The 114,996-nt window shown below is 70.4% G+C and carries 99 protein-coding genes, 1 pseudogene and 1 riboswitch (1 of these 101 only partly in view); of the genes and pseudogenes, 46 read left to right on the plus strand and 54 right to left on the minus strand.

The annotated features are described in order from the left end of the window. The 4 genes from ABEA46_RS20375 to ABEA46_RS07635 all read right to left on the minus strand — a co-directional run. A partial coding sequence (locus ABEA46_RS20375) for an NAD(P)-binding protein (RefSeq protein ID WP_425563178.1) occupies positions 1-81 on the minus strand: 81 nt, incomplete at its 3' end. Between the two features lie 43 nt (positions 82-124). Beyond that, entirely contained in the window at positions 125-1,132 is a 1,008-nt protein-coding gene (locus tag ABEA46_RS07625) for a glycosyltransferase family 2 protein (protein WP_345543810.1), read from the minus strand. Positions 1,133-1,143: 11 nt separating this feature from the next. Next, a complete protein-coding gene (locus tag ABEA46_RS07630) occupies positions 1,144-2,334 on the minus strand; it encodes an ABC transporter ATP-binding protein (RefSeq protein WP_345543811.1) in 1,191 nt (396 codons plus the stop codon). Next, complete coding sequence (locus ABEA46_RS07635; RefSeq protein ID WP_345543812.1) at positions 2,334-3,245, minus strand: ABC transporter permease; 912 nt, start codon at positions 3,243-3,245, stop codon at positions 2,334-2,336. The genes ABEA46_RS07630 and ABEA46_RS07635 overlap by 1 nt, the downstream gene beginning before the upstream one ends. A 157-nt stretch (positions 3,246-3,402) precedes the next feature. Here ABEA46_RS07635 and ABEA46_RS07640 point away from each other — a divergent pair, with 157 nt between their 5' ends. After that, complete coding sequence (locus ABEA46_RS07640) at positions 3,403-4,260, plus strand: NAD-dependent epimerase/dehydratase family protein (RefSeq protein ID WP_345543813.1); 858 nt, start codon at positions 3,403-3,405, stop codon at positions 4,258-4,260. On the opposite strand, the gene ABEA46_RS07645 is transcribed toward ABEA46_RS07640, so the two are convergent. From ABEA46_RS07645 to rfbA, 4 genes are all read right to left on the minus strand, one after another. Then, entirely contained in the window at positions 4,254-5,462 is a 1,209-nt protein-coding gene (locus ABEA46_RS07645) for an alginate O-acetyltransferase AlgX-related protein (RefSeq protein WP_345543815.1), read from the minus strand. The genes ABEA46_RS07640 and ABEA46_RS07645 overlap by 7 nt on opposite strands. Then, positions 5,459-6,760, minus strand: a complete 1,302-nt coding sequence (locus tag ABEA46_RS07650) for an acyltransferase family protein (RefSeq protein ID WP_345543816.1) — start codon at positions 6,758-6,760, stop codon at positions 5,459-5,461. The genes ABEA46_RS07645 and ABEA46_RS07650 overlap by 4 nt, the downstream gene beginning before the upstream one ends. Then, positions 6,723-8,705: a rhamnan synthesis F family protein gene (locus ABEA46_RS07655; RefSeq protein ID WP_345543817.1), complete on the minus strand. Its 1,983-nt coding sequence runs from the start codon at positions 8,703-8,705 to the stop codon at positions 6,723-6,725. Before ABEA46_RS07655 ends, ABEA46_RS07650 begins: the two co-directional genes overlap by 38 nt. 95 nt (positions 8,706-8,800) lie before the next feature. Beyond that, positions 8,801-9,676, minus strand: coding sequence for a glucose-1-phosphate thymidylyltransferase RfbA (rfbA, locus tag ABEA46_RS07660; RefSeq protein WP_345543818.1), 876 nt, complete (start codon positions 9,674-9,676; stop codon positions 8,801-8,803). Positions 9,677-9,791: 115 nt separating this feature from the next. Between rfbA and rfbB the strand changes: the two genes are divergently transcribed. The 4 genes and pseudogenes from rfbB to ABEA46_RS07680 all read left to right on the plus strand — a co-directional run bounded on the left by rfbB (position 9,792) and on the right by ABEA46_RS07680 (position 14,084). Then, a complete protein-coding gene (gene rfbB / locus ABEA46_RS07665; RefSeq protein ID WP_345543819.1) occupies positions 9,792-10,790 on the plus strand; it encodes a dTDP-glucose 4,6-dehydratase in 999 nt (332 codons plus the stop codon). Positions 10,791-10,795: 5 nt separating this feature from the next. Continuing rightward, positions 10,796-11,344, plus strand: a pseudogene (locus tag ABEA46_RS07670) (dTDP-4-dehydrorhamnose 3,5-epimerase family protein); the annotation flags it as partial. 41 nt (positions 11,345-11,385) lie between these two features. Next, positions 11,386-12,522, plus strand: coding sequence for an NAD-dependent epimerase/dehydratase family protein (locus ABEA46_RS07675; protein ID WP_425563168.1), 1,137 nt, complete (start codon positions 11,386-11,388; stop codon positions 12,520-12,522). Positions 12,523-12,542: 20 nt separating this feature from the next. Further along, positions 12,543-14,084: a DUF2142 domain-containing protein gene (locus tag ABEA46_RS07680; protein ID WP_345543820.1), complete on the plus strand. Its 1,542-nt coding sequence runs from the start codon at positions 12,543-12,545 to the stop codon at positions 14,082-14,084. A gap of 73 nt (positions 14,085-14,157) precedes the next feature. Here ABEA46_RS07680 and ABEA46_RS07685 read toward each other — a convergent pair whose 3' ends face one another. The 7 genes from ABEA46_RS07685 to ABEA46_RS07715 form a co-directional block, all read right to left on the minus strand. Continuing rightward, positions 14,158-16,602 (minus strand): FG-GAP repeat domain-containing protein, encoded by a 2,445-nt coding sequence (locus ABEA46_RS07685; protein ID WP_345543821.1) that lies wholly within the window; start codon positions 16,600-16,602, stop codon positions 14,158-14,160. 75 nt (positions 16,603-16,677) lie between these two features. Then, on the minus strand, positions 16,678-17,805 hold the full coding sequence (locus ABEA46_RS07690) for a glycosyltransferase (RefSeq protein WP_345543822.1): 1,128 nt from the start codon (positions 17,803-17,805) through the stop codon (positions 16,678-16,680). 2 nt (positions 17,806-17,807) lie between these two features. After that, the gene (locus tag ABEA46_RS07695; RefSeq protein WP_345543823.1) at positions 17,808-19,280 is read right to left on the minus strand and encodes an LCP family protein; all 1,473 of its coding nucleotides are present in this window, start codon (positions 19,278-19,280) and stop codon (positions 17,808-17,810) included. Continuing rightward, entirely contained in the window at positions 19,277-19,744 is a 468-nt protein-coding gene (gene purE, locus ABEA46_RS07700) for a 5-(carboxyamino)imidazole ribonucleotide mutase (RefSeq protein WP_191171686.1), read from the minus strand. Before purE ends, ABEA46_RS07695 begins: the two co-directional genes overlap by 4 nt. 135 nt (positions 19,745-19,879) lie before the next feature. Then, complete coding sequence (locus ABEA46_RS07705) at positions 19,880-21,016, minus strand: 5-(carboxyamino)imidazole ribonucleotide synthase (protein ID WP_345543824.1); 1,137 nt, start codon at positions 21,014-21,016, stop codon at positions 19,880-19,882. Positions 21,017-21,074: 58 nt separating this feature from the next. Then, positions 21,075-21,665: a PH domain-containing protein gene (locus ABEA46_RS07710; RefSeq protein ID WP_345543825.1), complete on the minus strand. Its 591-nt coding sequence runs from the start codon at positions 21,663-21,665 to the stop codon at positions 21,075-21,077. 71 nt (positions 21,666-21,736) lie between these two features. Then, positions 21,737-22,549, minus strand: a complete 813-nt coding sequence (locus ABEA46_RS07715) for a biotin--[acetyl-CoA-carboxylase] ligase (RefSeq protein WP_345543826.1) — start codon at positions 22,547-22,549, stop codon at positions 21,737-21,739. 123 nt (positions 22,550-22,672) lie between these two features. Here ABEA46_RS07715 and ABEA46_RS07720 point away from each other — a divergent pair, with 123 nt between their 5' ends. Both ABEA46_RS07720 and ABEA46_RS07725 read left to right on the plus strand, forming a co-directional pair. Further along, positions 22,673-24,262, plus strand: a complete 1,590-nt coding sequence (locus tag ABEA46_RS07720) for an acyl-CoA carboxylase subunit beta (protein ID WP_425563169.1) — start codon at positions 22,673-22,675, stop codon at positions 24,260-24,262. Further along, positions 24,259-24,498 carry an acyl-CoA carboxylase subunit epsilon gene (locus ABEA46_RS07725; protein WP_345543828.1) on the plus strand — a complete coding sequence of 80 codons (240 nt, stop codon included), beginning with the start codon at positions 24,259-24,261 and terminating at the stop codon, positions 24,496-24,498. The genes ABEA46_RS07720 and ABEA46_RS07725 overlap by 4 nt, the downstream gene beginning before the upstream one ends. 387 nt (positions 24,499-24,885) lie before the next feature. Here the strand turns inward: ABEA46_RS07725 and ABEA46_RS07730 are convergent, their stop codons facing one another. From ABEA46_RS07730 to ABEA46_RS07745, 4 genes are read right to left on the minus strand one after another with little or no spacing between them, the layout of a single operon-like run. After that, on the minus strand, positions 24,886-25,992 hold the full coding sequence (locus tag ABEA46_RS07730; RefSeq protein ID WP_345543829.1) for a hypothetical protein: 1,107 nt from the start codon (positions 25,990-25,992) through the stop codon (positions 24,886-24,888). Further along, positions 25,989-27,239 (minus strand): sensor histidine kinase, encoded by a 1,251-nt coding sequence (locus ABEA46_RS07735; protein ID WP_345543830.1) that lies wholly within the window; start codon positions 27,237-27,239, stop codon positions 25,989-25,991. The genes ABEA46_RS07730 and ABEA46_RS07735 overlap by 4 nt, the downstream gene beginning before the upstream one ends. Beyond that, a complete protein-coding gene (locus ABEA46_RS07740) occupies positions 27,229-27,906 on the minus strand; it encodes a response regulator transcription factor (protein WP_345543831.1) in 678 nt (225 codons plus the stop codon). Before ABEA46_RS07740 ends, ABEA46_RS07735 begins: the two co-directional genes overlap by 11 nt. Positions 27,907-27,915: 9 nt before the next feature. Further along, positions 27,916-29,283: a class I SAM-dependent RNA methyltransferase gene (locus tag ABEA46_RS07745; RefSeq protein ID WP_345543832.1), complete on the minus strand. Its 1,368-nt coding sequence runs from the start codon at positions 29,281-29,283 to the stop codon at positions 27,916-27,918. A gap of 56 nt (positions 29,284-29,339) precedes the next feature. Between ABEA46_RS07745 and ABEA46_RS07750 the strand changes: the two genes are divergently transcribed. The 3 genes from ABEA46_RS07750 to ABEA46_RS07760 all read left to right on the plus strand — a co-directional run bounded on the left by ABEA46_RS07750 (position 29,340) and on the right by ABEA46_RS07760 (position 32,407). Further along, complete coding sequence (locus ABEA46_RS07750; RefSeq protein WP_345543833.1) at positions 29,340-30,017, plus strand: Maf family protein; 678 nt, start codon at positions 29,340-29,342, stop codon at positions 30,015-30,017. A 144-nt stretch (positions 30,018-30,161) separates the two neighbouring features. Beyond that, positions 30,162-31,928: an acetyl/propionyl/methylcrotonyl-CoA carboxylase subunit alpha gene (locus tag ABEA46_RS07755; RefSeq protein WP_345543834.1), complete on the plus strand. Its 1,767-nt coding sequence runs from the start codon at positions 30,162-30,164 to the stop codon at positions 31,926-31,928. Between the two features lie 179 nt (positions 31,929-32,107). Next, complete coding sequence (locus ABEA46_RS07760) at positions 32,108-32,407, plus strand: hypothetical protein (protein ID WP_345543835.1); 300 nt, start codon at positions 32,108-32,110, stop codon at positions 32,405-32,407. A gap of 63 nt (positions 32,408-32,470) precedes the next feature. Here the strand turns inward: ABEA46_RS07760 and ABEA46_RS07765 are convergent, their stop codons facing one another. Next, positions 32,471-33,919 (minus strand): NAD(P)H-quinone dehydrogenase, encoded by a 1,449-nt coding sequence (locus tag ABEA46_RS07765; RefSeq protein WP_425563170.1) that lies wholly within the window; start codon positions 33,917-33,919, stop codon positions 32,471-32,473. Positions 33,920-34,032: 113 nt separating this feature from the next. Here ABEA46_RS07765 and ABEA46_RS07770 point away from each other — a divergent pair, with 113 nt between their 5' ends. Beyond that, positions 34,033-34,866, plus strand: a complete 834-nt coding sequence (locus tag ABEA46_RS07770; protein ID WP_345543837.1) for a purine-nucleoside phosphorylase — start codon at positions 34,033-34,035, stop codon at positions 34,864-34,866. Further along, positions 34,863-36,992: a phospho-sugar mutase gene (locus ABEA46_RS07775; protein WP_345543838.1), complete on the plus strand. Its 2,130-nt coding sequence runs from the start codon at positions 34,863-34,865 to the stop codon at positions 36,990-36,992. The genes ABEA46_RS07770 and ABEA46_RS07775 overlap by 4 nt, the downstream gene beginning before the upstream one ends. Before the next feature lie 124 nt (positions 36,993-37,116). Here ABEA46_RS07775 and ABEA46_RS07780 read toward each other — a convergent pair whose 3' ends face one another. From ABEA46_RS07780 to ABEA46_RS07805, 6 genes are all read right to left on the minus strand, one after another. Then, positions 37,117-38,004 (minus strand): patatin-like phospholipase family protein, encoded by an 888-nt coding sequence (locus tag ABEA46_RS07780; RefSeq protein WP_345543839.1) that lies wholly within the window; start codon positions 38,002-38,004, stop codon positions 37,117-37,119. A 351-nt stretch (positions 38,005-38,355) separates the two neighbouring features. Beyond that, the gene (locus ABEA46_RS07785; RefSeq protein ID WP_345543840.1) at positions 38,356-39,261 is read right to left on the minus strand and encodes an ATP-binding cassette domain-containing protein; all 906 of its coding nucleotides are present in this window, start codon (positions 39,259-39,261) and stop codon (positions 38,356-38,358) included. Further along, positions 39,258-40,106, minus strand: a complete 849-nt coding sequence (locus tag ABEA46_RS07790) for an ABC transporter ATP-binding protein (RefSeq protein ID WP_345543841.1) — start codon at positions 40,104-40,106, stop codon at positions 39,258-39,260. The genes ABEA46_RS07785 and ABEA46_RS07790 overlap by 4 nt, the downstream gene beginning before the upstream one ends. Beyond that, positions 40,106-40,972 (minus strand): ABC transporter permease, encoded by an 867-nt coding sequence (locus ABEA46_RS07795; RefSeq protein ID WP_345543842.1) that lies wholly within the window; start codon positions 40,970-40,972, stop codon positions 40,106-40,108. The genes ABEA46_RS07790 and ABEA46_RS07795 overlap by 1 nt, the downstream gene beginning before the upstream one ends. Next, the gene (locus ABEA46_RS07800) at positions 40,969-41,928 is read right to left on the minus strand and encodes an ABC transporter permease (protein WP_345543843.1); all 960 of its coding nucleotides are present in this window, start codon (positions 41,926-41,928) and stop codon (positions 40,969-40,971) included. The genes ABEA46_RS07795 and ABEA46_RS07800 overlap by 4 nt, the downstream gene beginning before the upstream one ends. Before the next feature lie 67 nt (positions 41,929-41,995). Continuing rightward, positions 41,996-43,573, minus strand: coding sequence for an ABC transporter substrate-binding protein (locus ABEA46_RS07805; RefSeq protein ID WP_345543844.1), 1,578 nt, complete (start codon positions 43,571-43,573; stop codon positions 41,996-41,998). Positions 43,574-43,781: 208 nt separating this feature from the next. Here ABEA46_RS07805 and ABEA46_RS07810 point away from each other — a divergent pair, with 208 nt between their 5' ends. Beyond that, positions 43,782-44,366 carry a GNAT family N-acetyltransferase gene (locus ABEA46_RS07810; protein WP_345543845.1) on the plus strand — a complete coding sequence of 195 codons (585 nt, stop codon included), beginning with the start codon at positions 43,782-43,784 and terminating at the stop codon, positions 44,364-44,366. Positions 44,367-44,418: 52 nt separating this feature from the next. Here the strand turns inward: ABEA46_RS07810 and ABEA46_RS07815 are convergent, their stop codons facing one another. Continuing rightward, the gene (locus ABEA46_RS07815) at positions 44,419-46,344 is read right to left on the minus strand and encodes a BglG family transcription antiterminator (protein ID WP_345543846.1); all 1,926 of its coding nucleotides are present in this window, start codon (positions 46,342-46,344) and stop codon (positions 44,419-44,421) included. Positions 46,345-46,473: 129 nt separating this feature from the next. Here ABEA46_RS07815 and ABEA46_RS07820 point away from each other — a divergent pair, with 129 nt between their 5' ends. The 11 genes from ABEA46_RS07820 to ABEA46_RS07870 all read left to right on the plus strand — a co-directional run bounded on the left by ABEA46_RS07820 (position 46,474) and on the right by ABEA46_RS07870 (position 57,246). Further along, positions 46,474-46,827: a PTS sugar transporter subunit IIB gene (locus ABEA46_RS07820; protein WP_345543847.1), complete on the plus strand. Its 354-nt coding sequence runs from the start codon at positions 46,474-46,476 to the stop codon at positions 46,825-46,827. 30 nt (positions 46,828-46,857) lie between these two features. Then, the gene (locus ABEA46_RS07825; RefSeq protein WP_345543848.1) at positions 46,858-47,136 is read left to right on the plus strand and encodes an HPr family phosphocarrier protein; all 279 of its coding nucleotides are present in this window, start codon (positions 46,858-46,860) and stop codon (positions 47,134-47,136) included. Between the two features lies 1 nt (position 47,137). After that, a complete protein-coding gene (gene ptsP, locus ABEA46_RS07830) occupies positions 47,138-48,793 on the plus strand; it encodes a phosphoenolpyruvate--protein phosphotransferase (RefSeq protein ID WP_345543849.1) in 1,656 nt (551 codons plus the stop codon). 55 nt (positions 48,794-48,848) lie between these two features. Further along, on the plus strand, positions 48,849-50,411 hold the full coding sequence (locus ABEA46_RS07835) for a PTS mannitol transporter subunit IIBC (RefSeq protein ID WP_345543851.1): 1,563 nt from the start codon (positions 48,849-48,851) through the stop codon (positions 50,409-50,411). Positions 50,412-50,531: 120 nt separating this feature from the next. Then, positions 50,532-50,969 carry a PTS mannitol transporter subunit IIA gene (locus tag ABEA46_RS07840; protein ID WP_345543852.1) on the plus strand — a complete coding sequence of 146 codons (438 nt, stop codon included), beginning with the start codon at positions 50,532-50,534 and terminating at the stop codon, positions 50,967-50,969. Further along, a complete protein-coding gene (locus tag ABEA46_RS07845; RefSeq protein WP_345543854.1) occupies positions 50,969-52,123 on the plus strand; it encodes a mannitol-1-phosphate 5-dehydrogenase in 1,155 nt (384 codons plus the stop codon). Before ABEA46_RS07840 ends, ABEA46_RS07845 begins: the two co-directional genes overlap by 1 nt. Positions 52,124-52,146: 23 nt before the next feature. Then, entirely contained in the window at positions 52,147-52,935 is a 789-nt protein-coding gene (locus tag ABEA46_RS07850; protein ID WP_345543855.1) for an alpha/beta hydrolase, read from the plus strand. Between the two features lie 124 nt (positions 52,936-53,059). After that, positions 53,060-53,782 carry a sulfite exporter TauE/SafE family protein gene (locus ABEA46_RS07855; RefSeq protein ID WP_345543857.1) on the plus strand — a complete coding sequence of 241 codons (723 nt, stop codon included), beginning with the start codon at positions 53,060-53,062 and terminating at the stop codon, positions 53,780-53,782. Positions 53,783-53,891: 109 nt separating this feature from the next. After that, positions 53,892-55,259, plus strand: coding sequence for a flavin-containing monooxygenase (locus ABEA46_RS07860; protein WP_345543858.1), 1,368 nt, complete (start codon positions 53,892-53,894; stop codon positions 55,257-55,259). After that, a complete protein-coding gene (locus tag ABEA46_RS07865; protein WP_345543859.1) occupies positions 55,256-56,293 on the plus strand; it encodes a bile acid:sodium symporter family protein in 1,038 nt (345 codons plus the stop codon). Before ABEA46_RS07860 ends, ABEA46_RS07865 begins: the two co-directional genes overlap by 4 nt. Continuing rightward, positions 56,290-57,246, plus strand: a complete 957-nt coding sequence (locus ABEA46_RS07870) for an SDR family oxidoreductase (RefSeq protein WP_345543860.1) — start codon at positions 56,290-56,292, stop codon at positions 57,244-57,246. The genes ABEA46_RS07865 and ABEA46_RS07870 overlap by 4 nt, the downstream gene beginning before the upstream one ends. Before the next feature lie 146 nt (positions 57,247-57,392). On the opposite strand, the gene ABEA46_RS07875 is transcribed toward ABEA46_RS07870, so the two are convergent. The 8 genes from ABEA46_RS07875 to ABEA46_RS07910 all read right to left on the minus strand — a co-directional run bounded on the left by ABEA46_RS07875 (position 57,393) and on the right by ABEA46_RS07910 (position 67,002). Next, the gene (locus ABEA46_RS07875) at positions 57,393-58,508 is read right to left on the minus strand and encodes an adenosine deaminase (protein ID WP_345543861.1); all 1,116 of its coding nucleotides are present in this window, start codon (positions 58,506-58,508) and stop codon (positions 57,393-57,395) included. Between the two features lie 81 nt (positions 58,509-58,589). Beyond that, the gene (locus ABEA46_RS07880; protein ID WP_345543862.1) at positions 58,590-59,879 is read right to left on the minus strand and encodes a thymidine phosphorylase; all 1,290 of its coding nucleotides are present in this window, start codon (positions 59,877-59,879) and stop codon (positions 58,590-58,592) included. After that, complete coding sequence (locus ABEA46_RS07885) at positions 59,876-60,277, minus strand: cytidine deaminase (protein WP_345543863.1); 402 nt, start codon at positions 60,275-60,277, stop codon at positions 59,876-59,878. The genes ABEA46_RS07880 and ABEA46_RS07885 overlap by 4 nt, the downstream gene beginning before the upstream one ends. Before the next feature lie 8 nt (positions 60,278-60,285). Beyond that, complete coding sequence (locus ABEA46_RS07890) at positions 60,286-61,566, minus strand: ABC transporter permease (RefSeq protein WP_345543864.1); 1,281 nt, start codon at positions 61,564-61,566, stop codon at positions 60,286-60,288. Next, positions 61,563-62,963 (minus strand): ABC transporter permease, encoded by a 1,401-nt coding sequence (locus ABEA46_RS07895; RefSeq protein ID WP_345543865.1) that lies wholly within the window; start codon positions 62,961-62,963, stop codon positions 61,563-61,565. The genes ABEA46_RS07890 and ABEA46_RS07895 overlap by 4 nt, the downstream gene beginning before the upstream one ends. Beyond that, a complete protein-coding gene (locus tag ABEA46_RS07900; RefSeq protein WP_345543866.1) occupies positions 62,960-64,480 on the minus strand; it encodes an ABC transporter ATP-binding protein in 1,521 nt (506 codons plus the stop codon). The genes ABEA46_RS07895 and ABEA46_RS07900 overlap by 4 nt, the downstream gene beginning before the upstream one ends. Positions 64,481-64,573: 93 nt before the next feature. After that, complete coding sequence (locus ABEA46_RS07905) at positions 64,574-65,722, minus strand: BMP family lipoprotein (RefSeq protein ID WP_345543867.1); 1,149 nt, start codon at positions 65,720-65,722, stop codon at positions 64,574-64,576. A gap of 164 nt (positions 65,723-65,886) precedes the next feature. Further along, the gene (locus tag ABEA46_RS07910; protein WP_345543869.1) at positions 65,887-67,002 is read right to left on the minus strand and encodes a mannose-1-phosphate guanylyltransferase; all 1,116 of its coding nucleotides are present in this window, start codon (positions 67,000-67,002) and stop codon (positions 65,887-65,889) included. 154 nt (positions 67,003-67,156) lie between these two features. Between ABEA46_RS07910 and sdhC the strand changes: the two genes are divergently transcribed. From sdhC to ABEA46_RS07955, 9 genes are read left to right on the plus strand one after another with little or no spacing between them, the layout of a single operon-like run. After that, positions 67,157-67,588 carry a succinate dehydrogenase, cytochrome b556 subunit gene (sdhC, locus tag ABEA46_RS07915; protein WP_345543870.1) on the plus strand — a complete coding sequence of 144 codons (432 nt, stop codon included), beginning with the start codon at positions 67,157-67,159 and terminating at the stop codon, positions 67,586-67,588. Continuing rightward, positions 67,588-68,037, plus strand: coding sequence for a succinate dehydrogenase hydrophobic membrane anchor subunit (locus ABEA46_RS07920; protein ID WP_345543871.1), 450 nt, complete (start codon positions 67,588-67,590; stop codon positions 68,035-68,037). The genes sdhC and ABEA46_RS07920 overlap by 1 nt, the downstream gene beginning before the upstream one ends. Positions 68,038-68,077: 40 nt before the next feature. Then, complete coding sequence (sdhA, locus tag ABEA46_RS07925; protein ID WP_345543872.1) at positions 68,078-69,901, plus strand: succinate dehydrogenase flavoprotein subunit; 1,824 nt, start codon at positions 68,078-68,080, stop codon at positions 69,899-69,901. Further along, the gene (locus tag ABEA46_RS07930; RefSeq protein WP_345543873.1) at positions 69,901-70,671 is read left to right on the plus strand and encodes a succinate dehydrogenase iron-sulfur subunit; all 771 of its coding nucleotides are present in this window, start codon (positions 69,901-69,903) and stop codon (positions 70,669-70,671) included. The genes sdhA and ABEA46_RS07930 overlap by 1 nt, the downstream gene beginning before the upstream one ends. Positions 70,672-70,690: 19 nt before the next feature. Further along, entirely contained in the window at positions 70,691-71,917 is a 1,227-nt protein-coding gene (locus tag ABEA46_RS07935; protein WP_345543874.1) for an MFS transporter, read from the plus strand. Between the two features lie 28 nt (positions 71,918-71,945). Beyond that, positions 71,946-73,247: a YihY/virulence factor BrkB family protein gene (locus ABEA46_RS07940; protein ID WP_345543875.1), complete on the plus strand. Its 1,302-nt coding sequence runs from the start codon at positions 71,946-71,948 to the stop codon at positions 73,245-73,247. A gap of 30 nt (positions 73,248-73,277) precedes the next feature. Beyond that, positions 73,278-74,144, plus strand: coding sequence for an exodeoxyribonuclease III (locus ABEA46_RS07945; RefSeq protein ID WP_345543876.1), 867 nt, complete (start codon positions 73,278-73,280; stop codon positions 74,142-74,144). Positions 74,145-74,198: 54 nt separating this feature from the next. Continuing rightward, positions 74,199-75,206 carry a tryptophan--tRNA ligase gene (trpS, locus tag ABEA46_RS07950; RefSeq protein ID WP_345543877.1) on the plus strand — a complete coding sequence of 336 codons (1,008 nt, stop codon included), beginning with the start codon at positions 74,199-74,201 and terminating at the stop codon, positions 75,204-75,206. Positions 75,207-75,261: 55 nt separating this feature from the next. Beyond that, positions 75,262-76,122 (plus strand): Fpg/Nei family DNA glycosylase, encoded by an 861-nt coding sequence (locus ABEA46_RS07955; RefSeq protein WP_345543878.1) that lies wholly within the window; start codon positions 75,262-75,264, stop codon positions 76,120-76,122. A 4-nt stretch (positions 76,123-76,126) separates the two neighbouring features. On the opposite strand, the gene ABEA46_RS07960 is transcribed toward ABEA46_RS07955, so the two are convergent. The 5 genes from ABEA46_RS07960 to ABEA46_RS07980 all read right to left on the minus strand — a co-directional run bounded on the left by ABEA46_RS07960 (position 76,127) and on the right by ABEA46_RS07980 (position 86,223). Further along, the gene (locus tag ABEA46_RS07960; protein WP_345543880.1) at positions 76,127-77,506 is read right to left on the minus strand and encodes a HupE/UreJ family protein; all 1,380 of its coding nucleotides are present in this window, start codon (positions 77,504-77,506) and stop codon (positions 76,127-76,129) included. Beyond that, positions 77,496-81,860: a LamG-like jellyroll fold domain-containing protein gene (locus ABEA46_RS07965; protein WP_345543882.1), complete on the minus strand. Its 4,365-nt coding sequence runs from the start codon at positions 81,858-81,860 to the stop codon at positions 77,496-77,498. The genes ABEA46_RS07960 and ABEA46_RS07965 overlap by 11 nt, the downstream gene beginning before the upstream one ends. A 153-nt stretch (positions 81,861-82,013) precedes the next feature. After that, a complete protein-coding gene (locus ABEA46_RS07970; protein ID WP_345543884.1) occupies positions 82,014-82,754 on the minus strand; it encodes a GntR family transcriptional regulator in 741 nt (246 codons plus the stop codon). 83 nt (positions 82,755-82,837) lie between these two features. Further along, positions 82,838-84,373, minus strand: a complete 1,536-nt coding sequence (gene glpK, locus ABEA46_RS07975) for a glycerol kinase GlpK (protein ID WP_345543886.1) — start codon at positions 84,371-84,373, stop codon at positions 82,838-82,840. A gap of 71 nt (positions 84,374-84,444) precedes the next feature. Then, complete coding sequence (locus ABEA46_RS07980; RefSeq protein ID WP_425563171.1) at positions 84,445-86,223, minus strand: glycerol-3-phosphate dehydrogenase/oxidase; 1,779 nt, start codon at positions 86,221-86,223, stop codon at positions 84,445-84,447. Between the two features lie 124 nt (positions 86,224-86,347). Continuing rightward, a riboswitch (FMN riboswitch) is annotated at positions 86,348-86,511 on the plus strand. 69 nt (positions 86,512-86,580) lie between these two features. On the opposite strand from ABEA46_RS07980, the gene ribD reads away from it, so the two are divergent. Genes ribD through ribH form a run of 4 tightly spaced genes read left to right on the plus strand, consistent with a single transcriptional unit; the run spans position 86,581 to position 90,039 of the window. Continuing rightward, on the plus strand, positions 86,581-87,621 hold the full coding sequence (ribD, locus tag ABEA46_RS07985) for a bifunctional diaminohydroxyphosphoribosylaminopyrimidine deaminase/5-amino-6-(5-phosphoribosylamino)uracil reductase RibD (RefSeq protein WP_345543889.1): 1,041 nt from the start codon (positions 86,581-86,583) through the stop codon (positions 87,619-87,621). Next, positions 87,621-88,253: a riboflavin synthase gene (locus ABEA46_RS07990; RefSeq protein WP_345543890.1), complete on the plus strand. Its 633-nt coding sequence runs from the start codon at positions 87,621-87,623 to the stop codon at positions 88,251-88,253. Before ribD ends, ABEA46_RS07990 begins: the two co-directional genes overlap by 1 nt. Continuing rightward, positions 88,250-89,560: a GTP cyclohydrolase II gene (ribA, locus tag ABEA46_RS07995; protein ID WP_345543892.1), complete on the plus strand. Its 1,311-nt coding sequence runs from the start codon at positions 88,250-88,252 to the stop codon at positions 89,558-89,560. The genes ABEA46_RS07990 and ribA overlap by 4 nt, the downstream gene beginning before the upstream one ends. Further along, on the plus strand, positions 89,557-90,039 hold the full coding sequence (ribH, locus tag ABEA46_RS08000; protein WP_345543893.1) for a 6,7-dimethyl-8-ribityllumazine synthase: 483 nt from the start codon (positions 89,557-89,559) through the stop codon (positions 90,037-90,039). Before ribA ends, ribH begins: the two co-directional genes overlap by 4 nt. Before the next feature lie 72 nt (positions 90,040-90,111). Here the strand turns inward: ribH and ABEA46_RS08005 are convergent, their stop codons facing one another. Continuing rightward, the gene (locus ABEA46_RS08005; RefSeq protein WP_345543894.1) at positions 90,112-90,561 is read right to left on the minus strand and encodes a DUF2269 family protein; all 450 of its coding nucleotides are present in this window, start codon (positions 90,559-90,561) and stop codon (positions 90,112-90,114) included. A gap of 246 nt (positions 90,562-90,807) precedes the next feature. On the opposite strand from ABEA46_RS08005, the gene ABEA46_RS08010 reads away from it, so the two are divergent. Then, positions 90,808-92,262 carry an MFS transporter gene (locus tag ABEA46_RS08010; protein WP_345543895.1) on the plus strand — a complete coding sequence of 485 codons (1,455 nt, stop codon included), beginning with the start codon at positions 90,808-90,810 and terminating at the stop codon, positions 92,260-92,262. 73 nt (positions 92,263-92,335) lie between these two features. On the opposite strand, the gene ABEA46_RS08015 is transcribed toward ABEA46_RS08010, so the two are convergent. The 3 genes from ABEA46_RS08015 to ABEA46_RS08025 form a co-directional block, all read right to left on the minus strand. After that, positions 92,336-93,154, minus strand: a complete 819-nt coding sequence (locus ABEA46_RS08015; RefSeq protein WP_345543896.1) for an ABC transporter permease — start codon at positions 93,152-93,154, stop codon at positions 92,336-92,338. Beyond that, positions 93,151-93,954 carry an ABC transporter permease gene (locus ABEA46_RS08020; RefSeq protein WP_345544234.1) on the minus strand — a complete coding sequence of 268 codons (804 nt, stop codon included), beginning with the start codon at positions 93,952-93,954 and terminating at the stop codon, positions 93,151-93,153. The genes ABEA46_RS08015 and ABEA46_RS08020 overlap by 4 nt, the downstream gene beginning before the upstream one ends. 98 nt (positions 93,955-94,052) lie before the next feature. After that, on the minus strand, positions 94,053-94,994 hold the full coding sequence (locus ABEA46_RS08025) for an ABC transporter ATP-binding protein (protein WP_345543897.1): 942 nt from the start codon (positions 94,992-94,994) through the stop codon (positions 94,053-94,055). Positions 94,995-95,158: 164 nt separating this feature from the next. Between ABEA46_RS08025 and ABEA46_RS08030 the strand changes: the two genes are divergently transcribed. Then, the gene (locus ABEA46_RS08030; RefSeq protein ID WP_345543898.1) at positions 95,159-97,135 is read left to right on the plus strand and encodes an ABC transporter ATP-binding protein; all 1,977 of its coding nucleotides are present in this window, start codon (positions 95,159-95,161) and stop codon (positions 97,133-97,135) included. 69 nt (positions 97,136-97,204) lie between these two features. Here the strand turns inward: ABEA46_RS08030 and ABEA46_RS08035 are convergent, their stop codons facing one another. Continuing rightward, positions 97,205-99,100, minus strand: coding sequence for a phosphoenolpyruvate carboxykinase (GTP) (locus ABEA46_RS08035; protein ID WP_345543899.1), 1,896 nt, complete (start codon positions 99,098-99,100; stop codon positions 97,205-97,207). Positions 99,101-99,225: 125 nt separating this feature from the next. Here ABEA46_RS08035 and ABEA46_RS08040 point away from each other — a divergent pair, with 125 nt between their 5' ends. Beyond that, a complete protein-coding gene (locus ABEA46_RS08040) occupies positions 99,226-100,662 on the plus strand; it encodes a helix-turn-helix domain-containing protein (protein ID WP_345543900.1) in 1,437 nt (478 codons plus the stop codon). Between the two features lie 6 nt (positions 100,663-100,668). Here ABEA46_RS08040 and ABEA46_RS08045 read toward each other — a convergent pair whose 3' ends face one another. Both ABEA46_RS08045 and ABEA46_RS08050 read right to left on the minus strand, forming a co-directional pair. Then, positions 100,669-101,748, minus strand: a complete 1,080-nt coding sequence (locus ABEA46_RS08045; RefSeq protein ID WP_345543901.1) for a winged helix DNA-binding domain-containing protein — start codon at positions 101,746-101,748, stop codon at positions 100,669-100,671. A 63-nt stretch (positions 101,749-101,811) separates the two neighbouring features. Next, on the minus strand, positions 101,812-102,240 hold the full coding sequence (locus ABEA46_RS08050; RefSeq protein WP_345543902.1) for a winged helix-turn-helix transcriptional regulator: 429 nt from the start codon (positions 102,238-102,240) through the stop codon (positions 101,812-101,814). 112 nt (positions 102,241-102,352) lie between these two features. Between ABEA46_RS08050 and ABEA46_RS08055 the strand changes: the two genes are divergently transcribed. Next, positions 102,353-102,718 carry a DoxX family protein gene (locus ABEA46_RS08055; protein ID WP_345543903.1) on the plus strand — a complete coding sequence of 122 codons (366 nt, stop codon included), beginning with the start codon at positions 102,353-102,355 and terminating at the stop codon, positions 102,716-102,718. 70 nt (positions 102,719-102,788) lie between these two features. Here ABEA46_RS08055 and ABEA46_RS08060 read toward each other — a convergent pair whose 3' ends face one another. Next, on the minus strand, positions 102,789-102,929 hold the full coding sequence (locus tag ABEA46_RS08060) for a hypothetical protein (protein WP_345543904.1): 141 nt from the start codon (positions 102,927-102,929) through the stop codon (positions 102,789-102,791). Between the two features lie 38 nt (positions 102,930-102,967). On the opposite strand from ABEA46_RS08060, the gene map reads away from it, so the two are divergent. Next, positions 102,968-103,642, plus strand: a complete 675-nt coding sequence (gene map, locus ABEA46_RS08065; RefSeq protein WP_345543905.1) for a type I methionyl aminopeptidase — start codon at positions 102,968-102,970, stop codon at positions 103,640-103,642. Between the two features lie 151 nt (positions 103,643-103,793). Here map and ABEA46_RS08070 read toward each other — a convergent pair whose 3' ends face one another. Continuing rightward, the gene (locus tag ABEA46_RS08070) at positions 103,794-104,474 is read right to left on the minus strand and encodes a DUF2461 domain-containing protein (protein ID WP_345543906.1); all 681 of its coding nucleotides are present in this window, start codon (positions 104,472-104,474) and stop codon (positions 103,794-103,796) included. Positions 104,475-104,546: 72 nt separating this feature from the next. Here ABEA46_RS08070 and ABEA46_RS08075 point away from each other — a divergent pair, with 72 nt between their 5' ends. After that, positions 104,547-105,119 (plus strand): YdeI/OmpD-associated family protein, encoded by a 573-nt coding sequence (locus ABEA46_RS08075; RefSeq protein WP_345543908.1) that lies wholly within the window; start codon positions 104,547-104,549, stop codon positions 105,117-105,119. 109 nt (positions 105,120-105,228) lie between these two features. On the opposite strand, the gene ABEA46_RS08080 is transcribed toward ABEA46_RS08075, so the two are convergent. Beyond that, positions 105,229-106,698: an NAD-dependent succinate-semialdehyde dehydrogenase gene (locus ABEA46_RS08080; protein ID WP_345543909.1), complete on the minus strand. Its 1,470-nt coding sequence runs from the start codon at positions 106,696-106,698 to the stop codon at positions 105,229-105,231. Positions 106,699-106,820: 122 nt separating this feature from the next. Continuing rightward, positions 106,821-108,713 carry an FAD-binding monooxygenase gene (locus ABEA46_RS08085; RefSeq protein ID WP_345543910.1) on the minus strand — a complete coding sequence of 631 codons (1,893 nt, stop codon included), beginning with the start codon at positions 108,711-108,713 and terminating at the stop codon, positions 106,821-106,823. A 129-nt stretch (positions 108,714-108,842) separates the two neighbouring features. On the opposite strand from ABEA46_RS08085, the gene ABEA46_RS08090 reads away from it, so the two are divergent. After that, on the plus strand, positions 108,843-109,559 hold the full coding sequence (locus tag ABEA46_RS08090) for an IclR family transcriptional regulator (protein ID WP_345543911.1): 717 nt from the start codon (positions 108,843-108,845) through the stop codon (positions 109,557-109,559). 7 nt (positions 109,560-109,566) lie between these two features. Here ABEA46_RS08090 and ABEA46_RS08095 read toward each other — a convergent pair whose 3' ends face one another. After that, positions 109,567-109,875, minus strand: coding sequence for a hypothetical protein (locus tag ABEA46_RS08095; RefSeq protein ID WP_345543912.1), 309 nt, complete (start codon positions 109,873-109,875; stop codon positions 109,567-109,569). Positions 109,876-110,016: 141 nt separating this feature from the next. Here ABEA46_RS08095 and ABEA46_RS08100 point away from each other — a divergent pair, with 141 nt between their 5' ends. Beyond that, positions 110,017-111,669 (plus strand): thiamine pyrophosphate-binding protein, encoded by a 1,653-nt coding sequence (locus ABEA46_RS08100; RefSeq protein WP_345543913.1) that lies wholly within the window; start codon positions 110,017-110,019, stop codon positions 111,667-111,669. Here ABEA46_RS08100 and ABEA46_RS08105 read toward each other — a convergent pair. Continuing rightward, complete coding sequence (locus ABEA46_RS08105) at positions 111,650-112,855, minus strand: epoxide hydrolase family protein (RefSeq protein WP_345543914.1); 1,206 nt, start codon at positions 112,853-112,855, stop codon at positions 111,650-111,652. The genes ABEA46_RS08100 and ABEA46_RS08105 overlap by 20 nt on opposite strands. Positions 112,856-112,915: 60 nt before the next feature. Here ABEA46_RS08105 and ABEA46_RS08110 point away from each other — a divergent pair, with 60 nt between their 5' ends. Beyond that, complete coding sequence (locus ABEA46_RS08110) at positions 112,916-113,896, plus strand: helix-turn-helix transcriptional regulator (protein WP_345543915.1); 981 nt, start codon at positions 112,916-112,918, stop codon at positions 113,894-113,896. Here ABEA46_RS08110 and ABEA46_RS08115 read toward each other — a convergent pair. After that, positions 113,874-114,996, minus strand: partial view of an FAD-dependent monooxygenase gene (locus ABEA46_RS08115; RefSeq protein ID WP_345543917.1) — the 3' portion only. Its footprint extends 74 nt past the window's final position; only the last 1,123 of its 1,197 coding nucleotides appear in the window; its start codon lies off the right edge, out of view; it ends in the stop codon at positions 113,874-113,876. The two genes, ABEA46_RS08110 and ABEA46_RS08115, sit on opposite strands and share 23 nt — an antisense overlap.

The raw sequence follows: 114,996 nt of genomic DNA on the forward strand, positions 1-114,996 counted from the left end.
CACCACCCGACGACCCGCAGCAGCAGCCCGCTCCGCCACCGTGAGCCCGAAGAACCCCGAACCGACAACAAGAAGATCCATCAGTGCTCTCCGAATCCTGAGAGGAATGCCACGCGGACCACGACTAGGCCCGACGGTGGACAGTGCGGTTGTAGACCTGGACCTCCAGAAGCCGGAGCCAGTGCAGCGCGGTGCACTGGATCCGCTGCCACGCCGTGAGCGAGGCGATGCGGTCCGCGACATAGTGACGGTCCTGGTCGTAGATCGCCTGATCGGCCGCGGTGGCCACGCTGCGCTTCTCGGTGCGGATCGCCTGCAGTCCGAAGTACGCGCGGGCGGGCAGGATGCCGTCGGCCAGGGCCAGTTCGAAGCACCTTTCGTGTGCGAGCACGATGTCGTGGTAGTACTTCGTGGATCGCAGACTGTGCGACACGCTGTCGGCCCGCTGCAGCCAGTAGTAGAGGCGGTCGTCGCACGAGGCCACGGCCCTCATCCGGCCGTAGAGATCCATCGCGATGGCGACGTCCTGCGCGTATCGCCCCTCGGGGAACCTCAGTCCGTCGAAGAGCGAACGACGGTAGAGCTTGCCCCAGTTGGCTTCGCTGAAGTAGTAGAGCTCCTTGCCGGTGAGCTTGCGCAGGAACAGGCTGAACACGCGCTGGTAGTACGCACCCGGCCGGTCGAAGACGATCACGCTGCCGGGTTCGTCGTCGGCATGGCTCGCGCGCAGCTCGGCGGCGGAACTGGCCCCGACGTTGTACCAGCGGCAGCAGCTCATGTCGGCGTCCGCGTCGATGAGGATCTCGACGAGACGGCCGATCATGCGCCGGCTCATCAGGTCGTCGTTGTCGCAGAAGGTCACGAGCTCGCCGGTTGCGGCATCCAGTCCGCTGTTCTGGGCCGCGGCGATCCCGCCGTTCTCGCGGTGCAGCACGACGACGCGCTCGTCCGCTGCAGCGAACTCGTCGCAGATCGCCCCCGAGCCGTCGGTGGAGCCGTCGTCGACGAGGAGCAGTTCGATGTTCCGGTAGTCCTGCTCCAGGATCGACGAGACGCACGCCGGAAGGTACCGCTCCGAGTTGTACACCGGGACGATGATCGACACTTTGGGCGTCATCACGTGATCTGACACGGGTGGATCCCCTAGACGATGGAGATGGTCGCGGCGACGGTGCCGATGCTGCGGTCGTCGTTCTCCATCGTGAATCGGGCGCCCTGCCACATGATGTGCGTGTCCTCAGGAAGCACCGGCCACACGTTCGCGTTCACGAAGTACTGGCCGGGGCCGAAGTTAGCGCTCTCGATCTCGAACTCCATGCTCGAGTCCCCCGCGGGGATGGCAGGAAGCGCGACGTCGAGCCGCTCGGTGTTGGAGGCGAGGACCATCTGGCCCGTCGGCGTGTCGATGCTGAAACCCATGTTCCACGTGGGCATCGCCTGCTGGGCGCGCACGTGGATGCGGACCTTCATCTGCGAGCCGACCGGAGTGGTCTTGCGCTGACGCCCCTCGCTGTCGAGCACCTCGATCGCCGTGATCTCGATCGGCTTGCCGGCGTCGGGCGGCGGGGCCTCGCCGACGCGGCGTCCCTCGAGCACGTCGCGCAGCGCCGACACCGCATCGTTGACGTCCCCGTCGAACACGACCTCGCCGTCGCGGAGCACGACGCCCCTGTCGCAGAGCTCCTGCACCTGGGAGGCCGAGTGCGAGACCAGGACGATCGTCCGGCCTTCGCTGCGGAACCGTGCGATGCGGTCCATGCACTTGCGCTGGAAGGCCTCGTCGCCCACGGCCAGGACCTCGTCGACGAGCAGGACATCAGGATCCGTGTGCACGGCGACCGCGAACGCCAGGCGGACGAACATGCCCGACGAGTAGAACTTGACCTGCGTGTCGATGAAGTCGCCGATGCCGCTGAAGTCGAGGATCTCGTCGAAGCGGGCATCGGTCTCGGCCCGGCTGAGGCCCATGATCGAGGCGTTCAGGTACACGTTCTCGCGGCCGCTCAGATCCGGGTGGAACCCGGCGCCGAGTTCGAGCAGCGCAGCCATCCGTCCGCGGGTGAGCACCTCGCCGGAGGTCGGCGAGACGATCCCGCCGATGAGCTTGAGCAACGTGCTCTTGCCGGAGCCGTTGGGGCCGAGGAGGCCCACCGTGGTTCCCGCCTCGATCTCCAGGCTCACGTGATCGACGGCCGTGTACTGCTGCCGGTGCGCGCGCCCGCGACGACCCGCGTGGACGATGCGCTCTTTCAGGCTGTTGTCCTTGCGGACGACGAAGTGCTTCGTGACGTCGTCGACGCGCACGACGACGGGACCATGCTTGGATGCCTGCATCACATCTCCTGCGCGAAGTTGCCCTGCAGCCGCGTGAAGACGCGGTGCGAGATGACCAGCAGCACCAGGCCGACCACCGCGGCCACCGCCGTCCTCAGCAGGAGGTCGTCGGGGTAGTCCGCGGCGGTCCCTGCTCCCCAGAACGCCTTGCGGAACCCGAGCACGGCGAGCGTGATCGGGTTGTTGGTGTAGACCTCGAGGGCCCACGCGGGAAGCCCGACCTTCGCGAAGGCGTCCGAGACCATCGTCCACGCGTAGACGATCGGCGAGAGCCACATGGCGAGCATGAGCACGACGTCGGTCACGTACTGGACGTCGCGAAGATAGACGTTCAGCGCCGACAGCAGAATCCCGAACGCGAGTCCGTAGATCAGGATGAGGATCACCGAGGGGAACACCCAGAGCATCTCGACCGGTGCGGGGAGCGCCTGGAAGACGATCGCACCGCCCAGTAGCACGAGCACCTGGACCAGGAACATGAAGCCTGCGGCACCGACGCTCGCGAGCGGGAAGATCTCGCGCGGCAGGTAGATCTTCTTGACCAGTCCCGCGTTGCTCAGGATCGAGGAGGTGGATCCCTGGACCATCTCGGCGAAGAAGCTGTAGATCGTGAGACCCGCGAACAGGAACACCGCGAACTGCGGGATGCCCTCTGCTGCCCGCAGGAACTGCCCGAGCACCAGGTAGTACATGAGGAACTGCACCAGCGGCCGGATCAGCGTCCAGAGGAAGCCGAGCACACTGTCGCGGTACCGCGCCTGGAGATCCCGTCGCACGAGGAGCCCCAGCAGGTCTCTGCGACCGAAGACCTCACGCAGTTTGCCGCCGCGACCGGGGAACCTCAATCCGCGAGAGTCCGATGACGTGAACGGGGTCGCCGCGATCCGCGCGAACCGGTCGGTCGTATCCAAAAGCTCCGCCTATGTCGATGAACTGCATAACTATACCCGGCGGTATCTGGCAGCCCCGTCCACGGCACCCGGCACCGGTATCCTCGTGTGAGAGCACCGGAGCGGGCGCGCTGGGCCGACCGCCGGCCATCGCCGACGGTTGCGCGAAGGGATCGGAATGTCACGAGTCGTCGTCACCGGAGCCGCAGGCTACATCGGGCCTCACGTCGTCACCGGCCTCCTCGACAGGGGCCACGACGTCGTCGCGACGGTGCGCCGGCGGGGGACCGTCGAGCTCGACCCGCGCGCAGCGATCGTCGAGGCCGACATCCTGGCGGACGACTTCGACACGTCGGCCTGGGGCCCGGTCCCGGACGCCGTCGTCCACCTCGCGTGGAAGGACGGCTTCCGTCATAACTCGCCGGCTCACATGTCGCAGCTGTCTTCGCACTTCCGGCTCTTGACGACGCTGGCTGAGAAAGGCGTCGCAAGGATCGTCGCGCTGGGAACGATGCACGAGGTCGGCTACTGGGAGGGCGCCATCGAGGCCGACACGCCCACCTCTCCGCTGTCGCAGTACGGGATCGCGAAGGATGCACTGCGCCGGGCGCTCCCGTTGGCCCTGCCCGAGTCCGCCTCGCTGGCGTGGGTGCGCGCGTACTACATCTTCGGCGACGACCGTCGGAGCGAGTCCATCTTCCGCAAACTGCTGGATGCCGCCGACCAGGGCAGGACCGAGTTCCCGTTCACCTCCGGCCGCAACCTGTACGACTTCATCCCCGTGGACGAGCTCGGTCGCCAGATCGCCGCGCTCACCGACGCCGAGGACGTGGTCGGCACCGTGAACTGCTGCTCAGGGACGCCGATCTCGCTCGCCGCGCAGGTCGAGGACTTCATCGCCGCTCACGACCTCGGGCTGACGCTGCAGTACGGCGCATTCCCCGACCGTGCCTACGACTCCCCCGGCGTGTGGGGCGACGCCACCGTCATCCGTGAGGTCATGGCGCGCGACGAAGGCACGACGCCGGTTCAGTAGCCCGGGGTGATCCCCACCGCCGGCGCGTTGGCGAGATGGCGCTCGGCGAGCTGCACGATCACCACGTCGGGGTGGTACTGATCGACCAGCGCACGGAAGTTGGGCGGATTCGACCAGTCGTCGTATCGATGCTGGATCTGCCACGTCTTCGCGAACGTCTGCCCCCAGTACGGCGACAGCGCGTTGCCCATCGAGTCCCGCAGGATGAGTGCCGTCTGGTCCGTCTTCGCACCCTCGGTCGACGTCTCGGCCGGCAGCTTGGAGAGATCGACGGGATCCTCGCCGTCGACAGTGGTGGTGACACCCTCCGAGTCCGTCACCGCCACATCGGCGAACGGCTCGTCGAACGTGGGGACGGTCCACTCCGGCCCGGAGTCGGGAACGCCGTACGGCGCGTACTCGTTGTAGATGCGGGTGCTCTCGACGCCTGAGACGGCCGGCACCCACAGCGCTTCACTGCTCGGGTGGGTGGCGTCGTGGCACTCGGCGTACGCCTGCCACGCCACGTAGCCGCCCCAATCGGTCCAATGGCTGTTGACGGGCGTGTAGACGGTGTCGGACTCCGAGGCGGTTCGCAGCGCGCTGCGGAAGTCCACGATCGGAAGGTCCGGGGACGCCGCCAGGAACTGATCGATCGGGGTCGATCCCAGGACGCCGTCGGTCCACTCCGGGAGCTGCTGCGGGTAGACGCTGCTCGCGGACGGGCTGATCTGGATCGACAGCTCGATGCCCTGCTCCGCCAGGCCCGATTGCAGGGCCGCGAAGTAGTCGTGCCACGCTCCGACCTCGGCGACGGTGAGATAGCGCCGGCCGATCGCCTGCGAGAAGTTCTGCTCGACCTGGTCGTTGTAGAACGCCCAGCCGTCACGCCCGAGGACCACGGGGTCCTGGAGCTGATCCGCGTTCGCGTTCCAGGTCGCCTCGCCGGCGCCGTCGGCATCGATCCACGGCTCGGTCGCAGGCTTCGCGATCGGGGGTCGGCACGCGGCCGCGACAGCCGGGTCGCCGGAGTCCGACGACGCCACGGGTGCGGGCTGCGCAGCGGCCTCGTCGAGGCGGTACTGCGTCACCCAGCCGATCACTGCCGCGATGAGAGACAGGATCGCGAGAACGATGAGCGGGATGTCCTTGTACCGGCGCCACCAGCGTGGGCTGGGCAGGCCGGATCCATGGACGATGTCGGCGCCACCAGTGCCGCTCATGCGCGGTCCGTCCGTCCTGCCACGACCGACTCCGCCGGCGCTTCGCCGGGCGGGGGCGGCGTCGGCGTCGGCTCAGGGCTCCGCGTCAAGGGCTGCGTCGCCGCCGCTCCGGTGACGACCGGAGCGGGGCGGGGCGCTGCGCGACCGGGGTCGAGCCAGTCCAGCGCGGCGGTGCGCGGCCGCGCGGTCCGGGCGAGGATCGCGGCGAGCCACCGGGGAGTCCAGTCCTTGAGCTGAAGCGCCGGGCGCTCGATGAGGTGCCAGCTCAAGTAGGCGTAGGCGTGGCATCCGGCGACGATCACGAGGTGGTAGATGAGCCATCCCGCGTTCTGCAGCCCGAAGTAGGCGCCGAACTGCATCAGGGGCCACGCCACGATGTAGATGCCGTACGAGAAGTCGCCGTGCTTGTCCCAGTTCTTCAGCTTGGTCGCCTTGATCGAGAACCACATCAGGATGTAGCAGAAGGCGTACTGGCCGACGATCAGCCACCCGCCCTTCGCGTACGTGAACCCTGCGATCAGGACGCACGCGATCGCCAGCCGGTTGTCGATCGGGATCCGGTCGCCGAACAGTGCGAAGAGGATGCCGAAGGCGAAGGGTGCGTAGAGGAGCAGAACACGGTAGTCGCCGAAGGCGGGCGTCAGCGCCGAGAGGTTGCCGATCCCGAACCACTGCATCATCGCCAGGAGGATGATGCCCGTCGCGATGATGCCGCCGACGATGCGGTGGGACAGGGCGCCGATGACGCCGAGGATCGCCACGAGGATGTAGCAGCCGAACTCGAACGCGAGAGTCCACGCCGAGCCGTTCCACTCGAAGCCGCCGTGCTGCGTGTAGAAGGGGATGCTCGTTCCCATCCCGGCGATGTTGTGCTGCATCAGCGGGAGCCACATGTTGTTCGAGAAGTACGTCAGCGGCGAGTCGACGGTGGCGTTCCAGAAGCCGTCCATCGAGCCGTGCTCCTGCATCCAGGCGATCGGCGCGAAGACGAATGCGGTGACCAGCAGGATGAGGAACCAACCGGGGAAGATGCGCATGATGCGGCGCCAGAAGTAGCGCGGCGTCGAGGCGCGACCCATCTTGCTCTTGGTGATGAGGAATCCCGAGAGGAAGAAGAACCCCGCGACGGCGACCCCGCCGAGGGACTGCTCGTCGCTCCACTGGGTGCCCAGATCGTGACCGCCGTAGAAGCCTCCGAGCGGGCCTGCGTGCGAGAAGATGACCATGAAGGCCATCAGCCAGCGCAGGAATCCGATGCTGTTATTCCTCGGATCGAAGCTCTCCTTCAGCGAGATCACTGGCCACCTCCTCGCGGTTCCTCTTGAGCTCCGCGCGGTGCCGCATCCGCCACAGCCAGGCATGGGCGATGCGCGCGGGGCGCTCGAGCGGGCGCAGCGTCGCCGCGATCTTCGGGTGGTTCAGCTTGAGGTAGACACGTGTCAGGGCGACGATGCCGCCGTGCCCGAGCCACCCCGCCCGGTGGAGGAACTGGATCTGATCGATCGGATAGCCGGGCATCGTCGCGCCCATCTGATCCAGCTTGAAGTCCAGGGCGACATGGCTGATCGCCGTGTGCTCGAGCGCCGAGATCGTCCGCGTGTGGTAGCCGAGTTCGGCCGCGGCGTAGGAGATGAGACGCTCCTGCACATGCGCGAGGCTGCCGTCGCGGTGCTGATCCGGAGCGGCGTACTCCTCGTACTTCCACTCGTGATCCACGAGCAGCCGCAGCGCCTCGGGGCGCGCGAACCAGAAGCATCCGTAGGGTGCGAGCGGCGAGATGTCGTCGAAGGGGACGCGGATGCCGAGCTCCTTGGCCAGAGCTTCGGCCGGAGCCCGGTTCGCGTACCATCCCCGTCCCATCGTGGGGTAGCCCACGTGGATCATCGGCGGGAAGGCGAGCCCCAGGCCCGGCTCCTTCTGGAAGAGCGCGACGGCGTTGGCCGCGTACCCCGGGGAGTTCAGCACGTTGTCCAGCTGCTGGTACTTGAAGTACCGCCCCGCGTTGTAAGAGTCCTGGACGGTCTTCTTCGAGTGGATCTTCACGACGAGGTCGTAGCGACCCGGTTCGAGGACGTCGCGGCACGCGATCAAGAACGCGCTGAGATCGCGCCCGCGGTTCGAGGGGAGGACGCGGATCTCGGACCGGGCCACCTTCTCATCGGCGCGCTCGTCCAGGACGGCCTGGATCTGCGCGGCCTTCTCGTCGTCGGTCGTGGTGATGAACAGGTCGAACGGGGCCGGCAGCATCACAAGGCGGTCGAGCAGCTCGTCCGTCATGTCTTCGTAGAAGATGTGCGCCACCGCGGCCAGCCGCAGCGGATTGTCCGCGTCGTACGACACGTCGACGTCCGGAAGGATCTCCATCATGGAGGCGTCCGCGTAGAGGGACTTCGGCTGCGAGTTCTTCACGAGGTTCTGGTACAGCATCGCCACGGGATATCCGTAGGACTCGGCCTTCTCGATCGTCCAGCGGCCGATCACCGCATGGCGATCGAGGTAGGGCGGGTAGTGGAAGAACGCGCGACGCTTCAGGACGGGGCAGCCGTCGTCGAGGAGCAGGTCGGCATTGAGCAGTGCCGGGTGCTGCGACGGGTAGTCGTCGACGGCGAAGGCCACCGCCGAGGTGAAGCCGAGCTCTTCGAAGTGGTGGGTGAACCGCGACTCGTGGGTCAGGATCGACTCGGTGTACGTCGTGATGACGGGCATCTCGTCCCAGTAGGAACGCCACTCGTCACTGGTGAACATGCTCTTGCGGACCGCGATCCAGTGCGACTGGAGATGACGATGGAGCACCCCGGTGCGGGTGTAGGGGTTCGGCGTCTCTGCGCCATAGTCGGTCATCCCCCAGAAGTCGACCGGCTGCTCGTCCATGCGCTCGAAGACCGGCGCGAACGAGCCGACCGGCCCGAACCACGTGTAGTTCATGAGGATGAGCTCGTCGAACTCCGCAAGCCGCTCGGCGCCGAAGCGCGCCATCGCGGTCTTGTATCCCCACACATCGAATCCGACGTTGTCGCGGACCCAGACGGTGTCGGCGACCTGCTCCAGCCGGGAGCGGCCCTCCTCGGTGAGCCGGCCGTTGACGACGACGAAGATGTGCTGGACGAACGGCCTCAGCTCGCGGAGCTTGTAGACGACGTAGTCGTCGACGTCGCCGCGGCTGTCATGGAGGAGGTAGAAGACGATCCGGCGTCCGCCGGCAGGGAAAGCGACCGGTTCGACCGCACTGGCACGTTGCTCCATATGGAAAGGCTGACTCCTAGATGCGGCAGAACGGTCACCGCTCAAGCTGGTGGGCGGCGGCAGAACGGATCGCCGGCCCCCGTGATTCTACCCGGCTAGCTGTGGCGCCCCTGAGCGAGGATCTCCAGCAGATAGTTGCCGTAGCCGCTCTTCACGAGCGGTTCGGCGCGGGTGCGCAGCTCGTCGTCCGTGAGGAATCCGAGGCGCCAGGCGACCTCTTCCGGGCTGCCGATCGAGAGCCCCTGACGCTTCTGCACTGTCCTGATGAACTCGGTCGCCTCGCTGAGCGAGTCGAACGTGCCGGTGTCCAGCCAGGCTGTGCCGCGAGGAAGCACCTCCACCTGAAGCTGGCCGCGTTCGAGGTAGATCCGGTTGAGGTCGGTGATCTCGAGCTCGCCGCGCGCCGAGGGGCGCAGGCTCTTGGCGATCTCGACGACGTCGTTGTCGTAGAAGTAGAGGCCGGGGATCGCGAAGTGGCTTCGCGGGCGTTCCGGCTTCTCTTCGAGACTGAGCGCCTTGCCGCTGTCGTCGAACTCCACGACGCCGTAGGCGCTCGGGTCCGCTACCCAGTAGCCGAACACCGCCGCGCCGGTGAGCGACTCGTACCGGCGCAGCCGTGTACCCATCCCCTGCCCGTAGAAGATGTTGTCGCCGAGGACCAGTGCCGCCGTGTCGTTCCCGATGTGCTCCTCGCCGATGACGAACGCCTGCGCCAGGCCGTCGGGCGACGGCTGCTGGGCGTACGTCAACGAGATGCCGAACTGCGACCCGTCACCGAGGAGCCGCTGGAACTGATCAGCATCGTGCGGCGTCGTGATGATGAGGATGTCGCGGATGCCGGCGAGCATGAGCGTCGACAGCGGGTAGTAGATCATCGGCTTGTCGTAGACCGGAACGAGCTGCTTCGAGACTCCGAGCGTGATCGGGTGCAGCCGGGAGCCTGTGCCCCCGGCGAGAACGATGCCGCGCATGCACACCAGTGTGTCACAGAGGCACTGCGGTCACCCGCGACCGGCACGTCCGGCGCTCGTCCCGGGTTCTCGGGCCATCACGGGCAGCGGGGCGACACCGGGTAAACTCGATCGAATGGACAACCTCCTCGTGACCGGCGGCGCAGGATTCATCGGATCCGACTTCGTGCACTACGTGCTCGAGAACACCGACATGTCGGTGACCGTGCTCGACAAGCTCACCTATGCCGGCAGCCTCGCCTCTCTCGAGGGGCTCCCCGCCGAGCGGTTCCGGTTCGTCCAGGGCGACATCTGCGACGCAGCGCTGGTGACCGAGCTCTTCTCGGCGCACGACGCCGTCGTCCACTATGCCGCGGAGTCCCACAACGACAACTCGCTGAGCGGACCTGCGCCCTTCGTGCAGACGAACCTCGTGGGCACCTTCACTCTCCTCGAGGCGGCGCGCGCCACAGGCACGCGCCTGCATCACATCTCGACCGACGAGGTCTACGGCGACCTCGAGCTGGACGATCCCGATCGGTTCACCGAGGCCACGCCCTACAACCCGTCGAGCCCGTACTCCTCCACCAAGGCCGGGTCCGATCTGCTGGTGCGCGCGTGGGTCCGTTCGTTCGGGGTGGCTGCGACGATCAGCAACTGCTCCAACAACTACGGCCCGCGCCAGCACGTCGAGAAGTTCATCCCCCGGCAGATCACCAACGTCATCGACGGGGTGCGCCCGCGGCTCTACGGCGACGGACGGAATGTCCGGGACTGGATCCACGCCGACGACCACTCGTCCGCCGTGCTGCGGATCCTCGAGCGCGGCCGGATCGGTGAGACGTATCTGATCGGGGCCGACGGCGAGAAGTCGAATCGCGATGTCGTCGAGATCATCCTGGAAGAGATGGGCCTGCCGACCGACGCGTACGACCTCGTCGTCGACCGTCCGGGCCACGACAAGCGCTACGCGATCGACTGGTCGAAGCTGCGCGACGAGCTCGACTGGGAGCCGCGCTATCGCGACTTCCACGCCGGAATCGCGGACACCGTCGCGTGGTACCGCGCCAACGAGGCCTGGTGGCGCCCGCAGAAGGCGGAAGCAGAAGCCAAGTACGCGGTGACGGGACACTGACGGCGATGGAGTACGGAAAGACGCTCGCCGTGCGAGCCACCCCGATCCCCGGACTCATGGTGGTCGACATCCCCGTCCACGGCGACAACCGCGGCTGGTTCAAGGAGAACTGGCAGCGCGAGAAGCTGCTCGATCTCGGGCTCCCCGACCTCGGGCCGGTGCAGAACAACATCTCGTTCAACCGCAACGTCGGAACGACCCGCGGCATCCATGCCGAACCGTGGGACAAGTTCATCTCGGTGGCCACCGGGCGCGTCTTCGGCGCCTGGGTCGACCTTCGCGCGGGCGACGGCTTCGGCAGGCTGTTCACCACCGAGATCGATCCCGCCACGGCGATCCTCGTTCCCCGTGGCGTCGGGAACGCGTTCCAGACGCTCGAGCCCGACACCGCGTACACCTACCTCGTGAACGACCACTGGACGCCGGACGCCGAGTACACGTTCCTGAATCTTGCAGATGAGACGGTGGCCGTGCCGTGGCCGATCGCACTGCAGGACGCCGAGCTGTCCGACAAGGATCGCCAGCACCCCCGGCTTTCCGACGTGACGCCCGTCTCGACCTGACCCGCGCGCACTCCTCCGACTGGAGACCTGCCATGCCCGAAAGCGTCCTCATCACCGGCGGTGCCGGCTTCATCGGTTCGGCGCTCGCCCGACGGCTCGCGACCGAGGGCCACCGCGTCACCGTTCTGGACTCGCTCGTCCGACAGGTCCACGGTGACGATCCGGCCACGACGTCTCCCCTCCTGCGATCGCTGGACGGCTATGCCCGGGTGCACGTCGGGAGCGTCACGTCGACGACCGATCTGACGGAAGCGCTCGCAGACAGCTCCGTGATCGTGCACCTGGCGGCCGAGACCGGCACGGGTCAGTCGATGTACGAAGTCGACCGGTACGTCGAGACGAACATCGGCGGAACCGCGAAGCTGCTGGATCTGCTCGTCAACACGAAGCACTCCGTACGGCGGATCGTGGTGGCCTCATCGCGCTCGGTCTACGGCGAGGGCGCCTACCGCACCTCGGACGGCAGGATCGTCTACCCGCCGTACCGCGACCCCGCCGACGTCGCGGCCGGGGATTTCGACGTCCACATGCCCGGGGAAGGCGCGCTCGAGCTCGTCCCCACACCCGAGACCGCACCGCTGCAGCCGTCCTCGATCTACGGCATCACCAAGCAGACGCAGGAGTCGCTCATCCTGACGACTGCGGCCTCGATCGGCATCGAGGCGGTGTCGCTGCGCTTCCAGAACGTGTTCGGGCCGGGCCAGTCCTTGAAGAACCCGTACACCGGCATCCTCGCGATCTTCTCGACGCTCATCCGTCAGGGCAAGTCGATCGACGTTTTCGAGGACGGCCTCGAGAGCCGGGACTTCGTCTACATCGACGATGCGGTCGATGCTGCGGCGCGTGCGTGCACGGCGCCCGGCATCGGGGGCTCCGTGGTGAACATCGGCTCGGGAGCCTCCACGACGGTGCTCGACGTGATCGACGCGCTCTTCCAGGCCTTCGGCACGACAGTGCCGCTGGTCGTCTCAGGACGGTTCCGCACGGGTGACATCCGCCACAACCTCGCCGACACCACGCGTGCGAGGGACCTGCTGGGCTTCGAGGCCCGCACGCTCTTCGCGGACGGCATCCGGCGATTCGTGGAATGGGCCCAGGCGGAGCCCGCCGAGTTCGACGACTACGATCGATCGCTCGCTGAGATGGCGGCGCGAAATCTGCTCAAGTAGCCCCCGGCTATACTCGCCAGGTGCCACAGCCCCGCGATCGAACCAAACCCTCGCGCAGATTCCGTCTTCTCCTCCTCGTCCCGCTCCTTCTGCTGATCGCGCTGAGCTCGTGGGCAGTGGCATCCCCGGTCGGCGGCGCCCCGGACGAGAACTTCCACATCGCGAGCATCTGGTGCGGCGCAGGCGACCGCGAAGGGCTCTGTGAGAGCAGCCCCGGAGAAGACGGCAAGCTCGTCCCCTGGGCCACCGTCGGATCGCAGTGCTTCGCGTTCCGCTCCGACATCTCCGCGAACTGCCAGGCGGAGGAGCTCGGCGACGACCCGAACAAGCTCGTCCTGACCGAGCATGTGAACGCGTGGGCGCATTACTACTCCCCCATCTACTACGCCGTGATGAGCGTCTTCGCCTCGGACAACGTCCCCGCATCCGTCATCATGGTCCGCATCATGAACAGCCTCCTGTTCGTGCTGATCGCCACCGCGCTGTTCATAGCCCTCCCGGCGCGAAGGCGTCCCCTGCTGATCATCTCGCTCGCGGTGACGACGGTCCCCTGGGGGATCTTCCTGGTCGCGTCCGTCAACGCGAACGGCTGGGCCGTGCTGGCCGGCGGCACGCTGTGGCTCGCCGTGCTCGGGTTCTTCGAGACATCGGGCTGGCGCAGGATCGCCCTCGCGGTCCTGGCCGTCCTGACGGCCGTCATCGGCGCCGGCGCCCGCTCTGACATGGCCGCGTACGCCGTGCTCGGCATGGGGGCGGCGGTGCTGCTCGCGGCCCATCGTGGCCTCGGCCGACGATTCTGGCTGTCGGTGATCCTTCCCGCGGTCCTCGCGGTCGTGTGTTTCGTGCTCTTCCTCTCCGCGCAGCAGATCGGCATCTGGCAGAACGGTGTCGCCCCGGGCAGCGGCGGGACCGCCCAGCAGGGCCTCGGGCTCCTGGTGCACAACTTCCTGGCGGTGCCCTCCTTGTGGGTGGGATCGCTGGGCACCTGGCCGCTGGGCTGGAACGACGTCGCCATCCCCCCGCTCGTGTGGGTCGGCACCCTCTTCGCAGCCTCGGCCGCCATCTTCACCGGGCTCATCTCGATGAACTGGCGCAAGGCTCTCGTCCTCGCCGGCGCGGGGCTCGCCCTGGTGGTCCTCCCGCTCTACCTCCTCCAGCGCAGCCTCACCGAGGTCGGCGGGCTCGTTCACCCGCGCTACCTGCTTCCGCTCCTCACGATGTTCGTGGGGTTCGCACTGTTCCCTGTCGGCCGGCGGGTGCCGACCGCCTCGCGGCTCCAGATCTGGACAGTCGCCGGCATCCTCGCCATCGCCAACGCCGTCGCCCTGTACAGCAACATCCGGCGCTACACGCTCGCCGACGCACCCGGTGTCTCGTTGAGCACGTCGGACAGCTGGTGGTGGGAATCGGGCGTGCCGCAGCCGACGGTCGTCTGGGTGGTCGGCTCGGTCGCGTTCGCGGGCGTGCTGGCTCTCCTCGCCCACGCGCTCATCACCCGCGTGCGGCGAGTCCGCGTCGACGCGGCCGTTCCGTCCTCGCCGCGTCCCGTGATCGAGGGCTGAACCCGGCCGGGCTCGACGACGGCGCACTCCGGCGGCAGGCCGCCACGGTGACCCGATTCACGTCGGGGCGGACTCAGCCGATCTGCTGCATGCCGTTCCAGGCGGTTCCGATGGTGCTGACCCCGGACCATCCGCCCTTGCCGTCTCCGCGGTAGAGGCGCAGGTCGCCGTTCGGCATGCGGGCGAGCACATCCGGTCCGCCCTTCCCGTCGAAGTCGCCCGGGCTGAACACCGCGGTGATCCCGTTCCAGCTCGTTCCGATCTGACGTGGCGTGCCCCACTTGCCGGTCCCGGTCACCGGGTACAGCCACAGCGTTCCATCAGCTCGGCGTCCGACCAGGCCCGCGCGATGGTTCCCGTCGAAGTCGCCGATGCTGAACACCGTGTCGAACATCGACCACGCGCTGCCGATCGCCTGTCCTTGACCGGTCACCCAGCCGCCCGCGCCGTTGCCGCGGTACAGATACAGCGCACCGGACGGCTCGCGCGCGATGAGGTCGAGTCTGCGGTCGCCATCGAAGTCGACACCGCCGATGACCAGATCGAATCGGTTCCAGCCTCCGCCGATCCACTTCGCCGCACTGTAGCTGCCGGCGGCCTTTCCGGGATAGAGGGTCAGGTTGCCGTTGCCGTCGATCCGGGCGAGGTCGTTCGCACCGTTGCCGTCGAAGTCGCCGATCGTGATGAACTTCGACTTCCCCCACTTGCCGTTGATCGTCTTCGTCGCCAGCCAGCCGCCCTTGCCGTTCCCTGGGTACAGCAGCAGGCTGCCCGCGCTCGTCCGGGCGAGGACGTCCGGCGTTCCGTCCGCGTTCGCGTCCCCCGCTCCCGGAGCGAACACGCGCAGCCCGGACGGCTTGGGCCCGGCGTTGGACACGTCGCGCATCACCTGCCACCCCGACCCCACGACCGGTCCGTTGGCGATCGCGCCGCCACCGAGATTCGGGTAGAGCACGAGATCGCCCGCCTTCGTCACGGCCACCACGTCGGGCTTCCCGTCGCCCGTGAAGTCCCCCGGGCTGAACAGCGATGTCATCACCGACCACCCCGAGCCGATGACCTTCGTGCTCGCGATGCCACCGGATCCGTTCCCGGCGTACAGCTGCAGATTGCCCGAGCTCGTCCGGCCAAGGATGTCGGGATGCCCGTCTCCGGTCATGTCGACCGCGCCCGTGAGCAGGTCGATCCCGCCGAATCCGTCGGCCACGACGCGCGCCCCGGTGAACCCTCCCAGGGCCGTGCCGGACCACAGCAGAAGGCGTCCCTTCGCGTCGACCGTGAGCACATCGGGGTTCGCGTCGGCGTTGAAGAGCCCCGCCGCGGTGATCAGCCGCGCATCCGACCAGCTGCCGGGAAGACGCTTCGGGGACGCGAGCTTCGAGCCGTCGCCGCGATAGAGCCACGCAGCGTTGGCCGTGTCGATGCCGATGATGTCGCGATGGCCGTCGCCATCGAAATCGCCGACCGCGATGATCCGCTTGATCTTGCCGAGGCCCGTCGCCAGCAGGACGTGGTCGCCCCAGGCGCCCGAAGTCGTCGTGGGGTAGCCCCACAGGCCGCCGCTGCCGTCGAGCGCGACGACGTACGTCGAGGAGTCCAGGGACTCCAGCTTGGGGGCGACGACCTGCGTGGAGCCGAACCAGTCCGTGAAGTACCGGTAGAAGTTGCGGTTTCCGTAGCTGGAGCAGCTGTCGCCCTCACCCGAGCCGGCGCGCAGCGCCGCCGCATTCGGCTGATACGGCGTGTAGTAATAGAGGTCCGCGGTGGCCTGGTTCTGGACATACACCGGCGAAGACCCGCAGGCGGCGTTGGGGTGCCAGCGGATGTTCCAGGTCTTGCCGGGCGCATACCACGTGAAGAACTGGCTCGTCCCGGGAGGGTTGGCGTAGCGCTTGAGCTGCCACGCCGCGCCATACACCTGGTTGAAGAAGCCGTAGTAGCGGGTGTCGCACGCGGCGGTGTCGGGGCATCCCTGTCCCATCGCGATCGTGTAGCGCCAGTCGCTCGGCCACACGTGGGTCACGAGGCCTTGCTCCTTCTGCAGGATCACCAGCAGCACACGCGGGTTGATGCCGCACGCGCGGGCGACCTTGTAGATGATCGTCGACGCCCGTTCGCGCACTCCCCCGGAGTACGCCCCGCACATCGCGTCGGCGGAAGTCGTGCGCGAGGTGTCGTACCAGTCCCGCAGACACGTGTAGCCGGCCCGGCAGGTGGGCACCTTCGCTTCGAGGAACTGCTGGATCTGCGCGGCCGTCATCGTGCCGGAGTCGAAGAACACGGCGTCGCTGATGATGTTCCCCGCCTGGAACTTCGACAGGTCTGCCGTCGGCACGATGCCTGCGGGCGTCGTGTCCACCGCCGTCGCGACCGCCTCGGATCGTCCGGTGTCGGAGGGTGTTCCCAGGGCCGGCGCCGGGGCGAGCAGCAGTGCCCCGATCAGGCTGAGCAGTGCGGCGAGCAGACCCACCGAACGCCGCGCCGAGACGCGGTTGGGGTCATGCTCTCGCGAGGCCACGGGTCTCAGTGTGGTTGACCGGTAGCGGGTTGGCCAGCAGCCTCGCCGGGTCGCCGGCGATTCTGTCCGGTTGCGTCAGAGCTCGGCGTGCAGCGCCCAGACCTTGTCGGCGGACTCCCGCCACGAGAAGGCGCGGCCGCGATCACCGGCGAGGACCCCCAGCCGCGCGGCGGCTGCGCTCGTGCCGAGCGTCGTCGCCAGCGCCTCTCCGAGTCCCTCGGCGAGGGAAGGGAGATCGGATGCCTCGACCAGCGCTCCCCCGTCGAACACGACCTCGTCGTGCACGGCGGACGACGCCGCGACCACAGGGATCCCGAGCGTCAGCGCATCGACGACGCGCCACGGGAAGGCGGCCCGGCGGGACGGCGCCACGAGCGCGGCAGCACCGCCGAGGACCGCCCCGCGGTCGGCGACGTCCAGTGCGCCCCGCACGTGGATCCGGCGTTCCGGGATGCCGGCCGCCGAGGCGAGGTCCGCGACGGCAGGCTCGTCGCCCTCTTCGATGTCGATGACCACGACGGGAAGGTCGACACCGGACGACGCGACGGCAGCGAGGCCGGCATCCAATCCGTCCGAGGCGAGCGGGCCCGCCGCGACCAGGATGAAGCCCTCGGGAAGACCGAGCTCGCGGCGGCGGCCGATCTCGTCGACGGGCACCGCGAATCCGGCCGGTGCGGCGCCCGCGATGACCCGGATCCGATCGCTCAGACCGGGCGCGACCTCCAGCAGGCGGGCCGCCAGCGAATGCGTCGGGACCACCACCGCATCGGCGTGCTTGACGGCGCGCTTGAGCATGCCCTTGTGCCATGCGGCGATCCCGCGCGGCAGCTCGCCGGGGGCCTCCCACGGGCGCAGGTCCCACACTGTCACGACTGTCTGGTCGTGGTCGTGCACGCGATCGTGGCGCACCAGCGGCGCGAACAGCGACGGCGAATGGATCATGCCGCCGCCGATTCCGGTTCCGACACCGAGCTGCAGCGCTGCGGCCAGTTCGCGGCGCGCGAGCGCCGTGCGCCGCACGCCGCCCAGGCCGGCGACGGTCGCCAGCGATGCATCGTCCCCCGCGGGGGCGACGGCCTCGACCTCGCAGCCCGCGGGTGCGCCGACGACGAGAGCACGTGCGAGCTCTCGCGATGCCTCGGCGAGCACCGGCTCGGTGGGCGCGACGAGCTGGTCGAGGACGACCCGGAGTGTGGCGACCACGATCACTCCCCCGACGAGGTGGGTGTCGGCGGATGCAGCGTGGTCTGGATCAGCTCGGCGATGTACGCGTAGTCGGGGTCGAACTCGTCGATCCCGCCCTTGGGCGTCAGCTCGATCGTCTGCACCGGCTGCGACTTGGCCTTCAGTCCCAGGTCGGCGAGCGTCGGGATGAGCGACTGCGGCAGGTCCGTCTCCACGAGGTTCGTCCCGGCGGCCACCACCTCGTTGAAGCGCGTCAGGACGATGTCGGGCTTGAACTGCGCCAGGATCGCCTGCTGCAGCTCGCGCTGGCGGCGCATGCGGTCGAAGTCGCTCGTCGTGTACCGCGATCGGGCGTACCACTGTGCGGTGTCGCCGTCCATGTGCTGCTGGCCGGGCTCGATCCATCCGATCGCCCACGCGTCGACGTCGTGCGGGTCGACGCCGTCGGGCGGTCCGCCCTCGGGCAGGCGCTCGGTGACGTTGATGTCGACGCCGCCCAGCGCATCGACCAGAGCCGCGAAGCCCTGCATGTCGATGAAGACGTAGTACGGGATCGTGATGCCGAGGATTCCCTCGGCCGCGTCCTTCGTGGCCTCGACACCGGGCGACGATGCCTCGTCCTTCGCTTTCGGGTACAGCTTCGTGCCGTCCTGGCACACCTCGACCTCGGTGCGCAGCTGGTTGATGCCGCTCCCCCACCCGCAGTCGGAGTCGGCGTGTCCGTCGTGCCCGTCCGGGTAGCGCTCCTTCATGGGGCCGTCGGCGAACGGGAAGTGCGGCATGTCGCGCGGGATGCCCGTGATCGTGGTCGCGCCGGTCTCGGCGTTGATCGACACCACCGAGATGCTGTCGAACCTCATCGAGTCGCGGCCCTCGCCGCTGTCGGCGCCGAGCAGCAGGATGTTGTAGTAGCCGTCGTCGGGCGGCACGACGGGGCCCGTCACACGGAAGATCCCGAGGCCGCCCCGCACCGAGCCGACGGCGCTCTGCGCGTACGCCGCGGTGCCGCTCGCGACGACCATGAGCGCGATCGCCAGGGCGGCGATCGCGAAGCGCGCCGCGGGCCCCGTCTTCACGAGACGTACGAGGCGCAGCGTGTCGATCGTGAGCACGATCCACAGCACGGCGTAGGCGATGAACGCACCTTGTGCGATCAGCAGCGGCAGCGGTCGCAGCAGCCCGAGCCAGTCCGGCAGCCACGCGCCGGTCACGAGGCTGAGGCCCGCGGTCGGCGCGAGCAGCGCGAACAGCGCCGTGATCACGAGCACGATCCACATCACGAGCGTCGCGCCGAGCCCGAACCGGCCGAGCCTGCGGTTTCCGGCCACGGCCTGCGCCGAGCCCGGGATGAGGAAGTTCAGGCCCACCAGCCACCACCCACGCCGCGTCATGAACGCGCGCGACGAGGTGTCGGGATGCCGCAGCGGGCGCTCCTCGACGACCGCGGCCGCCGCGGGCCGGGTCGTGTGGCGCGGTGGGCTGGCGACGCTCACAGCGACTCCTTGAGCCGCCGGTTCTTGAGCTCGACCTGGTCTTCGAGGTCACGGGCGTACGCTTCGACGCGATCCGCGATCGCGGGGTCGCCCGCGCCGAGGATGCGCGCGGCGAGCAGCCCGGCGTTCTTGGCGCCGTTGATCGAGACGGTGGCGACCGGGATGCCGGCGGGCATCTGCACGATGCTCAGCAGCGAGTCCATGCCGTCGAGGGTCGCCAGCTGCACCGGCACGCCGATGACCGGCAGCGCGGTGACGGAGGCCAGCATGCCCGGAAGGTGCGCCGCGCCGCCGGCGCCGGCGATGATCGCTCGCAGGCCGCGGGCGCGCGCCTCGCGCCCGTACCGCATGAGCTTGTCGGGCGTGCGGTGCGCCGAGACGACCTCGACCTCGTGCGGGATGCCGAAGTCGGTGAGCGCCTGGGAGGCGTCGCTCATCACGCGCCAGTCCGAGTCGGAGCCCATCACGACGCCGACCAGCGGAGTGTCGGACGAGTGCAGGGGGGTTTCGAGCGCGCCGGTCACCCGTCAAGGGTAGGGGTCATCGCTGAAAATCCCCCGCAACCACACGGGTGCGCGGTCGCGGAGCCCGTCGAGGCGTCAGTCGAGGAAGACGGATGCTGCGGCCCGTGCCTGGTAGGCGACATCGTCCAGGTCGTCGCCGACGACGTTGACGTGCCCGACCTTGCGGCCGGGGCGTGGCGCCTTGCCGTACGTGTGCACCTTCGCCTGCGGGTGCTCGGCCATCGCCGCGGCGAAGCGCGCGTCGAGCCCGCCCTCGGCCGGTCCGCCCAGGATGTTCACCATCACCGCCCAGTCCGCGACCGGGTCGGTGTCGCCGAGGGGCAGGTCGAGCACGGCACGCAGGTGCTGCTCGAACTGGCTCGTGACGGCGCCGTCCTGGCTCCAGTGGCCGCTGTTGTGGGGGCGCATGGCCAGCTCGTTGACGAGCAGGCGCTCGTCGGTCGTCTGGAACAGCTCGACCGCCAGCATCCCGGTCACTCCCAGGCCCTCGGCGATGCCGGAGCCGATCTGCGCCGCGACCTGCGGCAGGCGGTCGCCCGAGTGCGGGGCCGGAGCGATGACCTCGGCGCACACGCCGCCGCGCTGCACTGTCTCGACGACCGGGTAGACGCGCAGGTCGCCGGACGGGCGCCGCGCGACCTGCTGCGCGAGCTCGCGCGTGAAGTCGACCAGCTCCTCCACGAGCAGGGCGCCGCCGTGGGCGTCCTCGGCGAGCGTCGCGAACCAGTCGTCGGCCTCGGTCCCGGCCGACACGACGCGCACGCCCTTGCCGTCGTAGCCGCCACGGGGCGTCTTCACCACGGCGCGGCCGCCGTGGTCGTCGATGAACGCCTGAAGCTCTTCGGGGTTCGTGACGGCCGCCCAGTCGGGCTGCGGCATCCCGAGCTCCTGCAGGCGGGCGCGCATGAGCAGCTTGTCCTGCGCGAAGCGCAGCGCGTCAGGGCCGGGGTGCACCGCGACGCCCGCGTCGACGAGCGCGGCCAGCACGTCCTGTGGCACGTGCTCGTGGTCGAAGGTCACCACGTCGACGTCGCGGGCGAACTCGAGCACCGTGGCCGCGTCACGGTAGTCGCCCACCGCGGTCGCGGCGAGGGATGCCGACATCCCGGCGTCCTCCGCCAGCACCCGCAGCTCGACCCCGAGCTCGACCGCCGGCGCGATCATCATGCGGGCCAGCTGCCCGCCCCCGACGACTCCGACTCGCAGTGTCATGCGACTCCCTCTCGACTGCCTGCATCCATCATCCCGCACCAGCGGGACGCTGCAGGACCTACGCCAGCGGGGCGGTCGGGCCGGTGGGCGGCGGCGGCATCGGAGGCACGCCCGGCGGGAGCGGCTGGGCGTCGCGGTGCGCGAGGATCTGATTCACCTCGACCTGGTCGACGAGCACCTCGTGCACGAGCTCGACCGAGGGGATGTTCGCCAGGCGCAGCGGCTCGTCGATGCCGTTGGTGAGCGTGATCGTGCCGGCGCGCCACATGCGCTGCAGCAGCCCGCGCTTGACCTTCAGCGTGTACCCGCGCACGTGGGCGAGCTCACGACGCCGGACCGCGAAGACGCCGCGCCGCTCCAGCACGCGGCGCGTCGTGATCGTGTAGACCCGGCCCCACCACACCAGGAAGGGCAGCACGACCAGCAGCAGCACGATCACGCCCGCCGCGGCGAGCAGCATCCAATCGTGCAGCGGCGCGGGCAGGTTGCCGTAGAGGTAGCCGCACGCGCCGGCGACGGCGATGAGGACGAGGGCCGACCAGAACAGCCGTCGTGCGTGGCCGCGGAACTTCGCGACCAGCAGCTCGGGGGTCGGCGCGCCGGGGGCCGGTGTGAGCGGTCGGCCGCCCAGCCCGAACGGCTGCGTCATGGCTCCATTGTGGCCGCTCCCGCCGACAGCGCGCAGCGAACCCGCCGCAATTCGTCGCGGTCGCCGCTCGCTCAGGTGCCGACGGCCGGACGCACGTGCACGACGTCGCCGGCCGACACGGCACTCTCGAACTCGCCGTCCTGCACGACCACGAGGCGTCCGTCGGGGTCGATGCGCTGCGCGCGCCCGCGCAGGGTCTCGCCGTCGGGCAGGGATACCGCCACGTCGGCCCCGAGGGTTGCGCAGAGCGCCTCGACCTCGGCGAGCACCCCTGCCTCGGCCGCGTCGCCGTGAGCGGCCGCGAGAGCCGTGAGCTGCTCGTCCAGCGCGCCCAGGTAGTCGGCCAGCAGGCGGTCCTCGTCGCACACCTGCCCGAGGGCGGCGAACGAGGTGGCGGTGCCGACGGGCAGCTCGGCCACCGGCATGCGGGTGTTCACCCCCGAGCCGATGACGACGACGTCGGGGCGCGCGGGGACGATCTCGGCGAGGATGCCGCACACCTTCCGGCCGTCGACGAGCACGTCGTTCGGCCACTTCAGGGCGGTCGAGTGCCCTGCCCCCGCCAGCTGTGCGGCGACGGCGCGCGTCATCGCCGCACCGGCGACGAGCGGGATCCAGCCGCGCGCGGCGGGCGGGATCGCGGCGGCGTCCACCACGACGGACACCGCCAGCGCCGACCCCGGCGGGGTCACCCACGTGCGGTCGAGCCGGCCGCGCCCCGCCCGCTGATCCGTCGTCAGCAGCAATGACAGGTGCGGCCATTCGTGGGGGGCGTCCGTCACATGGCGCACGACATCGGCGTTGGTGGAGTCGGTGGCCGGGACTACCTGCACGCGCGGGCTGACAGCGGCGGTGAGGGGGTATCCCTCGGGCGGGAACGACATGACGCTCACGCTACTCGCGCGGCGCCGCGACGGGTGGCGCCCTGGGAGAAGCACAGCGGATGAGGCAACCCCTTGTGCGAACCCTCCAACGGTTCCCGCCACCCCGCCGATAGGGTGGAATCCGTGACCGAGCAGCCCGACCTCTCGACGACCGCCGGCAAGATCGCCGACCTCCGCGCCCGCTACCAGGAGGCCGTCCTCGATCCCGAGGAGACAGCCAAGGCGAAGCAGCACGCGAAGGGCAAGGGCACCGCGCGCGAGCGCATCGAGCAGCTGCTCGACACCGGCAGTTTCGTCGAGCTCGACGAGTACGTGCGCCACCGCACCACCGCGTTCGGAATGGACCGCTCCCGCCCCTACGGCGACTCGGTCGTCACCGGCGTCGGCACGATCCACGGCCGCACCGTCGCGGTCTACTCCCAGGACTTCTCGACGTTCGGCGGATCGCTCGGCGAGGCCGCGGGCGACAAGATCATCAAGGTCATGGAGTTCGCGCTGCGCAGCGGCATCCCGATCATCGGCATCCTCGACTCGGGCGGCGCGCGCATCCAGGAGGGCGTCATCGCGCTCGGCAAGTACGGCGAGATCTTCCGCCTGAACACCGCCGCCTCGGGCGTGATCCCGCAGATCTCGATCATCATGGGGCCGGCCGCCGGCGGTGCGGTGTACTCCCCCGCGCTCACCGACTTCGTGGTCATGGTCGACAAGACCAGCCAGATGTTCGTCACCGGCCCCGACGTCATCAAGACGGTCACCGGCGAGGACGTCGGCATGGAGGAGCTCGGCGGCGCACACACCCACAACACCCGTTCCGGCGTCGCGCACTACCTCGCCGAGGACGAGGACGACGCGATCGACTACGTCCGCTCGATGCTCGGGTTCCTCCCCGACAACAACATGGCCGAGCTCCCGGTCTACGAGACGGGGTTCGAGTTCGAGACGACCGACTCCGATCGCGCGCTGAACACGCTGATCCCGGACTCGCCGAACCAGCCGTACGACATCCATCAGGTGATCCGCGGCATCGTCGACGCCGAGGACTTCCTCGAGGTCCAGCCGCTGTTCGCCCCCAACATCGTCATCGGCTTCGGTCGCATCGAGGGCCGCTCGGTGGGCATCATCGCCAACCAGCCGTCGCAGATGGCCGGCACCCTCAACATCGAAGCCGGCGAGAAGGCCAGCCGCTTCGTCCGCTTCTGCGACGCGTTCTCGATCCCGATCGTGACGCTCGTCGACGTGCCCGGCTACCTCCCCGGCACCGACCAGGAGTGGACCGGCGTCATCCGCCGCGGCGCGAAGCTGCTCTACGCCTACGCCGAGGCGACGGTGCCGCTGGTCACCGTGATCCTGCGCAAGGCCTACGGCGGCGCGTACATCGTCATGGGCTCCAAGCAGCTCGGCGCCGACATCAACCTCGCCTGGCCGACCGCAGAGATCGCCGTCATGGGCGGCCAGGGCGCCGTCAACATCCTCTACCGCGGCGAGATCAAGCGCGCCGAAGAGGCCGGCGAGGACGTCGCCGCCGTGCGCACGCGCCTGGCCAACGAGTACACCTACAACGTGGCATCCCCGTTCCTCGCCGCCGAGCGCGGTGAGCTCGACGGCATCATCGAGCCGGCGCAGACGCGCGTCTCGATCGCGAAAGCGCTGCGGGCGCTGCGGGGCAAGCGCGCGAGCCTGCCGCCCAAGAAGCACGGGAACATCCCGCTGTGAGCATCGCCGACGACGGACAGGATGCCGGCGGCCCCGCTGTCACGATCGACGTGCGCCGCGGCAACCCGACCGACGAAGAGCTCGCGGCCCTCATCGCCGTGGTCAGCCAGGCGTACACCGGCGAGGCGTCCGAGGCTGTCGCTGACGACCACCCGCGACGCACGGGCTGGGAGCTGGCGGCGCGGTCGATGCGCCAGCCGCTGCGCCGTGACCTCGGCTGGGGCCGGTTCGGCTGAGTCTGTCCAGGCCTGAAGCCGTCGACGCCTGAGACTGGCTCGGCGGCCCAGAGTCCAGCGGACAGCTTTGTCCCCCGAAATACCTACAGACAAGTCTCTTGCGACCCGGCGATACTTATATCGCTGGAACGCTTCTGCGTTCGGCCGATCCGAATCCGCTCTGCGGATGTCCCGGGTCCGGCCATGCGGACGGTTTTCGGGTAACCGTCCGCCAGGCGAGGGGCGGGCGGCTTCGCCGCCCCTCGCCTCCTCCGGTCACGTTCCCCGCCTGGCGTCCCCTCCCCCTGCTGGGCGGGGGACGAATACGCCCGGTTTCGTCATCGCCGGGAATCGCGGTGGTTGCCGTGACTCGTGGATGCGGCGGCCCCGGCATCCCTTCGCCCCGTCTCAGGCGCGATCAGGGTGCGGGATCTCACGCCACAGGTCGACCGCGTCCTCGTCGCTCGGTCCGCCCACCGACATCGAACGGCCGACGACCGTCACCGCGATGCGCGCGTCGGGCGACGTGCGGATGTAGAGGCGGTCCGAGCTGGCCGACCGGAGCGTCTCGGCCAGCTGCGCGCGGATGATGCCGAGGGTCTCCTCGTCGACGTCGTCCAGACCGCCCTCGTCGAGCACCGTCACGTTCGCGCCGCGACGCCGCGCGCGCTCCAGCTCCCCGCGCACGTCGTCGTCGAGCAGGCGGGGTCCCCGCATCTCGTCGCGCAGGCGTCCTTCGGCCAGTCGTGCCTCGAGGCGGTCGTCGTCGGTCAGCTCGCCGCCGTGCGCGACGGTGCGCGTCAGCACCGGCCCTGCCACGGCGAGCGCCTTCTGCACCTGCACACGCCGTTCGCGCTGTCGCACGACCTGCGAGGTCTGCCAGGCCGACGCCGCACGCTGCAGGCGCGTGAGGCGCGACGTGTCGCGTGCCGCGCGATCCATCGAGAGCACGAGCAGCTGCGCGCACGCGACCCACACCACCGAGCCCACAAGCCCCAGTGACAGCGCCTGGACCGGACCCATCCACGCCATCGACGCGATCGTGAGCAGCAGGATGCCCGACCACGCGGTCCAGGGACGACGGCGGACCATCACGATCGTCATCAGGGCTCCGATGCCGCCGAGGTACCACGTCGCGAACGGCAGCGTGCGGGCATCCGGGCCCACGGCGAGCGCGATCGCGCTGGGAACGATCGCGGCGCACGCGAGGGCGAGGATCTGCGCGACCGCCGGCAGTGCGCGCGGTCCGCGGATGCCGTCGATCGCGGTCTCGACCGGCTCGACGTCCGCGGCGGCGGCATCCTCGGCGCGCGGGGTGCCGTCGGCTGAGATCACATAGGCCGACGTCGGCTCCCAGAAGGTGCAGAGCCACGTCGTCACGAGGTACAGCGCGAGCGCCGCGACCACGACGAGCGGCTGCGGAAGGTCCTCGGTGGTCCACCACAGGCCGCGGGCGGCGAGGTACGCCGTGAACGCCACCGCGAGCAGGATGAGGACGTTCTTGACGCTGATCACGCCGCGCTCTCCTGCCACGCGAGGTGCACCACGGTGCCGTGCGGACCCGTCTCGAGGTCGGCGCGCCCGCCGACCGCGGCCACCCGCGCGATGATCGAGGCGCGGATGCCGAGGCGGTCGTCAGGCACCGCTTCGAGGTCGAAGCCCTCGCCGGCGTCGTGGACGTCGACACGGACGCGGCCGTTCGCCGCCGACACCGCGACGCCCAGACCCGCGCCTCCGGCGTGCTGGAGGGCGTTCGCGATCGCCTGGGTGGCGGCCAGCGACAGGGCGCGCGCCACGCGCCCGGGCAGCACCGGGCTGGTCGGGGCGATGTCGCGCTGCACGTCGACGTCGAGTCCGAGCTCGCCGGCGGCCTCGGCGATGTCGTCGGCGAGCGCGGCGGCCGTGCGCGGCTCGTCGGTGCCTTCATGGGCGTCCTGCTCGGTGTTGGCCAGCCGCGTCAGCGCCTCGCGCGCCATGGCGGCGGCCAGCGTACGCTCCCGTGGCGTCGTGGCCCGTTCTGCCGCGATCAGTGCGGCCAGCACGCTGTCGTGCATGAGCGCGGCCACCGCGACGCGCTCCTGCTCGGCGGCGTCCGCTGCCGCGGCGCGCGCGTACGACGACACCGCGCGGGCACGCGTCTCGTCGACGTTCACGGCCACGGAGCGGAACAGCCAGCCGAGCGTGAGGATCACGCCGCCCAGGATCAGGGCGAACGAGACGTCCAGGCTCACCGCGATCCAGTAGTCCTGGGTGAACCCGCCCTGCACGAGACGCACCACGCCGAAGAGCACCGGCGCGAGGATCGTCCAGCCGATCTGCAGCGGGAACGGGAAGGCGAGCACGGCGGCGAGCGTCGCGAGGTTGACGAGGTACCAGATCCACGGCTCGTCGAGGGACCGCGGGGCGATACCCTCCGTCGCGATCGGCCACGCGGCGAGCGCCAGCATGTAGACCAGGGCGAACGCGCCGGCAGCCAGTCGCACACCGCGCCCGATCACGCACGCGAGGATCATCACGCCGAGCGAGCCGAACACGGCGATCATGAGCGCCTCGTGCCACCCCGGGCGTTCGTCGGACGGCCCGAGGGCGGTCAGGAACGCCTGGATGCCGACGATGAGGGAGCCGAGCCCGCCTGCCACCAGCGAGATGATCCGCTCCACGCGGGAACGGGTGAAGGATCCGATGCCCGCGGTCGCCTCTCGCGAGTGCGGGATCTGGGCCCACGCGGTGTCGAGCACCGCGGTCTGGCCGTCAGCGGCCACGCGCGATGTCTCCCGAATCGGACGCCGGCTCGTCGATGAGCCCGTCCTCGACGGCGCGGTGCAGCAGGTCGATCTTGGTGGGCGCGGGCCGGCCCACCTCGACATACTTCACACGGATGCGGGTGATGTTCTCTTTCGCGGTCGAGTACGCGATGCCGAGGCGATCGGCCACGGCCTTCAGCGGCAGCCCCGCCGCGTACAGTCGCAGCACCTCGCGTTCCCGCGCGGCCAGCTGCGCATCGGCGAAGTCCCGGTCGCCTTCGACGGCGCTCGCCCATTCGACGTTGTTGAGCGGCTCGCCGCGCGCCACGGTGCCGACCGCGGCGATCACGTCGCCGATCGGCGACGACTTGCTGACGATGCCCGCCGCTCCGGCGGCGAGGGCTTCGCGCACGGCGGCGGGCCGATCGGCCACGCTGTGGATGATGACGCTCGACCCGTCGCGGACGAGCCGCGTGACGTTCTCGGTGACCGTCGTGCCGTCGCCGAGCGTCAGATCGAGCACGACGACGTCCGCAGGAGACTCGCGCGAGAACGCGCGCCAGTCGAGGTACTCGGTCACGGTGTTGCCCGAGAAGGCGACCTGCACCCCGCCGATGCGCGCGCATGCCGCTTCGAGCCCGAGCCGCACCGACTCGTGATCGTCGATGAAGGCCACGTGCGTCATGCGGTCAGCCTAGCGAGCGCCGCCCGCGCGGGTGAGAACGGCCACGGCTTCGACGTGATGCGAGTTGGGGAACAGGTCCAGCGCCGCCACGTTCTGAGCGAGCTCATAGCCCCCGGTGCGGAAGGTGGCGATGTCGCGGGCGAGGGCCACCGGATCGCAGGCGACGTACACGACGGTCTCGGGCGAGAGCGCCGTGATGTGCTCGACGACCTCGCGACCGGCTCCGGCACGCGGCGGGTCGAGCAGTACGACGCCGCGAGCGAGTCGCTCGCGTTCGGAGGTGGATGCCTCGGCCACCAGCCGTGCCAGCCACCGGTCGACGCGACCGGTCTCGGCGCGTGCGCCGACCCACTCGACCAGGTTCTCGCCGGCGTGCTCGGTGGCGCGCGCGTCGGACTCGACGGTGGTCACGCGGGCCGCGGAGCCGCCGAGGTCGCCGAGCGTCGCGGCGAACAGCCCCACGCCGCCGTACAGGTCGAGGTGCCATGCGTCGGGATCGATCCACGAGCCGCCCGTGCCAGGCGGCGTCTGTCCGCCACGGAGGCTCCGCAACGATGACGCCACGCGCTGAGTCAGCGAATTCGCCGCCAGGCGGTGCACCTGCCAGAAGCCTCCGGCGTCCACGCGGAAGTCGCGCCCGCCGACCTTCTCGATGAGCACCTCGGACTCCGGCCCGCGCACGGCCGGGCGGCCGCCGCGGCCGCGGTGGGCGGCATCCGCTCTCCGCTCGGGGCGGGCGAGCACCCGGACGCGGCCGTCGGCGGGCTGCACGAGGTCGATGCGGCCGAGCCGGCCGCCGGCCAGCTCGATGGCGGCACGCTCGACCTCGGCGGTGGCCAGCGGGAAGTCGAGGTCGGTGATGACGCGGTGGCTGCGTGCCGCGAACGGCCCGATGCGGCCGTCGGCGTCGACGTGCAGGCTCAGCCGGGTGCGCCAGCCGGTGCCGTCGGAGGTCTCGTCGGCGAGGACCTCGCCGGAGACCGAGAGCAGGGGCGAGGCCGCCTCGATCGTGGCGGCCGGCGCCTCGATGCCGCCGAAGCGCTGCAGGGCGTCCAGGAGCACGCGGAGCTTGAGCGCCCGCTGGTGCGACAGCTCGATGTGGCCGAAGTCCGCGCCGCCGGGCCGGTCCTCGGGATCGACGTCGATGTCGGCCTGCCGCCACACGTGCGGCTGCCGGTGCGGCGACGCGTCGAGGATCTCCAGGGCCTCGCCGCGCCAGAACGACTTCTTCGCCGTGTCGGTGAGGCGCACGCGCACCGTCTCGCCGGGGATCGCGTCGGGCACGAAGACCACGCGTCCTTCATGGCGGCCGACGAACACCCCGCCGTGCGCCACATCGGTGATCTCGAGGTCGATGACGTCGCCGGTTGCACTCACCCGTCGAGCCTAGTCCGCGGTGGTCGCACTGCGAGCGGGGCGAATACGGTGGGGTTATGCGCGTCTGCCTCGCCTCGACCTCGCCCGCCCGGCTCATGCTGCTGCGCCAGTTCGGGATCCGCCCCCTCACCCTCGCCCCCGACGTCGACGAAGAGGCCGTGATCGCCGCGGTGGAGGCCGCCGAGGAGCGCGCCCTCGCGCCCGACGAGCACGTCCTGCTGCTGGCCCGCCGCAAGGCCGCCGACGTGGCGGCACGGCTGCACGACGACATCCCCGACTTCGACGGCGTCGTCATCGGCGGCGACTCGATGTTCGAGCTCGACGGCGAGGTACTCGGCAAGCCCCACACGCCCGAGAACGCGACAGCACGCTGGCGGGCGATGCGCGGACGGACCGGCGTGCTCCACTCCGGGCACGCCGTCGTCCGGCTGCAGCCGGGCGAGCCCCCGCGGGAGGTGCACGCGACGGCGGCGGCATCCGTGTCGTTCGTCGACGACGTCACCGACGCCGAGATCGAGGCGTACGTCGCGTCGGGCGAGCCTCTTCACGTGGCCGGCGCGTTCACCGTCGACAGCCTCGGCGGTGCCTTCATCTCGCGCGTCGAGGGCGATCCGTCGACAGTGGTCGGCATGTCGGTGTCGACCCTGCGCAGCCTCGTGCGCGAGCTCGGCGTCGAGTGGACCGCGCTGTGGAACACCACGGACCCGTCGCTGGACGACACGCCCGCGCTGTAGACGAGCACGCCGGCAGACCGTGCCGCGCTGTGGGGCCACGTGCGCAGTGAGGCGTTCGCTTTGTAGTAGGAATCCCACGTTTCTCTTCGGTTCTTGTACGAAGCGGTCAAAAGCCCGAGGAACTGCGTCGGTAGGCTGGCATCCATGCCTCAGATCGCCAAGGTTCTCGTTGCCAACCGCGGCGAGATCGCCGTTCGCGTCATCCGCGCCGCCCGTGACGCCGGGAAGGCGTCGGTCGCCGTCTACGCCGACCAGGACCGCGACGCGCTCCACGTGCGTCTCGCCGACGAGGCCTACGCGCTCGAAGGCGCGACGAGCGCCGAGACCTACTTGTCGATCGACAAGATCCTGTCGGTCGCGCGCCGCTCGGGCGCCGACGCGGTGCATCCGGGCTACGGCTTCCTCGCCGAGAACGCCGACTTCGCCCGCGCCGTGATCGCGGCGGGCCTGGCCTGGATCGGCCCGTCACCCGAGGCGATCGAGGCCCTCGGCGACAAGGTGACCGCCCGCGCGGTCGCCGAGAAGGTGGGCGCGCCGCTCGCCCCCGGCACCCCCGGCCCCGTGGCCGGTGCCGACGAGGTCGTGGCTTTCGCCGAGACGGTCGGCCTCCCCATCGCGATCAAGGCCGCATACGGCGGCGGCGGACGCGGACTCAAGGTCGCGCGCACCATCGACGAGGTGCCCGAGCTGTTCGAGTCGGCCACGCGCGAGGCGATCACCGCCTTCGGCCGCGGTGAGTGCTTCGTCGAGAAGTACCTCGACAAGCCGCGCCACGTCGAGACCCAGTGCCTCGCGGATGCCGCAGGCAACGTCGTCGTCGTCTCGACGCGCGACTGCTCGCTGCAGAGGCGTCACCAGAAGCTCGTCGAAGAGGCGCCTGCTCCGTTCCTGACCGACGCGCAGAACGAGATCCTGTACTCGGCGTCCAAGGCCATCCTCAAGGAGGTCGGCTACGTCGGCGCCGGGACGTGCGAGTTCCTCATCGGCGCCGACGGCACCATCTCGTTCCTCGAGGTCAACACACGTCTGCAGGTCGAGCACCCGGTCTCGGAAGAGGTCACCGGCATCGACCTGGTGCGCGAGCAGTTCCGGCTTGCGGAGGGCGAGGAGCTCGGCTACGACGACCCGCAGCCCGACGGCCACTCGATCGAGTTCCGCGTCAACGGCGAGGACCCGGGTCGCGGATTCCTCCCCCAGCCCGGGCCGATCCACGTGTTCAAGACATTCGGCGGCCCCGGCATCCGCCTGGACTCCGGCGTCACCGCGGGCGACAGCGTCTCGGGCGCGTTCGACTCGCTGCTCGCGAAGATCATCGTCACCGGCCGCGACCGCGCCGAGGCGCTGGAGCGCTCGCGCCGTGCCCTCGACGAGTTCGAGGTCGCGGGCCTTCCCACCGTGCTGCCGTTCCATCGCAAGGTGGTGCGCGACCCCGCGTTCGTCGCCGCCGACGGCGTGTTCGGCGTCTACACGCGCTGGATCGAGACCGAGTTCGTCAACGACATCGCGCCGTGGGACGGCGAGCTGGAGTCGCCGAAGCCTGCCGAGGCGCGCCACACCGTGGTCGTCGAGGTCGCGGGCAAGCGCCTCGAGGTGAGCCTCCCCGATCGCGTGGTCCCGGCGCCGGGCGTGGCCGGTCGCCCGGCCGCTGTGCCGCCGTCGCGACGCTCGCACACCCCGTCGGCGGTCGCCGGCGCCTCGGGCGACGCGGTGAAGTCGCCGATGCAGGCGACGATCGTCAAGGTCGCCGTCGAAGAGGGCCAGCAGGTCGTCAAGGGCGACCTCGTGGTCGTGCTCGAGGCGATGAAGATGGAGCAGCCCATCCAGGCCCACAAGGACGGCGTGATCGGCGCCATCAACGCCGACCCCGGCACCACGGTCTCGGCCGGCCACCAGCTGCTCACCATCTCCTGACGCGGGACGAGCACCTCGGCCCGAGGCATCCCTTCATCTCGCGCCTGCCCTGGCGCCTCCCCCTTTCGTCGACGACGCGGTTTCTCGCCGAGCGACCACGCCGTCCTCGTCGATGACGGGGTTGCTCGGCGAGAAGCCGCAATATCGACGGTTGCGAGGCGGCGCGGCAAGATGGCGGGATGGATGCCTCGTCAGCCGGCGCTCCTGATGTGTCGGCGCTCGCCATCAACGTCGTGATCCCGCCGGAGCTGCGCTGGACGGACGTGCGTCGCGGGGAGGAGTTCGAGCTGCAGACGTTGACGGTCCGCCTCCTGCCTGACCAGTCGCTGGCCGTCAAGGCCTACGGGCGCCCTGTCGCGGGCGGTCGTGGCGCGTACGTCTCGTTCGCGATGCCCGATCGTGCGGAGTTGCGCGCCCTCGTCGATGCCGCGGCGATTCGCGCCGGCGAGCTGTGGGGCGCCAGCACAGGGCTGGGCTGACGTCGGACGCGTGGATGCCGGGCGCCCGGCATCCACCCTTCGACAGGCTCGGGGACCTTCGGGTCAGCCGCCGTAGACGTTGTGGTCGACGACGTGCATCGCGCGCGCGGCGTCGGTGATGCTGCCCGACAGCGACGGGTACACGGCGAACACGCGCGAGACCTGGTCGACCGTCAGACGGCGCTCGACGGCGATCGCGATCGGGTAGATGAGCTCGGACGCACGGGGGGCGACGATCACGCCGCCGATGACGGTGCCACTGCCCTCGCGGGCGATGAGCTTGACGAAGCCGTCCTTGACACCCATCATCTTCGCGCGCGGGTTCGAGGCGAGCGGCAGCTTGTGGACGACGCCGTTGATGTGGCCGTCGTCGATGTCCTTCTCCTGCCAGCCGACCGTGGCGATCTCGGGGGCGGTGAAGATGTTCGAGGTGATGCGGCGGCGCTCCAGCGGGATCACGACGTCGCCGAGCGCGTGGAAGACCGCGGTGCGGCCCTGCATGGAGGCGACCGACGCGAGCGGCACGAAGGTCGTGCAGTCGCCGGCGGCGTAGATGTTCGGCACCGACGTGCGGGCGACGCGGTTGACCTGGATGTGGCCGGACTCGGTCATCTGCACGCCGGCCTCTTCGAGTCCGATGCCGCGCGTGTTGGGGATCGAGCCGACCGCCATGAGGCAGTGGCTGCCCTCGACGGTGCGACCGTCCGAGAGCGTCACGACGACGCCGTCGCCGGTGTTCTCGACCCTGTCGGCGCGCGACTTCGAGAGGAGCTTCATGCCGCCGCGCTTGAACACGCGCTCGAGCACGGCCGCGGCGTCCTTGTCTTCGCCGGGGAGCACCTGATCACGGCTGGAGACCAGCGTCACCTTCGCGCCGAGGTTCATGTAGGCGCCGGCGAACTCGGCACCGGTGACGCCGGAGCCCACCACGATCAGGTGCTCGGGCAGCGCACTCATGTTGTACAGCTGCGTCCACGTGAGGATGCGATCGCCGTCGGGCTTGGCGCTGGCGAGCTCGCGCGGCGACGCGCCCACCGAGACGACGAGCGTGTCGGCCTCGATGCGGTCGAAGTCGGTGCCGCCGGGGCCCGTCGAGACGACCACGGCGTTGTCGCCCTCGAGCCGGCCGTGGCCTGAGATGATGCGGACGCCGGCCTCGGCCAGCGATGCGCGCATGTCGTCGGACTGCTGCCGCGCGAGGGTCAGCAGGCGCTTGTTGACGGCGCTGAGGTTGATCGCGATCTCGGGCTTGAGCGGCTTGCCGTCCTTGCCCTTGGCGAACAGCTGCACGCCGAGGTCGCCGGCTCCGGCGATCGCGACGGCCGCATCGGCGGTCGCGATGAGCGACTTCGAGGGCACGACGTCGGTGATGACGGCGGAGCCGCCGATGCCCGCGCGTTCCACGACGGTCACCTCGGCTCCGAGCTGCGCGGCGGCGAGCGCCGCTTCGTAGCCTCCGGGTCCGCCGCCGAGGACGGCGACGGTCTGGGTGGTCTCGAAGCTGATCGACATGACTTCCATTCTCCCCTGCCGGACGCGTCCGGCACGACATGCCGCGACACTCCCGGCGCGCGCGGCTCACGCGTGTTCTGGCTCTCGCGGCCCCCGGTTCCTAAAGTGGTTCCATGTCAGACACCTACGGCAATCCTCTCGACGACCCCGCCGCCGACCCGTTCGCGGTCGCCGCCGCCGCCGCGGAGGACATCGCCCGCATCACCGGCGTCGAGCGTCACGACATCGCGCTCACCCTCGGCAGCGGCTGGGGCAAGGCGGCCGAGCTGCTCGGCGAGACGACCGCGACGTTCCCCGCCACGCAGGTGACCGGGTTCAGCGCACCGGCATTGGCCGGACACGTGGGGACGCTCCGCAGCGTCGTCACGCCCAAGGGCCGGCGCGTGCTCGTCATCGGCGCGCGCACGCACTACTACGAGGGCTACGGCGTGCGCCGGGTCGTGCACAGCGTGCGCACCGCCGCCGCCGCGGGCGCCCGCACGATGGTGCTCACCAACGGGGCCGGCGGCATCAAGCACACCTGGACGCCCGGACGCCCCGTGCTCATCAGCGACCACATCAACCTCACCGGGGACTCGCCGCTCGAGGGCGCGACGTTCATCGACCTCACCGACCTGTACTCGCTGCGCCTGCGCGACCTCGCCCGCTCGCTCGATCCGGGCCTGGACGAGGGCGTCTACTGCCAGTTCCGCGGACCGCAGTACGAGACCCCGGCCGAGGTGCAGATGGCCAAGACCATCGGCGGGCACATCGTCGGCATGTCGACGGCGCTCGAGGCGATCGCGGCCCGCCAGGCCGGCATGGAGATCCTCGGCTTCTCGCTCATCACGAACATGGCCGCCGGCATCCAGACCACCCCCCTCAGCCACCAGGAGGTCATCGACGCCGGCCGCGAGGCCGAGCCGGTCATCTCGTCGCTGCTGGCCCGAGTGATCGGCGCGATGTGAACGAGCCGGATGCCGCCGGCCCGGGCGGCGGCGAAGACCCGGTGCTGACGCGCGCCCAGGCCTGGCTGGCACAGGATCCGGACGGCCAGACCCGCGCCGAGCTGCGCGCGGTGATCGAGTCCGCCGAGGAGGGCGACGCCGATGCCCTCGCCGACCTCGAGGACCGTTTCGGAACGCGGCTCACCTTCGGCACCGCGGGGCTCCGCGGCGCCCTGGGCGCCGGCACCAACCGCATGAACCGTGTGCTGGTCGCACAGGCCGCCGCCGGCCTCGCGGCATACGTGCGCGAGCAGGCCGGCCTGGAGCCGATCGGCACCGCGGGTCCGGCTGCACTGGCGGAGGACGCCGCTCCTGCGGCGGACCTCGTCGTGGCGCCGCACGCGACCCCGGACGAGGTCATAGCACCGGACGAAGTCGTGGCACTCGATGGGGCCGTGGCGCCGGACGAGGCGGTGACGGCGGACGAGGCCGTGGCGGCGGACGAAGCACCCGCCGCACCCGATGAGGGCGGCGAGGGTGCCGAGACCGGGCCCGACGCCGAAGCCGGTCCCGATTCCACCGAGGAGGAGCCGGCCGGCCCGGAGGCCGCGGTTCCCGCCGATGCCTCTGCCGACGCCTCGGTCGACGCCCCCGAGCCCACGGCGCCCGAGCTCACCGAGGCACCCTCCGAGGACGCACTCGCCGCCGAAGGGCCCGAGGTCCCCGGCATCCTCGACGACGCCCCCATCGTCGTCATCGGGTACGACGGGCGCCGCAATTCGGACGTGTTCGCCCGTGACTCGGCCGAGATCCTCGCCGGCGCGGGGCTGCGCGCGATCCTGCTGCCGCGACTGCTGCCGACGCCGGTGCTGGCCTTCGCGGTGCGGCACTTCGGCGCAGCAGCCGGCGTGATGGTGACCGCGAGCCACAACCCGCCGGACGACAACGGGTACAAGGTGTACCTCGGCGGCGCCGACGAGGGGTCGCAGATCGTGCCGCCCGCGGACGGCGACATCGCCGCGCACATCGACCGCGTGGCCGCCGAGGGTGACATCGGCACGATCCCGCGATCGCTCGGCTTCGAGACCGCCACCGACGACGTCGTGGACGCGTACATCGCTGCCACCGCGGCGGTGGCGCCGGCGCCCGAGGGCGCCGCGGGACTCACCTGGGTCTACACCGCGATGCACGGGGTCGGATGGCAGACGCTGTCGCGCATCCTCGAGGCGGCGGGCTACCCCGAGCCGGTGCCGGTCACGGCGCAGCTGGAGCCCGACGGAGCATTCCCGACTGTCGCGTTCCCCAACCCCGAAGAGCCGGGCGCGATGGATCTGTCGTTCGAGGCCGCGCGCGAGGCGGGCGCCGAGCTCGTCATCGCGAACGACCCCGACGCCGACCGCCTCGCGGTGGCGATCCCCGACGACGACGTCGAGGGCGGCTGGCGCCGCCTCACCGGCAACGAGATCGGCCTGCTGCTGGGCTGGCGCGCCGCACGGCTGGTCGCCGACACCGGTGACACGGCTGGCGCCGCGCTCGCATGCTCGCTGGTCTCGTCGCCCGGGCTGCAGACCGTCGCCGAGCACTACGGCCTCGGGTTCCACGCGACGCTCACCGGCTTCAAGTGGATCTCGCGGGCGCCGGGCATCGCTTTCGGGTTCGAAGAGGCGCTCGGCTACCTCGTCAACCCCGAGACGGTGCGCGACAAGGACGGCATCTCGGCCGCCGTCGCGATCCTGGGCCTCGTGTCCGAGGCCCGCGGACGCGGTGCGACGCTGCGCGACCTGCTCGCCGAGTTCGACGAGGTGTTCGGGGCTTTCGCGAGCGACCAGGTGTCGATCCGCGTCGAGGACGTGTCGCAGATCGGCCGGATCATGGCGGCGCTGCGGGACCGGCATCCCGACTCCGTCGGAGACGTCGCCGTCGATCGCATCGACGACCTCGCGAACGGCTACGAGGACCTGCCTCCGGGCGACGTGCTGCGCCTGTGGCTGGCCGACGGTTCGCGCGTGATCGTGCGCCCGAGCGGCACCGAGCCCAAGCTCAAGCTGTACCTCGACGTGCGCGGCGATGACCGCGACGACGCCGCCGCACGCATCGTGGCCCTCGCCGACGGCGCCCGCGCACTGCTCGCGGAGTACGGCGGCTGAGCGCGGGTCGGATGATCTGAAGACGAGGGGATGCCGCGACCGCGGCTGGGCCCCCGCGCCCCGAGGCTCCGCGCAGCGAGAAGCGATGCGTGGAGAGGGCGTGGGGACCCCCTCGTCTACGGTGTCAGCGCCAGAAGTCGGCGAGCGACGACGCCAGCGCGAGCCCCTGCGCGTGGCCGGCCTCGGCGGCCGGGCGACGCAGCGCGGGGTCCATGCCGCGGACGCCGAACAGCTCGTCATGCTCCGGGGGCGGACCGATCAGTTCGGCGCGGCTGCCTGCGGCGCGCAGCGCCTCGATCTGTGTTCCGACGTCCAGATGCCATCCCGCAGGCGTGCGCGAGCGCCCGCCGTACGGCGACAGCACGAGTACGCGGCCGTACCCCGTGGCGAGGTCGGCGTTCTCGGCGTTGGAACGGTAGCCGCCGTCCACGTACCACGCGTCGCCGATCCGGTACGCGGGGCCGGACGAGGTGCTCGCGGCGACGGCATCCACCAGTTCCACTCCGCTGTCGCGGTCGAAGACGACGCCGTCGCCGGTACGGGCGTCGACGGCCGTGACCTGCACCGGACGCTCGGGCCAACGTGGGTCGGGCAGGCGTCCGGCGACGACGTGACGCCACCGCGGCTGCCACTGCGGATCAGCTGCGGCGAGCTCGAGTGACGAGGCGCCCAGTCGCCGCCGCAGGTCGGCCGGATCCGACGATTCGGCGATGATCGCCGCGGTGCGTTCGAGGTGGTTGACGACGGGGCGCGTCGATCCGGATCCGCCACGGCGGTCACCCGCCGACGCCGGGAGCGGCGCGATCGTGGCGGCGTACAGCTCGGGCGGGTCGATGCGTGCCAGTTGGACCGCGGTCGTCGAGCCGGAAGAGGTGCCGATGATGACGTCGGCCGTGGTGACGTCGAGCCCCGCCGCGGAGAGGCCCGCCACCACGCCGATCACCCACGCGTTGCCGGACGAGCCGCCGCCGCCGAGGACGAGGGCGCGGGAAGGAGAGAAGGTGTTGTTCATGGGAGTCGCCTTTGCGATGTGCGCGGTGCTCCCGGCGGCGATGACGTCAGCCGCGCGATCGTGAACAGCGGGGAGCACCCGATACGGATGTTGCGTTCATGGGTGTCACCTCCTGTCGTCGAACCACGATCGCGACGACGATACCACGGGACCGGCAGCATTCCCGGGTCGTTGAGCAAGCCAGACCGGAGCCCTCTCCCCGGTCGTTGAGCGAGCGAGGAACGAGCGAGACGAAACGTGGCGAGACGCTCTCAAGGACCCGGCCGTCCGCGCACGTCGGCGATGTGGTCGGGTCCGATCGGCAGGTTGCGGCGTTTCGTCTCGCTTCGCTCGCTCAACGAGCGGGCTCACTCAGCGCAGCACGACGTGGCCGGGCGAGACCTCGACCAGCGAGGTGCCGTCGGGGTCGAGGCCGACCGGCTCGGGGCGCGCCGAGATGCGCTCGAGGCGTGCACGGGCACGCACCGGATCGGCGGTGAGCGCCGCATCGAGCAGGTGGCGCGTATAGGCGTGCTGCGGCGAGGCGAACACCGAGGCGGTCGGACCGAGCTCGACGATGCGGCCGCGGTTCATGACCGCGGTGCGAGTCGCGATCTCACGCACCACCGACAGGTCGTGCGTGATGAACAGGTAGGTCAGGTCGAGGTCGCGCTGCAACTGCAGCAGCAGGTCGGTGACCTGCGCCTGGATCGACATGTCCAGCGCCGACAGCGGCTCGTCGCACACCACGAAGCCGGGGCGCACGGCGATCGCGCGGGCGATCACGATGCGCTGGCGCTGCCCGCCCGAGAACGCGCGCGGGCGCCGGTGGACGGCATCCCCCTCGATCCCCACCGCGGCGAGCGCCTCGAGGGCGCGCTCGCGCACATCGTCGCCGGGCGTGAGCGCGGTCAGCGGCTCGAGCACGTTCTGCAGGGCCGTGCGGTGCGGGTTCAGCGACGAGAACGGGTCCTGGAAGATCACCTGCATCGACCGGTGGTGCGCCGCGCGCTCGGCGCGGGGCAGGGCGGTCAGATCGACGCCGTCGTACGTCACGGTGCCGGCGGTGGGCTCCTCCATCTGCAGGATGCAGCGGCCGAGCGTCGACTTGCCGCTCCCAGACTCGCCCACGAGCGCCATCGTCTCGCCGCGACGGATCGTCAGGTCGATGCCGTCGACCGCCTGCACGGTGCCGGTCTTTCGACCCCACGCGTTGCGCAGCGGGAAGGTCTTCACGAGCCCGTCGACGCGGACCAGTTCTTCGGTCGGCGCGCTCATGCGTTCCCTTCCCCGGGAGTCTCACGCGGCTCGGGACTCGGCTGCGGCTCGGGCTCGTCGGGCGCGGCCGGCGCCGCGGCGAGCAGCGTCTTCGTGTAAGGATGCTGCGGCTCGGCGAACACCCGGTCCACCGGGCCGGTCTCGACGATGCGGCCGTCCTTCATCACGAGCACGTCGTCGCACACCGCCGCGACGACACCCAGGTCGTGCGTGACGATGAGGACCGTCAGCGCGCGCTCGGCCTGGAGCGCGCGCAGCAGGGCCAGGATCTGGGCCTGGATCGTCGCGTCCAGCGCGGTCGTCGGCTCGTCGGCGAGCAGCAGCTCGGGCTGCGCGAGCAGCGCCATCGCGATCATCGCGCGCTGACGCATGCCGCCCGACAGCTCGTGCGGGTAGCGCGACAGCACGCGGTCGGGATCGGGGATGCGCACCGCGACGAGCGCCTCACGCGCCAGGGCGGTCGCCTCGCGGCGCCCGACCTTCTGGAAGCGCTGCGCGACCTCGGTGAGGTGACCGCCGATGCGCACCAGCGGGTTGAACGAGGTCATCGGGTCCTGGAACACCATCGCCGCCGGCAGCCGGCGACCCGGCAGCTCGGACGTGATGTCGGCGCCGTCGAGGACGACACGGTCCCACGATCGCCGCGCGCCGTCGGGAAGCAGGTCGAGGAGCGAGCGCAGCAGCATCGTCTTGCCCGAGCCCGACTCCCCCACGATCCCCACGACACGACCGCGCGGCACCTGGAAGGTGACGTCTTCGAGCACGCGCACGCGCCCGCCGGTGCGGCCGGGGAGGTCGACGGTGAGCGCGTCGACTTCGAGCAGGACATCCGCCCGGGTGGCCATCACGCACCTCCTTCGCTGACCGACTGCCGCAGCGCGTCGCCCAGCACGTTGAACGACAGCACAGTGAGGAGGATCAGCACACCCGGGATCAGCGCCAGGTAGGGCGCCGCCTGCAGGCTGCCCTGCGCGGTCTCGAGCAGGCTGCCCCACGAGGCCATCGGTGGCTGGATGCCCAGACCCAGGAAGCTCAGCGCCGACTCGGTGAGGATCGCGTTCGAGATGCTGGCGGTGGCCGCGACGATGATCGTCGGCGCGGCGTCGGGCAGCACGTGACGGCCGACCACGAGCACGCGGCGGACGCCGATGTACCGCGCGTAGCCGACGTACGGACGCTCGCGCAGCGACAGCGTCTCAGCACGTACGAGCCTGGCCGTGGCCATCCATGAGAACGCCCCGATCACGAAGATGATCGTCCACAGCCCCGGCTTCAGGAACACGCTCACGACGATGACGAGCACCATCCATGGGATCGACGACAGGAAGTCGACGAAGCGCATCAGCAGGTCGTCGAGACGGCCGCCGGCGTAGCCGGCCACCAGGCCCACGACCACGCCGATCGCGGTCGCGGCGGCCATCGCCAGGATGCCCACCGTCAGCGAGATGCGACCGCCGTAGACGACCCGCGAGAAGTAGTCGCGACCGAGCTCGTCGGTGCCGAACCAGTGCTCGGCGCTGGGCGGCTGCCAGCGTGCGGCAAGGTCGGTGGTCGTCGGGTCCAGCGGCAGCAGCGGCGCCAGCAGCGACACGATCGCCAGCACGACGAGGAACGCGATCGCCAGGAGCGACGACACCGATCGGAACGACCGCGTGCGGTGGACGAGCGTGTTCGCGTCGAGCGCCGCCGCGACATCGGGTACCGAGGTCATGAGCCCGCTCCGATCCGGATGCGGGGATCCACGAGGACGTACAGGATGTCGGCGATCAGGTTGCCGATGATCACGAGCACCGCCGACAGCAGCAGCACCGCGAGGATCACGGGATAGTCGAGGCTGCGCGTCGCGGTGAGGAAGTAGGGGCCGACACCCGGCCAGCCGAAGATCGACTCGGTGACGATCGCGCCGGTCACGAGGATCGGGAGGGCCAGGCCCAGCTGGGTGATGATCGGCAGCATGACGTTGCGGCTGACGTGGCGCGACAGGATCTGCCTGCCGGAGGCGCCGAAACCGCGCTGCACCAGCACGTAGTCCTGCGACAGCTGACTGATCGTGGCCGAACGCACGTACCGCGCGAGTTCGGGGAAGAAGGCGACCAGTAGCACCAGGAACGGCATCACGAAGTGCGCGAGGAAGTCCAGCGGATCGCCCTGCTTGCCCACCGAATGCATGCCGATGATCGGGAACCAGCGCAGCACGTAGCCGAAGACGTAGATGACCAGCAGCGCGAACCAGAACGACGGCGTCGCGATGCCGATGCCCGCCAGGCCGTCGATGATCTTGTCGACGAGCTTGCCGCGGCGGGAGCCGGCGACCAGGCCCAGCACGATCGCGAGGATGAGTGCGGCGATGTACGCGGGTGCGACGAGCACGATCGTGTTCGGGATGCGAACCGCGAGCTCGGACGCGATCGAGTGGCGGCTGGCGAGGGAGTAGCCCAGGTCGCCCTGCAGCACGTGGCCGAGCCACAGGCCGTACTGCACGAGCAGCGGCTGGTCGAGGCCGTACCTTTCACGGATCGCCGCGACAGTCTCGTCCGACATCTGCGGCGTCGTGATCGAGTCCACGACGTCGTACGGCGCCGCGTGCACCAGCAGGAACACCACGAACGTCACCAGCAGCAGCATCGGGACGACCTGCAGCAGGCGGCGCAGGATGTAGACCGCCATCGTTCTCCCTTCCGGCGGACGACGAAATGGATGCCGGCGGCCGAGGCCGCCGGCATCCATCCGGTCCTTACTTCTCGGTGAGGAGCCCGAAGTTCTCCAGCGTGTAGATCGGAACCAGCTTGGCATCCTCGACGCCGCCGATCCGCGGGTTGACCGCGAGGATCTTCAGGTTGTCGGCGAGGGGGAAGATGACCGCGTCATCGGCGATCTGCGCCTGCAGGTCGGCGTAGATCGCCTTGCGGGCGTCCTCGTCCAGCTCGGCCGCGCCCTGGTCGAACAGCGCGTCGGTGGCCGGGTTCGAGTACGAGAAGTAGTTCGCCGAAGCGCCGGTGCGGTACAGTGCGCTGTACGCGTCGGGGTCCTGACCCATGATGTAGCCGCCGAGGAACGCGTCGTACTGCGAGTCGGCACCCTTCTCGATCTCGTCGTAGACGGCCGCGGGCTCGACGCCCTTGAGCTCGACGGTGATGCCCGCCTTGCCCAGCTGCTCCTGGATCAGCGTCGCCTCGGTGGTCTGCGCCGGGTCGGCGCCGGCGTAGGCCAGTGTGAACGACAGGCCCGAGACTCCGGCCTCCTTGAGCAGGGCGGCGGACTTGTCGGCGTCCTGCTCGTACTTCTCGACGTCCTCGGTCGCGAACGCGTTGCTCGGCGGGAGGATCGTGTAGGCGTTCTGGTAGTAGTCCTCGCTGAGGAACGCGGCCGTGTTGATGTCGTCGCGGTTCAGCGCGAAGAAGATCGCCTGGCGCACCTTCGGGTCGGTGAGCTTCGCGGCGTTCAGGCCCAGGTAGGCCACGCGGCCCTCGGCGTACGGGTAGACGTTCAGGCCGGCGCCCTCGAGCTCGGTGATCTGGTCGGGGGTCGCGAACGACGCGTCGACCTCACCGGTCTGCAGCGCCGTCTTGGTCGTGTTGGCGTCCGACACGATGCGCAGCGTCAGCTTCTGGATCTTCGGCTTCGGGCCGTAGTAGTTCTCGTTCGCCTCGAACGTGAGGTACTGGCCGCGCTGATAGTCGGTCAGCTTGTACGGGCCCGAGCCGACCGCGAGCGGGTCGAGTTCGGTCACCGAGAAGTCGGTGACCGAGCCGTACACGTGTTCGGGGATGATGTACGTCTCGGTGGCGATGTTGCTGAGTGCCGCCGCGCTCACGCTCGGCAGGTGGAACACGACGGTGCGGTCGTCGGTCGCCTCGGCGGTGATGGGCTGGTCGCCCACCCACAGCAGGTCGGCGTTGCCGTTGTCGCGGATGGCCTTGTTCGTGTAGGTGAAGACCACGTCGTCGGCGGTGAGCGGCTCGCCGTCGGACCACTTCAGGCCCTCCTTGAGCGTCACGGTGACCGACAGGCCGTCGTCGGCGGGCTCGATCGACTCGGCCAGCTCGTTGACGACGGTGCCGTCGCCCTCGACGCGCGCCAGCGGCGAGTAGACGATGTTGGTGGCGGTGAGACCCCAGCGGTCGCTCACATTGATCGGGTTGAGCGAAGACGGGTCGCTCGCGATCGCGTACGTGAACTCGCCGGTCTGCTCGGCGGAGGTGGACTCGGGTGCCGCACCGCCCTGGGCGCAGGCTGCCAGCGTGAACGTCGCGGCCAGCGCCAGCGCGATGGGCGCGATCACTCGCCTCTTCGTGAGCTTCGGGGTCTTCATGAGTTTCGGGATCCTCTTCGCTGTGCATGCGGCCGAATGGACGCACGCTCGAGCCTAGGCGGGCGGCCGCGAACCGGGCTCCGTGACGACGAAGAATTGCGAAGTGTGACGGCGGCGCCTCGTGCACATCGTCATCGCGCGACAGTGGCGGCTGCTCACCCTGCGCATCTCGTCGAGGCGGCTGCACGGGCGGTCCTACGCTCGGATCATGCTGCTCAACGCCCCCGTGACCCTCGAGAACGCCCACGTGCGCCTCGAACCGCTCTCGCCCGACCACGCGTCCGACCTCGCCGCCGCGACGGTCGGCCTGGAGCACACGTGGTACACGTCGGTCCCCTCGGCCGAGACCGTCGGCGACATGATCGCCGAGCGGCTGACCTGGCGCGATGAGGGCCACATGAACCCGTTCGCGGTGCGCCGCCTCGACACCGGCCGCATCGTCGGCACGACCACCTTCTGCCACATCGACCAGCCCAACCGGCACGTCGAGATCGGCTACACCTGGATCGGCGTCGAGGCCCAGCGCACGTTCGTCAACACGGCGTCGAAGCTGCTGCTGATCGGCCATGCGTTCGAGGAGTGCGACGCGATCGCCGTCGAGTTCCGCACCCACTGGCACAACCGTCAGTCACGCGCCGCGATCGCGCGCCTGGGCGCCAAGCAGGACGGCGTGCTGCGCAACGCCCGGCTCGGACCCGACGGCACGCTGCGCGACACCGTGGTGTTCTCGATCCTCCCCCACGAGTGGCCGGCGGTGCGCCGGGGCCTGCAGGAGCGCCTCGCCCGCGGCTGACGAGGGTCGGTCCGGGATGCCGGCGGCAGCGGCCGCCGGCATCGGATTCGACTCAGCCGTCGATGACGGCGACCAGCTCGTCCAGGAACGCGTTGAAGTCGGTGCCGCGGCGCACGATGCGCTGCACGCTGTCGCGCTCGCTGAACACCTCGACGAACTGCTCGAACACGGTCTGGAACGCCTCGCGGTCGGTCTCGGAGAACGCGACGAGCGCGACGACCTGGACGCGCGAGTCGCCCCACGGGATCGAGGGGTCGGCGATGCCGATCGCGATGGCCGTGCGCGATGCCGTCATCTCCAGCGCGTGCGGCACCGCCAGGGCGTCGGTGAACGCCGTCGACGACAGCCGCTCACGCTCGATGGTGCGCTCGATGTAGACGTCGTCGATCACGCCGCGCTCGCGCAGCAGGGCGCCGAGGTCGCGGATCACCGCCTCTTCGCCGGAGGGATCGAGCCCTCGCACGAACGCGGACGGCTCGAAGTAGCGCTCGAGTTCGGCGCGCAGCCGCGCCAGGCGGCGGGAGCGGCGGATGCGGCCGGCGGCGGCCTGCACGCGCTCGACATCGCTGTCGGTGAGGAACGGCTGGATCCGTACGATCCGGTCGGCAGGGTCCACCGGATCGATGGTCGTGAGCACCAGGTCGGTGTCGATCGACGCCCAGTCCGGATCGACGCGGGTCTCGACGCCCACGACCTCGATCGCCTGCCCCAGCGAGCGGTCGACGCTGGAGCGCAGCAGCTCGTGGAGGTCGTAGTATCCCGGGCACACGATCGTGGCGGTGAGCAGCTGGTCGGCCCGGCGGCTGCGCTCCAGGCGGCCGCCGACGTGCATGGCGATGTAGGCGATCTCGTCGTCGGGCAGCGGGATGCCGAGCCGCTGCTGCAGGCGGCTGGCGATGAACACCGCGACCTCGAAGATCATCGGATACGTCGACTTGAGCGAGCGGGTCAGCGGATTGCGCGACCACGCCTGCTCGCGCGCACGGTGCAGCAGGTTCTGCACGTGCAGGGCGAGGCGGGCCACGAAGTCGTCGTGGGCGATGTCGACGAGGAACTCGTCGGCCGCCGCCGCCACGACCTCGCGCACGACGGCTTCGGTCTCGGGATCGAGCCCCGGAAGAGTGGATGCCGCGCCCCCGGAATCGGGTGCGACGACCCTCGTGAGCACGAGCGTCGACAGGTGCTGCAGGTCGGCACTGCCCAGGCGCACCCCGAGGTGGCGCTCGGACAGCTCGGCGATGATCTCGGCGACCTGCGACTGGGTCGGCCGCTCCCCCGCCGTCGCGGGCTCGGCCGCGTCGAGCGGCCGGTCGCGCGAGACGCGGTCGGCCGCGATGGCGATGTGCATCACGACGTCGGCGATGCCGAACTCGTTGACGAACCAGCCGAGGTCGCCCAGCCGCGCGACCAGCTCGGTCTTGAACGGACCGAACGCCTGCGCACCCACCGACCCCTCGCCGAGGGTGCGCCGCAGCGCCGACAGGTCGAAGGACCCGGCATCCATCTCGTCGTGGGCGAGCTTGGACAACAGGCGCCGCTGCGCGCCCTCGGTGCCGCGCAGCCGCGCCCGCGATGCGGACCGCTCCAGGGTCAGCTCGGTGCCGCCGAGCAGTCCCCGCACACGGGCGAGGTCGGCGTCGAGCGTCGCCGGCGAGACGTGCAGGGCATCGGCCGTCTCGAACACGTCGATGCCCTCGGGAGCGTCCAGCAGCGCCCGAACGACGGTGTGGAGCCGGTCGCGCGGCGTGCCCGCGTCGGCCTCGACGCGCAGCGCCGCCGCCGCCTCTGCTCCGGCGCGATACCCCTGCGGCCCGGACTCGATCGCGACGCCGCCGGCGACGCGAGCGTTCACCGCGGTCACGTACGAGCGGATGCTGCGCGGCGTGACCCCGAGCGCGTCCGCGAGAGCGGATGCCGTCACCCAGTCGCCCTCGCGCACGAGGAGTCCGAGCACACGATCTTGGCGGGCCCGGGTCACGTGCCCAGTCAACCACGAGCCCTGGGCCCCAGGACCGTCCGTGCGGACGGCGTTTCCGCCCCCGCGGAAGAAGGAGTGGTTGTCGACTCCCAGGGGTTTCACAAGAATGGGCCGAAAGGAGGCGGATCGATGAGGATCCTGGTGGTCTGCGGAGCGGGTGCCTCGAGCACCTTCGTCGCACAGCGCGTGCGTCACGCAGCCCACGAACAGGGTCTGGATTACACCGCCTTCGCCGGCACCGAGGCGTCGCTTCCGATCGACCTCGATTCCGCCGACGTGGTCCTCGTGGGTCCGCACCTCGCTCATGCGCTGGATCGCATCGAGCGGGATGCCGCCCCGCGCGGCACGACGGTGGTGCTGCTGCCGCCCGACATCTTCACCGACCGGGACGGCACGCGCGCGCTCGCGCTGGTGCGCGCCGCGGTCGGGAGCCCCGGGGGGCCGCTTCCGGCCGCGGGCGCGGCCGCCCAGACAGACGACTGAGACAGACAGAAACGACAGAGAGGTCCCGATATGCCACCCGTCTCCCGCACCGTCCGCATCGGATCGGCGCACGGGCTGCACGCCCGGCCCGCCAAGCTGTTCGCCCAGGCGGCGAAGGATGCCGGCATCCCGATCACGATCGCGAAGGATGCCGGAAGCCCGGTCAACGCCGCGAGCATCCTCGGGGTGATCGCGCTGGGGATCGAGCAGGGCGACTACGTGACCCTCACTGCCGACGGCGACACCGCCGAACGCACCCTCGACACGTTGGCGGAGCTGCTGACGACCGACCACGATGCGGAGGCCTGAGATGACTGAGCTTCGAGGTGTGGGGATCGGCCTGGGAGTCGCCCAGGGCCCTGTCGCGCGCATGGCGGAGCCGGCTCCGGCGCCGTCCGACGCGCCGAGCGCGCTGACCGCGGACGAGGAGAAGGCCCGTGTCGCCGAAGCCGTCGCGGCCGTGGCGCGCGAGCTCGAGTCCCGCGGCGTCCAGGCGGGCGGGGCCGCGCAGGAGGTGCTCGAGGCCCAGGCCATGATGGCCGAGGACCCGAGCCTGGCCGACGAGGTGAACGCGCGGGTCGCGCAGGGCCGCACCGGCGAGTTCGCGGTGTTCGACGCGTTCGCGTCGTTCCGCGACCAGCTCACGGCGCTCGGCGGCTACCTGGGCGAGCGCGCCGCGGACCTCGACGACGTCGCCCAGCGCGTGATCGCGCGGCTGCGCGGCGTGCCGGCGCCCGGCGTCCCCGACCCGGGGCACCCGTTCGTCCTCGTCGCAAAGGACCTCGCCCCGGCCGACACCGCCCTCCTCGATCTCGACAAGGTGCTGGCGCTGGTGACCACCGAGGGCGGCCCCACATCGCACACCGCGATCCTCGCCCGGGAGAAATCGATCGTCGCCGTCGTCGGTGCCGTCGAGGCGACCGGACTGCGCGACGGTGAGACGGTGATCGTGGATGCCGCCGCCGGCGTCGTGACCACCGACCCCACCGCCGACGAGCTCGAGCGCGCGAACCGGCGCGCCGCCGACCGGGCGGCCGCAGCATCCGCCCCCATCACCGACGGCGCCCTCGCCGACGGCACCGCGATCCCGCTGCTCGCGAACCTCGGCAACGCCGACGGCGCGGCCGAGGCTGTCGCGCTCGGCGCCGAGGGGGTGGGGCTCTTCCGCACCGAGTTCCTGTTCCTGAGCTCCAGCCAGGCGCCCACGGTCGAGCAGCAGCGAGAGGCGTACACGAAGCTGCTGGCGGCCTTCCCCGGCAAGAAGGTCGTCGTGCGCGTGCTCGACGCCGGCGCCGACAAGCCGCTGGCGTTCCTCAACGACGCCCACGAAGAGAACCCGGCGCTGGGCCTGCGGGGCATCCGCGCCCTGCGAGCGAGCGAAGACATCCTGCGCGAGCAGCTGACGGCCCTCGCCGAGGCGGATGCCGCCACCGACGCCGACCTGTGGGTCATGGCGCCGATGGTGGCCACGGTCGAGGAGACGCGGTACTTCGTCGACCTCGCCCGCGACTACGGCGTCAAGACCGCCGGCGTGATGGTGGAGGTGCCGTCCTCGGCGCTGCTCGCCGACCGCGTGCTGAGCCACGCGGACTTCGCGTCGATCGGCACGAACGACCTCACGCAGTACACGATGGCCGCCGACCGTCTGCTCGGCTCGGTGGCGTCGTTCCAGGACCCGTGGCACCCGGCGGTGCTGCGGCTCATCCGCGAGGTCGGCGACGCCGGCCGCACGAACGGCAAGCCGGTCGGCATCTGCGGCGAGGCTGCGGCCGACCCGCTCCTGGCCGTCGTGCTCGTCGGCCTCGGCGCCACGTCGCTGTCGATGGCACCCACGGCGCTCGCCGACGTGCGCGCCACCCTGCTGGAGCACACCCTCGACCAGGCACGCGCCATCGCCTCGGCCGCCCTCGCCGCGTCCGACGCGGCATCCGCCCGCGCCGCTGCCCAGGAGGCCGCGCGCGGTTAGACCGTGATCGCGCGGTCCCGACCGCGTGGCCATCATCCAGAACAAGGAGACAGCAATGACAACGGCGTCAACGCCCGCCACGGGCACGAGCAAGGCACGTGTCGGCGTCCAGCGGTTCGGCACCTACCTGTCCGGCATGATCATGCCGAACATCCCCGCGCTCATCGCGTGGGGCATCTTCACGGCGTTCTTCATCGACGTCGGCTGGACCCCGAACGCCGACCTCGCGACGATCGTCGGACCGTTCATCCACTACCTGCTGCCGCTCATCATCGCGTACACCGGCGGCAACATCGTCTACGGCGTCCGCGGCGGCGTCGTCGCGACGATCGGCACCATGGGCGCGATCGCAGGCTCCGACCTGCTCGTCGCGAACTTCAACGCGACCCTGCCCGAGGGCGACGCGCCGCTCGGCCAGGTGCACATGTTCATCGGAGCGATGATCATGGCGCCCCTCGCGGCGTACACGATGAAGTGGCTCGACAGCCTGTGGGAAGGCAAGATCAAGGCCGGCTTCGAGATGCTCGTCAACATGTTCTCGGCGGGCATCTGGGGCTTCGTGCTGGCGATCATCGGCTTCTACCCCATCGCATGGATCGTCAACGGCATCATGCAGGCGCTGGGCAACGCGGTGCACTGGCTCGTCGAGACCAACCTGCTGCCGCTCACGAGCATCCTGATCGAGCCCGCGAAGGTGTTCTTCCTCAACAACGCGATCAACCACGGCGTGCTCACCCCGCTCGGCATCGCCGAAGCGTCCGAGACCGGCCAGGGCTCGATCCTGTTCCTGCTCGAGGCCAATCCCGGCCCCGGTGTCGGCCTGCTGCTGGCGTTCACGTTCTTCGGTCTGGGCGCCGCGCGTGCGTCGGCCCCCGGTGCCGCGGTGATCCAGTTCTTCGGCGGCATCCACGAGGTCTACTTCCCGTATGCGCTCATGAAGCCGATGCTGATCCTCGCGCTCATCGCGGGCGGCATGACCGGTGTCACGACGAACATGCTCCTGGGCGGTGCGCTGCGCGCACCGGCCGCGCCAGGCAGCATCATCGCGGTGATAGCCCAGGTCGCGAACAACTCGTACTTCGCGGTCCTGTTGTCGGTGGTCCTCGCGGCCACGGTGACGTTCGTCATCTCGTGGGTCATCCTGCGGGCCTCGCGCAAGCGGGACCTCGAGGCGATGGCGGTCACCGACGACGCGTTCGGCGCGGCCATCACGCAGACCGAGGCAGCCAAGGGCAAGTCCTCCGACGCACTCAGCGGTCTTCGCGGCGGCGCGGCCACCCAGGCCGACGGCGGCGTGGAGCCCGCGACGATGACCGAGAAGCCGATCCACAACATCGTGTTCGCGTGCGACGCGGGCATGGGCTCGTCGGCCATGGGCGCGAGCGTGCTGCGCAACAAGATCAAGAAGGCCGGCATCGAGGACGTCACGGTCGTCAACAAGGCGATCGCGGCGCTGGACCCGTCGGCCGACCTCGTCATCACGCAGAACCAGCTGACCGACCGGGCCCGGCAGAAGACCCCCGACGCGGTGCACGTGTCGGTGGACAACTTCATGAACTCGCCCCGGTACGACGAGGTCGTAGACCTCGTCCGCAGCCAGCACGAGGATGGGTCCTAGCAGAGACCGCGGCGGGGCCGGGCGGGCGCGAGGCCCCCGGCCCCACCGCCTCTGCGGAGGCTGACTCGCCGGCGGGCGGCATCCATTCATCTCAGACAGACACGAGAAGGGCGAGAGAACATGGCACGCGAGGTTCTGAGCATCGGCCAGGTGCGCATCCACTCCGGCGGCGCGTCGAAGGAAGAGGCGATGAAGGAGGCCGCCGACATCCTGCAGGCGGCCGGCGCCGTGACCGGTGCGTACTACGACGCGATGCTGCAGCGCGAGCAGACGGTGTCGACGTACATGGGCAACGAGCTCGCCATCCCCCACGGCACGAACGAGACGAAGGGCGAGATCCTGGAGTCGGCGCTGTCGGTCGTGCGCTACGACGGCGGGGTCGACTGGGACGGCAATCCGGTGACGTTCGTGGTCGGCATCGCCGGCAAGGGCGACGAGCACCTGGAGATCCTGTCGCAGATCGCGATCCTGTTCTCGGAGGAGGACGACGTGGCGCGCCTGAAGGCCGCCCCGACGCCCGAGGAGCTGTTCGGGCTCGTGTCGGCGGCGGGCGTGTGATGAAGGCCGTCCACTTCGGCGCCGGCAACATCGGCCGCGGGTTCGTCGGGCTGCTGCTGCACCAGGGCGGGTACGAGCTGGTGTTCTCGGACGTGGCGGCGCCGCTCGTCGACGCCATCAACGCGACAGACCGGTACACCGTGCACGAAGTGGGCGAGGGCGGCCGAGACACCGTCGTCACCGGGTTCCGTGCGCTCAACAGCGCAGAGCACCCGGATGCGGTCATCGACGAGATCGCCGGCGCCAACGTCGTGACGACCGCGGTCGGGCCCACAGTGCTGAGATTCGTGGCGCCGCTCATCCTGTCGGGGCTCGCGCTGCGCGACCCGTCCAGCCCGCCGCTGCAGATCATGGCGTGCGAGAACGCGATCAACGCGACCGATCTGCTGCGCGACGAGATCAAGGCGCAGGCCGGCGAGGCGTGGGACGCCCTCGCCGCTCGCGCGGTGTTCGCCAACACCGCGGTCGACCGGATCGTGCCGGCGCAGCCCTCCGACGCGGGGGTCGATGTGACAGTCGAGCCGTTCTTCGAGTGGGCCATCGAGCGCCCGCCGTTCGGCGACGACCCGCCCTCGATCCCGGGCGCGCACTTCGTCGACGACCTGGCACCGTACATCGAGCGCAAACTCTTCACCGTCAACACCGGGCACGCGACGACCGCATACTTCGGCGCGCGGGCGGGGATCGACACGATCGCCGCGGCGCTCGCGGACGAGGCGATCGCGACGCAGGTGTCGGCGGCGCTCGAAGAGACCTCGGCGCTGCTCGCCGCGAAGCACGGGCTCGACCCGGACTCCCTCGCCGGCTACCGCGCGACGATCCTCCGCCGCTTCCGCAACGCCGCCCTGCCCGACACGGTGTGGCGCGTGGGGCGCCAGCCGCTGCGCAAGCTCTCGCGCCACGAGCGCTTCGTCGGCCCTGCCGCCGAAGCCGCCGAGCGCGGGCTGCCGGTCGATGCCCTCGTCGGCGCCATGGGCGCGGCGCTGGCCTTCGACGACACCGAGGACGCTCAGTCCGTCGACCTGCAGCGCATGCTGCGGGAACAGGATGCCGCTGCCTTCACCGCCGCGGTCACGGGCCTGGAGCCGCAGCATCCGCTGTTCGCGAAGGTCGAGGCGGTCGTCGCCGCGCGGCAGGCCGAGCTCGGAGTCTGACGCCGGAGGGATACGCTCGACCCGTGACCGCCGACGCGCCCGCCCCCGCCCCCGCACCCCGGCCGAAGCGTCGCGGGCTGCGGATCCTGTGGTGGATCCTCGGATCGCTCGGCGCGCTGATCGTGATCGCCGTCGTCGGGGTCGTGATCTGGAGCCAGGTAGGCGTCATGGCCGCCGAGCCGGAACCGCTCGCCGAGGTGCGCGCGAACCCGGGCATCGAGATCACCGACACCGACGCGGGGATCGTGCTCGCGCCCACCGGCGAGTCCGCCGACATCGGGCTGGTCTACATCCCCGGGGCCAAGGTCGACCCGTGGGCGTACGCGTTCAAGGTGTCGGGCCTCGTGGCCGACGACGGCATCACCGTCGTGATCACCAAGCCATGGCTGAACCTCGCGTTCTTCGACCTGCGACCGCTGTCGACCTTCACGGACCTCGCGCCCGACGTCGACGCATGGCTCGTCGGCGGCCACTCGCTCGGCGGCGTGCGCGCGTGTCAGCTCGCGACCGACGCCGATGGCCTCGCCCTGTTCGGGTCGTACTGCGCGAACGATCTGTCGGACTCGGGCCTGCCGGTCATCAGCGTGTCGGGCAGCGAGGACGGGCTCTCGACGCCCGAGAAGATCGCCGACGCCCGGCACCTCCTCCCCGATGACGCGCAGCTGCACGAGATCGCCGGCGCGAGCCACTCGTCGTTCGGCGACTACGGGCCGCAGGCCGGCGACGGCACCCCGACGATCTCGGACGACGACATGCGCGATCAGCTGACCGAGCTGGTCGGGTCGTTCGCGCTCACCACCTCCGGTCGTTGAGCGAAGGGAGCTCTGGCGCCCGCAGACGAAACATCTGCCCCTTCGCAGGGTCCGGGGCGTTTCGTCCCGCTCGTTCCTCGCTCGCTCAACGAGCGGGGGAATCCGCCGCCTAGACTGGAACCCCGTGACTGTCATCCTTGCGGGCATCGCGACGTTCGTCGCCGCGATCATCCAGCGCATCACCGGACTCGGGTTCGTGCTGGTGCTGGTCGGCCCGATCGTCCTGCTCTACGGCCCGATCGAGGGCGTGACGCTCGCGGTGCTGCTCGCGTTGGTGGCGTCGCTCGTGGCGATCCCGATGGTGTGGCGGCACATCGACTGGAAGCGGTCGTGGTGGCTCATCTGGCCCGGCCTGATCGCAGCCCCCTTCGGCGCCCTGCTGGTGCGCCTCCTCCCCGACGCGGCGCTGCTGCTCGTCATCGCCGCGATGGCCTACTTCGCCCTTCTCGCGGGGCACCTCCCCGCGCTGTCGGCCTCGCTCACCGGGCGACGCGGCGCGATCGCCTCGGGCGCCGCCGCCGGCTTCATGAACGTCGCGAGCGGGCTGGGCGGGCCGCCGCTGGCCGCGTACGCCGTCGGCGACCGCTGGGGTCAGCGCAGCTTCGCCGCGAGCGCGCAGCTCATCTTCATCGCGTTCGACATCGTGACCGTCGCGCTGCGCGGTCTCCCGGTGACGCCGGTCGAGGACGTCGGCACGCTCGTCGTCGCGACGATCGCGGGCATCGCGATCGGCACCGTGCTCTCGCGCAACGTCGCGCCGCGCATCGCCCGCGCCGCGATGCTCGTGATCGCGTGGGCAGGGGCGACGGTGGTGCTCGTGCGCGGCATCCTGGCACTCTTCATGTGAGCGATGCCGTCGGACGAGCGCGATTTCGGTTAATGCCGAATAACGCTTAGGGTTCTGTCGGCGTATCGTCACGCCGACACGATGAAGTGCGAACAGACGTGAGGGATCAATGAGCAGTCTTCGGTATGCCGTCATCGGCGCAGGACCGTCCGGCCTGTCGGCCGCACGCGCCCTGCAGCGCGAAGGCATCGACTTCGACGGCTACGAGGCGTCGCGCGGCGTCGGCGGACTCTGGGACATCGAGAACCCGCGGTCCACGATGTACGAATCGGCGCACCTCATCTCGTCGCGCACCACGACCGAGTTCGCCGAGTACCCGATGGCCTCGACGGCCGACTACCCGAGCCACCGCGAGCTCATCGCGTACTTCCGCGGTTTCGCCGACCACTTCGGGCTGACCGAGCGCTTCCGCTTCGAGACGAAGGTCACCTCGCTCGAGCCCGCCGAGGGCGGCGGATGGATGCTGCACGCCGAAGGGCCGGCCGGCCCCGTGGGCGAGCACTACGACGGCGTCATCCTCGCCAACGGCACGCTGGCCGAGCCGAACATCCCGCAGTTCCGCGGCGAGTTCACTGGAGAGCTGCTGCACACGAGCGCGTACAAGTCGGCCTCGCAGCTGAGCGGCAAGCGGGTCCTCATCATCGGCGCCGGCAACTCCGGCTGCGACATCGCGGTCGACGCCGTGCACCACGCGGCGTCCGTCGACATGAGCGTGCGCCGCGGCTACTACTTCGTGCCGCGCTATCTCTTCGGCAAGCCCTCCGACACCCTCAACCAGGGCAAGCCGCTCCCGGCGCGCCTCAAGCAGGCCCTCGACACGCGCGTGCTGCGCGCGTTCACGGGCGACCCGGTGCGCTTCGGGTTCCCCCACCCCGACTACAAGATCTACGAGTCGCACCCGATCGTCAACACGCTGATCCTGGGCCACCTGGGGCAGGGCGACCTGCGCATCATGCCCGACATCGATCGGTTCGACGGCCGCACCGTGCACTTCCGCGACGGCTCGTCTGCCGAGTACGACACGGTGCTGCTGGCGACCGGCTACAAGCTCGACTATCCGTTCGTCGACCGTGCGGCACTCGGCTGGTCGGGCATGTCGCCCAGGCTCTTCCTCAATGTCTTCACGCCCTCGTTCAACGGCCTGTACGTCATGGGCATGATCGAGGCGTCCGGCATCGGCTGGCAGGGGCGCTATGAGCAGGCGGAGCTCATCGCCGCCTACCTCGCCGCCGTCGAGCGGCACCCCGAGCGCGCAGCAGCCTTCCGCGCACGGGTCGCCGGCGAGCCGTGGCCGGACCTCACCGGCGGGTACAAGTACCTGGGTCTGGAGCGCATGGCGTACTACGTCAACAGGGACGCCTACCGTCGCGCGGTGCGCGCGGGCACTCAGCGGCTGCGAGCGGATGCCGTCACGCCGGGGCGCGGCATCCGGTCCACGTCCTCGCGTCGCGCGACGAAGAAGGAGCCCACGACATGAACCCGGACGACGTCGTCCTCGCCTTCAACCCGGGCACCCTCGTCATCCTCGACGTGGTGCTGGGCCTCATCATGTTCGGCATCGCGCTGGACACGACGCTCGACGACTTCAAGGTCGTCGCGCGCAAGCCGAAGCCGTTCGTGATCGCGATCCTGGCCCAGCTGATCGTGCTGCCTGCCGTGACGTTCGCCCTCACGCTGATCCTGCCGGTGACGCCGTCGATGGCGCTGGGCATGATCCTCGTCGCCTGCTGCCCGCCGGGCAACATCTCGCAGGTGCTGACGCATCGCTCCGGCGGCAACGTCGCCCTCTCGGTGTCGATGACGGCCGTCTCGAACCTCATCTACATCTTCGTGCTGCCCTTGTCGGTGGCGTTCTGGGGCTCGCTGCACCCCACGGCCAGCAAGCTGCTCGAAGCGGTGTCGCTGGACCCGTGGTCGATGCTCGGCGAGATCCTGCTCATCATCGGCGTCCCGTTCGCCCTCGGCCTGTTCATCCGGTACCGATTCGAAGGCTTCGCGCGCACGGTGCAGCCGTTCGTGAAGTGGTTCTCGCTGATCGCGCTGTGCGCCTTCATCGTCGGAGCCCTGGCCGGCAACTGGCAGTACTTCATCGCGTTCCTCGGCATCATCGTGCTGGTCGTGACGATCCACGACGCGGTCGCGCTGGCGATCGGGTACGGCACCGCGGTCGTCGGCGGGCTCGGCACCCGCGAGCGCAAGGCCATGACCTTCGAGGTCGGCATCCGCAACTCGGGCCTCGGTCTCGGCCTCATCTTCACGTTCTTCGGCGGGCTCGGCGGCATGGCGATCGTCGCCGGCTGGTGGGGCATCTGGGACATCATCGCCGGCCTCATCGTGGCCGCCCTGTGGGCGCGTCATACGCGCCGACGCACGGGCTCCGCGAAGGGCGACGCGTCGCGCCACGCGGTGCGATCGCTGGATGCCGGCGGCCCGGGCACCACGGAGGGCCCGGCGTCCGCACCGGGCGCCGACTCCCCCGCCGCCGACGGCCCGTCGGGAGCGGCGTCGTGAGCCGCCGCGTCCTCATCACCGGCGGCTCGGGATTCCTCGGCGCACACGTGGCCGCCGCGCTGGTCGCCCGGCCGGACGTCGAACTCGTCGTGGCCGGAGACGTGCGCGGACCGCAGCATCCTCTCGCCGGCGTCGTGTACGAAGAGTGCGACGTCACGCGGCCGGACGCGCTGGCGCCGGTGCTGCGCACGCACGGCATCGACGTCGTCGTGCACCTGGCTGCCATCGTCAACCCCGGCCGCGACCACGACCTGGAGTACCGGGTCGACGTCGACGGCTCGCGCCACGTTCTCGAAGCCTGCGTCGAGGCGGGCGTGAAGCGGATCGTCGTGTCGTCGTCGGGCGCCGCGTACGGGTACCACGCCGACAACCCCGAGTGGCTGCGCGAGAGCGACCCGGTGCGCGGCAACGACGAGTTCCCGTATTCGAAGCACAAGCGCCTCGTCGAGCAGCTGCTCGCCGGGTACCGCGAGGCGCACCCCGAGCTGGAGCAGGTCGTGTTCCGCATCGGCACGATCCTCGGCCCCACCGTGCAGAACCAGATCACGGCGCTCTGGGACGGCCCGGCGCTGCTGGGCGTGCGCGGCTCCGCGTCGCCGTTCGTGTTCGTGTGGGTCGACGACGTCGCCGCAGCCATGGCGCGTGCCGCGACCGACGGCCCGCCCGGCGTGTACAACGTCGCCGGAGACGGCCGGGTCACCGTGCCCGAGATCGCCCGGCGCCTCGGCAAGCGCGTCGTATGGGTGCCTGCCGGCGTGCTCGGCGCCGGGCTGCGCGTCGGCCGCGCGCTGCGGCTCACCGTGCACGGTCCCGAACAGGTCGGGTTCCTCCGGTACCGCCCGGTGCTCGCCAACACGCGCCTCAAGGACGACTTCGGCTACACCCCCGGCAAGACCTCTGCCGAGGCCTTCGAGGCGTACCTGGACTCCCACCCGGGCGTCGCCCGCCGCTGAGGTCCCGCTTCGTCGCTGTCGTGTCCCACAGTCCTTCACTCGGGCGCGCCGGAGCGGCGGAAAGTGGGACACGGTCGGCTCGGCCCCGCAGAAAGCAGGAGAGTGGATGCCGCGGGCCGCGGCATCCACTCTCCTGAGGTTGCGGACTAGGCGTCGAAGCCTTCGGCGATCAGGTCGATCAGCTCTTCGCGCTCCTCGACCGGGAGGAACGCGCCCGCGGCGGCGTTGAGCTGGAACGTCTCGAGGTCGTCGAGGCCGTACTCGAACGTCTCGGCCAGCAGCGCCAGCTCGCGCGTCAGCGACGTGCGGCTCATGGTGCGGTTGTCGACGTTCACCGTGACGGCGAAGCCGAGCTGGTACAGCAGGTCGAACGGGTGGTCTTCGAGCGTCGTGCCCCAGCGCTCGATGGCGCCGGTCTGCAGGTTCGACGACGGCGAGAGCTCCAGCGGGATCTCGCGGTCGCGCACCCAGCGGGCCAGATCGCCGAACTGCACCAGCACCTCTTCGCCCGCGCGCGAGACGACTTCGAGGTCCTCGGCGAGGCGCACGCCATGGCCGAGACGCAGCGCACGGCCGTCGATCAGGGCGGAGCGGATCGAGTCGAGCCCGGCCGCTTCACCGGCGTGCACGGTCGCCGGGAAGAACTCCGACGCCAGGTAGTCGAACGCCTCGCGCAGACGCGAGGGCGGGAACCCGTCCTCGGGGCCGGCGATGTCGAATCCGACAGCGCCGCGCGTACGCCAGTCCACCGCGAGCTTGGCGATCTCGAGCGAGCGGTCGGTGTGGCGCATGGCCGAGATCAGCTGGCCGACGCGGATGTCGTGGCCACGGCTCTCGGCGGCGTCCTCACCCTCTTCGATGCCCTCCTGCACGGCGGCGACGACCTCGTCCAGCGACAGCCCGCGGCCCAGATGCTGCTCGGGCGCCCAGCGCACCTCGCCGTAGATGACGCCGTCGGCAGCCAGGTCCTCGACGAACTCGCGGGCGACGCGGGTGAGTCCCTCGCGGGTCTGCATGACCGCCGTGGTCAGATCGAACGTCTTCAGGTACTCGACGAGCGAGCCGGAGTCGCTCTTGTCGGCGAACCAGTCCGCGAGGTCGTCGGCGTCGGACTCGGGCACCTCGAGGCCGATCGCGTCGGCGAGCTCGATGATCGTCCCCGGGCGCAGACCGCCGTCGAGGTGGTCGTGCAGCGACACCTTGGGCAGGCTGCGGATCGACACCCCGTCGAGGATGGCGTCGCCGTGCTGGTCGATGGGCATGGGGTTCTCCTCGGTGCGATCGCGCGTGGGGTGAGACGGTGGGTGATGAATGGATGCCGCGAACCGGCGCGACTGAACAGTCTAAGCAGTGATGCGCTCGCGGACGAGGGCCGCAGGGGCCGGAGCCTGCGCCCCGATCCGCCATGCGCCCTCGACGGCCTCGAGCGCACGCTCGAACCTCGACGCATCCTCGCCCAGCAGGGTGAACAGCGGCTGTCCGACTGCGACCTCGTCGCCCGGCTTGACGTGCAGGTCGATGCCCGCTGCATGGAGCACCGGGTCCTGCGCCCGCGCGCGCCCGGCGCCCAGGCGCCAGGCCGCGATGCCGAACGGGAGCGCCTCGACCGCGGTGACGAACCCGGCCTCGGACGCCGTCACGGTGTGGGTCTCGTTCGGCGCCGGGAGGGCGGCATCCGGATCCCCGTCCTGAGCGCGGATCATGTCGCGCCAGGCGTCCATCGCGCGGCCGTTCTGCAGCGCGCCCTCGACGTCGGCGTCGGGCTGTCCGGCCAGTGCGAGCATCTCGCGGGCGAGCGCGACGGTCAGCTCGACGACATCGGCGGGGCCGCCGCCGGCGAGCACCTCGACGGACTCGCGCACCTCGTTGGCGTTGCCGATGGCGAGGCCGAGCGGCGTGTTCATGTCGGTCAGCAGCGCGGTCGTCGCGACGCCGGAGTCGGTGCCGAGCGCGACCATCGTGCGCGCCAGTTCGCGAGCGCGATCGAGGTCCTGCATGAACGCGCCCGAGCCGAACTTCACGTCGAGCACCAGCGAGTCGGTGCCCTCGGCGATCTTCTTCGACATGATGCTCGAGGCGATGAGCGGAATGGCCTCGACGGTGCCGGTGACGTCGCGCAGCGCGTACAGCTTCTTGTCTGCGGGAGCCAGGCCCGACCCGGCGGCGCAGATCACGGCGCCGACGCCCTTCAGCTGAGCGAACATCTCGTCGTTCGACAGGGCGGCGCGCCACCCCCGGATCGACTCGAGCTTGTCGAGCGTTCCGCCGGTGTGGCCGAGGCCGCGGCCCGACAGCTGCGGCACCGCGACGCCGAAGCTCGCGACGAGCGGCGCGAGCGGCAGCGTGATCTTGTCGCCCACGCCTCCGGTCGAGTGCTTGTCGACCGTCGGCTTGCCGAGTCCGGCGAAGCTCATGCGCTCGCCCGAGGCGATCATCGCGTCGGTCATGACGCGGATCTCGTCGCGTGTCATGCCGTTGAGCAGCACCGCCATCGCGAACGCCGCCATCTGGGAGTCGGCGACATAGCCGCGCGTGTACGCGTCGACCATCCAGCGCAGCGCCGGCTCCGGTACGGCTCCCCCGTCGCGCTTGGCGCGGATGACGTCGACGGCGTCGAAGGCCTCCACGCTCATCGGGCGGCATCCTCGAGGTCACGCGGGCCGAATGCGTCGGGCAGCACCTCGTCGATGGTGCGGATGCCCGACACCGTCTCGAGCAGCATCCCCGGGATCGCGAACTCGTACAGCAGCTGCCGGCAGCGGCCGCACGGCATGATCGTGTCGCCGTGGCCGTTGACGCACACGAACGCGACGAGTCCGCCGCCGCCCGACATCTGCAGGTCGCTCACGAGCCCGCACTCGGCGCACAGGCCGACGCCGTACGACGCGTTCTCGACGTTGCAGCCGGTCACGATCCGCCCGTCGGTGACGAGGGCCGCGGCCCCCACCTTGTAGCGCGAGTACGGCGCGTACGCGCGCTGCATGGCTTCGGTCGCTGCGGAGCGCAGCTCGTCCCAGTCGATGTCGGTCACAGGTCGGATCATCCCTTTATGTACGGTTTGCCTGCGGCGGCAGGACCGCGGATCTGCCCGGCGAAGCCCGCCACGGCGAGGATCGTGACGATGTACGGAAGCATCGCCATGAACTCGACCGGGATCGGCGTCTCGAGCACCGAGAGCAGGTTGCGGAGGTTGGTCGCGAAGCCGAACAGCAGCGCCGCGAAGGTCGCGCGGATCGGGTCCCACCGGCCGAAGATGACGGCGGCGAGGGCGATGAAGCCGAGGCCGGCGGTCATGTCCTTGGTGAACTGCGGCACCGAGACGAGCGTGAAGTAGGCGCCGCCGATGCCGGCGATCGCGCCGGCGAGCGACACGTTCCAGAAACGGGTCGTGTTCACCCGGATGCCGACGGTGTCGGCGGCCTGCGGGTGCTCACCGACCGCGCGCAGGCGCAGACCCCAGCGCGTGCGGTACAGGCCCCAGGCCACCAGGGCGACGGTCACATACATCAGGTAGCCGATGAAGGTCTGGTTGAACAGCACCGGCCCGATGATGGGGATCTCGCCGAGCAGCGGGATCTTCCAGCGCTCGAACACCACGGCGCTGTTCAGCGTCCGCTCGTTCGGCACCAGGAGCGCGCCGTAGAGGAAGCCGGTGAGACCGGCGACCAGCACGTTGAGCACGACGCCGACGATGACCTGGTCGACCAGGTACTTGATCGAGAACGCCGCCAGCACGAACGCCACCAGCACGCCGCCGATCATCGCGCCGATCAGGCCCACGAACGGATTGCGCGTGATGCTCGACATCAGGGCCGCGACGAACGCGCCGAAGAGGAACTGACCCTCGATCGCGACGTTGACGACACCCGACCGCTCGCCGATGACACCGCCGAGGGCGCCGAAGATCAGCGGGATCGACAGCGACACCGCGCCGAACAGCAGGCCGGTGACGGGCACGAGGCCGTCGGAGGCCGCCCACACCAGGAACGCGAACATGCCCAGCACGCCGTACACGATCGCCAGCCATGGGCCGGGGCGACGGTAGGTGTACGCCGCCCAGAACGCGTAGAGCGTCAGCAGCAGCAGGATCACCCACACCGCCCAGCTGGTCGCGGCGGTGGGAACCGAGACGGTGGGCAGGTCGAGCGAGGACCGCGGGTCGCCCAGGCGGAACCGGCTCTCGCCGGTGCGGGGCGCCGCCAGGAACAGCAGCGCCAGCAGCGCCGTGACGATGCCCAGCGAGATCGCCAGCTTGAAGTGGCGCAGCTTCACCGGCGCCGCGGCGGCGACGGGGTGGTCGACGACAGCAGCCGAGGTCATGCCGACACCGCCTTCTCGTTCTGGGGCTCGGCAGGTCGCTTGGCAGCCTTCGCGCGCGCCTTGGCGGCCTTCTCGGCATCCGTCTTTGGCAGGAAGAAGATCGTGCGCACGAGAGGCGGCGCCGCGATGAACAGCACGATGAGCGACTGCACGACGAGCACGATGTCGACCGGGATGCCCTGCGACGTCTGCATCGTGAAGCTGCCCGCCTTGAGCGCGCCGAACAGGATGCCGGCGGCGAAGGTGCCCCACGCGCGACTGCGGCCGAGCAGGGCCACCGTGATGGCGTCGAAGCCGATGCCGGCGTCGATGTAGGCGTCGAACCCGCTGACCACGGAACCCTGGATCTGGTTCATCGCGGCCAGGCCCGACAGGCCACCGGCGAACAGCATCGCGTAGATGTACATGCGCTGCACCGAGATGCCCGCGGCGCGTGCGGCGTGCGGGTTCTCACCCACGGCGCGCAGGCGGAAGCCGAGGCTGGAGCGCTCGATGAGCCACCACACGAACACCGTCGCGGCGATGACGATCACGAAGCCCCAGTCCAGCAGCGGGAAGCGCGGGCCGAACAGCTCGGGGAACTGCGCATTGCCCGGCGTCGGGTTCGAGATGGGCTGGTTGCTGCCGGTCGCCTGCAGCAGGCCGGGGGTGCGCACGAGCCACATCACGAGGTACAGCGCGACGTAGTTGAGCATGATCGTGAGGATCACCTCGTGGGCGCCGGTGCGGGCCTTGAGCAGACCGACGATGCCACCCCAGATCGCACCGCCGGCGATGCCCGCCGCGAGCGTGACCGGGATCTGCAGCCACATCGGCAGCCCGAGCTGGAAGGTGACCAGGCCGGCCGTGGCGGCACCGATCAGCATCTGGCCGCGGCCGCCGATGTTGAACAGGCCGACGCGGAACGCGAGGGCGACACCGAGGCCGGCGGCGATCAGCGGCGCCGCGAAGCCGAGCGTGTTCGTCAGCGGTCGGATCTGCGTCGCGAAGTCGTGGGCGCGGGCGTTGAAGATCGAGCCGCGGAAGAGCGCCTCGTAGCCGCCGTAGACCGCGTTCCAGATCGCCACGAACGTGTCGCCCGGTCGCGCGAAGAAGTACGAGGACGCGGCGCGCACGTCGTCATCCGTGAACGCGATGAGGATGCCGCCGACGATCATGGCGGCGACGATCGCGAGGATCGTCGTGACCGCGCTGCCGCGCAGCAGCTCCTTGATGAAGACGTTCTGACGCGGCGGCGGGGCCACCGCGCCGTCGACGGCGCCGGGCGCGTCGGGCGTGGGAGCGGGCAGGTCCGGCGAACCGGTGAGGGGACCCGACACCGACGGCAGCTGCTCGGGCGGGAGACCCCGCGCGGGCTCTGCGGGGCCGGGAGTCGATCCCGTGGGCTCGTCGTTCACGCGGCTGCTCCGCTCTCGGGCGACTCGCCCGCCATCATGAGGCCCAGCGTGTCGCGGGGCGTGTCGCTGGGAACGATGCCGACGATCGCGCCGCGGTACATCACCGCGATGCGGTCGGCGAGGGCGACGACCTCGTCGAGCTCGGTCGAGACGACGAGCACGGGCACGCCCGAGTCGCGTGTCTCGACGATGCGGTGGTGGATGAACTCGATCGACCCGACGTCGACGCCGCGGGTGGGCTGGGCGGCGACGAGGAGCTTCAGGTCGCGGCTCATCTCGCGGGCGATGACCACCTTCTGCTGGTTGCCGCCCGACAGCGTGCCGGCGGGCACCCCGGCGCCCTGCGTGCGGATGTCGTACTCCTTGATGCGCGCCTGGGCGAACTCGTCCAGCGCGCCGCGACGGATCGTGCCGCCGCCGACGAACGCGCTGTCGCCGGAGCGGTCGAGGATGAGGTTCTCGGCCACGGTGAAGGTGCCCACGAGCCCGTCCTCGGTGCGGTCCTCGGGCACGAACCCGACGCCCTCGTCGAGGATGCCGCGGATGCTCTTGCCGACCAGCTCGACGCCGTCGAGGGCGACCGAGCCGCTCACGCGGTCGGCCAGTCCGACGATCGCCTCGACGAGCTCGGTCTGGCCGTTGCCCTGGACGCCCGCGACGGCGAGCACCTCGCCGGGCCGGATGTCGAAGGTCACGTCGTCGACGACGACGGCGCCCTCGGCGGTGATGACGCGCAGCGCCTCGACCTTCAGGCCGACGCCGTCGCCGAGGCGCGGCGGGTCCTTGTGGACGGTCAGCTCGACCGCGCGGCCGACCATGAGCGACGCGAGCTCGGCGTTGGAGGCCGTGGGCGAGGCCTCTCCGACCACCTTGCCGAGCCGGATGACGGTGATCCGGTCGGCGACGGCGCGGACCTCGCGCAGCTTGTGCGTGATGAACACGATCGACGTGCCCTCATCGCGCAGCTGCTGCATGATCGCCATGAGCTCGTCGGTCTCTTGCGGGGTCAGCACGGCGGTGGGCTCGTCGAACACGAGCACCTTCGCGTCGCGCGCGAGCGCCTTGATGATCTCGACCCGCTGCTGCACGCCGACGGGCAGCTCGCCGACGAGGGCGTCGGGGTCGATCTCGAACCCGAACCGCGCCGCGACGTCGCGCACGTGCTGTCGCGCGGCATTCAGGTCGAGGGCGCCGAGGGCCTTGGTGGACTCGTGGCCGAGCATGACGTTCTCGGCGACGGTGAAGACGGGGATGAGCATGAAGTGCTGATGCACCATGCCGATGCCCGCGGCCATGGCATCGCCCGGGCCGCGGAAGTGCTGGACGACGTCGTCCAGCAGGATGTCGCCCTCGTCCGCCTGGTACAGGCCGTAGAGGACGTTCATGAGGGTGGATTTGCCGGCGCCGTTCTCCCCCAGGAGAGCGTGGATCTCACCGGGCTTGACCACGAGATCGATGTGGTCGTTGGCCACGAGAGACCCGAACCGCTTCGTGATTCCGCGGAGCTCGAGCTTCATACTGTGCACCTTAGCGATTGAGTGATCGGGCGAGGAAGAACCGCGGCCGGGAGGATGAGGATCCCCCCGGCCGCGGTTCTGTCATCGTCCGGATTACGGCGAGCTGGGCGAGGTGACCTCGAGGTCACCCGAGATGATCTGCTCCTTCAGCGCGTCGAGCTCGTCGGTCAGCCCGTCGGGCAGCTGCGACTCGAAGTCGTGGAAGGACGACAGGCCCACGCCGTCGTTCTCGAGCGTGCCGACGTACGGGGTGACGTCGAACTCGTCGTTGGCGGCCGCCATCGTCGAGTCGTACACCGCGGTGTCGATGCGCTTCATGATCGAGACCAGCACGAGGTCGGCGACCGAGGAGTCGCTGACGGCCAGGTCGGAGTCCACACCGAGCATCACGGCGCCGTTGTCGGTGTCGCGGATGGCCTGTGCGGCGCTCTGGTAGATCGGGCCGCCGACGGGCAGCAGCACGTCGATGCCCTGGTCGAGAGCGGTCTGCATCGCCTGCTTCGAGTCGTCGTTCGCGTCGAAGTTGTTCGTGAACTGACCGGTCTGCGCGTCGACGTCCCAGCCGTAGGTCGCGACGTTGGCGCCCTTGTCCTCGTTGTACTTCGCGACGCCGTCGACGAAGCCGTCCATGAAGATCGTCACCGGCGGGATCGGGATGCCGCCGACGGTGCCGACGCTGTTCACACCCGACTGCGCCGACCAGGCTGCCGCGGCGTAGCCGCCGAGGTACGCGGCCTGGACCGTGTCGAACAGGAGCGGCTTGATGTTCGGAGCGTCGGTCTTGCCATCGCCCTTGTCGGTGCCGTCGTCGTTCTTGGCGCCCTTGTTGTCGGCCCAGTCGTCGATGATGGCGTACTCGAGGTCGGGGTTGGCCAGTGCCGAGTCGACGGTCGCGGCCGAGAGCTTGAAGCCGACCGAGATGATGAACGTGCAGCCGTCGGCCACGAGGTTCTCGAGGTTCGGGGCGTAGTCGTTGGCCGACTCGGACTCGGCCTGCTTGAGCTTGACGCCGAGCTCGTCGGCCGCCTTCTGCATGCCCTCGAGCGCGGACTGGTTGAACGACTTGTCGTTGAAGCCGCCGTCGTCGGAGACGATGCAGGGCGTGAAGCCCTCGACCTTGGGGCCGGCGTCGCCCGTGCTGGTCGGGTTGTCTTCGGGCGCGGAGCCACAGCCCGCGAGGGCCAGCAGAATGCCCGCGGCAGCGGTGACGCCTACGAGCTTCTTGGTGCGTGAGATGGTCAACTCAGCCTCCACAGGATTCCCCCCGCGTCCTTCACGGGGACTGCACAAAGTTACCCACTGTGTCGGCGCGGTTGCATGCTTCGCGGCCTCCCGTTCGCGAAATGTTGCAAGACCGCAATATGTTGCTCAAATGAGCACGGGATGCCGGCGGCCGCGGCATCCTGTCAGAGCACTTCGCCGCGCCCGCTGAGCTTGAGCGCGTCGACGACTCCCTTGACCCGCTGGGCGTGCTCGCTGGTGGTGACCAGGAGCGCATCCTCGGTGTCGACGACGACGATGTCGCGCACGCCGATGAGGCTGATCACGCGGCGCGTCTGGCTCACCACGATGCCGCTGGCGGCATCCGAGAGGATGCGGGCGTTCTCGCCCAGGATGGCCAGGTCATTCTTGCGGCCGTGCGAGTTGAGCTTGGCGAGGCTGGCGAAATCCCCCACGTCGTCCCAGTCGAAGTGCCCGGGGATCACCGCGAGGCGCCCTTTCTCGGCGGCGGGCTCCGCGACCGAGTAGTCGATCGCGATCTTGGTGAGCGTCGGCCACACGCGGTCCACGACGGGTCCGCGCGCCTCGCGGTCGTCCCACGCCTCGGCGAGGTCCATCAGCCCCGCGTACAGGTGCGGATCGCTCTCGGCGATCTCGCCCAGCAGCACGTCGGCGCGGGCGATGAACATGCCGGCGTTCCACAGATAGTTGCGATCGGCGAAGTACTCCTTCGCGGTGTCGAGGTCGGGCTTCTCGACGAAGCTCTCCACGAGGGCCGCCTCGGGGGCGCCGTCGATCTCGAGCGCATCGCTCTTCTTGATGTAGCCGAAGCCGACGGACGGCTCCGACGGCTGGATGCCGATCGTGCAGATGTAGCCCTCGCGCGCCGTCGCGACAGCCTGGCGCACCGCCCAGTCGAACAGCTGGGGCACGCGGATCACGTGGTCGGCCGCGAACGAGCCGATGATCACGTCGGGCTCGCGACGCGACAGGATCGCCGCCGCGAGGCCGATCGCCGCGGTCGAATCGCGCGGCTCGGACTCGAGGAACACGTTCAGGTCGGCGATCCCCGGCAGCTCCTTCTCGACGGCTGCGCGGTGGGCGCGGCCCGTCACGACGGCGATGCGATCGGGACCGGCCAGGGGCTCCAGACGGTTCCACGTGTCGCGCAGCAGCGTGTGCCCGGAGCCGGTCAGGTCATGCAGGAACTTCGGCGCGTCCGCACGCGACAGCGGCCACAGCCTGCTGCCGATGCCCCCAGCGGGGATGACGGCGTAGAAGTCTTCGATGGGTCCGGACATGCCAGCAAGGGTAGTCGCGGACCGAAACAAACGCGCTTCTTGCCACAGCGGAAGACACCCCCGGATGGAGGGGCGGTAAGGCGGGCCTTCGTCGCCGGTCCCGCGAATGCGGGAATAGGATGAAACACACAGGTTCCAATCAGGGAGGACGGCCGTGTCTGCACCAGCACGCGTCACACCGTCGGTATCCGAGACCACTTCCCGAGTCCCCCGCGGCACCCTGTACCGCGGGAACGAAGGCATGTGGTCGTGGGTGCTGCACCGCATCACCGGGGTCGCGATCTTCTTCTTCCTTCTCGTGCACATCCTCGACACGGCGCTGATCCGCGTCTCCCCCGAGGCGTACGACGCAGTGATCGGCACGTACAAGAATCCGGTGATGGCGCTCGGCGAGGTGGCCCTCGTGGCCGCGATCGCTTACCACGCCTACAACGGGCTGCGCATCATCCTGGTCGACTTCTGGCCGTGGGCCACGCGCCACCAGCGGCAGCTGTGGTGGGGCGTGCTCGGCCTGTGGGCCGTGACGATGCTGGGCTTCGCCCCGCGCCACCTCATGCTCGCGTTCGCGACGGGAGGGGGGCACTGATGACCGCGATCGCCGACCCGCGCGCCCCGCGCGCGGCCGTCCGCCGCAAGGGCCCCAACCTCGAGAAGTGGGGCTGGATGTACATGCGCGCCTCCGGCGTGCTGCTGATCGTCCTGATCTTCGGCCACCTCTTCGTCAACCTGATGGTGGGCGAGGGCATCCACGGCATCGACTTCGCGTTCGTCGCCGGCAAGTACGCCACGCCGTTCTGGCAGTGGTGGGACGTCCTCATGCTGTGGCTCGCCCTCATCCACGGCGCCAACGGCATGCGCACGATCGTCAACGACTACGTCACGCACAACGGCACGCGCCGCGTGCTGGTGTGGGCGCTGTGGCTCGCCGCCGCGTTCCTGATCGTCCTGGGCACGCTGGTCGTGTTCACGTTCGACCCGTGCATCGGCTTCGACGCCGAGACGGCGTCCGACACCATCATCGGAATCTGCGGATAGCGCACGGCGCTCCCCCGGCATCGACATCGAAAGCATCAGCGTGAGCACTGAGACCATCGACAGCTACGTCAAGGACGGCGTCCACTACCACCAGTTCGACATCGTGATCGTCGGCGCCGGCGGCGCCGGCATGCGGGCGGCCATCGAGGCCGGCCCCGGCGCGAAGACCGCCGTGATCACGAAGCTCTACCCGACCCGCTCGCACACCGGTGCGGCGCAGGGCGGCATGGCGGCGGCCCTGGCCAACGTCGAAGAGGACTCGTGGGAGTGGCACACCTTCGACACCGTCAAGGGCGGCGACTACCTCGTCGACCAGGACGCGGCCGAGATCCTCGCCAAGGAGGCCATCGACGCGGTCATCGACCTCGAGAACATGGGCCTGCCGTTCAACCGCACGCCCGAGGGGAAGATCGACCAGCGCCGCTTCGGCGGTCACACCGCCGATCACGGCAAGACGCCGGTGCGCCGCGCGTGCTACGCCGCCGACCGCACGGGTCACATGATCCTGCAGACGCTGTTCCAGAACTGCGTCAAGCTCGGCATCAACTTCTTCAACGAGTTCTACGTCCTCGACCTGATCACGGTCGGCGAGGGCAAGGACAAGCAGATCGCGGGCGTCGTGGCCTACGAGCTGGCCACCGGCGAGCTGCACGTGTTCCAGTCCAAGGCCGTCATCTTCGCGACCGGCGGCTTCGGCAAGATCTTCAAGACGACCTCCAACGCCCACACCCTCACCGGTGACGGCGTCGGCATCATCTGGCGCAAGGGCCTGCCGCTGGAAGACATGGAGTTCTTCCAGTTCCACCCGACCGGGCTCGCCGGGCTCGGCATCCTGCTCACCGAAGGCGCCCGCGGCGAGGGAGCGATCCTGCGCAACGTGACCGGCGAGCGGTTCATGGAGCGCTACGCGCCCACCATCAAGGACCTCGCGCCGCGCGACATCGTGAGCCGGTGCATGGTCCAGGAGGTGGCCGAAGGCCGCGGCGCCGGCCCGCACCGCGACTACGTGCTGCTGGACTGCACGCACCTGGGCGCCGAGGTGCTCGAGACCAAGCTCCCCGACATCACCGAGTTCGCCCGCACCTACCTGGGCGTGGACCCGGTCGTCGAGCCGGTGCCGGTCATGCCGACCGCGCACTACGCGATGGGCGGCATCCCGACCAACAACAACGCCGAGGTGCTCTCCGACAACACGACGGTCGTCCCGGGCCTGTACGCCGCGGGCGAGTGCGCGTGCGTGTCGGTGCACGGCTCGAACCGCCTGGGCACCAACTCGCTGCTCGACATCAACGTCTTCGGCAAGCGCGCCGGCCGCAACGCGGTCGAGTACGTCAAGACCGCCGAGTTCGTCGCGCTCCCCGATGACCCCGCCGCCGAGGTGCGCGGCCTGATCGAGGGCCTGCGCAACAACCAGGGCACCGAGCGCATCGCCGTGCTGCGCAAGAAGCTGCAGGACGAGATGGACCGCAAGGCCCAGGTGTTCCGCACCGACCAGTCGCTGGGCGAGGTGCTCGACGTGATCGAGGAGCTGCGCGAGCGCTATAAGAACGTGCACGTCGATGACAAGGGCAAGCGGTTCAACACCGACCTGCTCGAGGCCGTCGAGCTCGGCTTCCTGCTCGACCTCGCCGAGGTCGTCGTCTACACCGCCCGCAACCGCAAAGAGAGCCGCGGCGGCCACATGCGCGACGACTACCCGAAGCGCGACGACGAGAACTACATGCAGCACACCATGGCGTACCTGTCGGGCGATCCCCACTCGTCGGACGCCTCCGACCACATCAGCCTGGGCTGGAAGCCGGTCGTCTTCACCAAGAACGAGAAGGGCGAGTTGAACTACCCGCCGATGGAGAGGAAGTACTGATGACGCTCGTCGCCGACGCGGACTCCGCCACAGAGACCACCAACGACACCGGCATCCAGTCGTTCCTCGTCACGTTCATCATCCGCCGCTTCGACCCCGAGGTCGATGAAGAGCCTCGCTGGGTGGACTACGACGTCGAGCTGTATTCGACCGACCGCGTGCTGGACGCCCTCCACAAGATCAAGTGGGAGGTCGACGGCTCGCTGACGTTCCGCCGCTCGTGCGCCCACGGCATCTGCGGGTCGGACGCGATGCGCATCAACGGCCGCAACCGCCTCGCCTGCAAGACGCTGATCAAGGACCTCGACATCTCGAAGCCGATCTACGTCGAGGCGATCAAGGGCCTGCCGCTGGAGAAGGACCTCGTCGTCGACATGGAGCCGTTCTTCGCGTCGTACCGCGAGGTGCAGCCGTTCCTGATCGCGAACTCGAAGCCCGAGGCCGGCAAGGAGCGCATCCAGTCGATCGTCGACCGCGAGGTCTTCGACGACACCACGAAGTGCATCCTGTGCGCCGCGTGCACCTCGTCGTGCCCGGTCTTCTGGACCGACGGCCAGTACTTCGGCCCCGCCGCGATCGTCAACGCACACCGGTTCATCTTCGACTCGCGCGACGACGCGGGCGACGTGCGCCTCGACATCCTCAACGACAAAGAGGGAGTGTGGCGCTGCCGCACCACCTTCAACTGCACCGAGGCGTGCCCCCGCGGCATCGAGGTGACCAAGGCGATCGCCGAGGTCAAGCAGGCCGTCCTGCGCGGACGCCCCTGACGCACGCAGAAAGACTCGGATGACCACGTCGCAACGAAGCGACCAGGACAAGCACGACGTCGGCCGCGCGCCTCGCGCCTCCCGTATCGCCGTCACCGCCGCCTACGCCGCCCAGGCGCTCGGCTATGCCGTGCTCGTGACGTCGCTGCCCGCCCTCAAGGCGCGCCAGCAGATCGACGACATGACGATCTCGCTGATCCTCCTCGGCGTGAGCGTCGCCGCGGCGCTCGGATCCGTGCTCGCCGACTTCGTGTCGGTGCGCTGGGGCAGCCGGGCGGCCCTCGCGACGGGTCTCATCATCGAGGCGGCGCTCCTGCCGCTGGTGGCCTTCGAGACGCCCTTCCCGGTGTTCGTCGGAGCCCTCGCCGTGTACGGCGTCGGACTCGGCTGCGTCGACGCGGCCTCGGCCATGCAGGGCGTGCTCGTGCAGCGCTCGTACGGGCGCTCGCTGATGGGCGGCTTCTTCGCGGGATACACCGCGGCGGCCATCGCCGGTGCCCTGCTGGTGTCGGGCGTCGCCGCCTCCGCCGTCGGCGCGGGTGTGGCGATCACCGTCGCCGCCGTCGTGATCCTCGCCGTCGCGCTGGTGGGCACCCGGCTGTTCGCACGCGACGTGCCGGTGGACGAGGCGCTGCCGAAGGCGGAGCGCTCGAAGCTCCCCCGCGCGGGCATCTGGGCGTTCGGCGTCGTGATCCTCGCGGTGTTCGTCGTCGACTCGTCGGTCAGCACGTGGAGCACCGTCTACCTGCAGGACAACCTGCAGGCGCTCGCGTGGGTCGCCCCGCTCGGGTACGCCGTCTACCAGGCGTGCATCCTCGTGACGCGTCTGGCGACCGACCGGCTGCTGCCGATCGTCGGCCGCGTGCGAATGGTGCTCGTCGCAACCCTCGTCTCGATCGTCGGCTGCCTGCTGGTGGCGCTCCTCCCCTTCGCGGCGGCCGCGGTGGCCGGGTTCGCGCTGGCCGGCGTGGCCGTGGGCGTCGTGGTGCCGGTCACCTTCGGCGCGGCGGGCGAACTGGACCCCGCCCACAGCGACCAGGTCATCGCGCGCGTCAACATCTTCAACTACGCCGGCGTCATCGTCGGCGCGGTCCTCGTCGGCATCCTCGCCGGCGGGCCGGGTCTCGGCCTCGGCTTCCTCATCCCCGCCGTGGTCCTGCTGGCGGTGCTGTTCGTGCTGCGCTGGTTCCGCACGTCTTCGTCGGCGAAGGATGCCGCAACCCCGAGCGCGGCGCCCACCGCGTGAAGCGGCATCCGTCGATACTCTGGCTTCCGTGACCGACAAGCGCCACGGAGACACCCGCGTTCAGGCGGACGCGGCCGAACGCGAGGAGGAGTCGCTCCGCGCGCGGTGGGAGGCCACGCAGGAGGACCTGCGCGAACGCTTCGACGAGCCGATCAGCAAGACGCGCGCACTGACGAGGCGGACACTGGCGTGGTTCCCGGTCCGGGTGTGGCGCCACTTCCTGCAGCACAACGGGTTCCTGCTGGCCGCCGGCGTGAGCTACCAGGCGCTGTTCGCGACGTTCGCGGGAATCTACGTGGCGTTCGCGATCGTCGGGCTGTGGCTCGGCGGCAGCCAGGACGCGATCGACGCCCTCATCCAGCTGCTGAACAGCTACATCCCGGGCCTGATCGGCCCCGAGGGCGTCTTCACCAGCGACGAGGTCGCCGCCATCGCGACGAACAGCACGACCGCGCTCGGAATCACCGGCGCGATCGCCCTCGGCACGTTGCTCTGGACCGCGATCGGGTTCATCACGTTCGCGCGCCGCGCCGTGCGCGACATCTTCGGTCTGCCGCCCGACCTGCGCAGCTACTTCCTGCTGAAGGCGCGCGATTTTCTCGGGGCGTTCCTGTTCGCGCTCGCCCTGCTGCTCGGGTTCGCGGCCACCACGCTCGGCACGTGGGCCCTCAAGGCGGTCTTCACCTGGCTCGGCTGGAGCGACGTCTCGGAGTGGTACCAGTACGCGGCGCGCATCGGATCGGTCGTCATCTCGTTCGCCATCTTCAGCGGCGCGCTCGCGGCGTTGATCCGCTTCCTCACCGGAACGAAGCTGAAGTGGCGGCGCATCTGGCCGGGTGCGCTGCTCGGCGGTGGCGCCATCACCGTCCTGCAGCTGTTCACCGGCTGGCTGCTCGTCTACACACCGACCAATGCGCTGCTGGCCACGTTCGCGATCTTCATCGCGCTGCTGCTGTGGTTCCGCATCATCGGGATCATCATGCTGGTGGCGGCATCGTGGGTGGCGGTGGCGGCGAAGGATGCCGACGTGCCGCTGATCCCGCAGTCCGAGGCCGAGCGGCTCGCCGCCGAGCACCAGGCGCTCCTCGTGGCCGCCCGCGTGCGGCTGCGCACGGCGCAGGAGGCGCGGGACTCGGCGACCTGGTTCCAGGCATGGGCCGCCGACCGCGCGGTGCGGGCGGCGGAGCAGGAGCTGTCGCAGGTCGAGGCCTCCGCCCCGCCGTCGGCGGCGTCGCGCGACGCCGGGGCGGCGGTACGAGCGGCGGGTGCGGCATCCCCTCCCCCGGTCCCCAGCGCGACGCCGACCGGCAAGCACCCCCGCGGGAGCTGAATGTCGGCGCCGCCGGATAGTCTGGCGGGCGTGTCTCGCCGCGTCCGCATCGCCTCTGTCAACGTCAACGGAATCCGCGCCGCAGTGCGCAACGGCATGATCGACTGGCTCGACGGCGCCGACGTCGACATCATGGCGCTGCAAGAGGTGCGGGCAACGGGCGAGCAGCTGCACGCGGCGCTTCCCGGGTGGGAGATCGTCAACGACGAAGCCGTCGCCAAGGGCCGCGCCGGCGTGGCCGTCGTCAGCCGCATGCCTGCGGTCGCGGTGCGCCCCGTCCTCGGCCCCGAAGCGCTCGAGGGAGTCGACCGCACGCATTGGGCGGGCCGCTGGATCGAGACGGACTTCGACATCGACGGCGAGCGGCTCACCGTCGTGAGCGCCTACGTGCACAGCGGCGAGGCCGACACCCCGAAGCAGGACGCGAAGTGGGCGTTCCTCGATGCCATGGAGGAGCGGATGCCGCGCCTCGCCGTCGAGCGGCCACTGTCGGTCGTCATGGGCGACCTCAACGTGGGCCACCGCGAGTTCGACATCCGCAACTGGAAGGGCAACGTCAAGCGGGCGGGCTTCCTGCCGCGCGAGCGCGCTTACTTCGACCGCTTCCTCGGTGAGGCGGGCACCGAGGTCACCGGCGTCGACGGCTCGACCGGGCCGGGCCTGGGCTGGGTCGATGTGGGCCGCCGGTTCCACGGCGAGGTCGACGGCCCGTACTCGTGGTGGTCCAGCCGCGGCAAGGCGTTCGACAACGACACCGGCTGGCGCATCGACTACCACCTCGCCACTGCGGCGTTGGCCGAACGCGTGACCGACTACCGGGTGGTGCGCGCACCGTCGTGGGACACCCGCTGGAGCGACCACGCCCCCGTCGTCGCGGACTACACGATCGGAGTCTGAGGCCCGACGCCGCTCAGGCGCGGGCACCCGGCATCCGCTTTATAGACTTGAGCGATGAGCAAACCGCGCCTGTACTCCGGCATGCAGCCCTCGGCCGATTCCCTCCAGATCGGCAACTACATCGGGGCTCTCATGCAGTGGCGCGACCTGCAGGAGTCGTACGACGCGTTCTTCTCGGTGGTCGACCTGCACGCGATCACGGTCGCCCAGGATCCCGCGCACCTGCGTGAGAAGACCCGTCGCACGGCGGCGCAGTACATCGCCGCCGGCATCGAACCGTCGAAGTCGACCCTGTACGTGCAGTCGCACGTGCCGGCGCACGCCGAACTGGCGTGGATCCTGTCGACGATCACCGGCTTCGGCGAAGCCGGACGCATGACGCAGTTCAAAGACAAGTCGTCGCGCTACGGAACCGACGCCACCTCGGTGGGCCTGTTCACCTACCCGGTGCTGATGGCCGCAGACATCCTGCTGTACCAGACCGACATCGTCCCGGTCGGCGACGACCAGAAGCAGCACGTCGAGCTCACCCGCGACCTTGCGGAGCGGTTCAACAGCCGTTTCGGCAAGACCTTCCGGGTGCCGATGCCTGTCATCCAGCAGGACACCGCGCGCATCTACGACCTGCAGAACCCGACCGCCAAGATGTCGAAGTCGGCAGAGTCGGACGCGGGCGTGCTGTGGCTGCTCGATGAGCCGTCGAAGTCGGCCAAGAAGGTCATGCGCGCCGTCACCGACTCGGAAGGCTCGGTCCGCTACGACCGCGAGAACAAGCCCGGCGTCTCGAACCTGCTGGTGATCTACGCGGCGCTGACCGGTCGCCAGATCCCCGCGATCGAGGACGAATACGCCGGCCGAGGGTACGGCGACTTCAAGAAGGGCCTCGCCGAGGTCGTGGTGAACGAGTTCGGCCCGGTGCGCGAGCGTGCGCTCGAACTGCTCGACGACCCCGCCGAGCTCGACCGGGTGCTCGCCGTGAACGCCGCGAAGGCCGAAGAGGTCGCGAACCGCACCCTCGCCGACGTCTACGACAAGGTGGGCCTGCTGCGCCGGGCGCGCTGATCGCGTTGCGAGTGGCCCAGGTGTGGGTGTCGGGACGGCATGGCAGGATGAGCGCATGCCTGAGATGCCGGAGGTGCAGGGGCTCGTCGACTTCCTCGGGGAGCGGCTCGCGGGGGTGCGCATCGAGCGGGCGACCGTCGCGAACATCGCCGCGCTCAAGACGTATGATCCCCCGATCGAGGCGCTGAAGGGCACCGAGATCACCGGCGCCGCACGCCACGGCAAGTTCATCGACCTCGAGACCACGGGCCCGCGCCTGGTGTTCCACCTGGCGAAGGCGGGGTGGCTGCGCTGGTACGACGAGCTGCCCAAGACGATCATCCGCCCCGGCAAGACGCCCATCGCGCTGCGCGTCGCCCTGTCGGACGGCTCCGGCTTCGACCTCACTGAGGCGGGCACCAAGAAGTCGCTCGCGTACTACGTCGTGCGCACGCCGGCCGATGTCCCGGGCATCGCGCGGCTCGGCCCCGACCCGCTCGATCCGGCGTTCACGCGCGACGGCTTCTCGGAGCTGCTCGCCGGCCGCCGCACGCAGATCAAGGGGGTCCTGCGCGACCAGTCGATCATCGCGGGAGTCGGGAACGCGTACTCCGACGAGATCCTGCACGCCGCCAAGATGTCGCCGTACGCGCTGGCCTCGTCGCTCTCGGACGACGACGTGACCCGGCTGTTCGACGCCATGACCTCGACGCTGCGGGATGCCGTGGCCGAGGCATCCGGCAAGCCCCCTGCCGACCTCAAGGACGCCAAGCGCCGCGGCATGCAGGTGCACGGCCGCCGCGGCGAGACGTGCCCGGTGTGCGGCGACGAGGTGCGCAGCGTGTTCTTCGCCGACAACTCCCTGGAGTACTGCCCGACATGTCAGACCGGCGGCAAGATCCTGGCCGACCGTCGTCTGTCGCGCCTGCTGAAGTAGCCGGTCACGCGCCGACCAGCCGCTCCACGAACCAGAACAGGCCGATCGCAGCGACCGCCGCCGAGACCAGCACGGCGACCCACAGCCCGATGCGCGGACGGTGTCGACGCAGCAGCAGGAGGAGCGGGAACACGACCGCGATGATCGTCAGCTGCGCCGCCTCGATGCCGAGGTTGAACACCAGCAGCGCACCGAGCAGCCCCCACGAGAACGGCTCGTCGATGCCGAGCGCACCCGCGAAGCCGATGCCGTGGACGAGGCCGAACGCGAACACGATCCCGACGCGCAGCCAGTCCGCGCGCGTGAACCCCGCACGCGCCGTCCTCGTCGCGGGGACGGTGAGCACCTCGACGTCCGCCCGTTCGAGCACCACCGTGCCACCGGGCGTCCGCGGTGCCGGCGGCACGGCTGCCGGCGCGGCCGCCGGCATCCCTCCGCCTCCCGTCAGCGGCGGGATGCCGCGCGTCCGCCACTGGCCCCACAGGTACCACAGCGCGACGACGGCGATCGAGAGGGCGATGACCGGCTCGATCACGATGGCCGGCACGCCGACGACGCCGAGCGCGGCGAGGATGAAGGTCATCGAGTGCGCCACAGTGAACGCCGTCGCGACGACGATGATGTCGCGCAGGCGCCGCGAGGCGACGATGAGCGCCAGCAGGAAGAGGATGTGATCCAGGCCGAACAGCAGATGCTCGGCCCCGAGCACGAAGAACTCCCCCATGCGCGAGCCCCAGTCCTGGGTGGTCGTCATCGTCGGATCCGTGTCGGTGTCGAGGCTGGCGACCCCCGAACCGGAGAGCAGGTCGTACGTGACGACCGTGGTCGTCTGCCCGCCGGGAGCGGTGCCCGGGAAGAGCTGCGTCGTGATCCGGTAGGCGGCCGGATCCGCGTCTGAGCCATCGCGGCAATCCGCCTCGACGACGAGGTGCACGTGCGGCACGCCCTCGATGAGCCTGATCGCGTACGGCTCGGCCAGCGTGTTCGGGCAGGCCGCGGCATCCTCCCCGTCGCCGGCGACGGCGATCGAGAACCGCGGCAGCACGTACCCGGTGACGGTGTCGGTGTGTTTGTCGAGCACGGCCGTCGTGAGCTTGGCGGGATCCTGGCCGGAGGCCTGGACGTCGTCGTACGCGTCCTGCTCGAACGCGGTGTCGCCCATCTCGCGGGCGCCGTCGATGGCGAGCAGCACGTACTCGAGGTCGAGTTCGGCGCGCACGAGTCCGGGTTCGGGCTCGGTGAGCGCGGCGTACACGGTGGCCGCGTAGTTGTGCGCGGCCGCGGGGGCTGCGGCGAGCAGCACCGCGGCGGCGGCGAGGGCGAGCCCGAGCCCGCCCTTCATCCGCCGCCGCGGCGCGCGTGCGCCCTGAGGCTCAGTACGCACCGAGGTCCTTCCACGCGGACTTCTTGGCGGCGCCCGGTGTCTGATCGCGCGTCCACCACAGCGCCTGATACAGGCGACCGGCGTGGGCGACGGTCTCACCGCCGAGGTACGTCCAGGTCGGCGTCCACGCGGTGACGATTCCCTGCGGTGTGCTCACCTCTCGGCCGAGCTCAGCCCACGCTCCCGTCGTCGAGGTGCCGGGCTTGTCGCCCCGCGTCCACCACAGGGCACGGAACACCCGGCCGTCGTACAGCACCGTCTGGCCTTCGAGGTAGATCGCGCCGGCCTGCCACACCGGCAGCGCCGGGATCGTGGTGGCCGCCGAGACGACGGTGCCGGCCTGCCGCTCGGGATGGGTCGCGGTGACGGCGACGGTGATCCTGGCGCCGTTCAGCTCGGGCCCGACGATGAGCGCGGGCGAGATCGCCCCCGGGATCGCCGTGCCGTCGGCACGCCATTCGTACGAGAACGTCAGGCCTTCGGCATCCCACTTCCCGGGATCCGCGGACAGGATGCCGCCCACCCGCGCCGACCCGGTGATCGAGGGTGCGACGACCGCCGCCGCGGCGGGCTTCACCAGGGTGAAGGTCAGCGTCGTCACGTTGCCCGCGACGTCGTGGACCTCGAGGGTGTTCACGCCGGCGATCGCGCCGAACACGCCCGGACGCACGCCGTTGAGGTCGCTCCACACGTCGTCGACGAGATCCTTGACGACGCCGTTGAGCACGACGCGGTCGATCCGGCCGGCGTCGTACAGCTTGAACGACACCTTCTGGTACGCGCTGCCGGGTGCCGGGATCGTCGACGAGTCGGTCTTGACCGTGACGGTCGGGGCCGTCGTGTCGGCGGGCGGGGCCGCGGTGATCGTGAAGGACGCGTGCGCCTGTCGCGCGGCCGCGTCCGTCGCGGTGTAGGTGAGCGTGTACGTTCCGGCGGCGCGCGGCGTGAACGTGTACCCGCCGCCCTCGACCGGCGTGCCGGCCACCGGCGCCCCGCTCGCGTCGGCGACGTCGACCGCCACCGTCACGAGACTGGAGTTGTCCACCGCCTGCGCGGCCGGCGCCGTGTACGGCTGGCCCGCGACGGCGTCCGCGGACGGCGCCGGGACGACCCGCAGCTGCGGGGGCACGGCGTCGAGCGTCGTGAGCTCGCGCATCGCCGAGCGGTAGACGTTCGCGTCCGATAGCGGGGTGCTGTACAGGCCGGCCTGGGCGATGCGTCCGTTGAGGGTCGCGTCGTCGAGCGCGCCGCTGCCGTTGGCGTCGCCGCCGATCGTCATGTACCGCGCCGCCGCCGTGGTCGGCTTGACGTTGAACGAGACGCCGGATGCCGCGGCCTTCTGCAGACCGTTCACGTAGAGCCGCGCATCCTTCCCGTCGTACCAGCCGGTCACGTGGTACCACGTGCCGTACTCCAGCTGCACGAGCGGACGCGGACTGGCGTACCAGAACTGCAGGTCGTACGTCGAGGCCGACGTCGTCCGTACGGCTTCCAGTCCGATGCCGGCGCCCTGCATGCCGCCGAACACATCGACGTAGCCGCCGACGCCCGCGTCGATCTTGTCGATCTTGAACGTCGCCTGGACGGTGAAGCCGTCCTGCAGCAGCGCGTAGTCCGCGTCGGACCAGGTGCCGGTGCGGTACGCCGTGGCGGCGCCCTCCCGGCCGACCGCCACCGCCTTGCCGACCCCGGCATCGGTCACGACGCTCGCGTCGGCGCCCGCCGTCATCGCCCGCTGGCGCGGCGAGAGGTCGACGGCCGTGCCGCCCTCGAAGCCCACGTCGAGGAGGTCGGGCATCGGCACCTGCTGGAGCAGGTCGTCGAAGGTCAGCGAGTCCGGATCGAACGGCGGCACCTCGGGCTCGGTCGCGCCGCCGGCGACGAACCGCGAGGTGAGCGCGGCCCCCTCCTTGCCCCACGTGTTGATCGGGGTGACCCGCACCTCGTACTCGCGGCCGGCCGTGAGGTTCCACACCTCGTGGTTGCGGCTCGCGGGCATCGGCAGGTTGTAGAAGCCGGACCATTGCAGGAAGGTGTTGACCGTGGCACCGGTCTGCACGTCCACCGTCGTGTAGCGGTACTTGTGGACGATGTCCTGGACCGTGTTCGGAGCAGGGACCGCCTGCGGGAACGCGACCATCGCCTTGTCACTCGCGATGGAGCTCACCGTCACCGCCGAGCCCGCCGGCCACACGGGGGCCGCGGTCTGGCTCGCGCGGAACGTGCTGTTCAGCGGAAAGCGCTCGTCGTAGGACTTGGTGGTGTCGACCGAGTCGGCGACGTCCCAGGTCCATGTCTGGTCGATCCAGCGGTCGGCCAGCAGGTCGTAGTTCTTGATCGTGACCTGCGAGCCGCGCACCTCGACGATGCTCGTCTGCCGGTTGTCGCCCGCGTCGTCGGGCGTGGTGTCGTTCGAGCGGCTGGTCGGGCTGGTGTTGATCACACCGCTCTCGAACTCGTAGTAGGCCAGCGGCGGCGCGTTCACGGTCGTGAAGCCCTGGGCGGCACGGTCACCGCTGCGTCCTTCCTGGCCCTGCCAGATCGACGACGAGATGTTCTGCGGCGTGTGGATGTGACCGGCCCACACGACGGCCTGCGGGTACGCGTCGAAGACCGACTGGAGCGTGTCACCGCATCCGGTCGTGAGTCCGGTGCCGTACCACTCGTTCGAGACGTAGTGCGTGCAGCGCTGCGGGTGGTGCACCAGCACGAACACCGGCTTCGTCGGGTCCTCGGCGGTGTCGGCCGCGAGGCGCTGCTGCAGCCACGCCGACGCGTACGAGTAGTTGCCGGAGTTCGCGACAGTCGGCTTTCCGGTGACGGTGTCGAGTGTCCCGGCGCCGGGCGACACCGTGATGAAGTGGTAGCCGTTGATCACGTAGTCGGCGTTCGGCTTCTGCCCGCCGGTGGACTGCGTGAACAGGTCGTAAGCGGCCAGCGTGCTGACGTCGTGGTTGCCGAGGGAGGCGACGAGCTCGATGCCGTAGCCGGCCTTGGAGTCGATCGTCTGCTTCAGCCCCGCATACTCGGACGCCGTGGCGCTGTTGGTCAGGTCGCCGACGAACAGCGCCGCGTCGGTGCCCTGCTCGTTCCAGAAGTCGTATGCCTCGGCCAGCTCGCTCCAGTTGTCGTGGATGTCGCCGATCGCGGCGAACCGCACGTCGGGCTCCGCGGGATCCACCGGGTCCACGGGGTCCACCGGGTCCACCGGGTCGGTCTCGCGGTCGCCCGTCACCGGGATCGTGTACGTCTCCTGCCCGGTATGGCCGGCGGCATCCGTCGCGGCGAAGGTCACCGTGTAGTCGCCGGCGGCGGCCGGCACGAAGCTGTAGGTGCCGTCGCTGTTCGGGGTGATCGCGGCGACGATCCCGTCGACGCCGGTGACGGTCACCACCACGTCCGCCACGATGCCGGTGTCGTCGATCGCCTGGGCACCGGAGAAGGTGACGGTCTCACCGATCGCGGCGCGCGCGGGCAGCTCGCCGTCGGGCTCGATGATGGGAGCGACGGTGTCCAGGCGCGGCAGACCGAGCCGCGCCAGGCGGTACGCGTCGAGCTCGGACGCGGGCGCCGAGTACAGACGCGCGAGGGCGAGGCGGCCCGAGAACGTCTTGTTGTCGAGTGCGCCGGTCGGGTTGGCGTCGCCGCCGATCGCGAGGTAGCGCGCCGCCGTGTTCGACGGGTCGACGTCGAACACGGCCGTGGTCGTCGAGACGAGGTCGCCGTCGATGTAGAGCTTCGCCTGATCGCCCTGCCAGGTCGCGAGGACGTGGTACCAGGTGCCGTAGTCGAGCGTCGCGGCCGGACGCGTGCCGCTGGAGAGCGTCCACACATCCAGTCGGAACCGTGCGGTGTCGCCGCTGATGCGGTTCGCCTCGAGTCCGAGTCCGCCGCTCTCCTGGCCGCTCACGAGGTCGACGTACGAGCCGGCGATGGCGTCGACGCGCACGACGGTCTCGACGCTGAAGCCGTCGGCGAGCGCCGCGTAGTCGCCGGCGGTGAACGGGGCTGTCTTGTAGGCGGTGGCCGTGCCCTCGGCGCCGGCCAGCACCTTTCGCCCGAGGTCGGCGTCGTCGACGATGCTCGCGGCGGCGCCCGCCGTCAGCGTGCGTGCCTTCGGGGAATGGTCGACGGCGGTGCCGCCGGCGAAGTCGACGTCGAGCAGGTCGGCGGCGGGCAGCGGCTGCCGCAGCTGCTCCAGCGTCAGCGCGGCGGGATCCACCGCCGCCTGTGCGGGCGGGGCGGCCACGACGCCGGCGGCGATGACGCCGGCGACGGCGAGCACCGCGGCGATGCGGGCGAATGGTCGGGAGGGGATGGGGCGGGTCGTCAGCGGGTGCGGGGATGTCGACACGAGGCGTCCTTCGAGAGACCTTGAGGGGAACCCTGACAGCGAATCGGCGCGAGGTGACCGCCACGTGAACGCGACCCCCGCCTGCGGCCTCATGCCGCCCGAACGCCCGATCCGGCCGACCCGCTGTGCACACCGGGCCGCCGGCCAGGGGCGTCAGTGCGGGTCGCGCACCGCGCCCGGCTGCTCGGCCACGCCGGCGGCCTGCGCCTCGAAGGCGATGGTGTGCGGCACGTAGCGGTCCTCGGCGAACTCGATCGGCCGCCCGTTCGAGGCGAAGGTCTCGCGCCGCACCTGCAGCAGCGGGCTCGACCGGCGCACGCCCAGCAGGCGCGCGTCGTCTGTCGATGCCGCCGCCGCCTCGATGCGATGGTTGCCGAACGCGACGGCGATGCCCTCGCCGGCGAGCGCCCGCGTGGTGGAGCGCACGTCGTCGGGCAGCGCGTCCATGATCCCGAGCACCCACGGCGCCCACGTGGAGCGCTCGACCATCACGGGACGGCCGTCGAGCGTGCGCACCCGCGTGAAGTGCAGCACGTCCTCGCCGGTGCCGATGTCGAGCAGTCGCGCCTCGCGGGCCGTCGCGCGCCGCCGGTGACGCTCGACGATCCGGCCCCCGGGGGTGCGGCCGCGACTGGTCGCCCACTGGGTGAACGACCGCATCCGGTCGAAGCCCTGCGTCTGTCCGGGCTGCACGAACCAGCCGGTTCCGGGCCGCGACTCGACGAGCCCGCGGCGCGCGAGCAGCGAGAGCGCGGTGCGCACCGCCCGCCGCGAGACACCGTAGTGGGCGGCGAGCTCGAGCTCGCTGGGCAGGCGCGTGCCGACCGGGAAGTGGCCGCCCACGATGCGGGCCCGCAGGTCGCCCTGGGTGTCGGGCGCTGCGCTGTCGTCCACGGTCCTCCTCCGCCGCCCGTCGGCTCGCGCGACGCTACCACCGACGCGTGACGTCGCTCTGCCGCGACGTCACGCGGTGGCGCTCAGCCCTCCGTGTGCATGAGCACGCGGGCGTCGTCGTCGACCCAGTCCAGCGATTTCGACACGGCCTTGCGCCACTGCCGGTAGCGCCGTTCGCGCTCGTCGGGCGGCATCCGCGGCTCGAAGCGGGCATCCTCTCGCCAGTGCGCGCGCAGCTCGTCGAGGTCGCGCCACACGCCGGTCGCGAGGCCGGCGGCGTACGCGGCGCCGAGCGCCGTCGTCTCGACGACCTTGGGTCGCACGACCGGGATCCCGAGGATGTCGGCCTGGAACTGCATGAGCAGGTCGTCGCGGGTCATGCCGCCGTCCACGCGCAGCTCGTCGAGCGTGCGCCCGGTGTCGGCGACGACGGCATCGATGACGTCACGGGTCTGGAAGGCCGTCGACTCCAGCGCCGCGCGCGCGATGTGCGCCTTGTTGACGTACCGGGTGAGTCCGACCAGCGCACCGCGAGCATCCGGCCGCCAGTAGGGCGCGAACAGCCCCGAGAACGCCGGCACGAAGTATGCGCCGCCGTTGTCGTCGACACTGGCCGCGAGGCTCTCGACGTCCTCGGAGCGCTGGATGATGCCGAGGTTGTCGCGCAGCCACTGCACGAGCGAGCCGGTGACCGCGATCGAGCCTTCGAGCGCGTAGTGCGCAGGCTGATCGCCGATGCGGTAGCCGACCGTCGTGATGAGGCCGGAGCCCGAGCGCACGATCTCGGTGCCGGTGTTCACCAGCAGGAAGTTTCCCGTGCCGTATGTGTTCTTCGACTCACCGACCTCGAACGCGGCCTGGCCGAACGTCGCGGCCTGCTGGTCGCCCAGGATGCCGGCGATCGGCACGCCGTCGAGCACCGAGGGCAGCTGCGAGTGTCCGACGACCTCGGACGAGGAGCGGATCTCGGGCATCATCGCGCGCGGGATGCCCCACGCCGCGAGCATCTCGTCGGACCAGTCGAGGGTGCGCAGGTCCATCAGCAGCGTCCGGGATGCGTTGGTGACATCGGTGACGTGGATGCCGCCACGGGCGCCGCCCGTCAGGTTCCACACGACCCACGTGTCAGGCGTGCCGAACAGCAGCTCACCGGCCTCGGCGGCGGCTCGGGCGCCCGGCACGTTGTCGAGGATCCACGCCACCTTGGAGGCCGAGAAGTACGTGGCGAGCGGCAGCCCGGTGACGTCGGCAAAGCGGTCCGTACCGCCTTCGGCCGAGAGCGCATCGATGCGGGGCTGCGTCCGGGTGTCCTGCCACACGAGGGCGTTGTGGACGGGACGGCCGGTGCGCTTCTCCCACACGATCGCGGTCTCGCGCTGGTTCGTCACGCCGATGGCCGCGACGTCGGAAGCCGTGATCCGTGCCCGCGTGAGGCACGACGCGATGACCCACTCCGCGCTGGTCCAGATCTCGACCGGGTCGTGCTCGACCCAGCCGGCACGGGGGAAGATCTGCTCGTGCTCGCGCTGCGAGACGGCGACGACGGCGCCCTCCCGGTCGAACACGATGGCACGCGTCGAAGTCGTGCCCTGGTCGATCGCCAGCACATGGTCGGACAACGTCGTCTCCTTCTCCCCCGGCGCCGCAGCCGCCGGGTCCGGTGTGCCCGTCAGGCTATCGCCCGCCGGGGCTATCGGGCAGCGGCACCGGCCCACGCGGGGTCGGCGGCATGCACGCGCGCAAGCCCCCGATCGACCTCCGCGGCTACCCGGGCGGCATCCCATCCGAGCACCGGCGCGACGGCCTCGGCGATCTCGGCGGCGGCCTCGCGAGTGGCACCGCCGGTGAAGGCGAGCGACGTGCGCCGCATGAGCAGGTCGTCGAGGTGCACGACCTGCTCGGCGGTCGCGAGGTAGCGCAGCTCGCCCGTGCTGTAGCCGGGCGCGTGCTCGAGCGGCGCATCGGCCGGGTCGGCCGCGACGGCGGAGATGACGGATGCCGCCACCGTGCCGTACCGGTCCAGCAGCGTCGCCACGCGCGCGGCCGGCAGCTCGGCACCGTGGGCGCCGATCCACTGACGACGGGCGCGCTCTGTCGTCGGGAAGCCGCGCCCGCCGCCGATCGGCACGCCCTTGGTGGAGCGACGTCGGGGCTGCGCGAGCTGCTGCAGCGCGCGGTCGGCGAGGTGCTCGGCCGACGCGCGGAACGTGGTCCACTTGCCGCCGACGAGGCTCAGCACCGTCGTGTCGCTGTCGCCGAGCGACTCGGACTCGACGCGGTAGTCGCGCGAAACGAAGCCCGGAGCGAGGTCGCCGTGGCCGGGCAGCGGTCTGACGCCGGCGAACCGGTACACGATCTGGGCGCGGTCGACCGGCATCGCCGGCAGCACCTGCGCGATGAGATCGATGAAGTAGTCCACCTCGGCCTCGGTGCACACGATCGGGTCGCGCATGTCGTGCTCGAGATCGGTGGTGCCCACGAGCACACGGCCCTTCAGCGGATAGATCAGGACGATGCGGCCGTCCTCGTTCTCGAAGAACAGCTCACGGCCGCCGGTCGCGGCCAGCAACTGGGGGTGGTCGAGGACGATGTGCGACCCCTTGGTGCCGCCCATGTAGCGCGTCCGGTCACCGAGCGCGAGGTTCGTGAGATCGGTCCACGGCCCGCTCGCGTTGAGGACGACGGATGCCGCGAACGGCGTCTCCGCCCCTGTCTCGGTGTCGCGCAGCAGCACGTGGCCGCCCTGCGCCCCGACGGCCGCGGTGTAGTTCGCCGCCCGCGCCCGGCTCGCCGTGCCGGCGCCGCCGCCCGCTGCGCGTCCGTCGCGCAGCACGTCGAGCGCGAGGCGCTCGGGGTCGTGCAGCGACGCGTCCCAGTAGGTCGCGGTGTACTTCACTCCCGGGTTGAGGTCAGGAAGCAGGGCGAGCGACCGGCGCCGCCCGTGAAAGGTGTGGCGTGGCACCGAGCCGCCGCGGAACAGCCCGCCGCCGCGCGAGAACGAGTCGTAGATCACGAGGCCGATCTTGATGAGCGCAGCCCCGCGCTCACGTGGGCGGCCCTTGCCGTGGCGGAGGAACCGCAGCGGCGCCGTCAGCACGCCCGAGAACGTCGAGAAGATCGGGATCGTGGTCTGCAGCGGACGCACGTAATGCGGGGCGGTGCGCAGCAGCGCGTTGCGCTCGGTGACGGCCTCGTGCACGAGCCGGAACTCGCCGTTCTCGAGGTAGCGGATGCCGCCGTGGATCATGTGGGACGACGCCGCCGAGGCACCGCTGACGAAGTCGTCGCGCTCGACCAGCGCGACGTCGACGCCCTGCAGCGCCAGATCGCGGAAGGTGGCGAGCCCGTTGATGCCGCCGCCGATGATGAGCACGTCCGCGTACGGTCGCGCAGCCAGTTCGTCGAATCCCCGTGTCGTCGTCAAGAGCCTCACCGTCCCCACCTCCAGGCTAAGCCGACGCGGCGACATCGGGCCGCGCCTCGCCCCGGTCCGGCAGCTTGCCAAGCACCGCCGTTGCGCGAAGGGAAGATCGCTTCATTCGCAGACATGGAATGAATGGTCGGATGCCGCGTTGACTACACTCGAGAGCATCAACGTGCTCCGGGGTCGGTGTGAATCCGAACCGGCGGTGAGAGTCCGCGAGCCGAGGCATCCATCCTGTCGAACAGGATGAGCCGAGGTCGATCCGGTGGAATTCCGGAACCGACGGTGATGCGACGAGCGATCGTCGCTAGTCCGGATGGGAGGCAGCACGGGCGGCGTCGCGCGCGCCGCCGCTTCCCGTTGCCCGGAGCCTCAGCAGATCGAGCGAGAGGACAGGGCCGGATGGCGAGCACTGCCGAACACGACGCGATGCGCCGCGCGCTGGCGATCGCCGCGAACGGCCCGCGAGGCGTGAACCCGCAGGTGGGCGCGCTGCTGCTTTCGCCGGACGGCGACGTGCTCGCCGAGGGCTGGCACCGCGGGGCCGGCACGCCGCACGCCGAGGTCGACGCGCTGTCGAAGCTCGCACCGGGCGCCGCCCGCGGAGCGACCGCCGTCGTCACCCTCGAGCCGTGCAACCACACCGGCCGCACCGGCCCGTGCTCCGAGGCGCTCATCGCCGCGGGCGTGTCACGCGTCGTGTACGCCGTCTCCGATCCGGGCGACCACTCGTCGGGGGGCGCCGTCCGCCTGCGGGCCGCCGGCGTGGACGTCGAGGCGGGCCTGCTGGAGGGCGAGGCGACCGCGCTGCTGGACTCGTGGCTCACCGTGCAGCGGCTCGGGCGACCGCACGTCACCGTCAAGTGGGCGCAGAGCCTCGACGGACGCGCTGCCGCCGCCGACGGCACCAGCCAGTGGATCACCGGCCCCGCGGCACGCGAAGACGTGCACCGCCGCCGCGCCCAGGCCGACGCGATCCTCGTCGGCACCGGCACGCTGCTCGCCGACGATCCCGCGCTCACCGCGCGCCGCCCGGACGGCTCGCTCCATGACCACCAGCCGCGGCCGGTCGTGCTCGGCCGGCGGCCGGTTCCGCCCGAAGCGGCCGTGCGGCGGCATCCTCTCCCCCTCGTCACAGATGACGGGCGCGATCTGCCGGGCCTGCTCGAGGATCTCGGCCGACAGGGCGTGCAGCGCGTGTTCGTCGAAGGCGGCCCCGCGGTGGCCAGTTCGTTCCTGCGCGCCGGCCTCGTCGACGAGGTCCTCGCGTACGTCGCCCCGGTGCTGCTCGGCGGTGACCGGCTCGCGCTGGACGACATCGGCGTGACGACGATCGGGCAGGCGCGACGCCTGGCCGTCGCCTCCGTGAACCCCCTCGGCGACGACGTGCTGTACGTCGCCGTCCCTCGTCAGCCTCAGGACCCCAGCGAAGGAGACGACTGATGTTCACCGGAATCGTCGAAGAGATCGGCGAGGTCACCGCGGTCGAACCCTCGGGCGACGGCGTGCGCGTCACCGTGCGCGGCCCGAAGGCCGTGTCGGATGCCGCACACGGCGACTCGATCTCGGTCAGCGGAGTGTGCCTCACCGTCGTCGACCAGGGCGCCGACTGGTTCACCGCCGACGTCATGAAGCAGAGCCTCGACATGTCGACGCTCGCGGGCGTCTCCCCCGGACGCGCCGTCAACCTGGAGCGCGCGACCGCCGCGCACGGCCGCCTCGGCGGCCACATCGTGCAGGGCCACATCGACGGCACCGGCGAGGTGCTCGAGGTGCGGCCCGGCGCGCAGTGGCAGGTGCTGCGCATCTCGCTTCCCGCCGCCCTCGCGCCGCTCGTCGTCGACAAGGGCTCGATCGCCGTCGACGGCGTCTCGCTCACCGTCAGCGACGCGAGCCCCGCCGCACCCGGCGACGGCTGGTTCGAGGTCTCGCTGATCCCCGAGACGCTCGCCGCCACGACCCTCGGCGCCCGCGTGGCGGGCGACCGCGTCAACCTCGAGACGGACATCCTCGCGCGCCACGTGCAGCGGTTGCTGTCGTTCTCCACAGACTCCACGGAAGGAGGCTCACGATGAGCCTTGCCACCATCCCCGAGGCCCTGGAGGCGCTGCGCGCCGGCCGGCCCGTCATCGTCGCCGACGATGAGAACCGCGAGAACGAGGGCGACGTCATCCTGTCGGCGCAGCTCGCGACGCCCGAATGGGTGGCGTGGACCGTCCGCTGGACGAGCGGCTTCCTGTGCGCGCCGATGCCTGCCGACTGGGCCGACCGTCTCGACCTGCCGCCGATGGTCGAGAACAACGAGGACGCCCGCGGCACCGCCTACACGGTGAGCGTCGACGCGGCCGACCGCATCTCGACGGGCATCAGCGCGACCGACCGCGCCCACACGCTGAATGTGCTGGCCGACCCCGCGTCGACGCCGGTGAGCGTCATCCGCCCCGGTCACATCCTGCCGCTGCGCGCCGTCGACGGCGGTGTGCGCGAGCGCGCAGGCCACACCGAGGCCGCCGTCGAGCTGATGAAGCTCGCCGACCTCGCCCCCGTCGGCGTGATCGGCGAAGTCGTCGCCGAGGACGGCAGCATGATGCGCCTGCCCGGCCTGCAGGACCTGGGCGCCGAGTACGGCATCCCGGTCATCACGATCGAGCTGCTCGCGGCCTACCTCGACGAGCACGCCCCGTGCGACCCGGCCATCCGCAGCGCGCACAAGCGCCGCGTGAGCCTGCGCGCCGAGGCCCACGTGCCGACCGCGCACGGCTCGTTCCGCTTCCTCGCGTACAAGGACCGCATCACCGGCACCGACCACATCGCGGTCGTGTCGGGCGAGCTCGACGAGGCACCGCTCGTCCGCGTGCACTCGGAATGCCTGACCGGCGAGGCGTTCGGCTCGCTCAAGTGCGAGTGCGGCCCGCAGCTGGACGCCGCCCTCGACGCGATCGAGCAGGACGGCGGCGTGGTCATCTACATGCGGGGCCACGAGGGGCGCGGCATCGGCCTCATCAACAAGCTGCGCGCCTACTCGCTGCAGGAGCGCGGCCTCGACACCGTCGACGCCAACCTGGCGCTGGGCCTGCCGGCCGATGCCCGTGACTACGCCGCGGCCGCCGGCATCCTCTCGGATCTGGGTGTCGAGAAGGTGCGTCTGCTGACGAACAACGCCGACAAGGTGAAGCAGCTGCGCGAGCTCGGCCTCGAGATCGTCGAGCAGGTGCCGCTCCTGGTCGGCGTCGGCCCGAACAACCACCAGTACCTCGCCACCAAGCGCGACCGCATGGGGCACATCATCGCCGACGAGGACTTCGCCGACGCCCTCGCGCACATGCACGAGGTGGCAGAGGTCCGCGGCGGCGCCGCACACGAAGAAGGAGCACAGGCATGAGCGGCAAAGGCGCGCCCCAGGCGACCGGGACGGTCGACGCGACGGGTCTCGACGTCGTCGTGATCGCGGGCACGTGGCACGAGACCATCACCGATGGTCTCATCGCCGGCGCCGAGCGCGCACTAGAGGCGTCGTGCGCGACCTTCCGCGTCGTTCGCGTGCCGGGCTCGTTCGAGCTGCCGGTCGTCGCCAAGGCGGCCCTCGAGGCCGGCGCCGACGCGGCGGTGGCGCTCGGCGTCATCATCCGCGGCGGCACGCCGCACTTCGAGTTCGTGTCGAACGCCGCCACCGACGGGCTGACCCGCGTGGCCCTCGACACCGGCAAACCGGTCGGCTTCGGCGTGCTCACGCTCGACGACGAGGCCCAGGGCATCGCCCGCGCCGGGCTCCCCGGCTCGGTGGAGGACAAGGGCTTCGAAGCGGCCGACGCCGCGATCCGCACGGCACTCGTGCTGCGGGCACTTCGACAGGCTCAGTGACCGGCAGCACCCCGAGAAACGAGAAGTGGATGCCGCAACCGAGGTTGCGGCATCCACTTTCGGTTCTTGGGGTCAGGGCTTCCAGATCATGAGCACCACGACGACCACGAGCAGCAGCGATGAGATGCCGTTGCTCGCGGCGATCGCGCCGTAGCCGGCGGGCTTGGCCGGGGCGGCGCCCTCAGGGGCCTCGGCGATCTGGGCGGCGGCCTTGCGCATCTGCGGGACGACGACGATCACGTTGAGCAGGAACGCGATGACGTAGAGGATCGCCGACCACAGGATCCAGGGGGTCGTGAACGACAGGTTGTACTCGTCGGGCGCCATCGACATGGCGCCGAAGCCGAACACGAAGGTGAGCAGCGACAGCCACGAGAAGATCATGGTCGAGGTGGCGAGGGTCTTCACCTGTGCCGCGTTGCCCGACCGGAGCGCCCGCAGGCCGGTCATCGGGATGATGGCCATCGGGCCGACGATGAACACCGCGGTGCCCACGTGGAGGATCGAGATGAGAGTGTCCATGCCCGTCAGCCTACGCCTTTTGCGGCCAACCTTTCGGCAGACTGAAGGTCGTGCGCGCAGCATCCGCTTTCCACGTTCCGTGACCGGGACGCCGCCTCAGGAGTAGGCTTGATCTTCGTGCCGCGCGACACCGCCGGCACGCATGGTGATCCAGTGCAGTGCCGCCTGACGCGTCATCCTGCGCCCGGCGTCCGCCCACCGCCGCATCCCACCCGGATGCTCCGCTCCGCGCATGCCCAGGTGAATATGACCTCCCCCAGCACCGCCGTCGTGACCCCCACGGCGCCCGCCAACCCCCGATCCCGCGTCATCCTCGCGAGTCTCATCGGCACGACGATCGAGTTCTACGACTTCTACGTCTACGCGACCGCCGCCGTGCTCGTCTTCCCCATCCTGTTCTTCCCGACGGGCAACGACACCACGGCGCTCCTCGCCTCGTTCGGCGTCTTCGGAGCGGCCATGATCGCGCGCCCGCTCGGCGCTGTCGTGTTCGGCCACTTCGGCGACCGGTTCGGCCGCAAGGCGACGCTCGTCGCGTCCCTGCTCACCATGGGAATCGCGACGTTCCTCATCGGCTGCCTGCCGACGTTCAACGAGATCGGCTGGTGGGCGGCGCTGCTGCTGCTCGTCCTGCGTCTCGCTCAGGGCTTCGCCCTCGGCGGCGAGTGGTCGGGCGCCGCGCTCGTGGCCACCGAGAACGCCCCGAAGGGCAAGCGCGCCTGGTACGGCACGTTCCCGCAGCTGGGCGCACCGCTCGGCTTCATCATCGCGAACTCGATCTTCCTCGCGATCAACTTCGCCCTGCCCCACCCCGACGGCGCCGCCCAGCGGTCGGCCGAGTTCCTGGCATGGGGCTGGCGGGTGCCGTTCCTGTTCTCGGCGGTCATGGTCATCATCGGCCTGTGGGTGCGGCTGCGCCTCGTCGAGTCCGAGACCTTCGTCAAGGCCGAGCAGAAGGGCGCGATCCGCAAGTTCCCGCTCGGCACCGTGATCCGCAAGCACTGGTGGCACCTGATCCTCGGCACGTTCGTCATGCTCGCGACGTACGTGCTCTTCTACCTGATGACGAACTTCACGCTGTCGTACGGCACGAAGGCGACGCTGGACGGCGCGAAGGCGGCGGCGGAGGCATCCGGAACCGCCTTCGACGCGGCGAGCTACGTCCCCGGCCTCGGCTTCGGCTACACCGACTTCGTGCTGATGCAGATCATCGGCGTGGTGTTCTTCGGCATCTTCACGCTGCTGTCGGGGCCGATCGCCGACGCGATCGGCCGGCGCCGCCTCCTGCTGTGGGTGACCGCGCTCATCGTCGTGTTCGGCCTCACGTTCAACCTGTTCCTGCTGCCGCAGGCCGACCCGAAGTTCACCGGCGCGATGGTGCAGGCCTTCCTCGTCTTCGGCTTCATGCTGATGGGCGCGACGTTCGGCCCGATGGGGGCGATCCTGCCCGAGCTGTTCCCCACCAACGTGCGGTACTCGGGGTCCGCGATCTCGTACAACGTGTCGTCGATCCTGGGCGCGGCCCTCGCGCCCATCGTCGCGGTGGCGCTGTGGGCCGCGGCCGGCGGTAGCCCGGTGCTCGTGGGCATCTACCTCTCGGCGATGAGCGTGCTGACCTTCATCGCGCTGATCTTCACCCCCGAGACCAAGGACGTCGACTACGACGCCGACCTCGGCGTCGGCGCGACCGGCTCACTGTAGTCGAACGGATCATTGCGAACGCAGGATGCCGCGGCTCGATGAGCCGCGGCATCCTGCGTTCGGTCGTCCCGGGTCAGTCCAGGAACAGCGCACGCAGACGCTTGGCGGTGAACACCAGCCCGACCGCGACCATGACGACGTAGTACAGCACGTGCCACCACATGTCGGGGGTGAGGATGCCGGTCGTGAGACCCCGCACGAGCTCGACGCCGTGCCACAGCGGGAACGCCATGATGATTCCCTGGATCCACTCCGGGTATGCGGTGATCGGGAACAGCGTCGCTGAGAACAGGAACATCGGCAGCAGCACGAAGTTGATCCAGTCCATCTGCTGGAAGGTCTTCATGTAGCTCGTGACCGCCATGCCCAGGCTCGCGAAGCCGAACGCGATGAGCAGCACCGCGGGGATCGCGAGGATCGCCGTCCACGACAGGTTGAGCCCCAGCAGCTGCATGATGACCATGAACCCGGTCGCGTACAGCAGACCCCGCAGCATCGCGTACAGGATCTCGCCCAGCGCCACGTCGAGCGGGCCGAGCGAGGTCGCGAGCATGCCCTCGTAGAGCTTGCCGTAGTTGAGCTTGAAGAAGACGTTCCAGGTGGAGTCGTAGATCGCGCCGTTCATCGCCGACGTCGCCAGCAGCGCCGGCGCGATGAACGCCGCATAGCTCACCTCGACGCCGCTGGACGTCGTGACGTCGCCGATCAGCGCGCCCATGCCGATGCCCATCGACAGCAGGTAGAACACCGGCTCGAAGAAGCCCGACAGCACGACCGCCCAGCTGGACGACCGCGCCGCGATGAGGCCGCGCTGCACGACGGCCTGCGGATTGCCCGCCCACAGCGCGCGCACGCCGCCGGAGCGGACCGGAACCTCGGTCAGGACGGTCATTCGCCGAGCCTCCTCTGGAACAGCCGCCGGGCGACGAGGTACCCGCCCACCGCCAGCACGAGCAGGAAGAGGACGTGCACCAGCACCGCGAACGGATCGGCCGGCTTGCCGTACGTCGCGATGCGCCCGAGCTCGGACGCATGCCACAGCGGCGACACCCACCCAATCCACTGCAGCCACAGCGGCAGGGTGTCGAGCGGATAGAACGTGCCTGAGAACAGGAACATCGGCATGAAGATGAAGCGCTGCACGAGGGCGAACTGCCCCTTGTCTTCGGTGATCGACGCCGCATACGCCATGTAGGGGATGCCGAACGAGAGGCCCGCGAGCAGGCCGATCGGGATCGTCAGCCAGCCGGTCGCCGGATGCGGCACCGCTCCGAAGATCCAGATGAGCGCGTAGTAGGCGACGACGACGATGAACATGCGGGCGGCCGCCCCCATGACGACCCCGCCGGCGATCTGTCCGGGCGACAGCGGCGACGCGCTGAAGCCGAAGAAGAAGCGGCGCCACTTGAATCCGGCCATGACCGGGAACGAGAACTCCTCGGTCGCCACCGAGATCGCGGCCGTCATGAGCAGCGCCGGCGCGACGAACACGAGGTACGGAACCGTCTGCGAGCCGTCCTGGATCGGCGCGCCGATGAGGGCCGCCAGCCCGACGGCGAGACCCAGCAGGTACAGGATCGGCTGCCCGAGCGCGCCGACGACGATCGTCCAGCCGTACGCGCGCATCGCGCGGAGCATGTGCTCGGTGACGTACCAGGTGCCCAGGGCACGGGGCTTGCGGCCCCACTGCATCGCCTCGGCGCGCAGCTCTTCGGTCGTGGGGTGCGCCGCGGTGGCGGCCGTCGGCGGGCCCGGCTCGACAGGCCCGCGCGCCGGATCTTCTCGCGCGCTCATTCGATCAGCGACCTTCCGGTCAGGCGCAGGAACACGTCTTCGAGGCTCGACCGGCGCACCAGCGATGTGATCGGGGTGAGGCCCCGGTGGGCGACGGCCTCGAGCGCCGCCTCGCCGTTGTCGGCGTACACGAGGATGCGGTCGGGCAGCACCTCCACCCGTTCGCCGATGCCCTCGAGCTGCGGCGCGACCTGCTGGTTGCGGTCCGAGCCGAAGCGCACCTCGAGCACCTCGCGGCTGGAGTGCTCGCGGATGAGCGAGGCGGGCGTGCCCTCGGCCATGATGCGGCCCTTGTCGACGACGATGAGCCGGTCGCACAGCTGCTCGGCCTCATCCATGTAGTGGGTCGTGAGCACGAGCGTCGTGCCGCGCTCCTTGAGACGGAACAGGCGGTCCCACAGCACGTGGCGCGCCTGCGGGTCGAGGCCCGTGGTGGGCTCGTCGAGCAGCAGGATGCGCGGATCGTTGATGAGTCCTCGCGCGATGGTGAGCCGGCGCTTCATGCCGCCCGACAGCGCGTCGACCTTGCTCTTCGCCTTGTCTTCGAGCTGTGCGAAGGCGAGCAGCTCGTCGGCCTTCTGATGGCACACCTTGCCGGGCAGTCCGAAGTAGCGGCCGTAGATGTAGAGGTTCTCGCGCGCGTTGAGCTCGCCGTCGAGGTTGTCCTGCTGCGGCACGACACCCAGGCGCGAGCGGATCTCGGGGCCGTAGCGGTCGGGATCCAGCCCGAGGATCGACAGCTCGCCGCCGCTGCGGGTCGACACGGCGCCGATCATCTTCATGGTGGTGGACTTGCCGGCGCCGTTGGGCCCGAGCAGCCCGAACGACTCGCCGGGGGCGACCTCGAACGAGAGGCCGTCGACGGCGACGAAGTCCGGCTTGCCTTTGACTTTGTAGGCCTTGGCGAGGTTCGACGCTGAGATCACGGGGGCAGGCACCGGACCACACTAGCGCCGCGCCCGGACATCGCCGGGTGGGTTGTGAGCGACGCTCCAACCTTTCGTCTGACTGAAGGTTCGCCGAGTGTTCCGCCGCGGTGGCGGGTGCGGCGTCACAGGAGGCGTAGCGTCGTACTGCTCCCCTTCACGAACGAGGTACGCCCATGCCCTCCGCCGAACTCGACGAAGCCCCCGCCCCGGCCGCGGCCGGGCGCCCCGCACCCCGCGGCCGCGGCATCCGCTCGCGGCGCTCCACGCCGGAGGGGCCGCGCGCGACGTTCCGTCAGCTGCTCCCTTATCTGTTCGAGCACAAGGGCACGATCGCCGTCGTGGTCGTGCTCAGCATCCTGAGCGCGGGCGCGTCGCTCGTGCAGCCGCTGCTGGTCGGCCAGGTGATCACCCGTGTCGAGCAGGGCCTCGATCTGGGCCTGCTGATCTGGGCGCTCGTCGGGTTCGTGATCCTGGGGTCGCTCATCTCGGGCTACCAGCACTACCTGCTGCAGCGCACCGGCACGGCCGTCGTGTACTCCAGTCGGCGCCGGCTGATCGCCCGCATCCTGCACCTGCCGATCAGCGAGTTCGACGCACGCCGCACCGGCGACCTCGTCTCCCGCGTCGGCAGCGACACCACGCTGCTCTACGCGGCGCTCACGCAGGGCCTCGCGGACTCGATCGGCAACGCGCTGCTGTTCGTCGGCGCGCTGGTCGCCATGGCGATCATCGATCCGCTGCTGCTCGGCATCATCGTGCTCGTCATCGGCATCTCGGTCGTCGGCGTCGTGGCGCTCAGCGGCCGCATCCGCACCGCCTCGACCGAGCAGCAGGAGAAGGTGGGCGAACTCGCCTCCGGCGTCGAGCGCGCCGTCGGGTCGATCCGCACGGTCCGCGCCTCGGGCGCGACCGATCGCGAGATCACGACCGTCACATCGCAGGCCACCGACGCGTTCCAGGTGGGCGTGCGCATCGCGAAGGTGTCCGCGCTCGTCGTGCCGATCGCCGGCATCGCGCTGCAGGTGTCGCTGCTGGTGGTCATCGGGCTCGGCGGTTTCCGGGTCGCCACCGGCGCCCTGTCGATCGCGAGCCTCGTGACGTTCATCATGTTCCTGTTCATGCTGATCGCCCCGCTCGGCTCGTTCTTCGGCGCCATCACCTCCGTCAGCCAGGCGCTGGGCGCGCTCGGCCGCATCCAGGAGGTGCTGGATCTTCCGACCGAGGCTCAGGACGACGCGACGATCGCGGCCGAAGTGCGGGCAGATGGTGCCCCCACCTCGGCCGATTCCACGGCGATCGAGTTCCGCGACGTGCACTTCCGCTATCCCGAGAACGTGGTCGCGGCCCGGCGGAAGGCCGAGTCCGAGGCCCTCGCAGTGCTGGAGAGCGCCCACGTCGACACCTCGGTCATCGCCCTGGGCGACGGCACCGACGGCCGACCGGAGCCGGTTGCATCCCTCGATCACGAGGGCGACGTGCTGCGCGGCGTCTCCTTCACGGTGCCGCGCGGCGCGCGCGTGGCGCTGGTCGGCCCCTCGGGCGCCGGCAAGAGCACGACGCTCGCGCTCATCGAGCGGTTCTACGACCCGACCGGCGGCGCGATCCTGCTGGGCGGCGACGACGTGCGCACGCTCGAGCGCGACGCGCTGCGCGCGCAGCTGGGCTACGTCGAGCAGGACGCCCCCACCCTCGCCGGCACGATCGGCGACAATCTGCGGCTCGCGTCGCCCGAGGCATCTGACGCGGAGTGCGGAGAGGTGCTGCGCGCGGTGAACCTCGGCGAGGTGCTCGACCGCAACCCGCTGGGCGTCGACGCCCCGGTGGGCGAGTCCGGTGTCATGCTGTCGGGCGGCGAGCGCCAGCGCCTCGCGATCGCGCGGGCGCTGCTGGCCGCTCCCCCGATCCTGCTGCTCGACGAGTCCACGTCGTCGCTCGACGGCCTCAACGAGCAGCGCATGCGCGAGGCGATCGACGCCGTCGCGGCCGGCCGCACGCTCATCGTGATCGCGCACCGTCTGTCGACCGTCGTCGACAGCGACCACATCGTCGTGATGGACCACGGCCGCGTGGTCGGCCAGGGCACCCACTCCGAGCTCGTGCAGACCACGCCGCTGTACCGCGACCTGGCGAAGCACCAGCTGCTGGTCTGAGCGTCTTCGTCAGGACAAGCGGATGCCCCGGCCACCGCACAGGTGAGGCCGGGGCATCCGCTCCCTGCTTCAGGCGCGCTGCAGACGGTAGCGCAGCGCTGCGAGCTCGGCCCACAGCGGCGCCGGGACGCGGCCCTCGAAGGTGCGGTAGAACTCTTCGGTCAGATCGGCCTCCTGCAGCCACAGCTGCGGGTCGACGGCGAACAGCTCGTCGAGGTCGGCCTGCGGCACCTCGATGCCGTCGAGATCCAGATCCTCGGTGTGCGGCAGCCGGCCGATGGGGCTCTCGACGGCGCCCACCTCGCCCTCGATGCGGCGGATGATCCAGTCGATGACGCGCGAGTTGTCGCCGAAGCCCGGCCACAGGAACCGGCCGTCCGTGCCCTTGCGGAACCAGTTGACCTGGAACACGCGGGGCGCGCGGTCGAAGCGCAGCGCCTGCCCGACCTTCAGCCAGTGCCCGAAGTAGTCAGCCATGTTGTAGCCGCAGAACGGCAGCATCGCGAACGGGTCGCGGCGCAGCTCGCCGACGGTGCCCTCGGCGGCGGCGGTGCGCTCGGACGACACGTTCGAGCCCATGAAGACGCCGTGGGTCCAGTCGGTGGCCTCGACGACGAGCGGCACGTTCGTCGCGCGGCGGCCGCCGAACAGGATCGCGTCCAGCGGCACACCCTGCGGAGCGTCCCAGTCCTCGGCGATCTGCGGGCACTGCGCCGCGGCGACGGTGAAGCGCGAGTTCGGGTGCGCGGCGGGACGACCGGATGCCGGCGTCCAGGGGTTGCCCTCCCAGTCGATGAGCTCAGCCGGCGGCTCGTCGGTGAGGCCCTCCCACCACACGTCGCCGTCGGGGCGCAGTGCGACGTTCGTGAAGATCGTGTTGCCCCACAGCGTCTCGACCGCCGTCACGTTGGTCGACTCGCCCGTGCCGGGCGCGACGCCGAAGAAGCCCGCCTCGGGGTTGATCGCCCACAGGCGGCCGTCCTCGCCCGGGCGCAGCCAGGCGATGTCGTCGCCGAGGGTCTCGACGCGCCAGCCGGGGATCGTCGGACGCAGCATCGCGAGGTTCGTCTTGCCACAGGCCGACGGGAACGCCGCGGCCAGGTGGTATGCCCGGCCGGCCGGGTCGATCACGCGGATGAGCAGCATGTGCTCGGCGAGCCAGCCCTCGTTACGGCCGATGACCGAGGCGATGCGCAGCGCGAAGCACTTCTTGGCGAGGATCGCGTTTCCGCCGTAGCCCGAGCCGTACGACCAGACCTCGAGCGTCTCGGGGAAGTGCACGATGTACTTCTCGTCGTTGCACGGCCACGCATCGTCCTGCTGGCCCGGCTGCAGCGGTGCGCCGACCGAGTGGACGGTCTTGACCCACGGGGCGCCGCCGGCGATCTCGCGGAGCACATCGGTGCCGACGCGGGTCATGATGCCGATCGAGGTGACCGCGTAGGCGCTGTCGGTGACCTGCACGCCGATGTGAGACAGCGGGCCGCCGACCGGGCCCATCGAGAACGGCACGACGTACATCGTGCGGCCCTTCATGGAGCCGGCGAACAGCGGCGTGATGGTGGCGCGGATCTCGTCGGGAGCGGCCCAGTTGTTCGTCGGGCCGGCGTCCTCCTCGCGCTCGGACGCGATGAAGGTGCGCGCCTCCGTACGGGCGACGTCGCTCGGGTGCGAGCGCGCCAGGTACGAGCCCGGACGCCACTCGGGGTTGAGCTTGATGAGCTTGCCCTCGTCGACCTGCTCGCGCAGCAGCGCATCGTTCTCGGCGCGCGACCCGTCGACCCAGTGGATGCGGGCGGGCTGGGTCAGCGCCGCGATCTCGTCGACCCACTCCCGCAGGGCGGTCATGCCGTCACCGGCGACAGTGGGCAGCTCGCCGAACGTCCGGGCCAGGGTGGGCCGGGTCGTGCCGGTGCTCGCAGACGTCGAGCCATCGGTTCGGGTGAAGATGTCGGCAAGGGCCATGGTGTCGCTCCTCGTTGATTTCGACGGTGCAGATTCGTGCTCTTCCTCTACTTTCAGGGGTGATGGATGCCTCTTCCCACGATTGACCGCGTCAAGAGTTGCGATTCTTTCGCTATCATCAAGGAATGCCGCCGACCTCGCTCGAACTGTCGACCCTGGGCCATCGCATCCGTCATCAGCGTCTCGCCCACGGGTACACGCTCGACGAGCTCGGAGCCCTCGTGGGGGTGGCCGGCAGCCAGCTGAGCCTCATCGAGAACGGCAAGCGCGAGCCCAAGCTGTCGCTGCTGCAGTCCATCGCGTCGATCGCGGGCGTCGAGGTGGCCGACCTGCTGTCGGCCGAGCCGCCCAATCGCCGTGCGGCGCTGGAGATCGAGCTGGAGCGCGCACAGTCGAGCTCGGTGTTCCGTCAGCTCGGCGTCGCGCCCGTCAAGGTCACCAAAGGCATGTCGGACGAGACCATCGAATCGGTGCTCGGTCTTCACCGCGAGCTGCAGCGCCGCGAGCGCGAGGCCATCGCGACGCCCGAAGAGGCCCGCCGCGCCAACACCGAGCTGCGGCTGATGATGCGCGCGCGCGACAACTACCTGCCCGACATCGAGAAGCTCGCCGAGAAGCAGCTCAAGGCCGCCGGCCACGTGTCGGGCGCGCTCACGCACCGCACCGTCAGCATCATGGCCGAGAAGCTGGGCTTCGAGCTGATCTACGTCAACGATCTGCCTCACTCCACCCGCTCGGTCACCGACCTCGAGCACGGCCGCATCTACCTACCGCCGGCATCCATCCCGGGCGGTCACGGTCTGCGCTCCATGGCGCTGCAGGCCATGGCGCACCGCCTGCTGGGCCACGAGCGCCCGACCGACTACGCCGACTTCCTGCAGCAGCGCCTCGAGATCAACTACTACGCGGCCTGCTGCCTCATGCCCGAGACCGCGTCGGTGGCGTTCCTGCAGCAGGCGAAGAAGGACCGCAACCTCGCCGTCGAGGACTTCCGCGACGCGTTCGGCGTCACGCATGAGGCCGCGGGCATGCGCCTGACCAATCTCGCCACCCACCACCTCGGCATCAAGCTGCACTTCCTGCGCGTCGACGGGTCGGGCGCGATCTCACGCGTCTACGAGAACGACGACCTTCCACTGCCGAGCGACGTCACGGGCGCCGTCGACGGGCAGATGGCCTGCCGCAAATTCTCGGCCCGCGCGGCGTTCGACGAGCAGAACCGCACCACCGAGCACTACCAGTACACCGACACCCCGGCCGGCACGTTCTGGTGCTCGACGCAGACCGGCTCGACCTCGGCGGGCGAGTTCTCCATCACGGTGGGCGTGCCCTTCGACGATGCGCGGTGGTTCCGCGGGCGCGAGACGCAGAAGCGCGCCACCTCGACCTGCCCCGACGAGTCGTGCTGCCGCCGTGCGGCGTCCGACGTCGCGGGGCGCTGGGCGGGCAAGGCGTGGCCGAGCGCCCGCGTGCACATGCAGATGTTCTCGCCGCTCCCCCGTGGCGCCTTTCCCGGGGTGGACGACAACGAGGTCTACGACTTCCTCGACCGCCACGCGTGACGCCGGTCAGCCGGTGACGAACTCCCGGTAGCGGTCGAGGGATGCCGCGACCTCGGCATCGGTGGCCGCCCCGGGTGCGAACAGCTCGGGCACCGGGTCGTCGGTGTGGCGCCCGACGGCGAGGGAGTGCGTCCAGACCCCGACCACTTCGCCGCGGGCCACCAGGATCGGCCTCACCATGCCGTTCATCGCAGGGCCGATGGCGTCGAGGAACTCCGGCGCGCACGGGACCGTGCGGTCGACGTACGAGATGTAGTACTCCTCGAACGGCGGCAGCGCGACGACTTCGGGCGCCGTGGCCAGCCGGCGTGGCGCCGGGCGGTCGACGAGATACATCGGCTCGGGGGCGGCGGCGACGACCTTGAGCCTGTCGGATGCGGCCTCGGCGGCCTGGCGCGACACCCCGAGCGGCAGGCTCGTCCACCACGCGAAGTCGCGCGCCCCGGCCGGGCCATGGGCGGCGATGTAGCGCACGAAGAGCTCGGCGAGCGGGTCTGCCGGCGTGACGGGTTCGCGGATCCACTCCTCGGTCAGCACGAGGTACTGCTCGCGCGTGGGGCCCTCGGCACGCGGCACGACAGGGCCCTGGCACACCACGCCCCGCAGCGACATCGCGACCAGCAGGTGGTAGCCGCGCTGCTTCGCCGTCGAGACGCCGGCGGCCTCCCACACCTCGGCGAGCTCCTTGCGGGTCAGCCGGTTGCCGCCCTGGAGCGCCGCGCGGGTCGCGGCCTCGGTGCGGTCGAGCTCGGCGTCGTCGATCGCCTCGTTGCGCCGCACTGTCGCCATCTGCCGATGCTGCCGGTCGGCGGTGATCGAGAGCACCCACGACAGGTCCTCGGCCGGGATCAGGTGGATCGTGCCGCGCATCGTCCACGACCGCACGATCTCGCCACGGTCGAACGCGGCATCCACGTCGCGCATGGACGGTGCGCCCTGCGTGCGCTGCGCGACCGCCCAGCGCCCGCCCCAGAACTCCTGCGCCTGGGTCGCGAGCATGTGCCGGGCCGTGTCGGCGACCGTGCGGGCAGGCGCGGTCAGGCGGTGCGACCGGAGCCGCTCGGTGCGCATCGTCGAGGCATCCACCCGCCCATCATGGCGCGAACACCCGACAGTCCGCAGACGGGCGGCGCCACGCCGTGCACGCGGTCAGGCGTGCGCGGCGTCGTACGCGGCGCGCGAGTCCTCGATGCGCGGATGGTTCTGGATAGCCCAGTCCGCGAGCGCCATCGCGAGCTGCACGAGCGTGCCCCCCAGCGGCGTCAGCTCGTACTCGACCCGCGGCGGCACCTCGGCGTGGACGGTGCGCGTGATGAGCCCGTCGCGCTCCAGCTGGCGCAGGGTCAGGGTGAGCATGCGCTGCGAGATGCCGGGGATGTGCCGCTGCAGCTCCGTGAACCGCAGGCGCTCGCCTCGCAGCGTGCCGACGACCAGCAGCGACCACTTGTCGCCGATGCGGTCCAGCACGTCGCGGATGGCGCGCCCATGGTCGGTGCCGGGGGCCGCACCCTCGCACGACCGCTCGTAGCCGGTCGGGGCGGGATCGCCCGCCGCGGTCACCGTCAGCGTCTTCGTCATCGCGTGTCACCTGCTTACATGCGTGTGCCTTTTGTACGCCTTCAGAAGATGACGCATCATGGGGTTGCTTACAAACAGTAACAGACCCCACGATCTCTACCTGGAGAACTGCATGATCATCGCTCTCTGGATCCTCAACGGACTCCTGGCGCTCGCCTTCATCATGGCCGGCTCGATGAAGGCCGTCCGCCCCCGGCCCGCGCTCGTCGCGAGCGGCATGGGCTGGGCCGACGACTTCGCCGACCCCACCGTCAAGCTCATCGGCATCGCCGAGGTCGTCGGCGGCATCGGCCTCATCCTGCCGCCGCTGACCGGCATCGCCCCGATCCTCACCCCGATCGCCGCGACGGCCCTTGCCATCGTCATGATCGGTGCGATCGTCGTCCACGTCCGCCGCAAGGAGAACGCGACGCCGTCCGTCGTGCTCGCCGTGCTGTCGATCGCGAGCGCCGTGCTCGGCTTCCTCGTCGTGCTCTGATCCGCGCACACCGCGAGGGAAGGGGATGCCGCGGGCCGCGGCATCCCCTTCCCGTATCTGCGACCGGGTGTCAGATCGGCTCGGTGGTGCGGACGAGGCCGCAGTTCACACACGACCAAGCGACGAGGAACCGCTCGTCGTCGAGGATCTCGAACCTCAGCGGATCGCCGCACGTCGGGCAGGCCATCGGGTCTGCGGGGCGGTCGGTCACGCCCTCAGCCTAGGTCGCCCCGACGGCGACGGGGTCGGATGCCGCCCGCCGGGCCGCCCGTCGCACGCGACAGCATCCAGATCGAGGATGCCGGCGCCACCTCGTGCTACGTCGACTACGCCCCCTCGTTCGGACGCGGCCCGTTCGCCCACTACATCTGCACCTCGGTGAACGATGCCGTGCTGCACGGGCGCCCGCACGACTACGCGCTCGCCGACGGCGACCTCCTCACGCTCGACCTGGCGGTCTCGACGGGAGGCATCGCCGCGGACTCGGCGATCAGCTTCCTCGTCGGCGACGCCCGTCCTGCCGAGAGCGTGGCGCTGATCGAGGCGACCGAGCGTGCGCTGGATGCCGCGATCGCCGCCGCCGGCCCGGGCGGGCGCCTCGGCGACCTCTCGCACGCCATCGGCACGACGCTCACGACCGCCGGCTACCCCGTCAACATGGAGTTCGGCGGCCACGGCATCGGCTCGTCGATGCATCAGGATCCGCACGTCGCCAACGCCGGCCGCGCCGGCCGCGGCTACCGGCTGCGCCCGGGACTGCTGCTCGCACTGGAGCCATGGGTCATGGCCGACACCGACCGGCTGATCGTGGATGCCGACGGCTGGACGCTCCGCAGCGCCACCGGGAGCCGTACCGCGCACAGCGAGCACACGATCGCGATCACCGACGACGGCGCCGAGATCCTGACGCTCCCGAGTCGGTGAGGCGGCGCTCACAAGGGCCCGGTCGTGCGCACGAGCCCGCGGTTCACACACGACCACGCGGCAAGGAATCGCTCGTCATCGACGATCTCGAGCCTCAGCCGGTCGTCGCACGTCGGGCAGGCATCGGCTCTGCGCGGGGTCCGTCCCGCCCTCAGGCCAGGTCGCCGCGGCCCCGCCTCGACGACTGACCGGCCTCGAGCAGCTCGGCACCGAGCGTCTCGGTGAGCCAGGCGCACCAGGTCGAGACCGTGCGCCAGTCGTCGGCGATGATGTCGTACGCGTCGGGCGTCCACATCCAGTCGGCCGGGGGTTCGTATCTGCCGACTGCGAGTCGCTTGAGCTGCAGCAGCTCGATGCGCGGGTGGTCGGCGCGGTACCCGCGAGGCGCGGTCTTGAGGGCGCCGTCGCGGAGCAGCTCGAAGCCGGCGCCGCGCAGCTCGTCGAGCAGCGCATCGAGATCCTCGGTGGTGCGTGGGTCATCGACCGCTTCGCGGAAGCGGGCCAGCGCCTGCGGCGGCACGTCGTACCTGCCGCCGCCCACCATCAGACCTTCCTCGCTCAGCTGCACGTAATGCGTGGTGGTCGCCTGCGAGACCATGCCGATGTGCAGCTTGTAGGGCGTCTTGTCGGCGCTGAAGCGGACATCGCGATACGGGCGGAAGATCTTCACCCCACCGAACTCGGGCTCCAGCTCCGCACCGAGCGCCTCGAACGGCCCGCGGACCACCGCGTCGTAGCGAGCCTTGTTCGCCGCCCACCATGCCTTCGTGTTGTCACGGCGAAGCTCGGCGTAGAACGAGACGGCGTCGCGATCGAGTCCTTCGAATCCCACCTGCCGATCGTAGCGAGCAGGACGGATGCCGCGGCCGAGGCCGATGTCGGGGCTCCGGGCTATCCTCCCGTCATGGCCGACCGCGTCACCATACCCGTGCTGCAGGTGGACACGGTTGCGGAGTGGGAGGCCTGGCTGGACGCGGACCCCGACCCCGGCGGCGTCCGCCTGCGGCTGCGCAAGAAAGGGTCGACGCGACCCGGGATCACGTATGCCGAAGCGCTCGACGTCGCGCTGTGCTTCGGGTGGATCGATGGCCAGTCGCATTCCCTCGATGCCGACTACCACCTGCGGACCTTCACGCCGCGCCGACAGCGAAGCCTGTGGTCGAAGGTCAACATCGGTCACGTGACTCGCCTGATCGAGGAAGGTCGGATGCGGCCGCAGGGCCAGCACGAGATCGACCGCGCGAAGGCGGACGGGCGTTGGGACAACGCGCATCGGCAGAGCGACGGCGACGTCCCCGCAGAGCTGCAGCAAGCCCTCGACGCGGATCCGGAGGCCGCCGCGGCCTTTGCGAACCAGTCGGCGCAGAACCGGTTCGCGATGGCGTTCCGGGTGGCCCAGCTCAAGCGACCGGATTCCCGAGCCGCACGCGTCGGGGAGTACATCGAGATGCTCAAGCGCGGCGAGACCCTTCACTGACGACTGCGGAGCATGCGCCGCCGCACCCGCGCCCCGTCGCAACGACCCCGTCGACGGCGAGAAGAGCGGATGCCTCGGGCGAGGCATCCACTCTTCTCAGGCGTTCGGGTCAGAACGGGTTCGGCGTCAGCGTGTACTTGGTCTGCAGGTACTCGTGGATGCCCTCGGCGCCGCCCTCGCGGCCCAGGCCCGACATCTTCCAGCCGCCGAACGGGGCGGCGGCGTTGGAGACGACGCCCATGTTGAGGCCCATCATGCCGGTCTCGAGCCGCTCGATCATGCGCTGGCCGCGCGCGAGATTCTCGGTGAAGACGTACGAGACGAGGCCGTACTCGGTGTCGTTGGCCAGCGCGACGGCTTCGTCCTCGGTGTCGAACGGGACGATCGCCAGCACCGGGCCGAAGATCTCCTCACGGAGGATGTCACTGCCGGCCTGCACGTCGGTGACGACGGTGGGCTCGTAGAACGTGCCCGGTCCGTCGACCGCCTTGCCGCCGGTGGCGACCTTCGCGCCGCGGGCGACGGCATCCTGCACCAGCTGGGCGGCCTTCGCGACCGCGCGGTCGTCGATGAGCGGGCCGATGTTCACGCCCTCCTCGGTGCCACGCCCGATGGTGAAGCCGTTGACGCGCTCGGTGACGCGACGGGCGAACTCGTCGGCCACCGAACGGTGCACGATGAAGCGGTTGGCCGCGGTGCACGCCTGACCGATGTTGCGGAACTTCGCCGCGAGCGCGCCGTCGACGGCCTTGTCGAGGTCGGCGTCGTCGAACACGACGAACGGGGCGTTGCCGCCGAGCTCCATCGAGGTGCGCAGCACGCCCTGCGACGCCTGCTCGAGGAGGCGCTGTCCGACCTGCGTCGAGCCGGTGAACGAAAGCTTGCGCAGGCGCGGGTCGCGGATGATCGGCTCCGACACGGCGCCTGACGTCGAGGTGGTGAAGACGTTCACGACGCCCTTGGGGAGCCCCGCGTCTTCGAGCAGCTTCGCGAAGTACAGGGTGGTCAGCGGCGTGAGCTCGGCCGGCTTGATGACGACGGTGCAGCCGGCGGCGAGCGCGGGCGCGATCTTGCGGGTCGCCATCGCAAGGGGGAAGTTCCACGGCGTGATGAGGAAGCACGGCCCGACCGGGTGCTGCGACACGATCATGCGGCCGGTGCCCTCGGGGTTGGCGCCGTAGCGACCCTGGATGCGCGAGGTCTCCTCGCTGAACCAGCGCAGGAACTCGCCGCCGTAGGCGACCTCGCCGCGCGCCTCGGCCAGCGGCTTGCCCATCTCGATCGTCATCAGGAGCGCGAACTCCTCCTTGCGCTCCTGCAGCAGGTCGAAGGCGCGGCGCAGGATCTCGGCGCGCTCGCGCGCGGGCGTCGCCGCCCAGGCGGGGAACGCGTCGACGGCGGCGTCGAGTGCGGCCTTGCCGTCTTCGGGCGCGGCGTTCGCGATCTCTTTGACGACCTCGCCGTTGGAGGGGTCGTACACCTTGAGTGTCTTGCCGGCCGATGCCGCACGCCATTCGCCGCCGATGAACAGCGCGTCGGGGACGGAAGCCAGCAGCTCGGTCTCACGGTTCTCGGTCACGGGGACTCCCTCGTCTGTGTCGGGTGGATCAGTGGATGCCTCGGGCCATTCTTGCCCTGTCGGCAGGGACACGCACATATACGGCGTGTATACGCGCGACCTCGCTCTCGCCACGGCGTACGTCAGCGCTGGGGCAGGAAGACCCCCGCGAAGAAGTCCGAGAGCTCGGCGTGGGCGGTCAGCGGCAGCACCGCCGCAACGTACTGGTCGGGACGCACGACGACCACCACACCGTCGCGCGACAGCCCTCGCTCGTCGAAGATGTCCGTCGTCGTCCAGGCGCTGGGCGCGGCCGCGTAGATCTTCTCCCAGTCGATGAGCCCGAGCGGCCCGGTCTCGGGCAGGAAGAGCTTCGGCACCGCCATGATGTCGACCTCTTCGTGGGGCTGCTGGTACACCACCTTGACGTCGAACACGGCGTCGACGTCAGCCCCGGCCGGCGTGAAGCGGGCCACCGGCGATGCGTCGGACGCGACGAACCCGGCCCAGTCCGCGAGGGTGGATGCCTCACCCGCCGCCGCACCGTCGGCGAAGGCGTAGATCCGCCACCGGCCGTCGGCCTTGGCGTGGTGGCCGAGGTGCACCGGGTTGCCGTCGCACACGCGCACCACCTCGGAGCTCTTGAACCGCTTGCCCAGCGGGAAGCCGGACGCGAGGCCCTGGTGGGCGGCATCCCGCACCGCCATCGACGGGCCGTACTGCGTCATGAATCCGGAGGGGAACTCGGCGGTGCCGAGGTAGAAGGTGGCGAGCTCCTGCGGGTCCGAGATCTCTTCGGGCTTGCGGGCCATGAGTGACGACCACTCGCGGTCGAAGTCGATGAGCTGCTGCGCGACCGGCTGGCGTTCTGCCGAGTACGTCTCCAGGAGCGACGCGGGACTGAGGCCGGTGAGCACGTGCCCGAGCTTCCAGCCGAGGTTGAAGCCGTCCTGCATCGACACGTTCATGCCCTGCCCGGCCTTCGCCGAGTGGGTGTGGCACGCGTCGCCGGTGAGGAACACGCGGGGTGCATGTCCCTGGTCCACGTCGACGTCGTCGAACTTGTCGGTGACGCGATGCCCGACCTCGTAGACGCTGTGCCACGCGACCTGCTTCACGTCGATCGAGTAGGGGTGCAGGATCGCGTTCGCCTTGCGGATGACCTCTTCGATCGGCGTCTGCCGCACGCGGTGGTCGTCGTCGTCGGCCACTTCGCCCAGGTCGATGTACATGCGGCTGAGGTAGCCGCCCTCACGCGGGATGTGGAGGATGTTGCCGGCCTCGGCGTTGATCGCGCACTTGGTGCGCCAGTCCGGGAAGTCGGTGTTGACGAGCACGTCCATGACGCCCCACGCGTGCGCCGAGATGCCGCCGACGTGCTTGCGGCCGATGGCCTCGCGCACGCCGCTGCGGGCGCCGTCGCAGCCGGCGACGTACTTGGCGCGCACGGTGCGCTCCTGTCCGGCGCGCTCACCGGCGGTGTACCGGACGCGCACCTCGACGGGGTACTCCCCCTCGTCGTCGATCGTCAGTCCGACGAACTCGATCCCGTAGTCGGGCACGATGCGGCCCGGTCCGTGCGCGGCGGCCTCGGCGAAGTAGTCGAGCACGCGCGCCTGGTTGACGATGAGGTGAGGGAACTCGCTGATCTTGAACGCGTAGTCCTCGGTGCGCGCGGTGCGCACGATGTTCTCGGGCTGCGCCGGGTCGGGGCCCCAGAAGTTCATCCACCCGATGTTGTACGCCTCGGCGATGATGCGCTCGGCGAAGCCGAAGGCCTGGAACGTCTCCACGCTGCGGGGCTGGATGCCGTCGGCCTGGCCGAGCACGAGACGACCGTCGCGACGCTCGATCATGCGCGTGGTGACACCCGGGAACTGCGACATCTGCGCCGCCAGGAGCATGCCGGCCGGTCCCGAGCCGACGATGAGCACGTCCATCTCATCGGGGAGCTCGGCGGGCCGGTCGACGCCCGTGCCGGCGGCGTCCTGGACGCGAGGGTCTCCGGAGACATACCCGTGATGGTGGAACTGCATCGTGACTCCTCTGACGGCGGTGTCGGCCTGACGGCGATGTCTTGCGGGAGGGAGCGACTGTGTTCTATATTCGAACACGCCGTTCTACTATTGAACTATTGAACAGATCGTATACGAAGGGGATGCTGCATGACAAGGCCGGAGGGCACGACCGCGCCCGCTTCGCAGACGCTCAGCCGCGGCATCCGGATCCTCGAAGTCCTCGCCGACGCTCGCGAACCGCTCACGATCGACGAGCTCGCGGGGCGTCTGGAGGTGCACCGATCCGTCGCGTACCGGCTGCTGCGCACGCTCGAGGACCACGGCCTCGTCGCACGCGGCTCGGCCGGGCGCGTGCAGCTCGGCGCGCGGATCGCCGCCCTCGCCGCGGGTGTGGCGCACGACCTGCAGGCCGAAGCGCTGCCCGAGCTCACGGCCATCGCCAACGAGCTGGGCATGACGTGCTTCCTCGCCGTGCTCGACCGCGACGAGTGCATCACCCTCGCCAGCGTCGAGCCGCGTCACGCCGTCGCCACCGTCGCCCAGCGGCCGGGGGCACGGCACCCGATCACCGTCGGCGCGCCGAGCAAGGCGATCCTGTCGACACTCTCCCCCGCGGACTGGCCCGTTGAGGTCGGCGAACGACTCCGTGCCGAGATCGCCGAGTGCGCGCAGCGCGGCTACGCGACCAGCCACGACGAGGTCATTCCGACCGTGCAGGCGATCTCGGTGCCGCTGCGGCTGCGCGGCGGTCAGCGCCCCGCGGCGATCGCGGTGGTCCACGTGTCGAGCCCGGCCGACCCCGAGGCGATCGCGCGCCGGCTGAGCCGCTCGGCCGCCGCGATCAGCGAAGCGCTCGGCGGCTGAGGCGGGTTCAGGCGGTCGTCGCGAACTCCGACACGAAGCGGATGTTGTACTCCGCCACGCGCTGCGGCACGCCGGCGAACACCTCGGCGCGGGCGTCCGACGCGAGGTACTCCTGTTCGAGCGCGACGAACGCCTCTTCGTCGCCCTCGGCGCTGACCGCCCACACGAACTCGTTTGTCTCGGGGATGCCGTAGGCGAACTCGATCGTGAACCCGGCGGCCGGGCGCACGCGCGGCATGCTGCCCTTCCACCAGTCGACGAACGCGTCGTACTCCCCGTCGACGAGCGTGTAGCGGCGCAGCTGGATCGTCTTCATGTCTCCCATCTTGGCGTACGACCTATACTCGGTTTCGTCCGGTGGCATCGACGCCCGCCGGTGCTCGAAAAATGGGCACGCAGCGCACGAGCGCGAGACACATACGGCCTCTCATCCGTCTGAAGTCTCAAGGGATCCGTCATGCTCACCGTGTCCGCGCACGTTGCACTCACCCTCGCCCGCCACATCGACCACGTGTTCGGGGTGATGGGCAACGGCAACGCCTACTTCCTCGACGCTCTCGAGCGCTCGACCGACGTCCACTTCACCGCCGTGCGTCACGAGGCCGGCGGCGTCGTCGCCGCCGACGCCTTCTTCCGTGCCTCGGGGCGCCTGGCCGCGGCGACCGCCACATACGGCGCCGGGTTCACCAACACGCTCACCGCCCTCGCCGAGGCCGTGCAGGCGCACGTGCCGCTCGTGCTCGTCGTCGGCGACGAGCCCACGTCGGGTCCCCGCCCGTGGGACGTCGACCAGATCGCGCTCGCCTCGGCGGTCGGCGCCCGCACCTACACGGTCGGGCGGGCGGATGCCGCGGCCACGACGGTCATCGCGATCGAGCACGCACTCACGTACCGGGTGCCGACCGTGCTCGCGATCCCGTACGACGTCGCCGCCCGCGACGCCGGGCCGGTGCCCGAGGCGCCCGAGCCGCGGCTGCCCGAGCCTCTCGCCCCGGTGGGACCGTTCGCCGCCGGAGCGCTCGACGGCCTCGTCGACGCGCTCGCGAACGCCGAGCGCCCGTTCCTGCTCGCCGGTCGCGGCGCCTGGATCTCGGGGGCCTCGGACGCACTCGGCGAGGTCGCCGACCTCGTCGGCGCCGTGACCGCGTCCACGGCGCTCGGTCGTGGCGTGTTCCCCCGCGCCGAGTTCGATCTGGGCGTCACCGGCGGCTTCGGCGCCGAAGGCGCCATGGAGCTCGTGCGCGAGGCCGACGTGGCCGTCGTGTTCGGGGCATCCCTCAATCAGTTCACGATGCGCTTCGGCGACCTGTTCGCGCCCGGCACACGGGTCTTCCAGATCGACGTCGCGCCGGCGGCCACCCACCCGCACGTCGGCGGATTCGTGCGGGCGGATGCCGGCGTCGCGGCGCGCGCCGTCGCCACCGCCCTGCGCGAGAGGGGTGGGGCCCCGAGCGGCTGGCGCGAGTCGATCGACGTCGCGGCACTGCGCGCGTACGAGCCGGGCGATGCCGTCGCGGCCGACGGCCGCCTGGACCCCCGCGCCGTGGCCCGCCGCATCGGCGAGCTGCTGCCCGCGGATCGGGTCGTCGTCTCGGACGGCGGGCACTTCATCGGCTGGGCGAACATGTACTGGCCTGTCGCCTCGCCCGACCGCATGATGATGGTCGGCACGGCGTTCCAGTCGATCGGGCTCGGCTGGCCCTCGGTGCCGGGCGCCGCGCTCGCGAAGCCCACGTCGACGGTCGTGCTGACGACGGGCGACGGGGGCGGACTCATGGCCCTCGCCGACCTCGAGACCGCGGTGCGGGTCGCCGGTGGTCGCGGGATCGCCGTCGTCTGGAACGACGCCGCGTACGGCGCCGAGGTGCACCTGTACGGCCTCAAGGGCCTCGCCGAGCAGCCCATGCTCATCCCGCAGGTCGACTTCGCGGCCCTCGCGGCCGGCGTCGGAGCCGAGGGCGTCGTGGTGCGCACCCTCGACGACCTCGAACGGCTGGTCACCTGGGCGGCCGAGGACGAGGCATCCCGCCCCTTCCTCGTCCTCGACTGCCGCATCTCGGGCGACGTCATCGCGCCGTATCAGCGCGAGATCATCCGCGTGAACTCCTGACGCTCCCGCGCAGCGAGCCGAAGAACGCGCGAACGTCGCCGACGAGCAGCTCGGGCTCCTCGAGCGCCGCGAAGTGGCCGCCGCGCCCCTCGACATCGGTCCAGCGGACGATCTCGTGGTGCGGCTCCTCTGCGAACCGCAGCCCCACGTCGTGCGCGAACACGATCACAGCCGTGGGGACGCCCGAGCTCGGCTTCGGGTCGCCCCACGCGTTGTTCAGCGCGTAGACGACCTGGGCCGACGAGCCCGCCGATGCCGTGAGCCAGTACAGCGCCGCGTTCTCGAGCACGAACCGCTCGCCGACGACGTCGACCGCGTCGGCGTCGGCCGGGTACGTCCAGGCCTGCAGCTTGTCGTAGATCCACGCGAGCTGCGCGACGGGGCTGTCCGCCGCCATCGCGCCGATGAGGCCTGGACGGGTCCCCTGGATGGCGATGTACCCGAATTCGCGCTGCATGAACTCTCCGACGCGGCGGAGGCGATCCTGCTCGATGGGGGTCAGCGAGGCGGTGGTCTCGGCATCCACCTCCCCGACGAACGAGCCGAGCGAGCCGTTCACGTGCACGCCCATCACCCGGTCTGGCGCCTGACGCGCGATCTCGGGCGCGACCGCGGCGCCGTGGTCGCCGCCTTGCACCGCGAAGCCGTCGTAGCCGAGCCGGGTCATGAGCTCGAGGAACGCGCCCGCGGTGCGCTCGACCGTCCACCCTGGGCCCGCGAGCGGGGTCGAGAAGCCGAATCCCGGATGCGACGGGATGACGACATGGAACGCGTCGGCGGCATCCCCGCCGTAGGCCTCCGGGTCGGTGAGCGGGCCGATCAGCTCCTCGAACTCCAGGAACGAACCCGGCCAGCCGTGCATCAGCACGAGCGGCGTCGCATCCGGGTGGGCCGACCGGACGTGGACGGCGTGAATGGTCTGACCCTCGATGCGCGTCACGACCTGAGGCAGGGCGTTCAGCCGCTCCTGCGTCGCACGCCAGTCGTTCCGGAGCCAGCGCTCGACGAGGTCACGGAGGACGGTGATCGGGACTCCGCTGTCCCAGCCGTCGCCGGGGAGGGGCTCAGGGAGCCTCGCACTGCGCAGCCGGGAGTGCAGGTCTTCAAGGGCCGACTCCGCGACCTCGATGCGGAACGGGATGACGGCGGCGTCGATGTCGGTGGTCTTCACGTCTGTGGTGTCCATGCATCCACTCTCTCGACCTATCCGGCCGCTATACGACCGGATAGCGAGGATGATGGGAGCATGACACGCACCACCGGACGCACGCTCGCCCTGCTGTCGCTGCTGCAGGGGCGGAGGGACTGGAGCGGGGCCGAGCTGCGCGAACGGCTCGAGGTGAGCGACCGGACGCTCCGCCGCGACATCGACGACCTCCGCGAGCTCGGCTACGGCATCGAGGCCACCCGCGGCCGGGGCGGCGGCTACCGGCTGGGGCCCGGCGCGAGCGTGCCGCCGCTCACCCTGTCGACCGACGAGTCTGTGGCCATCGCGGTGGGACTGCGATCCGCAGCGACGAGCGTCGTGACCGGTATGGAGGAGGCATCCGCGCGTGCCCTCGCCAAGCTCGAGCAGTCCCTTGCACCCGCCGCGCGCACCCAGATCACCGAGATCGAGCGCGCCATGGTGCCCCTCGCTGCGGCGCGTGACGACGTGGACGTCGCCGTCGTGACCGCGATCGGCACAGCGGTCGCGGAGCGGCGGCGCCTGCGCATCGACTACACACGCCACGACGGCGACGAGGCGCGACGCGTCGTCGAGCCGCACCGGATCGTGCACTCCGCCGGCCGCTGGTATCTCGTCGCGCTCGATCCCGAGCGGCAGGCGTGGCGCACGCTGCGCGTCGACCGGATGCGGCATCCCGTGATCCTCCGCGAGGAGTTCCCGGCCCGCGACATCCCTGACGACGCGGTCCGTGACCTCGCATCGCACAGCATCACGTCGGCGCCGTATCCGCACCGGGCGCGGGCGCGCGTCCACGCCCGCGCCGAGGTGGTCGCCCGTGCCTTCGACCCGACCGCGGTGACGATCACCGCGGACGGCGACGACGCCTGCATCCTCAGCGCCGGCACCCGGCGGCCGGCCGAGTTCGCCGCATACCTCGGCATGTCGGGCTTCGCGTTCGACCTGCTCGACGGCGAGGAGGTGCGGACCGCGATGGTCGAGATGGCCCACCGGCTGCTGCAGGCCGCCGGACCGCCTGTCAGTGCGAGGTCGCCGGCGTGAGGTCGTAGTCGGGCAGCGAGGCATCCGTCGCGAACACATCCGTGATCCACATCATCGCGCGCAGCAGGAGCGGGTTCGCGAAGGTCAGATCGCGCAGGCGGATGCGGCGCTGTGACGGCGGAGCGAGGAACGGGCCGGCGCTCCCGGTCCGGGCGATCTTCGTCGGCTTGCGCATGCGTGCGTCGTAGGCCGCGAGCGCCGCGACGTGATCGCCCTGCGCTCGCACCAGCTCGCCCGCCAGCACGTACGCCCCGACGATCGCGAGCCCCGTGCCGAAGCCGCCGAGCGTGTTGGCGTAGCCGGCATCCCCGACGAGCGCGACCCGCCCCTTCGTGTACGTCGTCATCCGTGTGCGGGTGATCTCGTCGAGATAGAAGTCGGATGCCGCATCCGCCGCCGCGAGCATCTCGGGCACACGCCAGCCGATGCCGTCGAACGCCTCACGCAGGAACCTCCGCTGCGACGCGACGTCGCGCCGGTCGTAGCCTCCGCCGTCGCCGCGGAACACGAACAGGTTCGGCGCCTTCTGGCCTCCGGCCAGCGCGAGCCGGCCGGGCACGGTGAAGCCGTACGCGACGCCGCGTCCGCTCGACAGTCTCGTCTCGAGCCCGTCCAGCGGCACCGCCCCGCTCGCGACCGCGTAGAAGTAGCCGAGCCGCTCGACATGGTCGCCCTCGGGGCCGAACGCGAGCCGCCGCACCGCGGAGTGCACGCCGTCGGCGCCGACGACGAGGTCGAAGCGCTCGTCGGCGCGGTGCGCGAACGACACGTCGACCCCGTCCGCGTGCTCGTCCAGCGCGGTGATCTCGTCGCCGAAGACGTATTCCGCCCGATCGGAGCTGTGCCCGTGCAGGATGCCGGCGAGGTCACCGCGCAGGATCTCGACGTCGCCGCCGATGAACTCTCCCGGGATGACGGCCTTGACCCGATCGGCCTCGTCGACCAGGCGCCAGTCCGTCTTCGGCGTCTGACGGGCCTGGACGTCGTCCCACACTCCCAACCTGGTGAGGATCTCACGGTGCGTGCGGCCTTTGAAATCCACGGCCTGCCCACCCGGCCGCACCCCTTCCGCCTTCTCGACCACCGTGACGTCGTACCCG

The sequence above is a fragment of the Microbacterium jejuense genome, from assembly GCF_039544225.1.
GTDB lineage: Bacteria > Actinomycetota > Actinomycetes > Actinomycetales > Microbacteriaceae > Microbacterium > Microbacterium jejuense.

Excerpts from the sequence above, each read along its gene's own strand:
- ABEA46_RS07630 (WP_345543811.1), bottom strand. The coding sequence starts at position 2,334 with ATGCAGGCATCCAAGCATGGTCCCGTCGTCGTGCGCGTCGACGACGTC.
- ABEA46_RS07640 (WP_345543813.1), top strand. The coding sequence starts at position 3,403 with ATGTCACGAGTCGTCGTCACCGGAGCCGCAGGCTACATCGGGCCTCAC.
- ABEA46_RS07645 (WP_345543815.1), bottom strand. The coding sequence starts at position 5,462 with ATGAGCGGCACTGGTGGCGCCGACATCGTCCATGGATCCGGCCTGCCC.
- ABEA46_RS07655 (WP_345543817.1), bottom strand. The coding sequence starts at position 8,705 with ATGGAGCAACGTGCCAGTGCGGTCGAACCGGTCGCTTTCCCTGCCGGC.
- rfbA (WP_345543818.1), bottom strand. The coding sequence starts at position 9,676 with ATGCGCGGCATCGTTCTCGCCGGGGGCACAGGCTCCCGGCTGCACCCG.
- rfbB (WP_345543819.1), top strand. The coding sequence starts at position 9,792 with ATGGACAACCTCCTCGTGACCGGCGGCGCAGGATTCATCGGATCCGAC.
- ABEA46_RS07675 (WP_425563168.1), top strand. The coding sequence starts at position 11,386 with ATGCCCGAAAGCGTCCTCATCACCGGCGGTGCCGGCTTCATCGGTTCG.
- purE (WP_191171686.1), bottom strand. The coding sequence starts at position 19,744 with ATGGGCTCCGACTCGGACTGGCGCGTGATGAGCGACGCCTCCCAGGCG.
- ABEA46_RS07705 (WP_345543824.1), bottom strand. The coding sequence starts at position 21,016 with ATGACACTGCGAGTCGGAGTCGTCGGGGGCGGGCAGCTGGCCCGCATG.
- ABEA46_RS07710 (WP_345543825.1), bottom strand. The coding sequence starts at position 21,665 with ATGACGCAGCCGTTCGGGCTGGGCGGCCGACCGCTCACACCGGCCCCC.
- ABEA46_RS07715 (WP_345543826.1), bottom strand. The coding sequence starts at position 22,549 with ATGTCGTTCCCGCCCGAGGGATACCCCCTCACCGCCGCTGTCAGCCCG.
- ABEA46_RS07740 (WP_345543831.1), bottom strand. The coding sequence starts at position 27,906 with ATGACGCACGTGGCCTTCATCGACGATCACGAGTCGGTGCGGCTCGGG.
- ABEA46_RS07750 (WP_345543833.1), top strand. The coding sequence starts at position 29,340 with ATGCGCGTCTGCCTCGCCTCGACCTCGCCCGCCCGGCTCATGCTGCTG.
- ABEA46_RS07755 (WP_345543834.1), top strand. The coding sequence starts at position 30,162 with ATGCCTCAGATCGCCAAGGTTCTCGTTGCCAACCGCGGCGAGATCGCC.
- ABEA46_RS07760 (WP_345543835.1), top strand. The coding sequence starts at position 32,108 with ATGGATGCCTCGTCAGCCGGCGCTCCTGATGTGTCGGCGCTCGCCATC.
- ABEA46_RS07765 (WP_425563170.1), bottom strand. The coding sequence starts at position 33,919 with ATGTCGATCAGCTTCGAGACCACCCAGACCGTCGCCGTCCTCGGCGGC.
- ABEA46_RS07770 (WP_345543837.1), top strand. The coding sequence starts at position 34,033 with ATGTCAGACACCTACGGCAATCCTCTCGACGACCCCGCCGCCGACCCG.
- ABEA46_RS07780 (WP_345543839.1), bottom strand. The coding sequence starts at position 38,004 with ATGAACAACACCTTCTCTCCTTCCCGCGCCCTCGTCCTCGGCGGCGGC.
- ABEA46_RS07785 (WP_345543840.1), bottom strand. The coding sequence starts at position 39,261 with ATGAGCGCGCCGACCGAAGAACTGGTCCGCGTCGACGGGCTCGTGAAG.
- ABEA46_RS07790 (WP_345543841.1), bottom strand. The coding sequence starts at position 40,106 with ATGGCCACCCGGGCGGATGTCCTGCTCGAAGTCGACGCGCTCACCGTC.
- ABEA46_RS07795 (WP_345543842.1), bottom strand. The coding sequence starts at position 40,972 with ATGACCTCGGTACCCGATGTCGCGGCGGCGCTCGACGCGAACACGCTC.
- ABEA46_RS07800 (WP_345543843.1), bottom strand. The coding sequence starts at position 41,928 with ATGGCGGTCTACATCCTGCGCCGCCTGCTGCAGGTCGTCCCGATGCTG.
- ABEA46_RS07805 (WP_345543844.1), bottom strand. The coding sequence starts at position 43,573 with ATGAAGACCCCGAAGCTCACGAAGAGGCGAGTGATCGCGCCCATCGCG.
- ABEA46_RS07810 (WP_345543845.1), top strand. The coding sequence starts at position 43,782 with ATGCTGCTCAACGCCCCCGTGACCCTCGAGAACGCCCACGTGCGCCTC.
- ABEA46_RS07820 (WP_345543847.1), top strand. The coding sequence starts at position 46,474 with ATGAGGATCCTGGTGGTCTGCGGAGCGGGTGCCTCGAGCACCTTCGTC.
- ABEA46_RS07825 (WP_345543848.1), top strand. The coding sequence starts at position 46,858 with ATGCCACCCGTCTCCCGCACCGTCCGCATCGGATCGGCGCACGGGCTG.
- ptsP (WP_345543849.1), top strand. The coding sequence starts at position 47,138 with ATGACTGAGCTTCGAGGTGTGGGGATCGGCCTGGGAGTCGCCCAGGGC.
- ABEA46_RS07835 (WP_345543851.1), top strand. The coding sequence starts at position 48,849 with ATGACAACGGCGTCAACGCCCGCCACGGGCACGAGCAAGGCACGTGTC.
- ABEA46_RS07840 (WP_345543852.1), top strand. The coding sequence starts at position 50,532 with ATGGCACGCGAGGTTCTGAGCATCGGCCAGGTGCGCATCCACTCCGGC.
- ABEA46_RS07845 (WP_345543854.1), top strand. The coding sequence starts at position 50,969 with ATGAAGGCCGTCCACTTCGGCGCCGGCAACATCGGCCGCGGGTTCGTC.
- ABEA46_RS07860 (WP_345543858.1), top strand. The coding sequence starts at position 53,892 with ATGAGCAGTCTTCGGTATGCCGTCATCGGCGCAGGACCGTCCGGCCTG.
- ABEA46_RS07865 (WP_345543859.1), top strand. The coding sequence starts at position 55,256 with ATGAACCCGGACGACGTCGTCCTCGCCTTCAACCCGGGCACCCTCGTC.
- ABEA46_RS07875 (WP_345543861.1), bottom strand. The coding sequence starts at position 58,508 with ATGCCCATCGACCAGCACGGCGACGCCATCCTCGACGGGGTGTCGATC.
- ABEA46_RS07880 (WP_345543862.1), bottom strand. The coding sequence starts at position 59,879 with ATGAGCGTGGAGGCCTTCGACGCCGTCGACGTCATCCGCGCCAAGCGC.
- ABEA46_RS07890 (WP_345543864.1), bottom strand. The coding sequence starts at position 61,566 with ATGACCTCGGCTGCTGTCGTCGACCACCCCGTCGCCGCCGCGGCGCCG.
- ABEA46_RS07900 (WP_345543866.1), bottom strand. The coding sequence starts at position 64,480 with ATGAAGCTCGAGCTCCGCGGAATCACGAAGCGGTTCGGGTCTCTCGTG.
- ABEA46_RS07910 (WP_345543869.1), bottom strand. The coding sequence starts at position 67,002 with ATGTCCGGACCCATCGAAGACTTCTACGCCGTCATCCCCGCTGGGGGC.
- ABEA46_RS07920 (WP_345543871.1), top strand. The coding sequence starts at position 67,588 with ATGACCGCGATCGCCGACCCGCGCGCCCCGCGCGCGGCCGTCCGCCGC.
- ABEA46_RS07930 (WP_345543873.1), top strand. The coding sequence starts at position 69,901 with ATGACGCTCGTCGCCGACGCGGACTCCGCCACAGAGACCACCAACGAC.
- ABEA46_RS07935 (WP_345543874.1), top strand. The coding sequence starts at position 70,691 with ATGACCACGTCGCAACGAAGCGACCAGGACAAGCACGACGTCGGCCGC.
- trpS (WP_345543877.1), top strand. The coding sequence starts at position 74,199 with ATGAGCAAACCGCGCCTGTACTCCGGCATGCAGCCCTCGGCCGATTCC.
- ABEA46_RS07955 (WP_345543878.1), top strand. The coding sequence starts at position 75,262 with ATGCCTGAGATGCCGGAGGTGCAGGGGCTCGTCGACTTCCTCGGGGAG.
- ABEA46_RS07980 (WP_425563171.1), bottom strand. The coding sequence starts at position 86,223 with ATGTCGCCGCGTCGGCTTAGCCTGGAGGTGGGGACGGTGAGGCTCTTG.
- ribD (WP_345543889.1), top strand. The coding sequence starts at position 86,581 with ATGGCGAGCACTGCCGAACACGACGCGATGCGCCGCGCGCTGGCGATC.
- ABEA46_RS07990 (WP_345543890.1), top strand. The coding sequence starts at position 87,621 with ATGTTCACCGGAATCGTCGAAGAGATCGGCGAGGTCACCGCGGTCGAA.
- ribA (WP_345543892.1), top strand. The coding sequence starts at position 88,250 with ATGAGCCTTGCCACCATCCCCGAGGCCCTGGAGGCGCTGCGCGCCGGC.
- ribH (WP_345543893.1), top strand. The coding sequence starts at position 89,557 with ATGAGCGGCAAAGGCGCGCCCCAGGCGACCGGGACGGTCGACGCGACG.
- ABEA46_RS08005 (WP_345543894.1), bottom strand. The coding sequence starts at position 90,561 with ATGGACACTCTCATCTCGATCCTCCACGTGGGCACCGCGGTGTTCATC.
- ABEA46_RS08010 (WP_345543895.1), top strand. The coding sequence starts at position 90,808 with ATGACCTCCCCCAGCACCGCCGTCGTGACCCCCACGGCGCCCGCCAAC.
- ABEA46_RS08015 (WP_345543896.1), bottom strand. The coding sequence starts at position 93,154 with ATGACCGTCCTGACCGAGGTTCCGGTCCGCTCCGGCGGCGTGCGCGCG.
- ABEA46_RS08020 (WP_345544234.1), bottom strand. The coding sequence starts at position 93,954 with ATGCAGTGGGGCCGCAAGCCCCGTGCCCTGGGCACCTGGTACGTCACC.
- ABEA46_RS08030 (WP_345543898.1), top strand. The coding sequence starts at position 95,159 with ATGCCCTCCGCCGAACTCGACGAAGCCCCCGCCCCGGCCGCGGCCGGG.
- ABEA46_RS08035 (WP_345543899.1), bottom strand. The coding sequence starts at position 99,100 with ATGGCCCTTGCCGACATCTTCACCCGAACCGATGGCTCGACGTCTGCG.
- ABEA46_RS08040 (WP_345543900.1), top strand. The coding sequence starts at position 99,226 with ATGCCGCCGACCTCGCTCGAACTGTCGACCCTGGGCCATCGCATCCGT.
- ABEA46_RS08050 (WP_345543902.1), bottom strand. The coding sequence starts at position 102,240 with ATGACGAAGACGCTGACGGTGACCGCGGCGGGCGATCCCGCCCCGACC.
- ABEA46_RS08055 (WP_345543903.1), top strand. The coding sequence starts at position 102,353 with ATGATCATCGCTCTCTGGATCCTCAACGGACTCCTGGCGCTCGCCTTC.
- map (WP_345543905.1), top strand. The coding sequence starts at position 102,968 with ATGCCGCCCGCCGGGCCGCCCGTCGCACGCGACAGCATCCAGATCGAG.
- ABEA46_RS08075 (WP_345543908.1), top strand. The coding sequence starts at position 104,547 with ATGGCCGACCGCGTCACCATACCCGTGCTGCAGGTGGACACGGTTGCG.
- ABEA46_RS08085 (WP_345543910.1), bottom strand. The coding sequence starts at position 108,713 with ATGCAGTTCCACCATCACGGGTATGTCTCCGGAGACCCTCGCGTCCAG.
- ABEA46_RS08090 (WP_345543911.1), top strand. The coding sequence starts at position 108,843 with ATGACAAGGCCGGAGGGCACGACCGCGCCCGCTTCGCAGACGCTCAGC.
- ABEA46_RS08095 (WP_345543912.1), bottom strand. The coding sequence starts at position 109,875 with ATGAAGACGATCCAGCTGCGCCGCTACACGCTCGTCGACGGGGAGTAC.
- ABEA46_RS08100 (WP_345543913.1), top strand. The coding sequence starts at position 110,017 with ATGCTCACCGTGTCCGCGCACGTTGCACTCACCCTCGCCCGCCACATC.
- ABEA46_RS08105 (WP_345543914.1), bottom strand. The coding sequence starts at position 112,855 with ATGGACACCACAGACGTGAAGACCACCGACATCGACGCCGCCGTCATC.
- ABEA46_RS08110 (WP_345543915.1), top strand. The coding sequence starts at position 112,916 with ATGACACGCACCACCGGACGCACGCTCGCCCTGCTGTCGCTGCTGCAG.